This window comes from Stenotrophomonas sp. Br8 (assembly GCF_014763005.1).
In the GTDB taxonomy this organism is placed as follows: Bacteria; Pseudomonadota; Gammaproteobacteria; order Xanthomonadales; family Xanthomonadaceae; genus Stenotrophomonas; species Stenotrophomonas lactitubi.
Map to the genome: position 1 here is coordinate 402,251 of NZ_JACGTN010000003.1, position 111,126 is coordinate 513,376.

The window sequence follows — 111,126 nt, forward strand, 5'->3', positions numbered from 1 at the left end:
ACCACGCACACGGCGAACGCCACGGTCAGCAGCACCCAGCCCAGCACCCGCCATTGCATGCGCCGTACCGGTGACGCCGCTGCCTTGCCGTGCAGTTCCTGCTGGTGCTTTTCCATCGCCAGCGACAGCGCGGTGAACGCTGTGAACGACAACCCCAGTACCAGCAGCATCATGCGCTGGCCTCCGCTTCCACTGCATCGGCCGGTACCTTCGTCGCCGCAGCGGCGGCCGCGCGCTTCTTCTTCTCGGCGGCACTCAGCGGCGGCGTCCAGCGCTGCATGCGCCAGCCGCACAAGGCCAACATTGCGCCGAAGGCGATCATCGACAGATCGAAACCGGCCAATGCCCAGTCACCATTGAACAGCGTCACACCCAGGTGTGCGTGGGTGGTCAATGCGTTCACTACCGGGATCAGCGCGAACGCGGCCGCGCCGATGTACAGCTGCCACGCCCACATCATCCGCTTGGGCCAGATGAAGGCCGCCAGCAGCGAGGCGCCCCACGCGTAGAAGAATACGTTCGCCTCGGCGTTGGAGCGCTCGGCCAGGCCCAGCGGCAGCAGCCGGTTGCCCCAGAAATAGGCGGCAAAGGCGATGGGCAGGCCGGCCACGGCGCCGATGTTCAGTGCATCGACCAGGCGCAGGCCGAAGCCGGCGCGGCCGCTCTTGGCATGCTTCGGGCGCTCCTTCACCGCCCACAGCACCACGCCGCTGGCCACCATCAGGCAGCCGGTCAGGCCGGACAGGAAGAACAGGGCGCGTACGCCCCAATCGGCGAAGCGTGCCAGGTGCAGGCCGTACAGCACGCCACGGGTGGCGGTGGCGCCACCGGAAGGCGGGGTTTCCTGCAGCAGCGCGCCACTGACCATGTCATAGCGCAGCGCGGGCGTATCGATGGACAAACGCTTGCCGTCACGCTGGCGGATGTCGATCACCGCATTGGCAGCACCGGGGTTGGCAACGCTGAAACCAGCGACCTCGGTTCCGTGCCAGTGCGTGCGGGCACTTTCCAGCAGCTGCCGCAACGGCAGCGGTGCGGCCTTGCCTTCGGCAGGCGCGGTGACTTCGGGCAGGCCACCGAAGGCCTCCGCGTAGAAGGCATCCTGATCGGTACCGTAGGCCGCGTTCACTCCCCACGGCAGGTACATGATCATCAACGTGACGATGCCGGTGTAGGTGATCATCGCGTGGTAGGGCAGGGCCATCACCGCGCTGACGTTGTGGAAGTCCAGCCACGAGCGCAGACCCTTGTCCTTCCGGAAGGTGAAGAAGTCCTTGAAGATCTTCTTGTGGGTGATCACGCCGGTGATGATCGCCACCAGCATGAACATCGCGCAGAAGCCCACCAGGTAGCGCGCCCACAGTACCGGGATGTAATGCAGGTCGAAGTGCAGGCGGTAGAAGAAGTCGCCTCCACGGGTCTCGCGGGCCTTCAGCTCGGTGCCGGTGTTGGGGTCCAGGGTGGCATCGCCGAAGGCGCCGCGGCGTCCCTTGCTCGGATCGGCCAGTGCCTCTGGCAACCGCCAGAACATCTGCATGGCCGGATTGCGCGGCTGCGGCAGGGTGACGAACCAGCTCTCGGCCTGTGGTGCATTGGCCAGCAGGTAGTCGGCCGCGCGCTGCGCCGCCTGGTCGGTGCTGACCGTGCTGCGCGGCAGTTCCGGGCGCATCCAGCGGCTGATTTCCTCGCGGTAGTAGCTGGCGGTGCCGGCCATGAAGATCAGCAGCAGCAGCCAGCCGACCAGCAGGCCGGTCCAGGTGTGCAGCCAGGCCATGGATTGGCGGAATCCATTCTTCATGTCCACGCTCCCAGCAGGCGCGAAATGCCGGCCATCAGCAGGGTGGGGGCGAGAATGCCGACCCAGGCGCGCAGCGCACTGCGGGTGGCGAACGCCCACAGCGCCGCGCAGGCGGCGACCAGGATCGCCAGCAGCATGCCGGTCAGCACAGCCTGGCCGCGCGCGCCCGGCAGGGCCAGCGCACAGAACACGGTAGTCATCGAGGCAAGCGCGTAGCCGCCGAAGATGGCGGCAAGGGATCGGGACAGCACGCCCCATCGCGGGTTGGCGAAGAAGGTGCTGAGGCGGGGGCTGGCGGTTGCGGGCGAGCGGTCCACGGCGGTCCTGCAGGTTGAATGAAAGAGGACCGGCGCACCGAAGCGCGCCGGGGTTGGCCATCCGTGGCCGGGGCCGGTCGCAGAACCGGCGCCATCCATCAGATCGTCAGAGCTTCCAGCGCAGCGTCATCATCACGTTGCGCGGTTCGCCCCAGTACACGCCGTCGTAGAAACCGACGCGGTTGTAGTACTTCTTGTCCAGCAGGTTGTTCACGTTCACCTGGGCGGTGAAGTTCTCGTTGAAGCGATAGCCGGCCGACAGGTTGAGCAGGTAGATGTCACCCTGTTCGATCGCCACGCGGTCGCGCTTGCCGCTGACCAGGAAGTCCTCGCGCGGCTTGTTGCTCAGGCTCCAGATGCCGCTCTGCCAGGTCGCGCCGCCACCGATCCAGAAGCGGCCTTCGGCACCACCCGGGCGCCAGCTGGCGTTGAGGCGGAACAGATCGACCGGAACGGTGGTGTTCTGGCGAACGCCCAGCGCATTGCGGCTGACGGTATGGGTGAACCCGGTCGACAGGTTCCAGTGCTCGCCCAGGCTGCCCTGTGCTTCGATTTCCCAGCCCTTTACCTTGTTGCCCTTGCCGGTGGAGCGGTAAGCGCTGATGCCACCGGGCAACGAGTTCTCCGGCACCGAATCATCGAGCTCGGCGACGTTGTCCTTCTCGCCCTTGAACACCGCGACCGAGGTGTTGAGCAGGCCATCGAAGAACTCGGCCTTGAGCCCGGCTTCCCACATGTCACCGACGACCGGTTCGAGGTAGTTGTTGGCCTTGTCGCGGTAATTCTGCGGCTGGAAGATGTCGGTGTAGCTGACGTAGCCGCTGAAGTAACGGTTGAAGTCGTAGATGAAGCCAGCGTACGGCGTGAGTGAGTCGTCCGGCTTGTAGCCGCCGCGGCGGGTGCCGGTCAGGCGGCCGGCGGCGTCATGGGTGTAGGTCCAGTTGCGCGTTTCCCAGCTGCCGTAACGGGCGCCGAGCACGGCGGTCAGCGGCTCGGCCAGCTGCAGGCGCGCGGCCAGGTAGGCGGCACGCTGGCGCAGTTCATCTTCCGATGCGAGATAGCCCAGGCGGGTGACCTGCAGCGGCGCGACGTCGCCGTTCCAGCTGCGCCAGTCCGGCACGCGCTCGTAGCTGGCAGGGTAAGCGGCGGTTTCACTCGCAGGCACTTCACCCTTGCGCACCGACTGGCCGAAGCCGAACACCAGTTCGTGTTCGCGGCCGAACAACTGGAACGGACCGCCGACGTTGAAGTCGAACACCTGCATGTCGCCGTTTTCACCGAAGCTGCCGACGAAGGCAGAGATGCCGCTGCCATCGGCATGCGGGTAACCGGACGCCCCATACCAGACCGCGCCGTCGGTCTCGCGCTTGGAGCGCGTGTAGGCGAATTTCGCGGCCCAGCCTTGGCCCAGCTGCTGTTCGAGGCGGGCGAACGCGCTCTTTTCGACGATCGGCCAGCTGCTCCAGCGCGCCGACAGGTTGGTCGAGCGCGGCAGGTTGGCCGGCTTGCCATCGGCGCCCCAGTACGGCACCACGCCCCAGGTCACGCCGGTGGTGCGCGGCGACTGGTACTCGTAGCCGGCTTCCAGCAGGGTGGTGTCGGTGATGTCGGCCTGCACGATGCCGTAGAAGACGTCCTTGTCCAGCTTGTACACATCGCGGAACGAATCGCTCTGCTGCTTGGCGGCGACCACGCGGGCGCGGATGCGGCCATCCAGGGCGATGGGGCCGCCGAGGTCGGCTTCCAGGCGCTGGTTGCCCCAGCGGCCGAGCGTCAGGTTGGCGCTCATCTGGAACGTATCGGTGGGGCGCTTGCGGACGAAGTTGATGGTGCCCGATGGATCACCGGCACCGGTGGTCAGGCCGGTGGCACCACGCACTACTTCGATGCGGTCGTAGATCACGCTGTCGGTGTTGGTCTTGATGTAGCCACCGAAGGTGTTGAGCATGCCATCGACCTGGAAATTGGTGATGTTGTACCCGCGCGAGACGTAGTTGATGCGTTCGCTGTCGGTGACCGACACCGCTACGCCGGTGACCTGGCCCATCACATCGGACAGGGAGAACAGGCCCATGTCGTCCAGCCGCTGCCGGGTCACCACGGTCATCGACTGCGGCGTGTGGCGCAGCGACAGGCCGAGCTTGGTTGCGGTGCTGGCCCGCTTGACCGTGTAGCTGTCGGCAATGTCGCCATCGGCGGTTACCTGGACGGTGTCCAGGGTGCGCGCAGAGGGGTCGGCAGAACCTTCCTCAGCGTGTGCCAACGGTGTGGTCAACAGTGCGGTCACGGCCAGGGCCAGCAGGGTTGGACGGGGAGTAGTCAGGAGCGATGCCATCGGTGCGATTCCATGCAGGACAAAAAACAGGCGATGGCAAACGCACCCATGGCAGCCATGCGCTCCGCGCACGTCGCCCAGCGTGATTCCCATCGACGGTGCGCCACCTGCGGTAGGCAGGCGACCCAGTGGTCGGGGGATGTACACGGGCGAAGGGGCGGGTGGGCGCGTGCTTCCGTGCCCCGCTTGGCTAAGCGTACAACCGATCAGTAAATGATAGGCATTCGCATTTCGTTAAGCAAGCGTGACAGCCTCGGTCATCCACGCATGGCGTGGATCTACTGGCCAGGGCTCCGGAATCTCAGCCTAGAAGCGGAACAGAACAGTCGCCGCATGCAGCAGCAGGCCGATCAGGCCGCCCACCAACGTACCGTTGAAGCGGATGAACTGCAGGTCGCGGCCCACGCTCAGCTCCAGCTGCTCGACCAGGTGGCGTTCGTCCCAGCTTTTCACGGTCTGTGCGATATGGGTGGTGACACCCTCGCGCAGGCGCCCGGTGAGGCGCTGTGCGCCTTCCAGCAGGTGCTGGTTCAACGCCTCGCGCAACGCCGGGTCCGATTGCAGGCTGTCGCCCAGCGAGGCCAGGCTGCGCTGCAGATGGCCGACCAGTGCCGAATCCTCGCGCTGCAGATCGCCGCGCAGGCTGGCCTGGATGCGCGACCACAGGCCCTGTACGTACTCCTGCAGGGCAGGGTGGTCGATCATTTCCTGCTTGAGCTGCTCGATGCGCTCGGCCAGTGCCGGGTCTTCGCGCAGGCGCTGCACGTAGTTGCCCAGCCACTGCTCGTAATCCTGGCGCAGCGGATGCTGTGGCTCGGCCAGCACCTGCTGCAGTTCTTCCAGCACCGCCCGTGCCAGGCGTTCGGCAAGGTTGTCGCCGATCTCATCGATCGGCTTGATCCAGTTCACCGTGCTCGACAGCGTCGGCCATTCGCGCTGGATGTAGCGCACGATCAGCTGCGAAGCGCGTTCCTTCACTTCCGGCTGTTCCAGCCAACGCCCCAACCGTTGCAGGCCTTCGTCCAGCACCCGCTGGTGGCGGCCATCGGCGGTCAGCAGGCCCAGCAGTTCGCCGGCGGTGGCCGCGGCATTCCACTGCCGCAGCTGCTGCACCACGAAGCTGTGCAGCTGCCGCCGCACCGCGGCTTCATCGAAGAAGTCCAGCGCCTGCAGCGCCCAGCCACGGGCCATGTCGGCCAGCATCCGTGACCGCACAGGATCGGCCAGCCAGCTGCCGAGGCGGCTGGCCGGGTCGAACACCTGCAGCTTGGCCAGCAGCACCGTCGGTTCCAGGAACTGGTCGCGCACGAACAGGGCCAGGCTGTCGCCGATGCGTTCCTTGCTGCGCGGAATGATTGCCGTATGCGGAATCGGCAGGCCCATCGGCCGCCGGAACAGGGCGACCACCGCGAACCAGTCCGCGAGTGCGCCGACCGCGGCAGCCTCGCAGAAGGCCGAGACCCAGGCCCAGATACCGCGCTCACCCTGCCAGTGGCTGACCGCGAAGCCGGCCAGCATAAACAGCAACAGGCCAAGGGCGAGGGCTTTGAGGCGCCGCAACTGAGCGCGGCGCGGATCGATGGCAGACGTCATGCCTGAAGTCTACCCGCAGGCCGGTGACGCCTACCTGTAGAGCCGAGCCCATGCTCGGCTGCTCTTTGCCGCGCGCAAGGCAGCCGAGCATGGGCTCGGCTCTACAGCGGCGTGACGCGATCGGTTACAGCGCTTCCAGCTGCTTTCGCAGGTGGGCCAGCTGCGCGCGCAGGGTGTCGTTCTCGCGGGTAAGGTTCACCACGCGACGGCGCAGCGCCGGGGCATCCTCGCCCAGCTGCTCCAGCGCAGCCAGTACCTCGGCATCGCGGCTGGCGATCTCATCCTCGTTGGCTTCTTCGAAGTCCATTTCCGGCGACTCCGTTTCCGGTTTCGGCGCGCGCGGCTTGCGCTTGGATTCACGCACACGCTTTGCAGCCTGCTTCAGCTCATCCTTGCCACCGGCGGCAGCGGCGCGCTGCTCTTCTTCCGGCAGGTCAGCCACGGCAGCAGCGGCGCTGATCGAGATCATGCCGGCCTTCACCGCTTCCACCACCTCGGCGGCGGCCTGGGCGTGGATGCGCTCGATCATGCCGACCTGGCTGGTGCTCAGCTTGGCTTCGCGGGCCAGTTCGGCACGGCTGATCTTCGGCGCCGGCTCCCACGGTGGGCTGTCCTCGCCGGCCTCGTCGGCAGGTTCGGCGGTGCCATCACTTTCGCGCTGCAGCTGCGCCTGCTCGACCTGCTTGCGGGCGGACAGGATGTCGCGCTTGCGCAGGGCCAATACGCCGCGCTGGAAATCGGAGACGCTGCGCCGGCCCAGATGCTGCTCGATCATCCACAGGTGCACGTCTTCCATGCTCTGGAAGCGGGTGTTCTGCACGGTGTTGAACGGCAGGTCATGCTTCTGGCAGATGCCGAAGCGGTTGTGTCCATCCACCAGCACCTCGCCCCACAGCACCAGCGCATCGCGGCAGCCTTCGGCGAGGATGCTGCGCTCCAGCGCCTCGTGTTCGTCCGCGGTGAGCGGGTCGATGTAGGCCTTGAGTTCTTCTTTGACGACGATGTTCATGGGCACGGCAACGGGCAGGAGCGGAACCGCCCATTGTACCCGCTCGCCACCACCGTCCCGGCCTCAGGCAGTGGCCCGGATCATCTCGCCCAGGGTGCCGGTGATCTGGTCGATCTGTGCCTTGTCCACGATCAGCGGCGGTGACAACGCGATGATGTCGCCGGTACAGCGCACCAGCAGCCGCCCGTCGTGGAAGCAGCGGCGGAACACCTCGTAGCCACGGCTGCCGGGTGCGTCCTTGCGCGGCGCCAGCTCCACCGCACCTACCAGGCCGAAGTTGCGGATGTCGATCACGTTCGGCAGCCCCTGCAGGGCATGCAGGCGCTCCTGCCAGTACTCGCCCAGTTCGATCGCACGCTCGAACAGGCGTTCCTCGGCGTAGACGTCCAGCGTGGCCAGCGCCGCCGCGCAGGCCAAGGGGTGGCCCGAATAGGTATAGCCATGGAACAGCTCGATGGCCTGTGGCGGACCCTGCATGAAGCTCGCATGCACGCTGTCGCCGACCAGTACGCCACCCAGCGGCACCGCGCCGTTGCTGGCGCCCTTGGCAAAGGTCAGCAGGTCCGGGGTGACCCCGAAACGCTGTGCGGCGAATGCCATGCCGACCCGGCCGAAACCGGTGATGACTTCATCGAACACCAGCAGGATGCCGTGCTGGTCGCAGATCTCGCGCAGGCGCTGCAGATACCCCGGTGCCGGCAGGATCACACCGGCCGAACCGGCGATGGGCTCGACGAACACGGCGGCAATGGTGGAGGGATCGTGCAGGGCGATCAGCCGTTCCAGATCATCGGCCAGTTCGGCGCCCTGGCGCGGCAGGCCCTTGCTGAAGGCATTGCGTGACAGGTCCAGGGTGTGCCGCAGATAGTCCACGCCGCCCAGCTGCAGACCGAACTGGCGGCGGTTGTTGGGCAGCCCGCCCAAGGCCATGCCGCCGAAGCCGACCCCGTGGTAGGCCTTCTCGCGGCTGATGAAACGCGTGCGCTGGCCTTCGCCGCGCAGGCGGTGATGGGCCAGCACGATCTTCATCGCCGAATCCACCGCCTCCGAGCCCGAGCTGGTGAAGAACACGTGGTTGAGCCCGGCCGGGGCCAGCGCCGCCAGTCGCTGCGCCAGGGCGAAGGCCGGCGGCGAACCCATCTGGAAGGCGGGCGAGTAATCGAGCGTGGCGGCCTGCTCGGCGATCGCGTCGACGATGCGCCGGCGCGCGTGCCCTGCATTGCAGCACCACAGGCCCGCCGTGCCATCAAGGATGGCGCGTCCATCCATGTCCTCGTAGTGCATGCCCTCGGCGCGTACCAGCATGCGCGGCGCGCCCTTGTACTGGCGGTTGGCAGTGAACGGCATCCAGTACGCGTCCAGTGAATCGGGGCGCTGGGTGGCCAGGTCGTGCAGGTCGCTTGCAGGGGTTTTCATGCCGGCTCCATCGGGTCCGATGGTTGTGACTCTAGCGCAGCCGCGTCACGGATCTGTCGGCAGGCATGGCGTGGCGCCACCGGGATGTACACGTCACGGCCCGGTAGCGGCCGCGTCGGTATAACGGCGGACAGTCGATACGCGGAGGACCCCATGACCCACTTCCCCGACCGCAGCCACTGGCAGGCCCTGTCCCGCCGCGTGGCGATTCCCGGCCAAGCGTTCATCGATGGCCGTTACATGGATGCCGCCAGCGGCGCGCGCTTTGATTGCATCAGCCCGATCGACGGGTGCGTACTGGGCGCGGTGGCCGACTGTGATGCGCAGGACGTGGACCGTGCGGTGGCCTCGGCGCGCCGCGCGTTCGAGGCAGGCCACTGGTCGCAGGCCAGCCCTGCCCATCGCAAGCGCGTGCTGCTGGCACTGGCAACGCTGGTGGAGACGCATGCCGATGAACTGGCCCTGCTGGAAACGCTGGACATGGGCAAACCGATCCGCGATGCGCGTCGCATCGACCTGCCTGGTGTGGTGCGCTGCCTGACCTGGACCGCCGAAGCGGTGGACAAGCTGTATGGTGAAATCGCGCCCACCGGGCCGCACGAGCTGGGCCTGGTGACACGCGAGGCCGCAGGCGTGGTGGCGGCCATCGTGCCGTGGAATTTTCCGCTGTTGATGGCCTGCTGGAAGATCGCGCCGGCATTGGCGATGGGCAACTCGGTGGTGCTCAAACCCTCTGAGCGCTCGCCGCTGAGTGCGTTGCGGTTGGCCGCACTGGCGGCCGAAGCGGGTTTGCCCGAGGGCGTGCTGAACGTGCTGCCGGGCCACGGTTCACGCGTGGGTGAGCCGCTGGCCCTGCACATGGACGTGGACGTGCTGGCCTTCACCGGCTCCACCGCGACCGGCGCGAAGCTGCTGGAGTACGCCGGCCGTTCCAACCTCAAGCGGGTCTGGCTGGAATGTGGTGGCAAGAGCCCGCACGTGGTGTTCGCCGATGCGCCGGACCTGGATGCGGCGGCCAAGGGCGTGGCGCAGGGCATCTTCTTCAACCAGGGTGAGGTCTGCACGGCCGGTTCGCGGTTGCTGGTGCAGCGTTCGATCCGCGATGACTTCGTGCACCAGGTGATCGCCTACGGCCAGCGCATGCAGCCCCGCCATCCGCTGGAGGCAGATGCACCGATGGGGGCGCTGGTGGATGCCGCGCACGTGGACAAGGTGCTGGCTGACATCGCCCGGGCCGAAGCCGATGGCGCACGCCTGCTGCTGGGCGGCCAGCGTGCCGAGGTGGACGCGGGCGGTTGCTATGTGCAGCCGACGGTGTTCGATCAGGTGCGGCCGGAGCAGGCGCTGGCCCGCGAGGAAGTGTTCGGCCCGGTGCTGGCCGTGCTTGGCTTCGATGACGAAGCCGAGGCCGTGCGCGTGGCCAACGACAGTCGCTACGGGCTGGCTGCCGGCCTGTGGACGCGGGATCTCGGTCGCGCCCATCGCGTGGCGCGCCAGCTGCGTGCGGGCAGCGTGTGGGTGAACGGCTGGGACGGCGGTGACATGACGGCGCCATTCGGTGGCTACAAGCAGTCCGGCAACGGCCGCGACAAATCGTTGCATGCCTTCGACAAGTACAGCGAGATGAAGGCCACCTGGATCCAGTTGTAGCGCCGCGCCGCGCCGCGCCCGGCTGCCTTTGGTAGACGCCAACCTTGGTTGGCGCCGGGCAGATTCATCCACGCATGGCGTGGATCTACTGTAGAGGCGGCATGGTGGGATTCATCCACGCAGAAAGAATTCGTTGGCGTCGGTGTCGCCTGAAACCATTGCCCCGGGGGGACCGCCAAGCGTGGCAGAATCGGTCGATCCGCCGTTACCCGCCTTGCCGATGTCGACGATCACCGCTGCCGCGCCACCCGTGAATTCTCCCCGCCGTGTCCTGCTGGCCAGCCTGATCGGTACCACCATCGAGTTCTTCGACTTCTACATCTACGCCACCGCCGCGGTGCTGGTGTTCCCGCACCTGTTCTTCCCGGAAAGCAGTGACCAGGCCGCATTGCTGCAGTCGCTGGCGACCTTCGCGGTGGCCTTCATCGCGCGCCCGGTCGGCTCAGCGGTGTTCGGCCACTTCGGTGACCGTATCGGCCGCAAGGCCACACTGGTGGCTGCATTGCTGACCATGGGCCTGTCCACGGTCGCCATCGGCCTGCTGCCGACCCATGCGCAGATCGGCCTGTGGGCGCCGGCGCTGCTGGCCCTGTGCCGCTTCGGCCAGGGTCTGGGCCTGGGAGGCGAGTGGGGTGGGGCGGTGCTGCTGGCCACCGAAAACGCACCGCCGGGCAAACGCGCCTGGTACGGCATGTTCCCGCAGTTGGGTGCACCGATCGGCTTCCTGCTGTCAGCGGGCATCTTCCTGCTGCTCGGTCGCTGCCTGGGCCAGGACGATTTCCTGCAATGGGGCTGGCGCATTCCGTTCGTGGCCAGCGCACTGCTGGTCGGCCTGGGCCTGTGGGTGCGCCTGAACATCCATGAGACGCCGGATTTCAAACGCGCGCTGGAGCGCAAGGCGCCGGTGCGCCTGCCGATGTGGACGGTGCTGCGCGACCATCCGCTGCCGATGCTGCTGGGCACGCTGGGTGCATTCGCCACCTTCGTGCTGTTCTACCTGATGACAGTGTTCAGCCTCGGCCACGGCACCGCCGTGCTGGGATACAGCCGCGAACAGTTCCTGCTGATGCAGATGGTGGCGATGCTGTTCTTCGCCGCCGGCATCCCGCTGTCGGCACGTTACGGCGACCGCTGGGGGACACGCCGCACGATGGCCATCGCCAGTCTGCTGATCATCGGCTTCGGCGTGCTGTTCGCACCGTTGTTCCAGCCCGGCAGCCCGTGGCTGGTGCTGACGTTCCTGTGCCTGGGCCTGTTCCTGATGGGGCTGACCTACGGCCCCTGCGGCACCTTCCTGGCCGAGATCTACCCGGTGGAGGTGCGCTACACCGGCGCCTCGCTGTCGTTCAACCTGGCGGGCATTCTTGGTGCAGCGCCGGCGCCGTACCTGGCGACCTGGCTGGCCGAGCGATACGGGCTGGTCGCGGTCGGCTACTACCTGTGCCTGACCGCGGTGGTCACGTTGTGTGCGCTGCTGGCACTGCAGCGCCGCCAGCACTGATCAGCCGAAGAAGCGCTTGAGCGTGCGGCCCAGCCAGCCGCCGCTCTGGTGTTCGCGGGCAAACTGGTTCAGGTGCTGCTTGACCTGTTCGGCATAGGCCTGGTCGTCGCCGCGGATGTGGTTGAACAGCCAGCGCGAGAGCATGGTGCGCAGCTCGTCACTGATGTCCTCGCCGGCCTGGAAGCGCATGCGGTATTCCGATACCCGCTTGATGAAGACCTCATGCACACGTTTGTGCGCGGCGCAGAACGGATAGCCCGCTTCCTCCATCAGCTCTTCTTCGAATGCGAAGTGCGACATGGTGTAGTCCACCACCTCGTCGATCACTTCGCCTACCGCCGCGCGCTGCAGGCTGGTCTGCGCCACGTGCAGGTGGTTGAGCATCTCGATGATGCGGCGGTGTTGTTGATCGATCACATCGATGCCGATGTTCAGATCGTCCTGCCAGACCAGTAGTGCCATCCCCGGCTCCCCTTCATGCTGATGTCGGGGCCGACTGTAGAGGCGCCGCCCGCAGGCGGCGTTGATCTGGATCAAAGCATGCCGGTCAGGACAGCGCAGCCTCGCGCGGACGCAACGGGCTGGCCACCGTGGTGCAGCTGACCCGGTTGCGGCCGCCGGCCTTGGCCAGGTACAGCTGGCGATCGGCCTCGGAAATCAGCCGGTGCAGGGCATCGCGCTGCGGCCGCAGGCAGCACAGGCCGATGCTGACCGTCATGCGCAGGGTGGCGCTGCCGATGTCCACTTCCAGCGCGGCGATGCGCTGGCGCAGCTCCTCGAAATAGAGCAGCGCTTCGTCCTGTTCCATGTCCGGCACCAGCAGGCAGAATTCCTCGCCGCCGAAGCGCGCGATCAGGTCCTGGCTGCGCGCGTGGTCGCCGACGGCACGGGCTACCGCACGCAGCGCATCGTCACCGGCTTCGTGGCCGTGGGTGTCGTTGATGTGTTTGAAATGGTCGATGTCGATCATCGCCACCGCCACGCACTGGCCATGCAGCTGCAGTTGCGGCAGCTGGCGCTGGCTCTGTTCCAGGAAGCAGCGGCGGTTGGGCAGGCCGGTGAGGAAATCGCGGGTGGCCAGGTCCTGCAGCGTGCCGATCAGCTCCAGCTGGTCGACGTTCTGCGACACACGGCAGAAGAACTCTTCGCGCGAGAAGGGCTTGCGCAGGAAGTCATTGGCGCCGTTCTTCAGGAAACGCGGGATCAGCGACGCATCGGTATTGCCGGAAATGCCGATCACCGCCACCTTGTCGCGCGAACGCAGGGTGCGCAGGCGACGGGTGAACTCCACGCCCTGCATGCCCGGCATTTCCTGGTCGACCACGGCCAGGCGGATCGCCGGGTGGGCCTCGATCGCCGCCAGGCCTTCGTTGCCATCGGCCGCTTCGTAGACCTCGTGACCGTACATGCGCAGCAGGGCGGCGGCATAGCCACGCGCGGACGGCGAGTCGTCCACCACCAGCGCGGCGATGCGCCGGTTGCGCTCCAGGCGCTGCACCAGCCAGACCAGATAGTCGATGCTGCCCGGGGTGTTCTTCAGTACGTAGTCGATGATCTGCTGCTGCAGCACGCGCTTGCGCAGGTCCTCGTCATACACACCGCTGACCACCACGGTGGGCAGGTTGCGCTTGAGGAAGAACTCGACCACCGCGTCGCGGTCACCATCGGCCAGCACCAGCCCGGTCAGGACCAGGAACCAGCCGTCCTCGGTGCTGAGCAGCCGGTCGGCCTCGGCCAGCGAGCTGGCCACCACCACCGGCAGCTCCAGGCGTTGTTCGATTGCCTCGCGCAGCATGCCGGTGAACGCGCGCGAGTTTTCCACCAGCAGGATCCGCTGAGGCAGGGGATCGGTCAGGTCGCCATCCAGAGCGGCCTGCGACAGGACGGGCATGATGCGGTGGCTCATGTGGGAAAGTCTTGGCACGGATAGCGGCGGTTTCGGGCGTAACTTTAGGACGAAAACGTCCATGCCCGTCGCTTGGCCAATTGATTGGACAGGAAGCGGTTAGTATCTGCTGGAGGTTCCCGACGTTAACTTCGACCTGGAGGTCATTGTGCGATTTTCATGTTTTGGTGCGGCTACTGGATTTCTGATGCTTGCCGCGGCCCCGGCAATCGCGGGCGGTCCGTCGGATTTCCATGGAAAGCCGTTGGCTACGGCTGGATTGGGGCAGGCCAGTCCGGCCGCGATCAATCTCAGCCAGGACCCCAGCTGGCAGCTGTATGGATTCCAGCGTGACGGCATCACCTATCTGCAGGTGAATGACCTGCTCGGAAATGTGCAGCTGATCATCGGCAATGCAGGAGGCACCTACTGGGTGCTGCCGGCAGGCAACAACGCAGCCCGGGTTTCGCTGCCCCAGCAGCAGATCCAGATTCCGGCAGGTGCCAGTCGCTCGCAGATCTACAGCGGCAGTGATTTCTCGCTGGTGCGCTATCGCAGTGGCGGCGACGTCATCTGGTCGGTTGAAACACCGTAAAGACGGTGAAGTACGCAGCGGCGTCGGGATCTCCCACGCCGCTGCGTTTGCCGCGATGGATGTGGCCGAAGCGCGATATGCGGCAAGGGAGGCCCTCGGCGGATACCGGCCGTCAGGTCTGGGTCTGCGAGTTTCCCTGCCCGAAGGCCGTCACGTGATCCATTGGGTTGAACGACGCCAGGCCGAGGGCAGCGGAATCACCCGTTTCCACCATCGCCATCCGTATCCGGTTCCGATGGCACTGCACCGTTCCGCCATAGGCAATCGTCCGGCCAGCCAAGCGCTCCACTGTGGCGGTGACGGTGGACGGTGCCAGGCTGCGATATGAATCCAGCAGTGCGACCGTCATCAGGATGCCGCGGCGTCCGCCTGCCTGGCCGCAACGCACGCGGATGCGGATCTGGCCTGATTCACTGTTGATCAACAGCGAAACGGCATCGGTGAGGGCGCGATAGGCGGCCAGCTGCAGGCCGACACTGAGCTGACAGGGATCGCCGAGCAGGCGAGGGCGCATCACCCGATGGCTCAGGTCCCAGGTTTCACGTACGCCGCCGGCCTGGAGGGCGACATAGAGCCCAAGATGTTCCAGCGCAGCGGGGTAGACCATGCTGGTCTGTTCCCGGAACTGTCGCGAATGGACCGAAGCCATGTGCAGGAGACTGTTCGCTATCGTGGGATGGCCCTGAGCATTGAGCCAGTTCACCACCTCGCTGAGCGAGGTGTCGATGCCGTCCCCCAGTTTCCTCAGGTGCCGGGCGCGCTCGCGGAGATCAAGCTCGCTTGCCACCAGTGAATTACGCGCATGCTTGAGCGCATCTTTTTCACCCACTTCGCCCAGTCTCGAACGGTGGTAGTAGTGGGTGATGCGCGAGCCCAGCACCAGCAGCGCAGCGCCGGTGACCGCCATGATCTGCTGGGTTGCGAAGGCGGCTGGATCGAACGCACCCGTGTAGGGGCTGGGCGTGGTCAGGCCAATGATCAGGTTGAGCGAGGGCACGCCGATCGCCGCACCTCGCCAGCCGTACAGGCAGGTAAGCACGACGACCGGCAGCGCCATCAGCAGCTGCATCGACGTCTTGGCGTTGACTTCGTCCAGGGGCAGCTGTGCGGCATACAGGCCAATCATCGCCATCAGCGTCAGAGCAGCGAGTGCAGGCGGGGCGAAACCCGACGTCCATCGGGCGTTGCTGGTCCGTCGTGTCCACAATAATGCGAGTGGCGCAAGGGTCAGAATGCCGATGAAGTCGCCGACGACCAAGCGCGCGATGCTGGCAAGTACCGGCATCTCCGGTGGTGTCGGCCACAGAAGGTGTGCCAGCACCAGATTGAGCGCCGTGACCACCAGCGCCGACGCCGCCGCGACTGAAATCAGCCACGCGTTCTTCGTGTTCAGCATCATCTTCCGGTGCAGATGCACGATCAGCATCACGGCAGGCATCAGCAGTGCCGAACCCAGCACGATCCAGGCCAGCCCATACTTCTCGATCATTGGCACGCGCATCTGCGCAAAGTAGGCATATTCGCCCAGCAGCAGATATGGCCACCAGCGAGGGGGGAACAACAACACTGCAGCGACGCGGACGCCGGCAGGCAGATAGAACTGGTCGAGCGACAACTGGCGCGACGCCCAGCATGCGACGGCGTACAGCAGCGCAAGGACCAGCCCCGCCGGGCGGATACGCAACTTCAACTGCAGGCCTTCATTCCACCAGTTCAATCGCACTACCCCTTCACAGTACGTTCCCTGTCAGCATCCATTCGCCGCGGGACCCGGTTCTTACCGACGGTATCGACACACGTTCGATTATGCAATCGCCTCAGTGGTCTGCCCGACAAGTGGGAAAGTCATCACATGATTACCTGCGGCGACGAGTTTCACAGTTTTCGGGGGGCGGTAGATTCAGCTCGCTTCCCGATGACTCACCACAGCGCATCCCGCAGTTTGTACCAGGACATGGCCGCTACCAGCAGCGGCATGCGCAGCAGGCGTCCGCCGGGGAAGGGCGCATGCTGCAGGCGCTGGAACACGTCCAGACGCTCGCTCTGGCCCGCAATCGCGGCGGCGATGACCTCGCCGGCCAGCCCGGCCGCTGCCACACCGTGGCCGGAGAAGCCCTGCGCGAAGTACAGATTTCCATCCAGCCTGCCCCAGTGCGGGGCGCGGTTGCGGGTGATATCCACGTAACCGCCCCAGACCTGCTGCAGCGGAATGTCGGCCAACTGCGGGAACACCTGGTGCATGCGCCGCTGCATCACCCGGTGCAGGCCGGGCGGGGGCAGCGCGGAATAGCTGGCACGGCCGCCGAACAACAGGCGGTGGTCATGGCTGAGGCGGAAATAGTCCAGCGCCCAGGCGGTATCGGAGACCGCCATGTTGTTGCCGATCAGGGCCTGTGCGCGCTCGGCACCCAGCGGCGCGCTGGCGCCGATATACGTTCCGACCGGCATGATGCGGCGTTCCAGCTCAGGCACCAGCCCCTGCAGCAGGGCGTTGCCGGCCACCACCAGCTGCGGCGCGCGCACGCTGCCGTGGTCGGTATGCAGCACCGCGTGTGCACCACGTTGAATGCGCGTTACCGGCGACTGTTCGTGGATGACCACGCCGGCCGCGCGCGCGGCATCGGCCAGCCCACGGGCGTAGGCCAGCGGATGCAGGTGCGCGCTGAGCGGGTCGAACATCGCCGCGCGGTAGCGCGGGCTGTCCAGCTGCATGCGCAGGGTATCGCGCGGCCACCACTGCATCGGGTAGTCGTAGTGCTGCTGCAGATGCTCGCAGTTGGCGCGCAGGTCCTGCTCGTGGCGTGCGCGGATGGCGACGCTGGCGTGGCCCTGCACCCAATGGCAATCGATGCCATGCCGGTCGATGCGCGCGCGCATCGCCTGTACCGCGTCACGCGACCAGTCGAACAGGTGGCGTGCATCGTCCCGGCCGAGCTGGCGTTCCAGCTCGTCCACTTCACACCCGTAGCCCACCAGCGCCTGGCCACCATTGCGGCCAGAGGCTCCCCAGCCGATCCGTTGTGCCTCCAGCAGCACCACCCGCTGGCCGCGCAGGGCCAGTTCCAGTGCGGCGGTGAGGCCGGTATAGCCGGCGCCCAGTACCGCTACATCGGCCTGCAGCTCACCGCGCAGTGGCGGCAACGCGGGCGTTTCGGGCAGGCTGCTGGCGTACCAGCTGGGCGGGAAGGCGGCGCTCACCGGCGGCCTCGCAGAAGCGGGAAAGGGCGTCGGAGCGGGGGAGGACGGTCGGGCTTCACGCCGATAGTTTGGCCCAAGCGGAGCGCCCGTGGTGTGAGGGCAGCGGCTTGCCGTTGCCAGTGCCGGGCGGGTAACGTGATTGCACGCCAAGGAGTCTTCCCATGCGCCGCCTGCCCTGGGTGGGCCTGCCCACCGACAGCACCGTGCTCGGCCATCATCGTTTCGCGGTGGCCGGGGAAAAATATGTGCGTGCCTTGGTTGACGCTGCGCAGGCAACGCCACTGGTGCTGCCGAGCCTGCAGCCGCCGCTGCCGGCACGCGACTGGTTGCAGGGCCTGGACGGCCTGCTGCTGACCGGCGCGGTCAGCAACATCGAGCCGCAGCATTACGAAGGGGGCCGCACCTGGGAGGGCAACCTGCACGACACGGCCCGCGATGCCACGGCGTTCGCCCTGCTGCACGAGGCGCTGGCGATGGATCTGCCGGTGCTGGCGATCTGCCGCGGCTTCCAGGAATTGAATGTGGCGCTCGGCGGCACGCTTCATCCGCAGGTGCATGCGGTGCCTGGCCTGACCGATCATCGTGAAGACCCGCAGGCGCCGGTGCAGGTCCAATATGGGCCCGCTCATGCGATCACCCTGGCCGATGGTGGTTGGCTGGCACAGTGGTCTGCCGGCGATCGGGTACAGGTCAATTCGGTGCACGGGCAGGGCATTGCGAGGTTGGCCGAAGGCCTGCAGATCGAGGCCCGGGCCGATGATGGCCTGGTCGAAGCGGCACGCAGCCAGCGCCATCGATTCGTGCTCGGCGTACAGTGGCACCCGGAGTGGCGGGTCATGCAGACGCCGTTCTATCACGCTATTTTCCGTGCGTTCGGCCAAGCTTGCCGGCAGCACCAACAGAATCGACTGGAATCCCCATGAGTTCGCGAACGCGCCCGCGCAAGACGGCTACGCCCACGCCACCGCAGGAAAGCAGCCTGCTGCGCTGGCTGAAGGAGCGGCGCATCACCGAGGTCGAATGCCTGGTTCCGGACATCACCGGCAATGCGCGTGGCAAGATCATCCCCGCCGACAAGTTCTCGCACGATTACGGCACACGCTTGCCGGAGGGCATCTTCGCGACCACGGTCACCGGCGAATTCCCGGACGACTACTACGACCTGACTTCGCCGTCGGACTCGGACATGATCCTGCGCCCCGACCCGGACACCGTGCGCATGGTGCCGTGGGCAACCGATCCGACCGCGCAGGTCATCCACGACTGCTACACCAAGAACGGCGAGCCGCACGAACTGGCCCCGCGCAACGTGCTGCGCCGGGTGCTGGATGCCTACACCGAGCTCGGCCTGCGACCGGTGGTTGCGCCCGAGCTGGAGTTCTTCCTGGTGCAGAAGAACACCGATCCGGATTTCCCGCTGCTGCCCCCGGCTGGCCGCTCGGGGCGCCCGGAAACGGCGCGGCAGTCGTACTCGATCGACGCGGTCAACGAGTTCGACCCGATCCTCGATCTGATGTACGACTACTGCGATGCGATGAAGCTGGACGTGGACACGCTGATCCACGAATCCGGCGCAGCGCAGCTGGAGGTCAACTTCACCCACGCCAATGCGATGGATCTGGCCGATCAGGTGTTCCTGTTCAAGCGCACCATGCGCGAGTCGGCGATGCGCCACGGGGTGTATGCCACCTTCCTGGCCAAGCCGATGGAGAACGAGCCGGGTAGTGCGATGCACATCCACCAGAGCCTGCTGCGGATCAGTGATGGCCAGAACGTGTTCACCGGCGAGCACGGCGGTGAGGATTTCAGCCCGCTGTTCGCCCACTACCTGGCCGGCCTGCAGAAGTATGTGCCGATGGCCATGGCGTTCTTCGCGCCGAACGTGAATTCCTACCGGCGCCTGGTGTTCGGCGAAGTCTCGCCGAGCAACGTGCACTGGGGCTTCGACAATCGCACCTGTGGCCTGCGGGTACCGCTGGATACGCCGGAAAACATGCGGGTGGAAAGCCGCTTCGCCGGTTCCGATGCCAACCCTTACCTGGCGATGGCCGCAACCCTGGCCTGTGGCCTGCTCGGCATCCGCGAGCGCCTCGCGCCGGATGCACCGGTGACCGGCAGCGCCAAGGAGCTGGGCTACGACCTGCCGCGTTCGCTGGGTGAAGCGCTGGACGGGCTGGAGCAGTGCAGCGAGCTGCAGGCATTGCTGGGCGAGCGCTTCTGCCGCGCCTACATCTCGGTCAAGCGCAAGGAATACGAGACCTTCTTCCGTGTGATCAGTTCGTGGGAGCGCGAGTTCCTGCTGCTGAACGTGTGAAGGCCGCGAATAGAAAAATCCGTCGCCGGGGGGTAGGCTGGCACCCGTCGCCGGCCCGGCCGGCCCCCCTTTCCGCATTCTGGAGCACCCGATGAAGCTGCGTATCCTCACGCTCGGCCTGGCCTCCGCCATGCTTTCCGCCTGTGGCGGCGGCAACGGCGGCGGACAGGACAGCAAGGTCCTGAACGTCTACAACTACAGCGACTACATCGCCGAAGACACCATCCCGAACTTCGAGAAGCAGAGCGGGATCAAGGTCACCTACGATGTGTTCGACAGTGACGAGATGGTCGAGACCAAGCTGCTGGCCGGCAACAGCGGCTACGACGTGGTGGTGCCGACGCTGAACTTCTTCGGCCGGCAGATCCAGGCCGGTGTGTTCCTGCCGCTGGACAAGTCGAAGATCCCGAACCTGGCCAACCTCGACCCGGCGGTGATGAAGCGCATCGCCACCCAGGATCCGGGCAACCAGTACGGCGTGCCGTACATGATCGGCACTACCGGCATCGGCTACAACGTGGACATGCTGAAGGAGCGTTTCGGTGGCAGCGCCGACATCGCCAACAGCTGGGACCTGGTGTTCAAGCCGGAAAACATCAGCAAGATGAAGGACTGCGGCGTGACCATCCTGGACACGCCGGCGGACATGATTCCGATCGCGCTGCACTACCTCGGCCTGGATCCGCACAGCGGCGATCCGGCCGACCTGCAGAAGGCGGCCGACCTGCTGAAGTCGATCCGTCCGTACGTGCAGAACTTCCACTCCTCGCAGTACGTTGGCTCGCTGGCCAACGGCGGCACCTGCCTGGTGGTGGGCTGGTCGGGTGACATCATCCAGGCCCGCGACCGTGCGGCCGAAGCCAGCAATGGCGTGCACGTGGCCTATTCGATTCCCAAGGAAGGCGCGCCGCAGTGGTTCGACATGCTGGCCATCCCGAAGGATGCCAAGCATCCGGAAGCGGCCTACGCGTTCATCAACTACCTGCTGGAACCGAAGGTGGCCGCGGCCAACACCAACTTCATCCACTACGGCAATCCGGTACCGACCGCGACCCCGCTGGTGGACGAGGCGATCCGCACCGACCCGACCATCTACCCGCCGGCCGACGTGGCCGAGAAGATGTTCACCTATTCGATCAACACGCCGGAGACCGACAAGCTCTACACCCGGCTGTGGACCGAGGTGAAGACCGGCAGGTAAGGGCCGGCTGGCAGGTGGGTGCCGACCGTTGGTCGGCACGCTTTCCCGGCAGGGCCGACCAACGGTCGGCACCCACCAGATCTGCAGATCCCCCCGGCCCGGTGGGTGCCGCCCGTCGGCCGGCACGCACTTGCGGCCCCCGGCCGTTAGAATGGCGGCCGCTGTCCACCGCCCGCTCCCGGAGCCCCCATGCCCGTTGAAGCCCAGCCGGAAGCCGCCGTCGTCGAAGCGACCGGTGTGCCCGGCTATCTCTCCATTCGTGATCTGCGCAAGGAATTCGATGGCTTCGTCGCCGTCGATGACGTCAACCTGGATGTCCGCAAGGGCGAGATATTCGCCCTGCTGGGCGGCTCGGGCAGCGGCAAATCGACCCTGCTGCGCTGCCTCGGTGGCTTCGAGACGCCCACCAAGGGCAGCATCACCGTCGATGGCCAGCGGATGGATGCACTGCCGCCGTACCAGCGGCCGGTCAACATGATGTTCCAGTCCTACGCCCTGTTCCCGCATATGACCGTGGAGCAGAACATCGCCTTCGGCCTGAAGCAGGACGGGCTCGACCGCGAGGCCATCGGCAAGCGGGTGGGCGAGATGCTCGACCTGGTGCAGATGGGCCACCTGGGCAAGCGCAAGCCGCACCAGTTGTCCGGCGGCCAGCAGCAGCGCGTGGCGCTGGCGCGGTCGCTGGCCAAGGGGCCCAAGCTGTTGCTGCTGGACGAACCGATGGGCGCGCTGGACAAGAAGCTGCGCTCGCAGATGCAGCTGGAGCTGGTCAGCATCATCGAATCCTCGGGCGTGACCTGCGTGATGGTCACCCACGACCAGGAAGAGGCGATGACCATGGCCACGCGCATCGCGGTGATGGACGCCGGCTGGATCCAGCAGGTCGGCAAGCCCGACGAGGTCTACGAGCAGCCGGCCAACCGCTTCGTCGCCGAGTTCATCGGTTCGGTGAACCTGTTCGACGGCGTGATCGACGAGGACCTGCCCGAATACGTGACCGTGCGCTCGCCGCTGTTCCCGGCGCCGGTCTACATCGCCCACGGCATCACCTGTTATGAAGGGCAGCCGGTCGCGTTCGCGCTGCGCCCGGAGAAGGTGATGATCGGCAAGGACGAGCCGGAAGGGCACACCAACAAGGCGCAGGGCGTGATCGAGGACATCGCCTACTTCGGCAGCCATTCGGTCTACCACGTGCGCCTGCCCAGTGGTGCCAAGGTGCTGGCCAACTTCGCCAACTCGCAGCGCTGGGCCAGCGATGGCCTGACCTGGGGCGACGAGGTGTGGGTGCACTGGCGTGACAACGACGGCGTGGTGCTGACCTCATGAGCACGGCGGGCCTGAAGCGCTGGCTGCCGGGCACGCGTGCCACGGTCATCGGCATTCCGTACCTGTGGCTGCTGCTGTTCTTCGCCGTGCCGTTCCTGATCGTGCTGATGATCAGTTTCTCGCACAGCCGGGTCGGCTCGCCGCCGTATACCTGGTTGCTGCAGTACGTCGATGGCGGCCTTTCACTGAAGCTCAACCTCGAGAACTACCTGGCGCTGTTCCGCGATTCGATCTACGCGCAGGCGTTCCTGAGCTCGATCAAGATCGCCGCGATCTCGACCTTCCTCACCCTGCTGATCGGCTATCCGATGGCCTATGCCATCGCCCGCCTGTCGCCGGCCGCGCGCAACGTGGCGATGATGCTGGTGGTGCTGCCGTCGTGGACTTCGTTCCTGATCCGCGTCTATGCCTGGAAGGCGATCCTGGACCGCAACGGCCTGCTCGACCAGTTCCTGCAGTACACCGGCCTGCAGACGCTGATGACCAACATGGGCCTGCCCAAGCTGCAGCTGATCGATACCCCGACCGCCGCCTATATCGGCATCGTGTACTGCTATCTGCCGTTCATGGTGCTGCCGCTGTACGCCAACCTGGTCAAGCATGACCACCGCCTGCTGGAAGCGGCCTACGATCTCGGTGCCAAGCCGTGGCAGGCGTTCCTGCGCATCACCCTGCCGCTGTCGAAGGCGGGCATCATCGCCGGCTGCATGCTGGTGATGATTCCGGCGATCGGCGAGTTCGTGATCCCGGAAATGCTCGGTGGCTCGGAAACGCTGATGGTCGGTCGCCAGCTGTGGAACGAGTTCTTCAACAACCGCAACTGGCCGGGCGCCTCAGCGATGGCAGTGGCGATGATCCTGTTGCTGCTGGTGCCGATCCTGCTGTTCAACCGATCCCAGCAGCGACTGCTGGAAGGGAAGCAGGCATGAGCCCGCGTTCTGCCAAAGGCCTGGGGCTGGGCGTGCTGCTGCTCGGCTTCGCCTTCCTGTACCTGCCGATCCTGCTGCTGATGTTCTATTCGTTCAACAGCTCGCGGTTGGCCATGGTCTGGGCCGGGTTCTCCACCCGCGCTTACAGCGATCTGTTTGCCGACCGCGCGCTGATGGATGCGATGTGGACCAGCCTGGTGGTCGCGTTCTGGACCGCCTGTACCGCCACCGTGCTCGGCACGCTGGCGGCGATGGTGATGACCCGCTTCAAGCGCTTCCGCGGCAAGCCGTTTTTCGGTGCGCTGGTGACCGCGCCGCTGGTGATGCCGGACGTGATCCTCGGCTTCTCGCTGATGGCACTGCTGGCCTCGATGGGCGCGATTCCGGGTTTCCCGGCGCGTGGCCTTGCCACCATCTGGATCGCCCACGTCACCTTCACCCTGTGCTTCGTCACCGTGGTGGTGTCCTCGCGCCTGCAGGAGATGGACCTGTCGCTGGAAGAGGCGGCGATGGACCTGGGCGCGAGCCGGCTGACCGTGTTCGGCCGCATCACCCTGCCGATCATCGCGCCGGCGCTGGTGGCCGGCTGGCTGCTCGCCTTCACCTTGTCGCTGGATGACGTAGTGGTGGCCAGCTTCGTCGCCACGCCGGGCTCGACCACGCTGCCGATGAAGGTGTTCGCCTCGGTGCGCATGGGCATCAGCCCGAAGATCAATGCGCTGGCCACGCTGCTGGTGTCGGCGGTGTCGATTGCCGCGGTGATCGGCTGGTACATCAACGCGCGTGCCGAGAAGCGACGCCAGCGCGATCTGCAGCTGGCACGCCAGGACAACGGCTGAGCCAGCAACATCCGGCTCACGGCGGCCGGCGCACAATGGGGGTCTACCTGATGGAGACCCCCCAATGACCGTCGAGATCATCAACCCGGCCACCGGCCAGGTGACCTACCGCCATGAGCTGATGGACGCCGCTGCCATCGAGCGGCGCCTGCAGGCGGCAGCCGATGCATTCCCGCGCTGGGCCGAGCGCTCGCTGCAGGAACGTGGGGCGATCCTCAAGCAGATCGCTGGCCAGCTGCGTGCGCGCCGCGACGACCTGCAGCAGGCCATGACCAGCGAAATGGGCAAGCTGAAGGCCGAAGCCCTGGCCGAGGTGGAAAAGTGCGCGAGCACCTGTGAGTTCTATGCCGACCACGCTGCCGACTACCTGAAGCCGCAACTGATCGATACCGAGGCACAGCGCAGCTACGTGCGCTATGAGCCGATCGGCTGCGTGTTCGCGGTGATGCCGTGGAATTTCCCGATCTGGCAGGTGTTCCGCTTCCTTGCTCCGGCGTTCATGGCCGGCAACGTGGCGCTGCTCAAGCACGCCAGCAACGTGCCGCAGTGCGCCGAACTGATCCTGGCCGTATGCCGCGATGGTGGCCTGCCTGACGGCGTGTTCGACGTGCTGCACATCGACAACGACCAGGCCGCCGAGGTGCTGCGCGATGCACGGGTGAAAGCCGTGACCCTGACCGGCAGCGAGCGGGCAGGGCGCTCGATCGCATCCAACGCTGGCAGCCAGTTGAAGAAGTCGGTGATGGAGCTGGGCGGCAGCGACGCCTTCGTGGTGCTCGATGATGCCGACCTGGACAAGGCGGTGGCCGCCGCGGTGAAGTCGCGCTTCGACAACAGTGGCCAGACCTGCATTGCCGCCAAGCGGTTCATCGTGGTGGACGCGGTGGCCGATGAATTCACCCGGCGCTTCGTCGAGGCCGCAGGCGAGCGCCAGTACGGCGACCCGAACGAGCGCGACACCACGCTGGCGCCGATGGCCCGTGCCGACCTGCGCGACGAACTGCACAAGCAGGTGCAGGCCAGCGTCGCCAAAGGTGCGCGCGTGCTGATCGGCGGCGAACCGATCGCCGGTTCGCATGCGGGCTACCCGGCCAGCGTGCTCGACCAGGTGGGGCCGGGCATGCCGGCCTATGACGAAGAACTGTTCGGGCCGGTCGCCGCCGTGATCCGGGTCAAGGATGAAGCCGAGGCACTGCGTGTGGCCAACGACACCCGCTTCGGCCTCGGCGGCAGCGTGTGGACGCGTGACCCGGTGCGCGGTGAGTCCTTCGCCCAGCGCATGGAATGCGGCGCGGCGTTCGTCAACGCCATCGTCAAGAGCGACGCGCGGTTGCCGTTCGGTGGCAGCAAGGAATCAGGTTTCGGCCGCGAGCTGGCCGACCACGGCATCCATGAGTTCATGAACATCAAGACCATCTACGTGGCTTGATGGATCGTCCAATGCGCCACGACCAACGGTCGTGGCCTACCGGTCTGGTGGGTATCGACCGTTGGTCGATACGCCTTTACTACAACCACTTCACCCGCTTGAACAGCCGGTACAGGCCGACGCAGATGCCACCGACGCCGACGATCATCAGCGGGTAGGCCCACGGCTGGTTCAGTTCCGGCATGTGGCTGAAATTCATGCCATACCAGCTGGTGATCAACGTCGGCGCGGCCAGCAGCGCGGCCCATGCACCCAGTCGCTTCACCGTCTCGCCCTGGGCCAGCGTCACCAGTGACAGGTTCACGCTCAAGGCCGTGCCCAGCATCTCGCGCAGGGTGTCGATCACATCGCTGATGCGTACCGCATGGTCGTGCACGTCGCGGATATACAGCTTCACTTCGTCCGGGAACAGTTCGCCCTGGTAGCGGCGCAGCTGCGCCAGTACATCCTGCAGTGGCGCCACTGCCATCCGCATCTTGTTCAACTCGCGCTTGAGCTCATACAGGCGCACAACGGTGCTGCGCTTGTAGCTGTCGGCGAAGATGTCCTTCTCCAGCAGTTCCAGGGTGTCGCGGAAACGGTTGGTGATGGGCAGGTAGTTGTCCACCACGAAGTCGGCCACGGCGTACAGGCAGTACGACGGCCCCATCTTCAGCAGTTGTGGTTCGCGCTCGACGCGTGCGCGCACCGGCGCGTACGACAGCGAGGCGCCATGGCGCACGGTCACCAGGAACCGTGGGCCGAGGAAGGCATGGGTTTCGCCGTACTGGATGCGCTCGTCGACCATCTGCGCGGTGGTCACCACCACGAACAACGAGTTGCCGTAGGCCTCCACCTTGGGGCGCTGGTGCGCGTTGCGTGCATCCTCGACCGCCAGGTCGTGCAGGCAGAATTCTTCCTGCAGCTTCAGCAGTACGTCTTCGTTCGGGTCGTACAGGCCGACCCAGACGAAACCGTTGTTACTGGCGATGACATCGCTGATGGCATCCAGGCTGATGTCGTGGCGTTTGCCGTCGTCATCGTAGTGGACGCAGTTGATGACGCAGGTGGGATTGGCTGCGGCGGAGGCGGCAGCAGGGGCGGGCAATGAGGCGGGCAATGACATGCCCGCCATCGTGCGTCAGTGCTGCGTTTCCGACAAGTGAGGACGGCGCCCCAGCACCCAGGCCAATGCAGCGTGGACCGGCAGCAGCAGCACGATCCACTGCACGTTGTACTGCGCCTGCAGGCTCAGCCAGTGCAGCACCAGCGCGGCCACGGCCTGCACCGCCACCAGCCACAGCACGATCCTGAACATGCGACCGGGCACGCGCCGCCGCAGCAGGCTGATCGCCCCCGGCAACAACAGCAGGCACAGCGGCGAGAGCAGCAGCAGGTTGCGGTTGGCCCAGGCGGCGTAGTGCGTGCTGAAGCCCCACAGGAACACCAGCAGGCCACCGGCGATCGTGCACAGCAGCCACAGCGGCAAGGCCAAGCCGGCCAGCAGGCGCGGACGGTTGCGCAGCGCCAGCACGCCCGCCGCGATCACCAGGCCACACAGCAGCCACGGCCACCAGCGGCGCGCGAACTCCTTCGGCTCAGGGTCGATGCGGTGCGGCAGCAGTTCCTGCTCGGACTGCACCAGCGGGCGGCCGTCACTATTGCGGGCTTGGCGCAGGGCATCGGCCAGGCGCATCGGCACGAACGCTTCCTGCCAGCGCGACAGCGGCTGGTCGGCAAACGGGCCCAGGCCGATATCGAAGCCCAGCCACATCCACGGGGCCGGGGACGCCAGGCGCACCGACTCGCTGCGATAGGTGTTGCCGCGCGAACGGCCGGACAGCTGCGAGTGCAGCCCGCCCCCCAACGCCTTGTCGAGGGTGTCGCGCACCATCGTCGCGCAGTTGGCGGTGTAGTAATCGTAGTGGTAGCGCGCGTTTTCCGGCTTGGCCCGTTCGGCCAGGTCGGCGGCCAGCGAGCGTGCCTGGTCCGGGGTGATATCCAGCCACTGTACGCTGGCACCGCGGCCGGTCTCGTCGTAGTACGACAGGTCCTGCTGCAGCGGCAGGGCCACCAGGTAATACATCATGTCGCCGCGCACGAAGCGGCCGATGAAATCCTGTTCGGACGGATCGAAGTAGCCGAAGTTGTACGAGATCGCCTCGCCGCTCACCGGGTCCAGCACGACGATGGCATCGTGGCCGAAGCGCTCGAAGAACACGGTGCCCGGCTGCATGGTGACCACGCCGACACGCGGGGCAGGGGCATCGCTGGCCGTCGAAACGGTCGGCGCCGCCGCCTGCGCGAATGCAGCCGGTGCCAGGGTCGTGGCCAGCACGCACAACGCCAGCCACAGAGTCAGGATCAGGCTACGGTGCTTCAAGCGTCGTCCTGCGCGTCCGGTGCCAGCACCGTTACATGGAAAGCCTGGACCCGGCGCGCATCGGCGCGGGCCACACGGAACATGAAGCGGTCCAACGCCAGTTCATCGCCGACTTCCGGCAGATGGCCGACGGCTTCGGTCACCAGGCCGCCGATGGTGTCGTAGTCTTCATCGGAGAAGATGGCACCGAAGCGCTCGTTGAAATCACCGATCGGCGTGAGCGCATCCACCACGTACTGGCCATCGGCCTGGATGGCGATCTGCGCCGAGAAATCCTCGGCCTCGTCGTGCTCGTCGTCGATGTCGCCGACGATCTGCTCCAGCACGTCTTCGATGGTGACCAGGCCGGCGACGCCGCCGTACTCGTCCACCACGATCGCCATGTGGTTGCGCGACAGGCGGAACTCCTTCAACAGCACGTTGAGCTTCTTCGCTTCCGGAATCAGCACCGCCGGGCGCAGCAGTTCACGTACGTTGCCCGGACCATTGTCGGCAACCACGCCGCGCAGCAGGTCCTTGGCCAGCAGCACGCCGAGGATGTCGTCCTTGTTCTCGCCATGCACCGGGAAGCGCGAATGGCCGGACTCGACCACCTGCTTCATCAGCTCCAGGAAGGGCGCCTCCACCGGCAGCGAGACCATCTGCGAACGCGAGATCATCACGTCGCCCACGGTCAGCTCGGCTACCGAAATGGCACCTTCCATCATCTTCAGGGTATCGGCGGCGATCAACCCTTCTTCCTGCGCGGTGTGCAGGACAGCGACCAGCTCGTCGCGGGTGTGGGGTTCGCCGGAAAAAGCGGACGTCAGGCGTTCAAGCCAGCCGCGCTTCTTTTCACTGTGCTCCACGGAGGAGCTACTACTGTCGTCTTCTGACATCTCTGGAAAAAAGGCACCCGGCAGGCCGGGCGATGGCTCCAGTCTAGCAGGATGTGGGGGCCTGTCAGTGACCCTCGCCAGCCGGGGCGGCGGCGGCCGGGCCCTCGCCCTCGGCCGGCAGGTCCAGACTGTAGGTGCAGCCGGCCAGGGTCTTGCCCGGGTGGCTGGCGACGGTGGATACGCTGAGGATGATCGACTCGATCTGTGCCTCGCCGGACTTCGGGTCAGTCACATCGCGGCTGACCAGCTCGCGCCCGGCCATGAACTTGCCGTCCTGGTCGTAGCCGGTCTCCAGGGCCAACTGCGTGGCCAGCGGCCGCGGGTCGGACTGGTCGAGCACGGCCATGATGCTGGCGCCGGCCACGGCCACGCGCTCGGTCTGCTGGCCGAACACGGTGATCGGGCTGGCCAGCCGGTACTCGCTCATGAACTGGTTGCCCTGCGGCAGCGGCTGCAGGCCGTGGGCCACCGCCTTCAGCGGATCGGCCAGCAGGGGTGCCAGCGCGGCATGCTCGGGCACGCCCTGGCGGCACTCGATCAGTGCAGGCAGGTCCAGCGGCGCGGCGGAAGCGGTGGCGGCAAGCAGGAGCGGCAGGAGCAGGAAGGTACGCAGCAGCACAAGCGAGGTTCCGTGGTAGAGCCGAGCCCGTGCTCGGCTGCTTTTGGGTCGGGTCTGCGGGGCGCAGGGCGTACCACGGCCGAGCATGGGCTCGGTCACGCAGCGCCTGGCCAGGTGTCAGCGCTCGCCGGCGTAGGGATCGTCGATGCCGAGCTCGGCCAGGATCTCGCGCTCCAGCTGTTCCATCGCCTCGGCTTCCTTGTCGTCCTCGTGGTCCCAGCCGAGCAGGTGCAGCACGCCGTGCACGGTCAGGTGCGCGTAGTGGGCATTGAGCGCCTTGCTCTGCTCGTCGGCTTCACGGGCCACTACCGGCGCGCAGATCACCAGGTCGCCCAGCAGCGGGAACTTGACGCCCTTGGGCAGGCCCTCCGGCACGTCCGCCGGGAAGCTGAGCACGTTGGTAGCGTAGTCCTTGCCCCGGTAATGCCGGTTCAGGGATTGGCCTTCCTTGCCGTCGACCACGCGGATGGCGAGGTCGGCCTCGCGGATGCGCCCCTTCAGCGCGGCCGCGACCCACTTGCGGAAGCTGACGGCCGAGGGCAGGCCGGCACGCGGCAGGGCATAGCTGACGGCGACATCCAGTCGCACGGGACCACGGGTCATGGAGTCGCTCCAGGTTGGATCTGATGCAGGTCGCGGCGGTCGTAGGCGCTGACGATGCGCGCCACCAGTGGGTGGCGGACCACGTCGCGGGCTTCGAAGAAGGTGAAGCTGACGCCCTCCACATCGCGCAGTACGTCGATGGCATCGCGCAGGCCCGACTTCACATGCTTGGGCAGGTCGGTCTGGGTCAGATCGCCGGTGACCACGGCAGTCGAGCCGAAGCCCAGTCGGGTCAGGAACATCTTCATCTGTTCGATGGTGGTGTTCTGCGCTTCGTCCAGGATCACGAACGCATCGTTGAGCGTGCGGCCGCGCATGTAGGCCAGCGGCGCAATCTCGATGACGTTCTTTTCCAGCAGCTTGAGCACCTTTTCCACACCCAGCATTTCGTACAGGGCGTCGTACAGCGGTCGCAGGTACGGGTCGACCTTCTGGCTCAGGTCGCCGGGCAGGAAGCCCAGCTTCTCGCCGGCTTCGACGGCCGGGCGCACCAGGATCAAGCGCTGCACCCGCGATTCGTTCAGTGCTTCCACCGCACTGGCCACGGCCAGGAACGTCTTGCCGGTACCGGCCGGGCCGATGCCGAAGTTGATGTCGTGGCTGACGATCTGGTGCAGGTAGCGGCTCTGGTTGGAACCTCGCCCGCGCACGGTTCCGCGCTTGACCTTGATTGCCACGTCCTGCGCTTCGTAGGAGCGGTCGGCGATCTGTTCGATGTTCGCCGCGTTCAGGCGCAGGTGGATGCCGTGGCTGTCGAAGGTGGTCTCGGCCGCCTCTTCATACAGCGCCTCGATCAGCTTCTGCGCCTCTGCACTGGCTTCAGTCGGGCCGCTGATACGGAACACGAAGCCGCGGTTGGCGATTTCCACGCCAAGCTTCAGTTCGATCTGGCGAAGGTGGCCGTCGAACGGGCCGCACAGGTTGGCCAGCTGCGCGTTGTCTTCCGGCGACAGGGTGAAGTCTCGATGCTCGATGCTTTTCATTGCTTGGGGTGGGGCGGGGTCGCCGTCCACCGCGATGGAGTCAGGGACGACAAGGGTAACGCGCAAGGCGGCAGGACGACAGTTCTCCACACGGGGTGTGGACCGGCGTCGAAGAAACCTGTGGATAGTCCTTCGCAGCGCTTGTGCCACAAGGAAGATGATGCCGTGGTGAAAATTGTGCCAGTGCCTGCGGGGTTCTCCACATGTGGTGTGGACGGTGTTGCCGCGAACCTGTGGATAGGTGGCAGCGAGCCTTGCGGCAGTGGCGTTGCCGGCGGGTGATCAATTATTGACCAGCCCTGTTCTGGATCATTGCGGGTGCACAGGGAGCATGGCACCGTGGCGCCATCGGAGGAGGTGGCGCATGGCCGTGGGCACGTGGATGCGCAGGATGGGGCTGCTGGGCAGCTGCCTGCTGGCGGGCTGCGGCGAAGCACCGCCGGCGGCACTGGGTACGCTTGAATGGGACCGGATCAGCGTGCCCGCACCGGCGGCGGAAGTGATCAGTGCCGTTGACGTGCGCGAAGGGCAGGCGGTCAAGGCCGGCGCGCTGCTGATGCGCCTGGACCCTGCCCGTGGCGCCGCCCAGTTCGACGCCGCACAGGCCGAAACCGCCCGCGTGCAGGCACAGCTTGAAGAACTTCAGGTGGGCCCGCGTCCGGAGCAGATCGCCCAGGCGCAGGCACAGCTCACCGCGCTGCGCGCGCAGGCGGCTGAAGCCACCGCGTACTACCGCCGGGTGCAGCCGCTGGCCCGTCAGCGCCTGGTCGCTGCCGCCGACCTGGACCGGGCCCGCGCGGCAGCCGACAACGCCGTGGCCAGCGTGCGCGCTGCCGAACAGGCGTGGCTGGAGCTGCAACGCGGCAACCGTCGTGAGGACATTGCCCAGGGCCAGGCCGCCTCGCGGGCAACGCAGGCACAGGAAGTGGTGCAGGCCGTCAACCTGCAGAAGCTGCAGTTGCGCGCGCCGCGCGACGGCGTGGTCGATGCGTTGCCGTACCGGCAGGGCGACCAGGCACCGATCGGAGCGCCGTTGGTGGTGATGCTGGTGGGCGAACGCCCGTATGCGCGCGTGTACCTGCCGCAGCCATTGCGCCTGCGGGTGAAGGTGGGGCAGGGAGCGCAGGTGCAGTTGGATGGCGCGAACACTGTATTGAAGGGACATGTGCGGTCGATCCGCAGCGAGCCTTCCTTTACGCCGTATTACGCGCTGACCGGTGATGACGTCTCGCGGCTGAGCTACCTGGCCGAGATCGAGCTGGACGACAGTGCCGACATGCAAGCGCTGCCCGCCGGGCTGCCGGTACAGGTGCGCTTCTGAATCCTGTCGATGACATCGCCGTGCGTGCGCAGGGCCTGAGCCGCCGTTTCGGCGAGCTGCTGGCGGTGGACAACGTCGATCTGCAGGTGCCGCGCGGGCAGGTATACGGCTTCCTTGGTCCGAACGGCTCGGGCAAGTCGACCACCATCCGCATGCTGTGCGGGCTGCTTGAACCAAGCGCGGGCGAGATCGAAGTGCTGGGCCTGGCGATCCCGGCGCAGGCCGAAGCGCTGCGCCGCCGCATCGGCTATATGACCCAGCGCTTTTCGTTGTACGAAGACCTGTCGGTGCGGGAGAACCTGGAATTCCTGGCTGCCATCCAGGATCTACCACGGGTGCAGGCGCGGCAGCGAGTCGATGCGCTGCTGCAGCAGTACCGTCTGCAGGACCGCCAGGTGCAGTTGGCAGGCACCCTCAGCGGGGGGCAGAAGCAGCGGCTGGCACTGGCCGGTGCGGTGATCCATGCGCCGGAACTGCTGTTCCTCGATGAGCCGACCAGTGCAGTCGATCCTGAGTCGCGGCGCGATTTCTGGGAGGCGCTGTTCGAACTCGCCGATGCCGGCACCACGGTGCTGGTGTCCACCCACTACATGGACGAGGCCGAACGCTGCCACCGGCTGGCGATCCTCGATCGCGGTGCCCTGGTGGCCGATGGCACCCCGGCCGAGCTGTGCGCGCAGCTGCAGGGCCGTACCCTGAAGGTCACCGCCTCGCAGCCCCGGCAGGCCAGCCGCGCGCTGGCGGCGTTGCCGGGTGTGCTCAGCGTGGCCCAGATCGGCACCGAACTGCGCGTGCTGTGCAGCGAGGGTGCGGCCGATACCACCGTGTTGGCGCAGGCACTTGCCGCCGCCGATCCGCAGGCCAGCATCGAACCGGTGGCGCCCAACCTGGAAGACGTATTCGTTGCCGCCACCCGTGGCCGTGGTCGGGAGCCGGCCGCATGAGCGTGCGACGGCTATGGGCGATCATGCTCAAGGAGCTGCGGCAACTGCGCCGTGACCGCATCACCCTGGCGATGATCATCGGCATCCCGGTGATGCAGTTGCTGCTGTTCGGCTATGCGATCAACCTCAACCTGCGGCACCTGGATGCCGGTATCGCCGATCAGGCCAATAGTGCGGCGTCGCGCGCGCTGGTGCAGGACATGGTCGCCACCGGCGTGATCACGCCGCGCGCGCAGGCCTATACGCCCGATCAGCTGATGGAGGCGTTGCGACGGGGCCGGGTCAGCGCGGGCATCGTCATTCCCGCCGATTTCGAACGACGCCGCTACGAAGGCCGCGAAGCGGTGCAGGTGCTGGTCGACGGCAGCGACACGGTGGTGCAGAGTGCGGCGATCCAGCTGGCGCAGGTGCCGCTGGACACGCGCCCGGCCAGCAACACACGGCCGCTGCGCGAAGGCAGCATCGCCAGTGGGCAGGTGAGCGTCATCAGTTTCTACAACCCGCAACGGCGCTCAGCGGTGAACATCGTGCCCGGCCTGATCGGGGTGATCCTGACCATGACCCTGGTGATGTTCACCGCAGTGGCGGTGGTACGCGAACGCGAGCGCGGCAACATGGAACTGCTGATCGCCACGCCGGTATCGCGCAGCGAACTGATGGTCGGCAAGGTGTTGCCCTATGCGGCGATCGGTCTGCTGCAGACCACGCTGGTACTGCTGCTGGGAACCTGGTTGTTCGAGGTTCCGATCCGCGGCAGCCTGGTTGATGTCTACCTGGCCGCGGTGCTGCTGGTGCTGGCCAATCTGGCGCTGGGCCTGTTGATTTCCACGCGCGCGCGGTCGCAGTTCCAGGCCATGCAGATGACCCTGTTCCTGTTCCTACCGTCGATCCTGCTGTCAGGTTTCATGTTTCCGTTCGCCGGCATGCCCAGGCCGGTGCAGTGGCTGGCGGAAGTACTGCCGCTCACCCACTTCCTGCGCCTGGTGCGCGGCATCATGCTGCGCGGGGCCTCGCTGTGGGAGCTGTGGCCGGACGCACTGGCACTGCTGGTGTTCATCGTGGCGATGATGACCCTGGCCATCCTGCGCTTTCGCAAACGCCTGGATTGAGGCATGCCGACCAACGGTCGGCATCCACACAGTAGGTGCCGACCGTTGGTCGGCATCAACTGCGGTGAGTGCCGACCGCTGGCCGGCATCAATTGCGGTGGGTGCCGACCGTTGGTCGGCACACCTTATTCCGCCACCACGCGGCCGCGCAGCGAATTGGTCAGCGCTTCAGTGATCACCACGTCCACGAACTGGCCGATCAGGCGCGGATGCGCCGGGAAGTTCACCGAACGCATGTTCTCGGTCTTGCCGGTCAGTTCATTCGGGCTCTTGCGTGAAAGGCCTTCCACCAGCACGGTCTGTACGCTGCCGACCATCTTTTCGGAGATGCTTGCAGCGTGCGCGTTGATGCGTTCCTGCAGGCGCGACAGGCGAGCGTGTTTTTCCGCATCGCTGATCGTGTCTTCCAGGTCCGCTGCCGGGGTGCCCGGCCGACGCGAATAGATGAAGGAGAAGCTGTGGTCGAAGCCGATGTCCTCGATCAGTTTCATGGTCTTCTCGAAATCCGCATCGGTCTCGCCGGGGAAACCGACGATGAAGTCCGAACTGATCGAGATGTCCGGGCGGACCGCACGCAGCTTGCGGATCTTCGACTTGAATTCCAGTGCGGTGTAACCGCGCTTCATCGCTGATAGCACGCGGTCGCTGCCAGCCTGCACCGGCAGGTGCAGGAAGTTGGCCAGCTGCGGCACATCGCGGAACGCATCGATCAGCGAATCGCTGAACTCCAGCGGGTGCGAGGTGGTGAAGCGGATGCGGCCAACGCCATCGATCTCGGCGATGGTGCGGATCAGCAGGCCGAGGTCGGCGAACTCGCCGTCGCCATACGGCCCGCGGTAGGCGTTGACGTTCTGGCCGAGCAGGTTGATCTCGCGCACGCCCTGCGAAGCAAGCTGTGCCACTTCCACCACCACGTCCTCGAACGGGCGGCTGACTTCGGTACCGCGCGTGTAGGGCACCACGCAGAACGAGCAGTACTTGGAGCAGCCTTCCATGATCGACACGAACGCCGACGCGCCATCGGCACGTGGTTCGGGCATGCGATCGAACTTCTCGATTTCCGGGAAGCTGATGTCCACCTGTGGGCGCTGCTGTTCGCGGCGGGCGCGGATCAGTTCCGGCAGGCGATGCAGCGTCTGCGGGCCGAACACCAGGTCGACGAACGGCGCACGCTTGATGATCGCCTCGCCTTCCTGCGACGCCACGCAACCGCCGACGCCGATGATGACCTCACGGCCCTGGTTCTTCAGGCTCTTCCAGATGCCCAGCTGGCTGAACACCTTCTCCTGCGCCTTTTCGCGGATCGAGCAGGTGTTGACCAGGATGACGTCGGCGTCCTCGGGGCGATCGGTCAGTTCCAGGCCATCACTGGCGGCGAGCACGTCGGCCATCTTGGCCGAGTCGTACTCGTTCATCTGGCAACCGTGGGTCTTGATGTACAGCTTGCCTTTCACCTGGTCGGGCTTGCGCGGACCGGCGGGCAGGGCAACGAGCGGGGTACCGCCCGGCGTGGCGGGCGGAAAGACGTCTGGCGTCCCGGTCATGGCGCTTAATCCATTCGGGTGGCGGGAAAGGGGGCGATTCTACCCGCATCCCGTCGCGCTCGCCCTGCACAACGCCAACGGCGCCGCGCTGCGCGCTCGCGGGGCATGGCCCCGCGCTACCCGTATCCCGCGCCGTTCGGTAGCGCCGGCCCGTGCCCGGCGAGTGCCCTTACGCCGCGATCAGCTCCGCATCGATCTGCCGCGAACGATCAAACGCGGTCAGCGCACTCATCCGTTCGATGTAGGCGGCCGTCGCCGGTGCTGGCTGCACCAGGCCGAACGCACTGGTCCATGCCAGTGCATTGCCCCACAACACGTCTGCCGCACTCATCACCTCGCCCAGCAGGTACGGCCCCTGCGCCAGCTGTGCTTCGATCACCTGCAGCACCGTATCGGCGTCGTTGTAGGGCGACATCGCATGCGGCGGCGGGTCGCGACGCATCGCCCGGTCGATCATCGCCGGCTCGAAGCAGGCGCCGTAGAAGGCCATCCAGCGCAGATAGGGGCCGCGCAGGGCGTCGCCGATCGGCGGTGCCAGCCCGGCTTCCGGGTACAGGTCGGCCAGGTACAGGTAGATCGCCACCTGCTCGGTCACCAGGGCGCCGTTGTGCACGATGGCCGGCACCTTGCCCATCGGATTGATCGCCAGATAGGCCGGGGCCAGGTTGGCGCCAGCCTTCAGGTCCAGCACCTGCATGCGGTAGTCGGCGCCCAGTGCTTCAAGCAGGGCCACCGCGCCGCTCGAGCGTGAACGGGCGGCGTGGTAGAGGGTGATCTGGCGTGACGTCATGGCATTGCTCCTTGCAGGTGGTGGTGAAGTGGGGGCCATCCTGGGGCACAATTGCGGACGACTTCTGTCCGCGATCCGTCATGCGCCATACCGCCCATCGCCTGCTTCGCCTGATCTCGCTGCTGCAGGCCCGCCGCCACTGGTCCGGTGCCGAGCTCGCCGAGCGCATGGGGGTGGATCGGCGCAGCATCCGCCGCGATGTCGAACGCCTGCGCGAGCTGGGATATCCGGTGCAGGCGTCGGCCGGCGTAGGCGGGGGCTACCGGCTGGGCGCGGGGGCACCGGTGCTGCCGATGCTGCTGGACGAGGAAGAGGCCACCACGCTGGCGATTGCCCTGCGTGCGGCCTCGGCCACGGTCTCCGGCATCGACGACACCGCCCGCGGCCTGCTGTCCAAGCTCGACCCGCTGGTGCCGGCGCGTCGCCGCCAGCAGGCCGGCGAAGTGCATGCGGCCACTGCGACCCTGTCCGATCTGCCATCCACCGATGCGCGCCTGCTCGGGCGGCTGGCCCAGCACTGCCGGCAGGCCGCGCGGCTGGCCTTCGAATACCGCAGCGCGCAGGACGCAGTGACGCAACGGGAGGTCGAGGCTCAGCACCTGGTCAACTACGGGCGGCGCTGGTATCTGCTGGCCTGGGATCTGGGGCGGCAGGACTGGCGCACGCTGCGCGTGGACCGGATGGGGGCGGTGCGGCACCTGCCCGAACCCGGCCTGCACCGGCGAACCCCGGCGCCGCCCGATGTGATGGTGCGGCAGGCGGTCAGCCAGGCGCCGTTCGCGCTGCAGGCCATCCTGCGCCTGGCCGGCAGTGAAGCGGAGCTGGCCGGCCGCATTCCGCCCTGGTGCGGCGTGCTCGAGGCTGACGGCGCAGACCATTGTCTGTTGCGGATGGGTGCGGAAAGCCGCGGCATGATGCTGGCGCAGATCCTCAGCCTGGATCGCCTGCCGGTGGCACTGTGGACCACGCCGGCCGAGCTGCGCGAGGAGCTGGCCCAGCGTCTGACCGGGCTCAGCCAGGTACTGGCCGTGCCCGCGGTCACGGTCTGAGCCGTCGCCCTTGGCAAGCCGCAGCGAAGCTGGGACACTCGCGGCCATGAAGGGGAGACTGGGGACAACGGCGATCATCATCGCTGCGCTGACCGCTGCGCCGGCCAGCGCCGGCACCCTGTACAAGTGCCTTGGCGCCGACGGGGTCACCAGCTATGTCAGCAAGCGGGTGGCCGGTGCCCAATGCAGCACCATCAGCTACACCCGCAGCGCAGGCAGGGCGGTGCGTGCCCCTGTCGCCACTTCGGTGCCGGTGCCAGCACCTGCTGCAGTGGTGGCCAGTGCCGAGCGTAATCCGGTCGCGGTTGCCGCCAGCGCTGCCAGTCCCGCTGTCGCACCGACTCCGGTACCCGCGGCAGCGTCCACGCCGGCCGCTCCACGCGGCGGCAAGATGGTCAGCGGACAGGTCTATTCGTACATGCAGGACGGGGTGCGCCACTACACCAGTGCACGCCCGACCCAGGTCGCCAACCTCGGCCCGGTGCGGACCATCCGCTACAGCTTCATGGAGCGCTGCTACGCCTGCGGGGTCAATCCACGCGTCGATTTCGGCAGCGTGCGCCTGAACACCACGGCCTTCCAGAGCGAGATCACCTCGGCTGCACGCGAATTCGGGGTGGAAGAGGCAGTGGTACGCGCGATCATCCACGCCGAATCGGCCTACAACCCGACCGCGCTCAGCCGTGCCGGTGCGCAGGGCCTGATGCAGCTGATGCCGCCCACCGCCGCACGCTTCGGCGTCAGCGATTCCTACGACGCCGGGCAGAACATCCGTGGCGGCGTGCAGTACCTGGCGTGGTTGTTGAAGCGCTTCAAAGGTGATCTGACCCTGGCCGCGGCCGGTTACAACGCTGGCGAAGGCGCGGTCGATCGCCATGGAGGCGTGCCACCCTACAGCGAGACCCAGTATTACGTGCGAAGGGTAGGGCAGCTGGCCGAGCGTTACCGCACCGCCCTGACCCATCAGTAGGTGCCGACCGTTGGTCGGCACACCTTCAAGCGGGTAGGTGCCAACTGTCAGTCGGCACACCTTGAAAAGAGTTGTTGCAATGCGTTGTGTGGCGCGCGACGGTTCCGCTACACTCGACCGAGATTCAATGCGGCTCTGGCCCCCACCGGAACCGCTGGCAGCCTTAAAGCTACCTAATCAATATCGGAGTGCCGGATGGCCAACGATGGGGTACACGATCCAGTCAACACCGGACGTCGGCGTTTTCTTACTGCCACCACAGCCGTGGTGGGCGCCGTCGGCGTCGGATTCACCGCAGTTCCTTTCATCAAATCCTGGAACCCCAGTGCCCGCGCCAAGCTTGCCGGCGCACCGGTGGTGGCCGACATCAGCGCCCTGCAGGAAGGCCAACGCCTGATCGTGGAATGGCGTGGCCAGCCGATCTGGATCGTCAAACGGTCCAAGGCGATCCTCGATGCGCTGCACGGGCTGGATGGCCGCTTGAAGGACCCCGAGTCCGGCGAGAAGGACCAGCAGCCGGAGTACGTGCTCAAGCAGAACCCCGAGCTGCGCTCGATCAAGCCCGAGATCTCGGTGCTGGTCGGTCTGTGCACGCACCTGGGCTGCTCGCCGGAAATGGTGGGTGAAATCCGCCCCGAGCCCTACGACCCACAGTGGAAGGGCGGCTATTTCTGCCCCTGCCACAAGTCGCGCTTCGACATGTCCGGCCGCGTCTTCAAGGACGTGCCCGCACCCATCAACCTGAAGGTGCCCGCGCACCACTACCAGGACGACAACACCATCATCATCGGTGTCGATCCGCAGGGGGCTGCCTGATGTCCAACATCCTCAGCCGTACCGCCACCGGCGTGGCCGACTGGGTCAATGCCCGCGCGCCGGGGTTGATGCCGATCTACCGCAAGCATGTCAGCGAGTACTACGCGCCAAAGAACTTCAACATCTGGTACTACTTCGGCTCGCTGGCGCTGCTGGTGCTGGTCAACCAGATCGTCACCGGCATCTTCCTGACCATGCACTACAAGACGAATGCCGCCGAAGCATTCGCCTCCATCGAATACATCATGCGTGACGTGGAGTGGGGCTGGCTGATCCGCTACATGCACTCCACGGGTGCCTCGCTGTTCTTCATCGTGGTCTACCTGCACATGTTCCGCGGGCTGCTGTATGGCAGCTACCAGAAGCCACGTGAACTGGTGTGGATCCTGGGCATGCTGATCTACCTGGTGCTGATGGCCGAAGCCTTCATGGGCTACGTGCTGCCGTGGGGCCAGATGTCGTTCTGGGGCGCCAAGGTGATCATCTCGCTGTTCGGCGCCATTCCAGTGATCGGCAACGGCCTCACCGAATGGATCATGGGCGATTACCTGCCCAGCGACGCCACGCTCAACCGCTTCTTCGCACTGCACGTGATCGCGCTGCCGCTGGTGCTGCTGCTGCTGGTGGTGCTGCACCTGGGTGCGCTGCATGAAGTGGGATCGAACAACCCCGATGGCGTGGAGATCAAGAAGGGGCCGAAGGGCAACCGCTGGTCACCGAACGCGCCGACCGACGGTATTCCGTTCCATCCCTACTACACGCTCAAGGATGGCGTCGGTGCGGGCTTCCTGCTGATCATCGCGGCCTTCATCATCTTCTTCGCGCCGGCCTTCGGTGGCCTGTTCCTGGAACACGACAACTTCACCGAAGCCAACCGCCTGGTCACCCCCGAGCACATCAAGCCGGTCTGGTACTACACGCCGTACTACGCGATGTTGCGGGTGGTGCCGAACAAGCTGGGCGGCGTGATCGTGATGTTCTCGGCCATCGCCATCCTGTTCCTGGTGCCCTGGCTCGACCGCGCCAAGGTCAAGTCCTACCGCTACCGCGGCTGGCTGTCGCGCGGCCTGCTGGGCATGTTCGTGGTGTGCTTCGCGTGGTTGATGGTGATCGGCTCCGGTCCTGGTACCGATGCGCACGAGACCTATGTCGGGCGGGTGCTGACCTTCCTGTACTTCGCCTTCTTCATCACCATGCCGATATGGACAAGGCTGGACAAGACCAAGCCGGTACCGGAAAGGGTGACCACGCATGACTGAGCGCTGGATGGTCCGGCTGGCCCTGGCGGCCGCCCTGATGCTGGGCAGTACCCTGGCCATGGCCGCCGAGGGCGGCACCAAGCTGCTGCAGGCCGGCAACGACCTGGGTGACCGGGCGTCGCTGCAGCGCGGCGCCCAGCTGTACATGAACTACTGCAGCGGTTGCCACGCATTGAAGTACCTGCGCTATTCGCGGATGGGCGAGGACCTGGGGCTGAGCGAGGAAGAGGTGATGAACAACCTCAACTTCACCGGCTCGGCGGTCGGCGATCCCGTGCCCGTGGCGATGCCCAAGGAGCAGGCCGAGAAGTGGTTCGGCAAGATGCCGCCGGACCTGAGCCTGATTTCCCGGGTGCGCGGCAGCGATTGGGTCTATACCTACCTGAAGTCGTTCTACCTGGACAGCAGCCGCCCGCTGGGCTGGAACAACGCACTGTTTGCCAACGCCTCCATGCCCAATCCGTTGTGGGAGATGCAGGGCCTGCAGCACGCGGTGCATGGCAAGGCCGAAGCGCCGGGCATGGACCCGCCGGTGACCGGCCTGCGCATCGAAAGCCCGGGCTCGGTCGACGCGGCCCAGTACGACCAGGCCGTGCGGGACATCACCAACTTCCTTGAATACGCAGGCGAACCGGCCGCGCTGAAGCGGCAGCAGCTCGGTGTCTGGGTGATCCTGTTCCTGGCCCTGCTGACCTTCCTGGTGTACCTGTTGAAGAAGGAATACTGGAAGGACGTGCACTGATCCAGAGCCGGCCATCGCAACGGGCCTATTGGCTTTTGTGATGGTCGGTTGCACACTCGGGGAGGAGTCGACCGCCGGCACGGTGCTGGTGGCGCCGATGCGGCAGGCGGTCTCCTGTCGTAGGAGAGCCTTTGATGGCGGCGAGCGTACGCATGCGCAATACACTGACGCTGTTTTCCTCGAACGACGATGTACTGTGCCACCGTGTGCGCCTGGTGCTGGCGGCCAAGGGCGTGAGCTTCGACTTCGTTCCGGTCGATCCACAGAACCCGCCGGAAGACCTGATCGATCTCAATCCGTACCATTCGGTGCCGACCCTGGTCGAGCGCGAGCTGGTGCTGTACGCCGCGTCGGTGGTCAGCGAGTATCTGGACGAGCGCTATCCGCACCCGCCGCTGATGCCGGTTGACCCGCTGTCGCGCGCGCGCATCCGCCTGGCCATGCTGCGTATCGAGCATGACTGGGTGCCGCAGGTGCAGGCGATCCAGCTGGGCAACAAGACCCAGGCAGAGGCAGGGCGCAAGCGGCTGAAGGAACTGCTGACGGCCTCGCTGCCGTTGTTCAAGGCCAGCAAGTTCTTCCTCAACCCGGAAATGAGCCTGGCCGACTGCGCGATGGCGCCGATCATCTGGCGCCTGCAATCGCTGGACGTGCCGTTGCCGAAGGACAGCAAGGCCATCGAGGACTATGGCAACCGGATCTTCCGCCACCCCGGTTTCGTCCGCAGCCTGACCGATCAGGAAAAGAAACTGCGCGATCTGCCGGGCTGATCCGGTATCCGCTTTCCCGTCTGCACGCCGACCGGCGTGCAGGCGATCCGCCCCGGCAGGGGCGTCGGGCGCTACACTTCACGCATGACCGAAGACTTCTTCCACATGACCAGCCACCGCCCGTACCTGTTGCGGGCTCTGGTGGAATGGATCAACGACAACCAGCTGACTCCGCACATCCTGGTCGACGCCGGCGTTCCCGGCGTGCAGGTTCCGCCTTCGGCCGTCAAGGACGGCCGGGTGGTGCTCAACATCGCCGAGCGCGCAGTCGTGCGGCTGGTGATCGACAACGAGTCGGTGAGCTTCTCGGCGCGCTTCTCCGGCACCAGCTATCCGGTGCAGGTGCCGATCAGCGCGGTGCTGGCGGTGTATGCGCGCGAGACCGGGCAGGGCATGGCGCTGCCGGACGACATTCCCGGTGGCGAGCCGGCGCAGGCCAGTGATGAGCTGCTGCACGACGATGAGCAGACGCCGCCTGACGACACGCCGCCCGCTGGTCCGCCGCCCAAGGGCCGCCCGACCCTGCGCGTGGTCAAGTAGTTTCCGCAGCTTTACATCCACGCATGGCGTGGATCTACCGGCGCGCTGTCCAGTAGATCCACGCCATGCGTGGATGATCTTGCTTACACATCCTCGGCATCTTCGTTGTCCGCACGGATCTGGCTGATCCGCGCTGCACCCGGGCCGGTGAAGGAAATCAGCTGGTCGCCGCGCAGCACCATGCGGCCGACATGGCGATCCACGCATGGCGTGGATCTACCGGCGCGCTGTCCAGTAGATCCACGCCATGCGTGGATGATCTTGCTTACACATCCTCGGCATCTTCGTTGTCCGCACGGATCTGGCTGATCCGCGCCGCACCCGGGCCGGTGAAGGAAATCAGCTGGTCGCCGCGCAGCACCATGCGGCCGACATGGCGATCCACGCATGGCGTGGATCTACCGGCGCGATGTCCAGTAGATCCACGCCATGCGTGGATGCTTCTGCTCACACATCCTCGGCATCTTCGTTGTCCGCACGGATCTGGCTGATCCGCGCCGCGCCCGGGCCGGTGAAGGAAATCAGCTGGTCGCCGCGCAGCACCATGCGGCCGACATGGCGATCGATGCCGTCGTAGGAATACTCGAACTTGAAGGTGCGCTCGAAACCGAGCCGGCCATCTTCCCCGCGCGACAGCCGCAGGCCCGTGGCGTGCACCGCCTGGTCCAGCCACTGCACATCGGCGGCGCGGCAGGCATTGCGGCCCAGTTCAACCGCACGTTCGGCGGCCGAACGCGCTGCGTTCCAGAAGAAGTAGACGATACCGCCGGCAATCAGCAGGATCAGCAGGGTGGGCATGGCTTCAGCCGTCAGGTGTCGATCCGCCAAAGATGGCGACGAATGGCGACCGGATCAAGCTGCATGTGCTCAGCGATCGCTGCCAGGCTCCGTTGCCGGCTGCGGCGCCAGTGGTGTCGGCGCAGTGGGTACCGCCGGCGGAAGCGGTGCAATCCGCGGTGCAGTGGCATTCAACTGCAGCAGTGCGGCCCAGTCCTGCCGGTTGAAGCTGCACTCGTCCTCGCGACCCGGTGTGCAGGTCGGGTCGATGCCGGTGGTGTCGCGCTCGCGCGGCGGCGGCAGCTTGATCATGCCGGTGCGATCCAGTTGCAGCAGGCGCATCGCCACGGTGTTCATGACATTGCCGCCCACCAGATAAAGCGTCTGGTCGCCACCGAGGTTGGCCGCCACCACCACTTCGCAATGCGACTTCCAATGGCCGACCGAGCCGTTGCCCAAGGCCTGCACCAATCCGCTGTAGCTGAGTGTGCTGCTGCGGTCGCGCAGGAAGCACAGCAGGTCGCCCGGTGCCGGCTTGGCGGTGGCCGGGTCCACCAGGCGGTAGGGCACGCCGGAAGGGCCTGCCTGGTAGGCGGCGCGGATGTAGTCGATATGGCGTGGGGAGGTATTGAAACCGGGTACGCCGGCACGCACCATCACCCAGGAAATGAACGCCGCAGACCACGGATTGTCGATCAGGAACGCGCGGCAATCGCTGTCGGTGTAGCGCGTTCCCAACGGGGCCAGGCAACTGCTGGCACCGGGCTGGCTGCCCAATGCATTCAGCGTGCCGCTTTCGCGCCAGTAGCTGCTGACCCGTTGCCAGGCGATCAGGCCGTTGTCGGCCAGATGATCGCTCTCGGCTTCGGTGACACTGAGGCTGGCGGCGCGGCCGTCACGGTCGATGAAGGGGCGGAACCAGAGGCGATGCTCGTTGCAGGCAGTGTTGCGGATGGCGATCGCCAACGGGCTCAGGCCGAAACGCGGGGGTACATCGCAGGCTTCGACGGCGGCGGCCGAGAAGGGTGCTGCGGCCAGCAGCAGGCAGGCAGGCAAGAGCATCCGGCGCATGCGCGGCTCCTGTGGGGGATGGTCGCAGCGTCGCAGCGCTGTTGTGAACGCCGGGTGTGAGAACGGTAGTGCCGGCCGCTGGCCGGCAACATCACGATCCGCGAATCCACCCTCAGCCCGGTGGTGGACCCAGCTTCAACGACAGATCAATGGCCTGCACGTGCTTGGTCAGGCCGCCGATGGAAATGCAGTCCACGCCATCTTCAGCGATCGAACGCAGGCCGCCGAGGCCGACGCTGCCGGACACTTCCAGGGGAATGCGGCCTTCGGTGATGCGCACCGCTTCGCGTCGCAGCTCCGGGCTGAAGTCGTCCAGCAGGATGCGTTCACAGCCGGCCTGCAGCGCCTGCCGCAGCTGTTCCAGGTCCTCGACCTCGACCACCAGCGGCAGTTGCGGCCATTGCCGGCGGGCGGCCGACACCGCGGCAGCCAGGGAGCCGGCGGCGCGGATGTGGTTCTCCTTCAGCATCACCGTGTCGTACAGGCCGAAGCGATGGTTGTCGCCGCCGCCGCAACGCACCGCGTACTTCTGCGCCAGGCGCAGGCCGGGCAGGGTCTTGCGGGTATCGAGGATGCGCGTGCCTGTACCTTCCACCGCAGCCACATAGCGGGCCGTGGTGGTGGCGGTGCCGGACAGGGTCTGCAGGAAATTCAGCGAGGTGCGCTCGGCGCTGACCAGGCTGCGGCTGCGCCCATGCAGCAGCGCCAGCACGGTACCGGCGCTGACATGGTCGCCTTCGGCCATCCGCCACTCGATCTGCACGTCCGCATCAAGTGCGCGGTGGGTGGCATCGAACCACGGGCGGCCCGCGATCACCGCATCCTGCTTGCACAGCAGGTAGGCGCTGTCGGGCTGGTCGGGCAGCAGGGCGGCGGTGACGTCACCACTGCCCAGGTCCTCGGCCAATGCGCGGGCCACATCGGCCGCGACGACGGCTGGATCCGGCGTCGGCAGCGCGTTCATGCGGTCGGGAAGTCGGCGATCTGTGCGGTCGGGATGGCCTCTTCGGCCAGCAGCACCGGAATACCGTCGTCGACGCGGAATACCTGCTTGCGGTCGCGGGTGACCAGGGCTTCGCGCAGTGGCTGCGCCAGCGGGTTGCCATCGGCGCGGTTGACGGAACCGGCGGCGATCGCCCGGTTGAGGGCTTCCAGGCCCTTGCCATCCAGCAGGGACAGGGGCTGGCGGGTATCGGGCGACACCAGCAGGTCGAGCAGCTTGCGATCCATGGTTCTTCGTCTTGCGTGGAAGATGGCTAGAATACGTCTTTAAGGCAGGTGACGGCCAATGACCCCCAACCCGATCGCGCCGCTTGTCGGCATCGTCATGGGTTCCCGCTCCGACTGGGAAACCATGCAGCACGCCGCCCAGAAGCTTGAAGCTCTGGGTGTTCCGTTCGAAGTGAAGGTGGTGTCCGCGCATCGGACGCCGGATGTGTTGTTCAGTTATGCCGAGCAGGCGGGTTCGCGCGGGCTGCGCGCGATCATTGCCGGCGCCGGCGGTGCCGCGCACCTGCCGGGCATGATCGCGGCCAAGACCGCGGTGCCGGTGCTGGGCGTGCCGGTGCAGTCCAAGGCCCTCAATGGCATGGATTCGCTGCTGTCGATCGTGCAGATGCCGGCCGGCATCCCGGTCGCCACCTTCGCCATCGGCAATGCCGGCGCCTCCAATGCCGCGCTGTTCGCCGCGGCGATGCTGGCCAGCGACCAGCCGGCGATCGGCCAGGCGCTCGATGCTTTCCGCGCGCGCCAGACCGAAGACGTGATGGCCCACGACGATCCGCGCCAATGAGCCTGACCGTCGGCATCCTCGGCGGCGGTCAGCTCGCCCGCATGATGGTCCTGGCTGGTGCGCCGCTGGGACTGCGCTTCGAACTGTACGATCCGGCGGCCGATGCCTGCAGCGGCCCGCTGGCGCCGCTCACCGTCGGCGCATTCGATGATCGGCAGGCGCTGGCGGACTTCGCTGCCAAAGTCGATGTGGTGACTTTCGATTTCGAGAACGTGCCGGCTGACAGCGCGCAATGGCTGGCCGACCGCGTGCCGGTCTACCCGCCGCCGTCGGCGCTGGCCGTGGCCCAGGACCGGTTGAGCGAGAAGACCCTGTTCCAGCAGTTGGGTATCCCGCTGCCGGCGTTCGCCGATATCCGCAGCCGCGACGAACTGGCCGCCAAAGCCGCCGAATTCGGTCTGCCGTGCATCCTCAAGACCCGCCGCCTGGGCTACGACGGCAAGGGCCAGTTCCGCCTGCGCAGCGAAGCGGACATCGATGCGGCTTGGCAGGCGCTGGGTGCGCAGGTCGAGCGCACCGGCCTGATCCTCGAGGGCTTTGTCGCCTTCCAGCGCGAAGTCAGCGTGGTGGCCGTGCGCGGTCGCGATGGCAGCTTCCAGGCCTGGCCGGTCACCGGCAACTGGCATGTCGACGGTGTGCTTTCGGCCAGCGTGGCACCGGCGGTGCTGTCCGCTGCCGAGCACGAAGCGGCGATCGGCTATGCCCAGCGTGTCGCCGAGCACCTGCAGTACGTGGGTGTGTTCGCGTTGGAGCTGTTCTGCCGCGACGGTGAACTACTGGCCAACGAGATGGCGCCGCGTGTGCACAACTCCGGTCACTGGACCATCGAAGGCAGCGAAACCTCGCAGTTCGAGAACCACCTGCGCGCGGTGCTCGGTCTGCCGCTGGGCAGTACCCGCATGCTTGGCCATGCCTGCATGCTGAACTGGCTGGGGGCGATGCCTGACCCGACGCCGGTGCTGCAGCAGGCCAGCGGCCATTGGCACGACTACGGCAAGGAATCGCGTGATGGCCGTAAGGTCGGTCACGCCACCCTGCGCGATGATGATGCCGGTGCACTGGCGGATGCGTTGGTGCAGGTTGGGCTGGAACTGGACCGTCAGGCCCAGGTGGCCCCAGCGGTGCACGCGCTGCGCAACGGCTGATCAAACGGGGCCGGCCGGCGGACGCCGCTGATCCAGGTAGTGCCGGCCGCTGGCCGGCAATGCCCACCAAGGTGGGCATCTACCAAGGCAGGCCCACCAAAAGGTGGGCCGCCGCCATGGCATGGCGTGATGCCGGTAGCGCCGGGCGATGCCCGGCGGATGCCCGTCCGTATCAGCGCAGCTGGCTCTCGGCGAACTCCCAGTTCACCAGTTGCCAGAATGCTTCCAGATAACGCGCACGATCATTCTGGTAGTCGGTGTAGTACGCGTGCTCCCAGACATCGCAGCACAGCAGTGGCGTGCTGTCGCCGGTGAGCGGCGTGCCCGCGTTGCGCGTCGCCTGCAGGCCGAGCTGCCCACCCGGGTGCTGTACCAGCCACACCCAGCCGGAGCCGAACAGGCCAAGCGCGGTCCGGTTGAACTCTTCGCGAAGACGCTGGCCGTCGCCGAACTGGCGTTTGACCAGTTCGCCCAGGCGGCCCTGCGGTTCGCCACCGCCACGCGGGCGCAGGCACTGCCAGTAGAAGCCGTGGTTCCAGGCCTGGGCAGCGGCATCGAACAGCGCGCCCTGGGCGTGGCGGACGATGTCCTCCAGCATGGCTTCTTCCCATTCGGTGCCGACGATGGCGGCATTGACCGCGTCGACGTAGGCGCGATGGTGGCGGCTGTGATGCAGTTCCACGGTCTGTGCCGACAGGTGCGGCTGCAGGGACGAGGGCAGGTAGGGCAGGGCGGGCAATTCGACGGGCATGGACAGGTTCGTGGCCAGGGGGCGGCGGCAGCCGGTACCATCGGCTTACAATGGGGGCTACCGTGGGCAGTCTAGCCGACCATCACGGTTGGTTTGTCCGGCGACGCAAGGAGTGAGGTGTGGCGGTAATGCAGCAAATCCAGGCCGAGGTGGATCGTTACCCGCTCGTGCTGTTCATGAAGGGCACCCCGCAATACCCCATGTGCGGCTATTCCAGCCGCGCCGTGCAGGCCTTGATGGCCGCAGGCGCCGTGGCGCTGCGCACGGTCAATGTGCTGGAAGAGCCCGAGATCCGCGCCAACCTGCCGCGCTTCTCCAATCTGCCCACCTTCCCGCAGCTGTTCATCAACGGTGAGTTGATCGGCGGCTGTGACATCGTCATGGAACTGTTCGAAGCCGGCGAGCTCAAGCGCATCGTCGAAGAGGCTGCGCAGGGATGAGCGCCTGGCCATCGACGTCACCGGCAGACGGGGCGCTCGATGGCCGCCCGTTGCAGGATCGCGTGGTGCTCGTTGCCGGCGCCGGTGGTGGGCTGGGGAGTGCCGCCGCTGTGGCTGCCGCCGAGGCGGGAGCGACCGTGGTCCTGTTGGGGCGCAAGCCACGACGGCTGGACCGGGTCTACGCCCAGGTGCAGGCGGTCGGGCCGGAACCCCTGTTGTACCCGTTGGACCTGGAAGGTGCAGGTCCTGACGACTATGCCGAACTGGCCCAGGCCGTGGCGCAGGAGCTGGGACGTCTTGATGGCCTGCTGGTCTGTGCAGCGCACTTTCCCGGCCTGACCCCGTTCGAGCTGGCCGACCCGGCCAGTTTCGCCCGTGCCGTGCACGTCACCCTGACCGCTCCTGCCTGGCTGGCCCAGGCCTGCCTGCCGTTGCTGCGCCAGCGTGAAGACGCGGCACTGGTATTCACCGTGGATGCCCCTGGGCGGGTGGGGCAGGCGTACTGGGGCGGCTATGGCGCCGCCCAGCACGGTCTGCGCGGGCTGATCGGCAGCCTGCATGACGAGCTGGCCCGCAGCCCGGTGCGGGTAAGTGGCCTTTACCCCGGCCCCTTGCGTACTGCCCTGCGGGCGCGAGCCTATTCGATCGACCAGGACCCGGCCGCGCGTGGCCCGGAGGCTGCCGCTGCGGCGGCCGTGACCCTGTTGTCCGCCGCTGGACAGGCGTGGCGGGGGCAGGTGTTCGATGCGGGCAATCCGCCATCGACGGGTGAAGACGTTCGTAAAGCGGAATGAAGATCCCGTCACGATAGCGTTGCGATCCGGTGCCGTTTGTCGCACAACCGTCACATTGAAAGCGTAGCGTGTTAATCTAGTGTTAACCGTTGCGGCAGCTGCCGTTCACGGTAGGGAACCCCAGATAAATGTCCGAACAGCCGCCCGCAAGGCTGCTTGGATGCGCTTTTTTTCCGCCATCGCCAACTCGCATCGAGGCTACCGAACAATGACTCACCCATTCCGGATGTCCAAGCTCACCCTTGGTCTCGTGGCTGCGCTCGCCGCCGCTCCCGCCTTCGCCCAGAGCACCTCTGCCGGTGTCGGCGGCCAGGTCGTGTCCCGCGCCGGCCAGCCCGTCGCCGGTGCTGAAGTCACCATCACCCACACCGAGTCGGGCACCGTTTCGCGTGCGACCACCGATGCGGCGGGTCGTTACAACGCGCGCGGCCTGCGCGTGGGCGGTCCGTACTCGATCACCATCACCAAGCCGGGTGAAGGCACCAAGACCGAAGATGGCGTCTACCTGGGCGTGAACCAGACCGGCACCATCAACGCTACCCTGGCCGGCGACCTCGCCGCGACCAACCTGGACACCGTGCAGGTCACCGCTGTCGGCGGCGGCTCGGAAGTGTTCAGCGCCACCAAGATGGGTTCGGGCACCAACATCAGCCAGCAGCAGATCGAAGTTGCGCCGTCCATCGGCGGCAACATCCAGGATCTGATGCGTCTGGATCCGCGCGTGACCTTCATCGATCGCGCCTCGGGCTCGATCTCGGCCGGCGGCCAGAACCCGCGCTTCAACTCGATCAACATCGACGGCGTTTCGGCCAGCGACACCTTCGGTCTGGAAGGCAACAACATGCCGACCCGCCGCCAGCCGGTCGCGATGGAAGCCATCGAAGCGCTGGACATCAACCTGTCCAACTACGACGTCAGCATCGCTGCCGCTGCCGGCGCTACCGTCAACGCGGTGACCAAGTCGGGTACCAATGAATTCCACGGTTCGGTGTACGGCACCTACCGTGACGGCGACTGGTTCGGTGACAACCCGGAAGGCCAGCCGTTCAAGGGCTTCACCAAGGAAGAAACCTACGGCATGACCTTGGGCGGTCCGATTATCAAGGACAAGCTGTTCTTCTTCGCCAACTACGAAAAGTTCAAGCAGGCCGCGCCGGGCGCCGACCTGAGCGGAACCGCGCTGGGTAAGGCCAATGCGCAGTTCACCATGGCCGACGTGACCCGCGCGCAGCAGATCGCGCAGGGCTACGGCATCAACGCCGGTGGCCTGGAAAGCAACGGCGACACGGAGATGGAAGAGTACGCGCTGAAGCTGGACTGGAACATCAGCGAAAACCACCGTGCCAACATCCGTTACAGCAAGATCGACCAGAGCAAGCTGCGCATCAACGGCATGACCACCAGCTCTGCCTCGCTGAGCTCGTACTGGTACCAGCATGACAAGACCAACGAGAGCTACGTCGCCCAGCTGTTCAGCGACTGGACCTCGAACTTCTCGACCGAACTGAAGGCCTCGTACCGCGAGTACTCGGCGATCCGCAACGTGTCCACCGATGCGCCGAGCATCCGCATCTTCTTCGGCGGCAACCAGGGTTCGCCGTCGGGTGACTCGCTGTACCTGGGTACCGAAGTCAACTCGCAGAACAACATCCTGGAAACCAAGGCGTGGAACTACTACGCCGCCGGTACATGGACCCTGGGCAACCACGATGTCAAGTTCGGTGCGTCGTACGACACCAACGACATCTACAACTACTTCGGCGCCAACTCGTGGGGTGCCTACACCTTCTACGGTCTGGACAACTTCGCCGCTGGCCGCTGGAGCAGCTACAACTACAATCCGGAGCGTACCCCGGGCTCGATTCCGGCTGACTACAAGTTCAGCAACCTGGCCCTGTTCGTGCAGGACACCTGGTATGTCAACAACAATCTGACCCTGACCCTGGGCGTGCGTGGCGACCGTGCTGACACCAGTCCGGCCCCAGCCTACAACGCTGCGGCGTCGACGTTCTTCGGTCGCAACAACAGCGATGTGCTGAGCAACAAGTTCCTGATCCAGCCGCGCTTCGGTTTCAACTACACCTTCGACAGCGAGCGCCCGACCCAGCTGCGCGGTGGCGTGGGCCTGTTCCAGGGTGATGCCCCGCAGGTGTGGCTGAGCAACAGCTATTCGGCGACCGGCTTCAACAATTCGGTCTACGCTTACACCTCCAACAACCCGGCGCTGCCGTTCAACCCGAACAAGGACAGCCAGCCGGTCCCGACCACCCCGGGCTCGAATCGTCAGAACGTCAACTTCGTCGGCAGCGACTTCAACATGCCGTCGGTGTACAAGGCCAACCTGGCCTTCGACCATGAGACCCCGTGGTACGGCATCGTGGCTTCGGCCGAGCTGCTGGTCACCAAGGTGAAGGACGCGCTGTACTACAAGAACCTGAACCTGGGTCCGGTGCAGCAGCTGGGTCCGGACGGCCGTGCGCTCTACTACGCAGCGGCACGCAACGGCAACCTCTGGACCAATAACGACGCACGCGCCGGGCGTAATGGTGCCTACGACTCGGTGTACGAAATCGCCAACACCGACAAGGGCCGTACCTCGCAGTTCACCGTGTCGTTGAGCAAGCCGTGGTCGGAAGCCAGCGACTGGTCCTGGAACATCGGCTACACCTACACCGACGCCACCGAAGTGGGCTCGCTGACCAGCTCCACCGCCAGCTCGGGCTGGGGCTACCAGTACGCCTTCAACGCCAACAGCGAAACCGAGAACACCTCGCGCTACGAGATCCGCGACCGCCTGTCGGGCTCGCTGAACTGGAAGCACAAGTTCTTCGGCGACTACGAAACCAAGGTGGGCCTGGTGTACGAAGGCCGTAGCGGCCGTCCGTACAGCTACGTCTACGTCAACGACGCCAACGGCGACAGCCGTAGTGCGAACGACCTGTTCTACGTGCCGAACCGGGGCGATGTGCTGTTCGGTGACATCAACAAGGACACCGGTCGGTTCACCGCCAACCCGGAAATGGAGAAGTCGTTCTACGAGTGGCTGGCCGCCAACCCGCAGCTGGCCAAGTATGCGGGTAGCTACGCTCCGGCCAACCAGTTCCGTACCGGCTGGATCAACACCTTCGACATCCGCATCAGCCAGCAGCTGCCGGGCTTCATGAAGGGTCACAAGTCGGAAGTGTGGCTGGACATCCAGAACGTCGGCAACATGCTGAACAAGAAGTGGGGCAACATCTACGACTACGGCTTCTTTGCCGATGCGCGTGTGGCCACCCTGCAGGGCATGAAGGACGGCAAGTACGTGTACAACTTCCGCGGCGCTGACCTGCCGGCGGTGGCAAACAATGACGCAGACGGCTTTGATGTCGGTGTGTCGCAGTGGTCGCTGCAGCTGGGCTTCCGCTACCAGTTCTGATGAACTGACGTAGCAACAGCTGTGCACGGAAACGGCCGGGGAAACCCGGCCGTTTTCCGTTCAGGCGAAAGTCCTTGCGGGGGTGCCTGCATCGGCGTAGCATCCAGACACGTGCGCGGCGCAGATGCCGCCGAAGCGGTCCCGAAGCGGCGAACGCGGGACGCACCTATCCAACGGTCGGGCTTCCCGGCCGTTTTGCTTTTTAAGGGGGCGGCAGTACAGTCGGACACCTTAAAGGAAGCAGAAAAGTGGATATGACAACGAACGAAAAGGCAGCGCGGACGCTGCCGGTGCAGGACGCGCGGATCTACCCGCGTGGTGGCCTGGATGTGCTGTCGCGGGCTGAGGTTGCGCGCTTGCGCGATGCCTCCGGCGGCGGCATGCACGAGCTGCTGCGCCGCTGCGCGCTGGCCGTGCTGACCAGTGGCAGTGCTTCCGATGATCCGCGCGCGGCGCGCGATCTCTATCCCGACTTCGACATCCAGGTGGCGCAGCAGGATCGCGGCGTGCGCATCGACCTGGCCAATGCGCCGGCGATGGCGTTCGTCGATGGCGAAATCATCCGCGGTGTCGCCGAACTGTTGTTTGCGGTGGTCCGCGACCTGGCTTACATGGCCATCGAGATGGGCCCGGCCTACGCGGCCGAGCTGGAGTCGTCCGAGGGCATCACCAATGCGGTGTTCGGGCTGCTGCGCAACGCGCGCATCCTCAACCCGGGTGACCCGAACCTGGTGGTCTGCTGGGGCGGCCACTCGATCTCGCGCGACGAGTACCTGTATACCAAGCAGGTCGGTTACGAGCTGGGCCTGCGCGGCCTGGACATCTGCACCGGCTGCGGCCCGGGCGCGATGAAGGGCCCCATGAAGGGGGCCACCATCGCCCATGCCAAGCAGCGCCGGACCGTGACGCGCTACATCGGCCTGACCGAGCCGGGCATCATCGCCGCCGAGTCGCCGAACCCGATCGTCAACCACCTGGTGATCATGCCGGACATCGAGAAGCGCCTTGAGGCCTTCGTCCGCATCGGCCACGGCATCATCGTGTTCGCCGGTGGCGTGGGTACTGCCGAGGAAATCCTCTACCTGCTCGGCATCCTGCTGCGCGAGGAGAACAAGGATCTGCCGTTCCCGCTGATCCTGACCGGCCCGACCGTTGCCGCGCCGTACTTCGAGCAGATCGACCGCTTCATCCGCCTGACCCTGGGCGACGCTGCGGCAGAGCGCTACGAAATCGTCATCGGCGACCCGGTGGCGGTGGCCAAGAAGATGTCGGCCGGCATCAAGCGCGTGCGTGAGCATCGCCTGGCGCAGAAGGACTCGTTCTTCTTCAACTGGTCCATCGAGATTCCGTGGGAATACCAGCAGCCGTTCGTGCCGACGCACGAAGCGATGGCGGCGCTGGACCTGCACCACGGGCGCGCACCGCACGCGCTGGCCGCCGACCTGCGCCGGGCGTTCTCGGGCATCGTCGCCGGCAACGTGAAGGAAGACGGCATGCGCCGCATCGAGGAGTTCGGGCCGTTCCAGATCCATGGCGACCCCGACATGATGCAGGCCCTGGACGCGCTGCTGCGTGCCTTCGTCGAGCAGCGCCGGATGAAGATCTCCGGCGAGTACCAGCCCTGCTACCAGGTGCTGGCGTAAGCGAGGCGAGGGCAGCTGGACGGCGCGGCGGGGACCGCGCCGGACCGGCCGGGGCAGGGCGGGTCGTCAAGCCTTTGACGCCCGTCGCCCGGATCTGACCGTTCATCCTGCCGCCGCTTGCCGGCGGCAGGCCGGTGCGCCATCGTGGCCACCAACACGCTGGGGAGCGTCCAATGTCATCGCGCCGGTCCAATGGCTTCACGCTGGTCGAACTGATGGTCACCATTGCGGTGGTCGCCATTCTCGGCACCATTGCGTTTCCGAGCTTCCAGAGCACGATCCGCTCCAACCGGATCGCTACCGCCGGCAATGAAATCACCGGCCTGTTGTCGCTCGCCCGCAGCGAAGCGGTCCGTAACAAGAGGGGAGGCGGCATCTGCGGCAGCTCCAACGGCACCAGCTGCGATAACTCCTGGTCCTCGGGCATGCTGGCCTGGGCCGACGTCAATGGCGATGGCAGCAAGGGCAGCGATGAAGCCGTGCTCCGTTTCGTCGCCGTCAGCGCAGATTCGGTCACGGTCACCGGTCCGGGTGCCGTGGTCAGCTTCGACAACCGGGGGCGACGCCGCGCGGCCACGACCCAGGAAATCGTGCTGCAGCCGGTCAAGTGCGGCAGCGATACCCTTCGGCGCACCCTGACCATCAACGCGGCTGGCCAGATCACTTCCACCAAGGCTGCCTGCCAATGACCCGTCGTCTTCCTTCTTTTTCGCGGCGGCAGGCGGGTTTCAGCTTGCTCGAAGTGCTGATCGCCATCCTCGTACTCGCGTTCGGCCTGCTGGGCTTCGCCCTGCTGCAGACCATGAATGTACGTTTCGTGCAGAGCTCGAACTACCGCACGCAGGCGACCAACCTGGCTTATGACCTGCTCGACCAGATGCGCAGCAACCGCTACCAGGCCGGTTGGTACACCAATGCCGCGTTCGCAGCCAATTCGATCAAGGCCAGCAGCTGCACTCGTGTCTTGGGCGCTGACCAGGGTGTGGCCAGCAACATCACCCGCTGGCAGTGCCAGGTCGTGCAGGCGCTTGGCGAAGGCGCGAGCGCTACCGTGCAGAACGCCAATGGTCGGGTAACGGTGGGCATCACCTGGGGAGATCAGCGCTGGGATCCCCAGAATCCGGATGCACAGACCACCTTCACTCTGGTGTCGCAGCTATGAGTTGCTCTCCTTCATTCCGCCGCCAGGCGGCCGGCCTCTCGCTCATCGAAATGATGGTGGCCATGGTCATTGGCCTGGTGCTGATGCTGGGTGTGGTGCAGGTGTTCCTTGCTTCCCGCGTTGCGTCGCGGCTGGCTGAAGGCAATGCCCGGGCCCAGGAAAATGGCCGCTTTGCCCTGGAGTTCCTGCAGCGTGACATCCGCATGGCGGGCCACTTCGGCTGCGTGAACGACCAAGCGCATTTCGTCCGTGGTGAGGGCGATCCGACCGTTGACACTGGTGCGGTCACCGGTTCAGGGGACCCACTGGATTTCAGCGTCAGCATCCAGGGCTATGAAGCGCCCAACACCGCACCGGGAGCCACCCTGACACTGGGTGCCGGCTGGGCGACGCCGACCGGTCTGCCTGCGGCGATCACCGCGCTCAAACCACGCGGCGGCAGCGACATCCTGGTGCTGCGCTACCTGGCCAGCGAAGGTGTGCCGGTAACCTCGCTGCTGCCGAGCGCCAACAGCGTGGTGGGCTTCGACGGTACCGCCGGGACGCGCCTGCTCGAGGGGGGCGTCAGCGCCCCCAATCTGTTCGGCGTGGCCGACTGCAGCCACGTCAATGTGTTCAAGGGCACCTACGCCGCAGGAAAAGTGACTGCCGCAGGCTCCAACCTGAACCGCTACACGGTGCAGCCCACCGGCCAGACCATGATCTATCGAGCCGAATCGGTGGTGTACTTCGTGGGGACCTCGGGCACCACCGGTGAACCGGCGTTGATGCGCGCTCGTTCCGATGGCAACAACGGCTACAGCGCAGCCGAGGAACTCGTTGAAGGCATCGAGAGCATGCAGTTGCTGTTCGGTCTGGACAGCAATGCCGCCATCACATCTGCCTCGCCGCCGACCGGCAACATCACGACGCAGGCCATCGCCAGTGGCGTGACCACCGCCGCCAATGCCGCAGGCGCCGGACAGTGGCGGCGTGTCGGCCAGGTGCAGGTCGGCATCCTGGCCCGCAGCCCTCAACCTTCCCAGGCCGAGGCGCCGACCGACGCAGTCAACTATCCGCGTGCGCTGGGCGTGGGCTTCGCGCCGGCGGCGCAGAGCGATACACGCTACCGCGCCACCTACGAATCCACCATCGCCCTGCGCAATCGCCTCTTCGGGAACTGATGCCATGAACACTCGACCCCGTATGCGTCCGATGCCGCGCCAGCAGCGCGGTGCCGTGCTGTATGTGGCGCTGATCATGCTGATCCTGCTGGCGCTGATCGGTATCGCTGGCATGCAGGTGGCGGGCATGCAGGAAAAGATGGCCGCCAACTACCGTGCGACCAACGTCGCATTCCAGAACGCGGAGGGTGTGACCCGGCGCAGCGAGATGGCGATCGAGAGCATCGCCAACCGTACAGCCGCCGCGAGCAATGCGCCCCTGGTGGCGACCGATATCCAGGAAAACTGCGACATCGCCTTTGATCCGGTGGCCTGGGGGCGCGCGCGCCCGCTGACGACTGCCCAGGCAGTCAACGTGCGTCGCATCGATTCCTGCGTCATCGGTGGCGGGTCACTGTCGATGGGCAAGCCGCTCGACCCGGTTACTCCGATCTACCAGATCACCACCTTCGCCACCGATACCCCGACGGACTCCTCGTCTACGGCATCGGTCGATACCATCTTCAAGCTCTGAGGCCGCCGGCATGTCCCGTCGTACTTCCCGGATCATCGCCGCGTCCGCGCTCGCCATGCTTGGTGCAGGCGGCTACTTCGCCTACAACCTGTTCGCCGCACAGGGGCAGGGTGACCTGGCACAGGCGCCGCTGAACAACACTACGTCGATCCAGCCAGCCTTCATCATGGCAGTGGATGATTCCAACTCGATGACGTTCGAGCGTATCTTCCGCGGTGGCGACGGCCGGATGCAGTGGAATGGAAGCAGCTTCTTCAGCTCGGCCGGCGTGTTCTACAACGTGGGCGAGGGCTGCTCGAACAACTCCACCGATTGCTATCTCTACCTGTTCCCGCATTCGAACTTCAATACGTCCTACTCGCCCGGGCGCGCCATTCCACCGATCGATGCGTTCGGTTTTGCCCGCTCGCCGACCTACAACGCCGGTTACTACAATCCGGCGGTGACTTATGAGCCGTGGAGTCTGCCGCAGCGTGATGCCAACAACGCCACTCTCTGGCCTCCGGCATCCTTCGGTGCGGCGCGCGTGGATCCGCGCGATTCGACGTTGTATGGCAGTGATTTCTACACGGGCTACAACACGGTGTACGACCTTGCCTACCGGCAGGTCAATGGTGAAGCCTTCCAGTTCCTGAGCGGCATGACCATTCCGTCCGGTACCCGCTACCGTTCCAATGGCCGCAGCTGCAATTCGAACAGCAGCAATGGCCTGCCCGGCTCCGGCAACAACTGGACCAATCTGGGTAATGACGTGACGGTGCGTGCGGACTGCACGGTGCAGATCGCCTACGTACCAGCCACCTTCTACCTGCCGGTCGATCAGGCCGCGCCCGCAGGCTATCTCACCAGCGATGCCAACCGGCCGATCGTCAGCGGTGCCTGTGGCCCTGGCTGCGACATGCGCCGGTACCAGATCCTGCCGGAGAACTACGGAGCAAATACGACGCAGCTGGCGGATGCGCAGAAGAACTTCGCCAACTGGTTCCAGTACCACCGCAACCGCATCCTGTCGATGGTGGGTTCGTCCTCGCATGCCATGTTCGGCGTGGAGAACATGCGGGTGGGTTACTTCACCATCAACAACCGCCAGGACGTGACGATGTATGACGTCGCGACCCAGCGTCCAGATCTGTTCGGGCAGATCTACCGGCTCAAGCCCAACGGCGGTACGCCGAACCGTCAGGCCGTGGCTTTCCTGGGCGAGCAGTTCCGTCGTACCGACGCCGGGGCTCCAGTGATCCGCGCCTGCCAGAAGAACGGCGGAATGCTGTTCACCGACGGCTACACCAACGTCAACAACTCTGCTGGCGGTTACGGCAACGCTGACTCGGCAGGCGGCACCCACTTCCCCGGTGCGCCCTTTGCTGATGGCTACAGCAATACCATCGCCGATATTGCCGCTTCCTATTACGCAGGGCCCTCGACGCCATTGCGGTCAGGTAGCAGTTTCCAGGCCGGGCTCGTGCCCGTGCCGGAGCAGTGCAAATCGCTCAGCCAGACGTCGCCGGACTGGAAGCGCCTGGACTGCCAGACCAACCTGCACATGAACTTCTACGGCGTCACTCTCGGTGCGCAGGGCCTGATCTACGAGGTCAACCAGGCCGCGACCAGCGATCCCTACGCCAATCCGCCAAGCTGGAATTCCAATGGCGATCCGCTCAGTGATGACGATGGTCGCGTTATCGATGAACTTTGGCATGCGGCGATCAACAGCCGTGGTGAATTCATCAACGCGAAGACGCCCTCGGACGTGACAGATGCAATGCGTCGTGTGCTCTCTGCGGTCGGTTCGGGTTCCTCGCCGTCGGGCACGTTTGCCCTCAGCGGCGCGCGTATCGGCGCCGGTTCGCTGACGGTCACGCCGATGTACGACGTGCAGAACAATGGCACGGACTGGTACAGCCGCCTGACGGCAAGCAGTGTGTCGGTGAATCCGACCACCCGTGAAGCCCAGTATTCGACGATGTGGGAGGCCAGTGCGCAGGTTCCGGCCGCTGCCGCACGCAACGTGTATTTCGACGATGGCAGCAGCGTGCGTAGATTCGACACCAGCACGGTTACGCTGGCTGGGCTGTGTGGGCTGTCCAACAGTCTGTATCCGTCACAGTCGATCTGTACGACGGCCAACCTGACAGCGCTGGGGGCCACTGCCGCATCCGCAGCCAATTATCTTCTGGGCGATACCACGGGCGAGGTGCGCAACAACGGCAAACTGCGCGACCGTACCACCGTGCTGGGCGACATCGTCAATTCGACCCCGGTCATCAGTGCCCCGGTCGACGACTTCGGCTACCGGGCCCTGGGCGGTACGCTGGCCTCCAGCTACATCACCTACCTGAACTCCAAGCGTTCCAACAATCGCTATGTGGTCTATGCGGGCGCCAATGACGGCATGCTGCACGCCTTCGATGGCGGAATGGACGCGGCGGGTACCACCGGCGGCAATGGTGGTCGCGAACTGTTCGGCTACATCCCGGCCACGTCTTACGGGCACATGGGCAACCTGCTGCTGCCGTATGACCCGGCCAAGAAGAACGCACAGCCGTTCGTCCACAAATACTTCGTGGATGGGCCGCTGACCGTTGGCGATACTTTCTATGGCACGTCCTGGCACACGACACTGGTAGGTAGTACCGGTGCCGGTGGTCGCGGTGTATTCGCGCTGGATGTGACCACGCCGGGCAGCTTCGCGGCCGGTAATCGCCTCTGGGAGATCAACGATCTTGCGGGTGATGCGGCCGTCCGCGCCAACATCGGACACGTTCTGGGCAAGCCGGTGATCGTGCCGGTACGTGCAGCCGATGGCACGGTCAGCTGGAAGGCAATCTTCGGCAACGGCTATTCCAGTGCCAGTGGCAAAGCGGTGCTGTTCGTGGTCGACATCGGCACCGGCGCGCCCACGGTGCGCATGATCGAGGCCAGCGAAGCCAACTCGACGATTGCCGGGCGCAATGGCCTTGGCAACGTCGTGGTCCTTGATCGTGTCAACAATCTGGTCACTGACCCGGCAACGGGTGCGCCGGCGCGCGTGCGCGACGGATACGCCGATACCGTGTACGCGGCCGACCTGAAGGGCGCAGTGTGGAAGTTCGATCTGCTGTCCAGTGCCACCTCGGTGACCGTGCCGGTGTTCACTACCGGTACTTTCGTACAGAGCGGCTCGACCTATCGCCAGCCCATCACCGGCGGCCTGCAGGTTGCGTCGGGTGAAGCAGGGGGCGTGCTGGTGATGTTCGGCACCGGTAGCTTCTCGTTCAACGATGACACCTTGCCGGTGTCCTATACGCAGGTCCAGAGCCTCTATGGGTTCAACGACCAGGTCAATGGCGCGGTGACCACGACGTTGACGCGCGCCAACCTGACTTCCAATTCCGTGGTGACCAGCGGCAGCTCACGCACGCTGCAGGTGGGTACGCGACCGGCAGCGTCGGTCGGCTGGTATGTGGATCTTCCGGCCGGTGAACGCTCGGTAGGCTATCCGGAGCTCGCCTCGGGCATCCTGTTCATCCCGACCTACGCGCCACAGGAAGTCACCAGCGGCTGCAGCACCTCGGGTGCGAACTGGCTGTTTGGCCTGAATCCCCGCAGTGGCATCGCCGGGCTCTCCGGCGCCCGTTCGGGGTCTCCAACGGGCATCTCGGCAGCCTCGGGCACCGCGGCGATCGCGTTGGCAACCTCGGGTACCGCGCCGATCAAGGATGTGGGCGTGTCCGTCGTGCCGCGCCTGCAACCGCCCACCAATCCAGGCAGTGGCGCCGAGGTTCCGGGTGTGCCGCCGGGAGCGGGTTGCTGGATGGCCGTCAGCGTTTCCGGCGCTCCCCCCCTGTACGTACCGTATCCCTGCGGTCGCCAGTCCTGGCGCCAGATCCAGTAAGCAATGGAGATTCCCGCGATGTCACCGAGCCTTTCCCGGATGCCGGCCCCCCGTTCCCTGCTGGTGCGTGCGCCCGGATTCACCCTGATCGAGCTGATGATCGTAGTGGCCGTGGTGGCCATCCTGGCAGCCGTGGCCTATCCGTCCTACGCCGACCAGGTGCGGAAGTCGCGCCGGGCACAGGCCAAGGCGGACCTGGTGGAATACGCGCAGTCGGCCGAGCGTTCGCACACCACCAACAACACGTATGCCAATTTCCGTTTCAGCAATGGAGCGACCTCCATCCAGTCGCCGCGCGAAGGCGGGACGGCGTACTACACCGTCAGCATCCAGGCGGCGCAGGGGACGTTCACATTGACGGCGGCTCCGCAGGGTACGCAGACCAAGGACAAATGCGGCACGCTCACCGTGAACCAGGCCAATGTGAAGACGCCGGCCGCGTCGACGGTGGCCGGCTGCTGGTGATGGCTGCGCAGGGTGTTGCATCTCTGTGAATCAGCTACTAGAATGCGCGTCCCCGCCCGAATAGCTCAGCCGGTTAGAGCACTTGACTGTTAATCAGGGGGTCGTTGGTTCGAGTCCAACTTCGGGCGCCAGATCCTGCAGAAGCCGCGAGAAATCGCGGCTTCTGCTTTTCTGCGGGCACGCGATGGCAGGGTGAGCGCGGCGCAGTTCAGCAAGGTGCCTGTTCGGTCGAGCGTAGCGAGCGTACGCGGCCGGTGTTGCTGACCACGACTTCAGAACGTATCTGCCCATGCTGGCAGATAACGATGCGGGCGTTGCTGCCTGCACTGCGTCCATTCGCGCGGAACACGATCTGTGGACGGCCATGGGTGGCAAACGCACTCAGTGAGCGGTGGCTGTCCAGTACCCTGGCGGCTAGTGGTTCAGGCGCCGACGCCTCTGCGCCGCGCCAGCGCTCCGGAAGAAGCAACCAGCCGCGACCCCAGTTGTCTCCACAGGTGCGGCCGTCGTCGCTGGGGCAGGCCACAACGCCTTGGCGACGGTCAAGCGCGGTGCTGCGTGCCAGATTCATCGCGCTGTGCAACTGCAGCCGCAACTGATCCGATCGCAGGCGATCCAACAAGTCGCTGGCCGGAGCGAACGCCACGCTCGCGAGAATTGCCAGGACGGCAACAGTGACCAGTATTTCCGTGAGGGTATGGCCGCGAAGTCGGGACATCTGCATGGCGGGGTCCAAAGGCTGGCAAGTGCCCAGCCTCCGCTGCGCTGCGGGGTTCCGCTATCGGTGCACCCCCTTCCCTGAATCAGAATCTCCATCAACCGGCCGTCACCAATGCGGCCGCTATACTCAACCTTCCCGAGACCTGGCAGCACCATGAGCGACAGTTTTCAACTTGTCTCGCCGTATTCGCCGGCGGGCGACCAGCCCGATGCCATCGCCAAGCTGACCAGCAATTTCGAGGCTGGCGTGGCCAAGCAGACCCTGCTGGGCGTGACCGGCTCGGGCAAGACCTACACCATCGCCAACGTCATCCAGCAGATCCAGAAGCCGACGCTGATCATGGCGCCGAATAAGACCCTGGCCGCGCAGCTGTACGGTGAGTTCAAGGCGTTCTTCCCGCACAACGCGGTGGAGTATTTCGTCAGCTATTACGACTACTACCAGCCGGAAGCCTACGTGCCGTCGTCGGACACCTTCATCGAGAAGGACAGTTCGATCAACGAGCACATCGAGCAGATGCGGCTGGCGGCGACCAAGACCCTGCTGTCGCGACCGGATGCGATCGTGGTGGCGACCGTTTCGGCCATCTACGGTCTGGGCGCACCGGAAGACTACCTGTCGCTGCGCTTGATCCTGTCCAAGGGCGAGCGCATCGACCAGCGCGACCTGATCAATCACCTGACCCAGCTGCAGTACACGCGCAATGAATACGAGCTGCAGCGCGGCACCTTCCGCGTGCGCGGTGAAGTGATCGACGTATTCCCGGCAGAATCGGACAGTGAAGCCCTGCGCATCGAACTGTTCGATGGCGAAGTCGAGAAGATCACGATGTTCGATCCGCTCACCGGCGAGACCATGCGCAACCTGATGCGCTTCACGGTGTACCCGAAGACCCACTACGCCACCACGCGCGAACGGGTGCTGGCAGCGGTGGAGACCATCAAGGTCGAGCTGAAGGAGCGGCTGGAACAGCTGTACGCGCAGAACAAGCTGGTCGAGGCGCAGCGCCTGGCCCAACGCACCCAGTTCGACCTCGAAATGATGGCCGAAGTGGGCTTCTGCAATGGCATCGAGAACTACTCGCGGCACTTGACCGGCAAGAACGCGGGCGAGCCGCCGCCGACCCTGTTCGATTACCTGCCGGCCGATGCGTTGCTGGTGATCGACGAATCGCATGTGACCATTCCGCAGATCGGCGCTATGTTCAAGGGCGACCGTTCGCGCAAGGAAACCCTGGTCGAGTTCGGCTTCCGCTTGCCGTCGGCGCTGGACAACCGTCCGCTGCGCTTCGAGGAATGGGAAGCGCGCTGCCCGCGCAGCATCTACGTGTCGGCGACGCCGGGCCCTTACGAATTCCGTGAGGCTGGCGAAGACATGGCCGAGCTGGTGGTGCGCCCGACCGGCCTGATCGATCCGGTGGTGGAGATCCGCCCGGTCGGCACCCAGGTCGATGATCTGATGAGCGAGGCCAACGAGCGGATCAAGGCCGGTGATCGCGTGCTGGTCACCACCCTGACCAAGCGCATGGCCGAGAACCTCACCGAGTACCTGACCGAGCACGGTATCCGCGTGCGCTATCTGCACTCGGATATCGATACCGTCGAGCGCGTGGAGATCATCCGCGACCTGCGCCTGGGCAAGTTCGATGTGCTGGTCGGCATCAACCTGCTGCGCGAAGGGCTGGACATGCCCGAGGTCTCACTGGTGGCGATCCTGGATGCGGACAAGGAGGGCTTCCTGCGCTCGACTGGTTCGTTGATCCAGACCATCGGCCGTGCGGCCCGCAACGTACGCGGCAAGGCGATCCTGTATGCGGACAGGATCACCCGTTCGATGCAGGCAGCGATTGACGAGACCGACCGTCGTCGCGCCAAGCAGGTCGAGTACAATCAGGAACACGGCATCATTCCGCGCTCGGTCCTGCGGCCGATTGTCGATGTGCTGGAGGGCGCGCGCTCGGATGCTGCCGAGAAGGAAGCCAAGAAGGGCAAGGGCAAGGGCCGTTCCGGTGTGGCCGAAGACACGGCCGACTACCGTTCGCTCAGTCCGGCGCAGCTGGCCGCTCGCCTCAAGGCGCTGGAGCAGCGGATGTACCAGCATGCCAAGGACCTGGAATTCGAGGATGCCGCCCGGGTCCGCGACCAGATCAGGCAGCTGAAGGAAGCCAGCCTGGGCTGAACGCGGTAAAGCGGCTTTTCTTCACAAAAGTATTGCGCTTGCCGGTCGTCGCCCGTAATATACGCGGCCTGCACCGACGCAATCGCGGCGCTGCAGAAGCAACAAACGGGCGGTTAGCTCAGCGGTAGAGCACTACCTTGACATGGTAGGGGTCACAGGTTCGAACCCTGTACCGCCCACCACGAAGTCCCCCAGGGGGCTGTCGTGAGCATGAAAAGCCCGGCCCTGGCGCCGGGTTTTTACGTAGAAGCACCAGCCTGCGGGCTGTACGGAATTTTTGGGCGGTTAGCTCAGCGGTAGAGCACTACCTTGACATGGTAGGGGTCACAGGTTCGAACCCTGTACCGCCCACCACCGGTTCCCGGCATCGCCGGAGCAGCGGTGGACACGATGAAAGCCGGCCTTGGGCCGGTTTTTTTGTGCCTGCAATTCGCGCTCGTCTGCGCCTGGCCGGTTGCTGTCATCGTCAACCGCGTTGCTCGACACTGGCGCTGCGCTGCAGCTGCCAATGACCATCCACGCGCTGCCACAGCTGCATGAGGCCCCGGGAGTGCGTTTGCCCGCGCTGTCCCGCAGGCGCTTCAGCGTGCACGCGACCATGGGCCACCTGCAGTACGCGGTCCGCACTCAAGCGCAGGATCTGCACGCTCTGGCTGTCCGTCTGGCCGTGCGTGTCTGGCTCGCTGGCGGCACGCTGGGCATCGGCCTGCAGGATCTGCAATCGCAGCGAATCGCTTCCGTTGTCGGCGTCACGGTTGCATAGACCGGCCATCAACAGCAGCAATGCAAGCATCGGCATGGCACGGTGCTCCGGAGAAGGGAGTCCAGCGTTGCACTGCGGCCTGTGGTGTGAAACCGGTATCCGACGAAGGCGGGAAAAGTGCGTGCCAACGAGAGCCAGCAAGGATGAATCCGGGCTGGGTCGGGGCAGCTGCAGGTCACTGCCATGAAAAAGGCCGGGCCGCCTGTGAAGGCAGTCCGGCCCGTTTGCCCGGAAGTGACCCCGTTGGCCGGGAAGCCTGGGCTCAGGTCACGACATGGCTGGAACCTTCAAGCAGGCTCAGAGCGGATCGCAGCACAGGCGAGGGCCGGACCAATGCCCTGAACCGCCATACGGACAACCCGGGGTGAACTCGCAGCCCGGTGCGAACCCGGCCTTGGCCGGCGTGGCGAAGGCCTGAGCGGCACCGAATGACATGGCGGCAACCACGACGATGCCGGCAATGGACGAGAACAGCTTTTTCTTTCCGATCATCTGTATCTCCTTTGCAGAGCGTCGAGGTGGATCACATGGGATCGCAGCAGACCAGCAGGCCGTGAGAGCCGGCATTGCCGTACGGGCAGCTGGGATGTTCCTTGCAGCCCGGTGCGAAGCCGGTCTTCACTGGAGTGGCGAAGGCCTGAGCGGCACCGAATGACATGGCGGCAACCACGACGATGCCGGCAATGGACGAGAACAGTTTCTTCTTTCCGATCATGTGTATCTCCTTGGAATGGCGATGGAACATGAGGTCACCGCTTGCGGGGCGGTGTCGAAGCGGAATCAGTTGGCGACGCAGCAGATGCGCGTGCCGCCGGCGCGGCCATTGCCGCCGAACATGCACCCGGGGGTATCCACGCAGCCTGGCGCAAAGCCGGTCTTCACCGGTGTGGCGAAGGCCTGTGCGGCACCGAATGACATTGCAGCAACGATGACGATACCGGCGACGGACGAGAACAGCGTTTTCTTCCCGATCATGTGTATCTCCTTCAGTTGGTGTGGCTTCCCGGATTCATTGCGTTGGCGACGGCCTGCACCGTCTCTGTGTCGAGCTGGCCGACATGCTTGTAGGCGACGCTGCCATCTGCGGCGAGCACCATCAGCATCGGTGTCAGCGTGGCGCGGTAGCGCTTGGAGACCTCGCCCTGATCGTCGACGGCGATCGGAAACGCCAGCGCGTGTTTGCCGGCGTACGCGGCAAGCTGATCGTAGGGTGGCAAGCCGACACCGATCAGTTCGGCGCTGCCACGCGCCGCCGCGATCTGCTGCAGTTGCGGCACCGAGGCCAGGCAGTAGCGGCAGGCGGTAGAGAAGAAGTAGAGGATCTGCGGAACGGCGCGGGCGCCACCGATATCGACATGGGCCTGCTGCGTCGTCCGCAGCGTCAACAGTTCAGGCCGGGTGCCGATTGCAGGACCATGTGCATCCAGCTGGGTCTGCTGCAGTTGCGCCGCCATCTGTTCGTTGACCTGCCGCAACTGGCGGTTCTGCCAGGAGAGCATGATGACCAGTGCGGCCAGCAGCAGGGCGACTACGGGAAACAGTGCACGCTTGAGCATCGATCATCCTTGAACGCCGCGTTGCATCGACCATACCGGAAACAGCAACAGGAATGTCAAGCTTTTGTATCATCGGTGACGCAGTTCCCAAACCACAGGACGCCACCATGAGTGACCATGCTCCCGTTTCACGGCCGAACCCGATCATCGATCTGCTGTTCGGCGGCAACATGCTGGAAGGCACCTTCAAAGCGGTGGTGTGGGTCGCACTTTTGTCTGCGGTTCTGGCCTGGACAACCTTCCGCTGACGGAATGCTCAGGCAGCAGTGAAGGCCTGCCGCAGGCTGCGCAGCGTTGCCTGCCGATACTCGGCCGCGCACGGCTCGCCCATCTCCAGTTCCTGCAGGCGCAGGCCGACCAGGGTCATCGACAGGGCATAGCCGCGCGCCGCATCGGCAGCGCGCGACAGGCCAAGTGCACGTCGGGTCAGTGCATCGACATGATCCATGTCCGGCAGCAGGCCGAGGTAGGCGCGCTCGGCGCTGTCCAGATCCGGTGCGCGCAGGATCGCGTTGGCATCGGCGGTGGGGGTGACGGCGGCCATGCGGGATCCTTGTTGTCCGTGGGGCGGATGCTGGTTCGGTCAGAACGCGCGCATCAGCGAGATGAAAGCGGATGTCTGGCTGCTGCGTCGTGCCATCGGGCTGTCCTCGACGGCATCACCGAACCACTGGTTGGCGACCACGCCTGTCGCGCGCCATTTCGTACCCAGTGGCGTGCTGACCGCGATCTGCAGGCTCGGCGAGGTGGCACTGCCGGGTTTGTAGGCTGCCAGCCCGGAGCGCAGGGCCTCCTCGTCGCTGATGCCGTAGTAGTAGTCGAGCAGGCGTGCGCTGGAATGCACCACGCCCACGCGCGGCGCCCAGGTGAAGCGACCGGCCTGGATCGGATAGCTGTAGTGCAGGCTTGATTCAACACCGCCGCCATGCCCGCTCACTTCGCGCTTCACGCTGGCCGCCACCGCGCCCCAGTCCGCACTGTAGTCGGCGTTGATGCCGACCATTGCCGACATCTGCCGGCTGTGCAGGCGGCGCAGCTGCGGATCGTTCACGTCGTCGGTCTTGAAGCGCAACGTGTAGGGCGTAGCCACGGCCGACACGCGCAGGCCATCGGCCTTGTAGAGGTTCATGCCGAGCGAGCCAGGGCTGGCGAAGAAGCGCTTGCCCTGCCAGGACAGCGCCGGCAGCACCAGCGGCTTGTCGTCATAGTGCGCGTAGGCGCCGGTGGTCGCGCCGAAGGTGATGCCGGCCTGCACGCCCGGGCGCTGTTCCTGCGCGTTTGCCAGCAGCGGCGTGGAGAGAACGACGGTGCACAGCAGGGGGCGCAGCAGGGCGGGGGGCAGCGAGGTCATCAACGTACTACTTTGCGGGGATGGCGGTGCATGCTGCGCGCACAACATTGTCGGAACATTGCGCAGGCGCAATCTGCTGCATCGGCGCCACTTGCACGCCGAAGGCACTATGATCGGCTCCGTTTCCGGTTGCCGAGCCCCCGATGCGCATTCTCCTGGTCGAAGATGATCCCGATCTCTCGCGAGCCCTGCAGTCCGGGCTGGAGCGCCAGGGGGTGGTCGCCGACGTGGTTGGCAGCCTGGCCGAGGCGGCGCTCGCCCTGCGTGAGCCGGTGCACCAGCTGATGCTGCTTGATCGGCAGCTGCCGGACGGTGATGGCGTGGGTTTCGTGGCGACCGCCCGTGCCCTGCGGCCGAATCTGGCGGTGATCATGCTCACCGCCAAGGGGGGGCTGTCAGACAAGGTGGAGGGGCTGGATGTCGGTGCCGATGACTACCTGGTCAAGCCGGTAGCGATCGAAGAGCTGATGGCGCGGATCCGCGCCGTATCGCGTCGACCGTCGGCGATGGTGACCCCCCGGTTGCGGCTGGGCCGGCTGGAGTTTGATTTCGAATCGCTGCAGGCGCAGGTGGATGGACAGCCGGTGGCACTGCCACGGCGGCAGGTACTGGTGCTGCAGGCGCTGGCGATGCGGCAGGGTCGTACGGTCACCCGCAGTGCGCTGGAAGCGGCGGTGTACGGGTTTGATGATGAGATCCAGTCCAATGCGCTCGACGCGCATATCTCCAAGCTGCGCAAGGCGCTGCAGCAGGCCGGCGCAGGCGTGGAGATCCACGTGATCCGTGGCGTCGGCTACCTGCTGGCGGAGGCCTGAGATGGCACGACCAATCCGTTCGATCACGCTGGGTCTGGCATGGCGGTTGTTCCTGGCGCAGGCCTTCACGGTGTTGTTCGCCGTGGTTGCGTTGATCCTGACGTGGGGCGACAAGGACACCTGGGGCATGGACATGTTCATGGCCGAGAGCGCGGCCAACGCCGTGCACAGCGAAGGCGGCCGGCTGGTGCTGGATGAAGCACGCTGGCAGAAGCTCGATGCGCGTGCCGGTGGCAACCTGTGGTTCGCGGCGGTCGACGATCGCGGCGCATGGCTGCAGCGCGGCACGCTGCCTGCCATTCACGCGCCGCTGTTGGCCCGCCTGCCGACACTGGGTGCCACCGAGCTGGGGTCGCTGGTACCGCCGTACCTGGACGTGGCCCGGGTGATGATCCGCAACGAGGACGGCCGCCGCATCACGGTGATGGTGGGCGGGGCGCCGAAGGGCGGCCTGCTGGATGGCGCGTTGATGGTGCTGCGGTTGATCGGCCTGTGGTTCTTCCTGCCGTTGATCGTGGTCACGCTGCTGGTGATGCCGACGGTGATCCATCGGGCCATGCGTGGCGTGCGCCGGTCGGCGCAGCAGGCCAAGGAGCTGGATATCGGCCAGCCCGGCGCGCGCCTGGACGCGCAGCTGGTGTCGACCGAGGTGGCGCCTCTGGTCGAAGCGTTCAACGATGCGATCGACAAGGTGCAGCAGGGCTACGCAGCACGCGACAAGTTCCTGGCCGATGCGGCGCATGAACTGCGGGTGCCGATTGCGGTGGTGCAGGCGCGCTTGTCGCAGTTGCCGCAGGGGGAGCTGAAATCGCAGTTGCTGACCGATGTCGCCCGTCTCGGCAACGTCGCCGAGCACCTGCTCGACCTGCAACGCCTGGACAGGAACATCGCCGCGTTGCAGCGGCTGGACCTGGCGCATGTCGTGCGCGAAGCGGCCGCCGACCTCGCGCCGCTGGTCGTTGGCGCCGGCTATGGCTTCGAAGTGGATGCGCCGGAAACGCCGGTATGGATCCATGGCGATGGCCTGGCCCTGGGCAGGGTGATCGCCAACCTGGTGCACAACGCCATCGTCCACGGCGGCGGGCGCGGCACCATCTGCGTGCGTCTGGACCGGCAGGGCCTGCTGGAAGTCAGCGATCAGGGCGCCGGTGTGCCGGTCGGTGACCGCGAGGCGATCTTCGAGCCGTTCCATCGCCTGCGCGCCGCCGGCAGCGGCAGCGGCCTTGGCCTGCATCTGGTCAAGGAAATCGTGCAGCACCACGGCGGCACGGTGAGCGTGGGCGAGGCTGTCGGGGGCGGCGCCAGTTTCCGGGTCAACTTCCACCGCGGCAGCGTGCGGCGCTAGTGGGGCGCTGACAGAAGCACACGGCGTTGCCTGATGGTTGCGTGAGGCTGCTCCTCGGCACGCTGTGGCGATGGTTGTCGACCGGACTCCGTCGCCCTTGCTGGGCCCCGCATGCGCTGCCGCTCTGGTCATTGGCGCGTTGGCCTGCGTGCTGTTGCCGGCGTTGCCACCGCTATGGGCATCTGTTCCGGCCGCCGCCGTGGCTGCGCTGGGCTGGGTGCTGCGCTGGCGCGGGCGCGCGGCGGCTGCGCTGCTGTTCGGCCTGACCTGGACGTGCTGCCATGGGTATTGGGCACTGCAGGCGCAGCTGCCGGCCGGTGCTGCTGCGCAGGATGTGCTTGTCCGGGGTCAGGTTGTCGACCTGCCGAAGCAAGCGCCTGGATACACCCGGTTCGAGTTCCGGGTCGATGCGTCCGATGCGATACCGACGCTGCGTGGCAAGCGGCTGCAGGTGCTCTGGCACGCGCCCCGGGGCGGGCCGGCCGACGCCGGGACTGATCAGAGACATCGCCTGCACGCTGGCGCGGACTGGCAGTTGTCACTACGCGTGCGACCGCCACGCTCACGCATCAACCCGGGTGGCTTCGATGGCGAACGGCATGCGCTGCTGCGTGGGCTGGCAGCGAGTGGCAACGTGCGTGATGCCCACACTACGCGGCAGCTGCGTCCTGCACATGGTCTGCCCGCCTGGCGCGAGCGCACCAGTGCGGCCATCGCCAGGCAGATCGCACATCCCTCGGCGCGGTTCATCCAGGCTCTGGCGCTGGGCGATACGCGTGGCCTGTCCGATATCGACTGGGCGCAGCTGCGCGCGCTGGGCCTGACCCATCTGATCGCCATTTCCGGCTTTCATGTCGGTCTGGCGGCAGGCTTCGCCGCATTGCTGTGTTCTGTTCTCTGGCGATCCTGGCCGGGGCTTGCCGGGTTCTGGCCACGACCGCAGGCGGCGGCCTGCGCGGCGGCGGTGGCAGCGGCCGGCTATGCCGTTGTTGCGGGCAGCGAGCTGCCGACCGTGCGCACCGCGTTGATGATCGCGGTGGTCGCTCTGGCGCGTGTCGTCCGCCGTCCGGTGACGGTGGCACAGGGCTTGGCGCTTGCCGCGCTGGCGATGCTGTTGCCGGCCCCGCTGTCGGTGCTGTCTGCGGGCTTCTGGCTCAGTTTCGGCGGCGTCCTGTGGTTGTTGTGGTGCCTGCCACAGGGACGGCCGAAGGGGTTCGCCGCAATGCTGCGCGGCGCTCTGGCAGGACAGGGGGTGGCCAGCGTCGCTCTGCTGCCGCTGGCAGTGGCGCTGTTTGGCGGCACCGCACGGCTGGGGCCGCTGGTGAACCTGCCGGTCATTCCGCTGTGGAGCCTGCTGGTAGTGCCTTTGGCTCTGCTGGGAACCGCTCTGGAGGCCCTGCGCAGCGGAGCAGGGCAGTGGCCCTGGCGCGCGGCAGCCTGGGTGTTCGATGCCAGTTGGCAGCTGATGCAGCCGTTGGCCGAGCACCCCCAGGCGATGTGGTGGCTGGCGCAGGGGCCCGCCTGGGCGCTGCCGGCGGCGTTGCTGGGGGTGTTCTGGTGGCTGTTGCCACGTGGTGCTGGCGCGGTGCTCGCCGGGTCATTGTTGTGCCTGCCGTTGCTGTGGTCGGCACGATCGGCGCCCCAGCAGGGCGAGCTGGAACTGGTGGTGCACGATGTCGGCCAGGGCACGGCGGTGCTGCTGCGGACCGCCCACCACGCACTCTGGTACGACGTCGGCCCGCCCGCAGGCAGCGAAGGCGAGGAGCGGATGCTGCTGCCGACGTTGCGCGCGTTGGGACAGGTGCCGCCGGCGCGGGTGATGATCAGTCACGACCACCTGGACCACAGCGGCAACCTTGCAGCGCTGCGCCGGCAGCTGCCGGGTCTGCAGGTGCTGGCGCCACGGGGCAGTGCGATTGCCAGTGCCGGCACCTGCCAAGCGGGGCTGCGCTGGCAATGGGACGGGGTGGATTTCCGGGTGCTGCACCCGCCCGCTTTGCCTGCAGTTCCCGCGAAGGGCGCCGACAACGAGGCCAGTTGCGTGCTGCGGGTTGCCGGCACACACGGGGTGGTGCTGCTGCCCGGCGACATCGGCCGGCAGGGCGAGCAGGCCCTGCTGCAGGGCGCTGCCAATGCGCTGCGTGCGGACGTGGTGCTGGTGCCCCATCACGGCAGCGGAGGCAGCTCCACTGGGGCTTGGGTGAAGGCGGTGGCGCCGCAGCTGGCGCTGGTCTCGGCCGGGCACCAGAACCGTTTTGGCCACCCGAAGCGTGACGTGGTGCAGCGCTGGCAGGCGGCCGGCGCCGAAGTGCTGTCCACCGCCGAGTCCGGCGCGATCCGCATATGGCTTGGCGCACAAGGCCTGCAGCTGCGTGAACAGCGTATCCACGCAGCCCGGTGGTGGGATGCCGCTGGGCGGGCACGGTCGGCTGCTATCCTATCGCCGATCGAACAAGCGGCCGTTGGGCCGGAGGGTTGAAACGTGTGGGAACTGGTCAAGGCCGGTGGCTGGCCGATGGTGCCGCTGCTGCTGTTGGGCGTACTGGCTTTGGCGATCGTCCTGGAGCGTTTCTGGTCCCTGCGGCGTAACGAGGTGCTGCCGCCTGGCCTGGGCCAGGAAGTGCGCAACTGGGCCGCGCGCGGCAAGCTCGACCCGGCGCACCTGCAGACCCTGCGGGCCAATTCACCGTTGGGCGCCCTGCTGGCCGCCGCATTGGAAGCGCGCAACCGCCCGCGCGACCAGATCCGCGAGCGCATCGAAGACACCGGTCGCCACCTGGTGCACCGCATGGAGCGTTTCCTCAACGCGCTGGGCACCATCGCCTCGGCCGGCCCGCTGCTGGGCCTGCTCGGCACCGTGGTCGGCATGATCCAGATGTTCCTGGGCATCCTCGACCACGGCGTGGGTGATGTGAACCAGCTTGCCGGCGGTATCGGCAAGGCGCTGGTGTGCACCGCCACCGGCATGATCGTGGCGATCCCGGCGCTGATGTTCCACCGCTTCTTCAAGGGCCGCATCCACGGCTACGTGGTGGAGATGGAGCAGGAAGCCAGTGCATTGCTGGATACGCTGGATGGCCGCCCCGGGGTGATGACCCCGGCTCCTGCCGCGCGCGCGTCCTCCGCCGCCACGGCAAAGGCCTGATCGATGCGTATCGGCAACGACCGGTCCCAGGATGAACCGCATATCGATCTTGTCCCGCTGATCGACGTCATCCTGGTGCTGATCATCTTCTTCGTGGTCACCACCACCTTCGATGCGCGATCAACCCTGCAGGTGCAGCTGCCGACCGCCAGCCAGCAGCAGACCAACGAGCCGCCGCGCTCGCTGAGCGTGCTGATCAACGCTGACGGTCGCTACTTCGTCAACGATCAGGAAGTACTGCGCAGCGATGTCGGGTCGGTCAAGCAGACGATCGCCGCCGTCGCTGGCAGCGATCGCGAACAGACCGTGCTGCTGCGTGCCGACGCACGCACTCCTTACCAGGCCGTGGTCACCGCGCAGGATGCGCTGGGCCAGCTCGGCTTCCGTCGTATCGCCATTGCAACAGCGCCAGAGGTGCGTCCATGAGTTCCCATCACGCGCCAGTGTGGCCGATCTACAAACGTCTGCTGGGCTATACCCGCACCTACTGGGTGTTCATGGTTGGCGCGGTCATCGCGATGGTGGTCGAAGCGCTGGCCGGCTATCACTTCACCAAGTTGATGGAGCCGCTGGTCAACGAAGGCTTCGTCGATCCGCAGCCCCGCGCGGCAGTGGTGCTGCCGCTCACCATCCTCGGCCTGTTCCTGATGCGCAGCGTGGCGACCTGGGTCAGCGACTACACGCTGGCCAAGACCGGCCGCAGCGTGGTCCGCGACCTGCGCGAACAGGTGCTGCAGAAGTACCTGCACCTGCCGTCCTCGCACTTCGACGCCGAAGCGACGCCGGTGATGGTCAGCCGCCTGAACTTCGATACCGAACAGGTCACCCAGGCCAGTGCCGACGCGCTGAAGACCGTGGTCGCCGATACCCTGACCATCATCGCCATGCTGGCGGTGATGCTGCAGATGAGCGTCAAGGTGACCCTGGCGATGCTGGTGGTGGTGCCGCTGATCGGCGTGATCGTCTCCTACGTGGGCAAGCGCTACCGGCGTATCAGCCGCGGCATCCAGGACGGCATGGGCACCATGGCGCAGACTGCCGAGCAGTCGCTGGCCGCGCAGCAGGAAGTGAAGGTGCACGGCACCCAGCAGCACGAGATCTCGCGTTACTCGCGCCTGGCCAACCGCATGCTGGCACTGAACATGAAGGTGGAAGTGACCCGCGCGGCCGCCTCCAGCGTGGTCCAGTTCCTGGCGGCGCTGGCGCTGGCAGTCATCGTCTGGGTGTCCACCCGCGAGGCACTGGCCGGCAAACTCAATGCGGGCCAGTTCATGGGCCTGATGACCTCGATGATGGCCATCATTCCGTCGCTGCGCCGGCTGACCAGCGTGCAGACCTCGATCTCGCGCGGCGTGGCGGCTGCCGAGCGCCTGTTCGGCATCATCGACATGCCGGTCGAGCGCGACGACGGCAAGCATGCGGTGCAGCGCGTACGCGGCGAACTGGCGTTCGAGCACGTAATGCTGCGTTACCGCGAAGACAGCGGCATCGCCCTGGACGACATCAGCTTCGTTGCCAGGCCGGGTACGGTCACCGCCATCGTCGGTCGTTCCGGCAGCGGCAAGACCAGCCTGATCCGGTTGGTACCGCGCTTCTACGAACCCAACGGTGGCCGCATCCTGCTTGACGGCGTCGCCCTGGATGACTATCCGCTGGCCGATCTGCGCAGGCAGGTGGCCATCGTCGGCCAGAAGGTGATGCTGTTCGACGACACCATCGCGGCCAACATCGCCTACGGCATGGATGCAACCGACGAGCAGATCCGCGCTGCGGCCGAAGCGGCCAATGCCTGGGAGTTCATCGCACGCATGCCGCAGCAGCTGCAGACGCCGGTGGGCGAGAACGGTGCGCTGCTGTCCGGCGGCCAGCGTCAGCGCCTGGCGATCGCCCGCGCGATCCTGCGCGATGCACCGATCCTGATCCTGGACGAGGCGACCGCGGCGCTGGACAACGAATCCGAGCGCCTGGTGCAGGATGCGCTGCAGCGCTTGATGCCCGAGCGCACCACGCTGGTGATCGCGCACCGCTTGTCGACCATCGAGCATGCCGACCAGGTGCTGGTGATGGACCATGGCCGCATCGTTGAACGTGGCACCCATCAGGAACTGCTGTCGATGGGTGGCCTGTACCAGCACCTGCACAACATGCAGTTCCGCGAAAGGCAGGACTGATGGCGGGCAAAGGTACCCAGACCCCGCCGTACTGGTATGACGGCAGCCCGGTTCCGTGGCCGATGCGATTGCTGGCACCGCTGTACGCGGGCGTCACCGCGCTGCGCCGGCGCCTGTACCGGCGTGGCTGGCGCAAGCGCCATGCACTGGCTGTGCCTGTCATCGTGGTCGGCAACATCACCGCCGGTGGCACCGGCAAGACGCCGCTGACCATCGCCCTGGTCGAGCGCCTGCGCGCAGCGGGTTGGAAGCCCGGTGTGGCCAGTCGCGGCTATGGCCGCGAAGAAGCGGACAAGGCACGTTGGGTGGAAGCCGATACGCCGACGGCCCTTGGTGGTGACGAGCCGGTGCTGATCGCCTGGAAAACCGGCGTGCCGGTACGCGTGGACAGCGATCGCGTGGCGGCGGGCAAGGCGCTGATCGCCGCCGGCTGCGACGTGATCGTCTGCGATGACGGCCTGCAGCACTACCGGCTGGCGCGCGACATCGAAATCGAGGTGGTCGATGCCCAGCGTCGCTATGGCAATGGACGGATGATTCCGGCCGGCCCACTGCGCGAGCCGGTCAGCCGCGCCGCCGAATGCGATTTCCGTGTGGTCAACCTTGGCCAGGCGGATGAAGCGACGGCTGCCCAGGCCTGCGGCTTCGGCCAATGGCCGATGGCCCTGAACATCGACAGTGCACAACCACTGGCTGGTGGACGGGCGCGTCCGCTCTCGTACTTCGCGGGCCAGCGCGTGCATGCCGTGGCCGGCATCGCCCATCCACAGCGCTTCTTCGACATGCTGCGCGCGCGTGCGATCGGTGTGGTGCCGCATGCCTTCGCCGACCATCACGCCTACCAGCCGCAGGACCTGTCCTTTGGCAGCCAGTTGCCGGTGCTGATGACCGAAAAGGATGCCGTGAAGTGCCGCGCGTTCGCCAACGACTGGCAGTACGCCGTGCCGCTGCGTGCCGAGATGCCCGCTGCTTTCTGGATCGCGTTGACCGATCGCCTGGACAAGCTGCGACCGAACTGAGGGGCCGTGCGGCGCTTGCAAATGCACGCCGCCGGCCGCATTCCTGCTGTATCGCGCCTGCCGAGTACCGCCCGCATGACCGACTTCGTTGTTGCCATCCCGGCCCGCTACGCCGCTTCGCGGCTGCCGGGCAAGCCGCTGCGCCTGCTGGGCGGAGAGCCCATGGTGCTGCATGTGGCCCGCCGCGCGCTGCAGGCCGGCGCGGGTGAGGTATGGGTCGCCACTGACGACCAGCGCATTGCCGACGCCTTGTCCGGCCTGGAAGAAGTGAAGGTGGCGATGACCGCGGCTTCGCATGCCTCCGGCACCGATCGCCTGGCCGAATGCGCGCGCATCGCCGGCTGGGCGGATGACACCGTCGTGGTCAACCTGCAGGGCGATGAGCCGTTCGCACCCGCCGCCGGCATCCGCGCCGTGGCAGCGGCACTGGTGGAAGGCAGCGCGCCGATGTCGACCCTGGCCACGCCGGTCGAGGACGCGCACACGCTGTTCGACCCGAACGTGGTCAAGCTGGTGCGCAACGTGCGCAACGAGGCCATGTACTTCAGCCGTGCGCCGATCGCCTGGCACCGTGATGGCTTCGCCCGCAGCCGCGAGACCCTGCCCGAGGGCCACCAGTGGCTGCGCCACATAGGCATCTATGGCTACCGAGCCGGCTTCCTGCAGCAGTTCGCCTCGATGCCGCCGGGCACGCTGGAACAGGTGGAATCGCTGGAGCAGTTGCGCGTGCTGGAAGCGGGCTACCCGATCGCCGTGGCGATCTCGCCTGAACCCTTCCCGCCGGGCATCGACACCCCTGAAGACCTGCGGCGCGCCGAAACGCTGCTGCAGGCGATGGCGGCGCGATGAAGCTGCTGGTCGTCTGCCTCGGCAACATCTGCCGCTCGCCGATGGCCGAAGGCGCGCTGCGCGCCCGCCTGGATGCCTCGGCGCTGGCCGGGCGGGTGCAGGTCGATTCGGCCGGTACCGGCGACTGGCATGTGGGCCAGCCACCCGACCGGCGTGCGATTGCGTGCGCAGCCGGGCATGGCGTGGACCTCGGCGGCTTGCGCGCGCGGCAGCTGCAGCCACAGGACTTCGACGCCTTCGACTGGATCCTGTGCGCCGACGAGGCCAATCTGCGTGATGCCGCGCGCCTTGCCACCGCCGCCCAGCGCGAGCGCCTGGCGCTGTACCTGCCGTGGTCGGGCGGGCAGGGCGAACGCGCGATTCCCGACCCCTATACCGGTGGCAGTGATCATTTCGAGCAGGTCTGGTCGCTGGTCGACGCCGCTGCCGAACGTACCGTGGCACGCCTGTTGCATCACGCCCACTCCGGCATAATCGGGCCATGAACATCCAGCCCGTCCCGGACCTGCCCGAGTTCGCCGCCTGGCTCAATGCCGCGCCCTGCACCCTGACCGAACTGCGTGGCCGGCCGGTCGCGCTGTTGTTCGTCAACGCGGCTTCCGCGTGGAGCGCGCAACGGCTGGCCGAGTTCAGCCAGTGGCTGTCACGCCACCCCGGCAAGTTGCAACCCCTGGTGCTGCAGGTACCGCGTTTCGATTTCGAGCGTGATGCCACGGCTGCGTTGAAACTGCTGCGCCGCCAGGGCCTGACCATGCCGGTGCTGCTCGATGCCGATTGGGATGGATGGCGCCGCTTCGGTGTCACCGCCTGGCCGACCATGGTGTTGCTGGACGCGCAGGGGCGCGAACAGCAGCGATTGATCGGCCAGGGCGTGCCCGGCGAGCTGGAGCGGGCCCTGAATGCCCTTTGCGAGGGTGCGCCGTCGGCCCCTTCGCGCGGCGGCAGCGAACTGCACCCCGAGCCGCGCCAGGCGCTGCGATTCCCCATGGGGCTGGCCGTGAACCAGGAACGGCTGTACATCGCCGACAGTGGCCACCACCGCATTCTGGAATGCAGTCATGGCGGCCGTGTGCTGCGTCAGTTCGGCCTGGGCACCGCCGACTTCATGGACGGCAATCTCGCCGAAGCCGCTTTCCACCGGCCGCAGGCGCTGGCGCTGGAGCGCGAGTCGCTGTACGTGGCCGACACCGGCAACCACGCCGTGCGCCGCATCAACCTGCTGACCGGCCTGGTCGACACCCTGTGCGGCAACGGTCGTCCGGGTGCTCCCGAGGAAGGGCCGGTGGCGCAGCCTCGGCAGGTGTCGCTGGATCATCCGGTTGGCCTGGCCATCGCCGAAAACCAGCTGCACATCGCCATGGCCGGCGACAACCGCATCTGGAGCTATCACCTCGGCCAGCGCAGCCTGCAGTGGCGTGCCGGCAGCGGCGCCATCGACGAGCGCGACGGCAGTGGCCACCTGGCCGCGTTCGCCCAGCCCACCGCCGTGGCCGTGGTCCAGCAGGTGCTGTACGTGGCCGACGCGCTGGGGTCTTCGGTCCGTTCGCTGCAGCTGCGCGGCGATCTGGTGCAGACCCTGGTCGGGCAGGGCACCTGGCGTTTCGGTGAAGACGATGGCCCGCGCGCGCAGGCCAGCCTGCAGTTCCCGCAGGCGATCGCGTTGAGCCCGGATGCGCCGTTGCTGTGGATCGCCGATACCGGCAATGGCCGCCTGCGCACGTTGCGCCTGGGCGGCGGCGAACTGACCACCCAGCCATTGCCGCGGCGCCTGCACGGCCCGGCCGGCCTGGCCGTCGGTGCCGGTGCCGTATGGATCGCCGAGACAGACTCCCACACCGTACTGCGTCTGGACCCTGACAGCGGCGTACTCAGCGAAGTGCCGATCAGCGAATGACCGTTGTTCCCGTCCCGTCCTTCGATGGCAAGGCATTCGCGGCCCAGCTGAGTACCGCCCCGGGCGTGTACCGCATGTACGCGGCCGACGATACGCTGTTGTACGTCGGCAAGGCCCGTGCGCTGCGCAACCGCGTAGGCAGCTATTTCAACGGCAGTCCGAAGAACGCGCGCATCATGTCGATGCTCTCGCAGATCGTGCGCATGGACGTGACCGTGACGCGCTCGGAAGCCGAAGCGCTGCTGCTGGAAAACCAGCTGATCAAATCACTGTCGCCGCGCTACAACGTATCCCTGCGCGACGACAAGACCTATCCGCATGTGCTGCTGACCCGCGAGGACTGGCCGCGCATCGCCCTGCATCGTGGCCCGCGCGCCATTCCTGGGCGCTATTTCGGGCCGTATCCGGGCGTCACCGCGGTGCGCGAGACGCTGAACCTGATGCACAAGCTGTTCAAGCTGCGCAGCTGCGAAGACAGCGTGTTCCGCAACCGCTCGCGGCCCTGCCTGCAGTATCAGATCGGGCGCTGCAGCGCGCCCTGCGTGGAACTGGTGCCGGCCGCAGACTATGCCGAGTCGGTGCGCCGCGCGGCGATGTTCCTGGAGGGCAAGAGCGATGAGCTGACCCGGGAGCTGGGCGAGCAGATGCAGGCCGCCAGCGAGGCGCTGGAATTCGAGCAGGCCGCGCGCCTGCGTGATCTGATCACGTCGTTGCGCAGCATGCAGACCCGCCAGTACGTGGACGGCCGTGCGGCCGACCTGGACGTGTTGGCGGTAGCCATGCAGGGCTCGCAGGCCTGCGTGATGCTGCTGGCCTTCCGTGATGGTCGCAACCTGGGCACCCGTCCGTTCTTTCCCCGCACCAACGGCGAGGAAAGTCCGGACGAAGTGCTGGCGGCCTTTGTTTCGCAGTACTACATCGAATTCGAGCCACCGCGCGAGATCCTGCTCGACCGCGAAATTCCTGATGCCGACTTGATTGGTTCGGCGCTGTCGGCCTCGGCCGAGCGCAAGGTGCAGTTGAAGTGGAACGTCCGTGGCGAGCGCGCCGGCTACCTGGAACTTGCCAGCCGCAACGCGCAGTTGACCCTGGCGACCGAGATCAACAGCCGCACCGCGCAGCACGCCCGTAGCGAAGCACTGCGGGTAATGCTGGGGTTGGCCGAACCGGTCAAGCGAGTGGAATGTTTCGACATCAGCCACACCATGGGTGAAGCCACCGTGGCCTCGTGCGTGGTGTTCGACGCCGCCGGCCCGGTGCGCGCGCAGTACCGCCGTTTCAACATCAGCGGCATCGAGCCGGGCGATGACTACGCCGCGATGCGCCAGGCCATCGACCGCCGCTTCCGCCGCGCCGTGGAAGAGCAGGGCGTGCTGCCGGACGTGCTGCTGATCGACGGTGGCGCCGGCCAGCTGGCACAGGCGCAGGCGGCGCTGGCCGATCTGGGCGTGGAAGGCGTGCTGCTGGTGGGTGTGGCCAAGGGGGTGGAACGCCGTGCCGGCCACGAAGCCCTGGTGATGCCCGATGGTCGCGAACTGCGCCCGGGTGCGGCCGATCCTGCTCTGCAGTTCATCCAGCAGGTGCGCGACGAAGCGCACCGCTTCGCCATCACCGGCCATCGCGGGCGCCGGCAGAAGGCCCGGATGACCAGCAAACTGGAAGACATCCCCGGCATCGGGCCGCGCCGGCGCGCCAGCCTGCTGAAGCATTTCGGCGGCCTGGTCGGCCTGAAAGCCGCCGGAGAAGCGGAAATCGCCAAGGTGGAAGGCATCAATGACGCCCTCGCGGCGCGCATCTACGCTAACCTGCACGGGTTGGCCGCGCCGGATCCGGCCGAGTAGAGAGAGAATAAAGCAGCATGACGTTGACCCTGCCCACCTGGCTGACCCTGTTGCGGATCGTGATGATCCCGGTGCTGGTGCTGGTGTTCTACCTGCCCTACACCTGGACCAACTTCGCATCGGCGGCGATCTTCGGCCTGGCCGCGATCACCGACTGGCTCGATGGCTGGATCGCGCGTCGCTACGGCCTGGAGTCGGCGTTCGGCGCCTTCCTCGACCCGGTCGCGGACAAGCTGATGGTGGCAGTGGCGTTGTTCCTGATCGTGCAGGGGCATCCGACCCCGTGGATGGCGTTCTGGGCGGCGGTGATCGTCGGCCGCGAGATCGCGGTGTCGGCGCTGCGCGAGTGGATGGCCGAACTCGGCCAGCGCGCCAAAGTGCGCGTGGCGATGATCGGCAAGGTCAAGACTACTGCGCAGATGGTCGCGCTGCTGTGCCTGCTGTATTCGGTGGCGCCCAACGTGCCGATCAACGACATCTGGATGGGCCCGCCGGTATTCCATATCGGCGACTGGACCCTGGCCATTGCCGCAGTGCTGACCCTGTGGTCGGGCCTGCAGTACCTGCACGCCGCCTGGCCCAGCCTGCGTGACGACGAGCGCGCCGCGCGCGAGCGTTCGCGGCAGAAGAAGCTGGGCAACGGCTGAGGAACTACCGGTGTCGGCTCCCTTTCCGCAGGAAAGGGCTCTGACACCAGGGACACCTCCATCCACGCATGGCGTGGATCTACTGGGTATGCGTTCTACGCGGGATCCCTCATCCACGCATGGCGTGGATCTACTGGGCATGCGTTTTACGCGGGATCCCTCATCCACGCATGGCGTGGATCTACTGGGTATGCGTTCTACGCGGGATCCCTCATCCACGCGTGGCGTGGATCTACGGGAATGTGGGTCTGCGGTAGATCCACGCCATGCGTGGATACGCAATGTCGGCCGCCCCGCAAATTCCTGAAAAAAAGCGCTTGACGCAATCCTTGGAATAGGTAAAATTTCGCCTCCCAAGCGGGAATAGCTCAGTTGGTAGAGCGCAACCTTGCCAAGGTTGAGGTCGCGAGTTCGAGTCTCGTTTCCCGCTCCAAATTCAAGAAAAGCGCTCCCGAAAGGGGGCGTTTTTCGTTTGCGTCCAGCGCGCTTCATACCCACTTCACCGCCACTCCATCGCCTCACCATTCGGAGGCTCGATGCTGCATCTCCCTTCTCAAGTGGTGATGCCGCGATGCCTCACACTCCCGCTGCCTACGACTACGACGTGATCATCGTCGGCGCCAGTTTTGCAGGTGCTGCCTGCGCACTCGCCGCCGCCCAGTACGGCCTGCGCGTCTGCGTGCTCGAACGCAAAGCTGACCCCGGCGAGCGCCTGCATACCACCGGCATCGTGGTGAAGGAGGCCATGCAGCACACCTGGCTTGGTCGCATGCCCGAACAGCTGGTGCAGCGCGTGGCGCGCGTGCGCCTGTACGCACCGAACCTGCGCAATGTGTTGCTGGCCGCACCGGGCTACTACTTCCTCACCACCGATACACCGAACCTGATGCGCTGGCTGGCCAGCGAACTGCGCGCCAGCGGCGTGGACCTGCGGCTCCAGCAGTCGTTTACCGGAGCTTGCCGCGACGGCGACGCATGGCAGGTTGAAGGGGTGGGGCGCACCGCGTATCTGGTCGGCGCTGACGGTGCACGATCGCGTGTCGCGCAGCGCATCGGCCTGGGCCAGGTGCGCGACAACCTGTACGGCGTCGAGCGCGAGTTTGCCGGCGTGCAGCTGCCGGAAGGCGACGCCTTGCACTGCTTCGTCAGCCGCCGCTTCGCACCCGGCTACATCGGCTGGGCCGCGCAGAATCCTACCGGTGTGCAGGTGGGGCTGGCGCTGCGCCACGATCCCGAACATGTCCGTTCGCCGGATATCGAGGGTTTCCTTGAACATGTGCGCGACGTGGTAGGCCTTCCTCGCTCGGCCGAGGCTGCCGGCACCCGCGCGGGGCTGGTGCCCTGCGGGTTGCCGGATGGCCCGATCACTGCGCCGGGCGTGATCCTTACCGGTGATGCGGCGGGTGTTGTCTCGCCGTTGTCGGCCGGCGGCATCCACTCGTCATGGCGGCATGGCTGGGCAGTCGGAGATGCAATCGGCCTGCATCGGCGCGGCAAGGGGCCAGCCGCCGAGCAGGTGGCGCGACAGGCGGCGCCCACCTTTCACCGCAAGCGCGTACTGCGCTGGGCCATGGACCATCTGCAGCGGGACTGGCCGGTCGACGCGCTGCTGTGTACCGGCCCGGTGCGCCGGCTGGCCGAACAGATCTACTTCCACCGACGGGGCGTTCGGGCCTGACCCGGAAGCTGAACGCTGGCCGGTAAAAGGGCTGCAGAATCCTGTTGACGCCGTGCAGCAATATCGACACAATAGCGCTCCTTCGACGCAGGTCGAACGGAATCTGCGGGAATAGCTCAGTTGGTAGAGCGCAACCTTGCCAAGGTTGAGGTCGCGAGTTCGAGTCTCGTTTCCCGCTCCAGATTCAAGAAGAACGCTCCCGAAAGGGGGCGTTTTTCGTTTTGCGCGCCGCCATCCGGATACAGCCTCGCTAGCGCGGGATGCCCCGGCTCGCACTGCACCAGGTGCGCACGTCCGCACGGTCGAAGCCGGCGCAGGTGTTTTTCCGCGGGATGTACAGATAAGGCGCGTCGGCCTGGTAGGTGAAGTGGTAGTAGTAGGTCCGGTCCTGGCCATACAGCCAGTAGTTCGACGAGCCGTTGTTGATCACGTAGGGCTCGAAGGAAAAGATCGACGACTGCGCGGGAATGAAGTTGCTGCGGTCCATCAGCAGCATGGTCGCGTTCGATGCCAGTGGCGTGGCCAGGCAGATCGCCATCGTGCCCACGACAAGCACGGCCATGAAGATGCCGAGCGCGCGGCAAGGACTTAATTTCAAGCGTATAGCCTGCCGGTAGGAGCGTTCAGGCCAATGTGCCGCAGCGCCCGCGAACAGTCCAGCGTTCAGCTTCGCGGCGCCCGTGAAAGGCTGGGGAAAGGCCGAGGGTTCGCAATGCAGGCACCGCATACGCGCTGTAACGCAGCTCCGACTGATTCTCCATGTCCACTCCACAATCGCGGCGTAGCCTCCTCGGCTTCTCTCTCCACGAAGGTGGGCGGGTGGCCAGTTGTTTCACTTTCACCGCGGCGTCCGTCAAACGGTATGCCGCGCTCCCGCGCATCATCGTAGCTGCCGGGGCGGTGCTGACCAGCACGATGCTGGCAGGTTGCATGTCGGTGCCGGTTCCCGATCTGCCCGATCGCACTCCAGTGGTCTGGAATCAAGCCGCCCCTGCGCAGGGCGTCGCGGTCGATGCGCGGCAGTGGTGGAAGGTGCTGGCCGATGCGCGCTTGAACGCACTGGTGGAAGAGGCGATCGCCGGCAATCTGGACCTGCAGCAGGCCACGCTGCGGCTGCAGGCGGTGCGTCTGGTGTCGGGCACCGCCGATGCGCGCTTCCGTCCGGAGATAACGGCCAGTGCAAAGCAGGTGCAGGACGCCGCCGCGGTCGACACTTACTTCCACGCCGGTGTCGAAGCGATCTGGGATCTTGGCTTGTTTGGCGCAGCGGAAAGTGCCCGATTGAGCGCGCAGGCGGCCAACGGAAATGCAGAAGCACTGCGCAATGCCGCACAGGTGGCGGTGATCGCAGATGTAGTGCGCAGCTATCTGGATCTTTCCGTCGCGCAGGCGCAGGCGGATCTGTTGGGCAAGCAACAGGCCGTTGACGCACGCGGCGAGCAACTGGGGCTGGTGCGGCAGCGCCTGCATCTGGACGAGCCTGGCGAACTGGATCGTCTGCGTGCGCGGCAGGCTGCCACACGCGCTGCCATTGCGCAGGCGGATGAAAACGCAGGCAACGCCGCGCGTGCGCTGGCGCTGCTGCTGGGGCGCGATGGGCCGGATCCGGCCTGGAATGCCTACCGCACGCCACCGCACTTGAGCACCTTCACCCTGCAGCAGGTGCCGGCTGATCTGCTACGCCATCGCCCGCAGATCCTGCTGGCCGAGGCCGATGTGCTGCAGGCCACCGCCGAAAAGGGCAGCGCACGCGCGGCGATGTTCCCGAAACTGAGCCTGGGCGGCTCCATCCTGTACGCCTACAACCTCACCCAGAACGCACGCTCCAACTCCGATTCCAGCCCATCGATCGGTCCCTACATCGACATTCCGCTGTGGGATTGGGGCCAGCGGCGCGCGCGCTACCAGTCCGACGACAAGCAGCTGGATGCGGCGTTGCTGGGCTATCGCAAAGCCGTGCTGCAAGGCGTGGCTGAAGTGGAAGGCGCATTGGGCAGCCTGGCCCGCCAGGACAGCAGCATCCAATCGCTGCAGGTGGCCGATGAAACTGCCCGGCAGCAGGTCGCGCGACAGGCCCGGCAGGTGCAGCTTGGCCTCTCCAGTGAGTTCGACGGGCTGGAAAGCCAGCGTGCGGCGTTGTCCGCGCATGCCGATCTGATTGGTGCGCAGGGTGCGCGCGTGCTCGCCTTCGCATCGCTGTATCGCGCAGTGGGCGGCGCACCCTTGCCGGTCGAGCCAGAAGGCGACGCGCAATGATCGCGCTTGCCCGCAAAACGCTGGTTTACGAGTGGCGCAGGTTCCTGCCGGTGGTGCTGGCCATGTGTTTCGCCGGTGTGCTGCTGATCGTGCAGGCAGCGCTGGTGCTGGGCATCTTCGGCACCGCTGCGATCTACGTGAAGGCATCGACCGCCGATGTCTGGGCTGGCTTTGCCGGTACGCAGAGCGTGAACTACGGCCATGCGATCAGCGCGGATGTTGAAAGCCGGCTGCGCATGGACCCGGATGTCACCCGCGTCGAGCCGTACGAATGGGTCGATGGCGAGTGGCGCTCCAGCGCGCAGGGTACCGGCAACGTGTCGGTGTACCTGTCCGGCATCTCGACGGCGAACGACGCGATGATGTTCTCGCGCATCCTTTCGCCTGACCTGCGTGCGCAGTTGCGCGAACCCGGGGCGGTGATCGTCGACAGCGCCGACCTGGACACGCTGGGCGTTGATCTGCGCAGCAACCAGGCCTGGATCAACGGCAAGGCCGTGCGTGTGGTCGCCGCGCAACCCGGCCTGCGTGGTCTTGGCGGCGTCAACGTGCTGGCATCACTGGATACCGCGCGTGCCATCGCCGGAACCGACCCGCATGAAGGCAGCACCTATTTCGTGGCGGGCACGCGATCCCCGGAGCTGGCCGGTCGCGTGCGCGATCGCCTCAACGATTCAACGGGCCGCGCTACGCCTGTCGAATTCTGGACGGCCCCGGAGTTTGCCAGCCGCTCGCAGCAGTACTGGCTGTTCGACACCGGTGCCGGCATCGCGGTGCTGTTCATGGCGGTCATCGTCTGCTTCGTCGGCGCGGTGATCACCAACCAGTCCTTCGCGGCGGTGGTGGCCGGGTCGGTACGCGAGTACGCCACGCTCAACGCGCTCGGTGCAGGCCGCTACGCGCTGGCGCGGGTGGTGTTCGAACAGGCCGTACTGATCGGCGGCGTCGGCATGCTGCTGGCCGCAGCCTTCAGCACGGTGGTGCTGTTGGCGGCGCAGACCCAGCGCGTGCCGGTACAGCTCACGCCGATGGTGGTTCTCGGCTGCGTGGCGCTGGTCGCGGTGATGGCCATGCTGTCGAGCATCATGGCGGTGCGCAGCGTCGTCCGTTCCGATCCATCGTTGCTGTTGCGTTGAGGGGCGACCGATGAAAAACACCTCCATCACGTCCCCGACCCTGCGTGCCGACGCACTGGAAAAGGGCTTCGTGTCCGGCGATGTGCACGTTCCCGTGCTGCGTGGCCTGTCACTGGACATCTATCCTGGCGAACTGACCCTGGTGTCGGGTCCCTCCGGCTGCGGCAAGAGCACGCTGCTGTCGCTGATGTCCGGACTCTCCACGCCCGATGGCGGCCGCGTGCATGCGCTTGGCCAGGACGTCAGCCATATGACCCGCAGTGAGGTGGAGCGCTTCCGCCTGCATCATGTTGGTTTCGTGTTCCAGGGCTTCAATCTGTTCCCGGCGCTGACCGCGCTGGAGCAGGTGCAGCTGCCGTTGGGCTATCGCGGCATGCGCAACCGTGACAGCGAGCCGCTGGCGCGGCAGGCGCTGGACGAGGTCGGTCTCTCGCATCGCAGCCACATGCGCCCGGCGCAGCTGTCCGGCGGCGAAAAGCAGCGCGTGGCGGTTGCCCGTGCGTTCGCCAAGTCACCAACGCTGATCTTCGCCGATGAGCCCACCAGTGCACTGGACGCCGAGAACGGCCAGCGCGTGATCGACATCCTGCACCGCTATGCACGCGCACATCAGGCCACGGTGTTGTGCGTAAGCCACGATCCACGCCTGATCCGCCATGCGGATCGGGTGATCGCCATGGAAGACGGCACGGTCCGCGATGACCGCCGCCAGAACGAAACCGTAGAGCCCAACCGATGACCAGAATGCCGCCGTTGTTCTCCCTCAGCATCTCCTTGGGCGCGGCATTGCTGCTGGGTGCCTGCAGCAAGGACGCACCCGTACCCGCACAGCCGGCCGCATCCACGTCCACCAGCGTGGACAAGGTGGCCGTCGCCCGCGGCATCATCGATGTGGAAGGCGGCCTGATTGCACTGGTCCCAGCAATGGATGGTTCGGTCAGCACCGCGCCGGTGAAGGAAGGGGCGGTGGTCCGCAAGGGCGATGTCCTGCTCACCGTGGATGGCGCACTGCTTGAACAGGAAGTAGGCATGGCCAACGCCGATCTCGCGCTGGCTACCGACCGACTGAAGGGCAGCCAGGCACAGCTGCGCGAGCTGGAGCGCAACGCCACGCGTCTTGCCACCGGCGCCAGCGAAGGCGTCTCTTCCAACCAGCAGGCCGACGCGGCAAAGCAGCAGCTGGCTGGCGTTCGCGCCGATGTCGATGTGGCTGGGGCGCAGGTCGAGATGGCCCAGCACAAGCTGGAGCACGCCAGGCTCAAGCTGCGGCAGATGTCGCTGACCGCGCCGGATTCCGGCACCGTGATTGGCCAGGTGCCGGGCGTCGGGGCATTCGTGCAGGCCGGCAAGCCGGCGATTTCATTGCTGCCGGCGCGGCCCCTGCAGGTGCGCGCTGAGTTGAGCGCCGCCTATGCCGATACAGTGCAGGTGGGCATGCGCGCGACGGTGGTGATCGATAGCGATGGCACCGAGGGCAAGCCGCTGCCGGTGGCACGCGTGGTCCGCATCAGCCCGGTGTTCGCACCGGCACGGCTGCCGGAGGATGCAGGGCGCGGCGTGGCCAAGGTGGTGGAGTGCGTGCTGGAGTTCGAGAGTGCGGCAAAGGCGCGCGTCGGCCAGCACGTGCGGGTGGAGTTCCGGAAGTAACTGCGCCGCTCTCTATGAGTCTCTATGAGCGCGCGCGGGCTGCCTGCTTCCTTCTGGCCAATGCCCGCCACGCACTGACCAGCGACACCACGCACAGCGCCAGCAGCAACCCCACGTCCAGAAGCAGCAACCACAGCAGGTGCATTCCCTGTACCGGGGGCTGGTGCATCATCGATGCCAGCCACGGGAAGGTCCACGCCAGCAGCAGCACGACGGCGATCAGCAGTCGCAGCCACAAGCGATCGAACTTCCAGGGGCGCACGATCAGCGCAGCGATCACCAGCTCGACCGTACTCAACAGCGCGAACACGACAACGCTGCTGGTGGGGTAGGGCAGGGTTCCGCCATTGAAGTGCCGCAACATCCAGTAGTCCGGCGTGAAGCCTGCATTGACCAGTGCAGCGATCACCGCCAGCCAGGTGAGGGCGACAAGGAGCCAGAACAGGCGGACATGGCGAGGTCTCGTGGCCGGGTTCATCGGGTAGGCTGGCTGTTGACGGCGTGAAGGAATTTCGACACAATAGCGCTCCTTCGACGCAGGTCGGAGAATCTGCGGGAATAGCTCAGTTGGTAGAGCGCAACCTTGCCAAGGTTGAGGTCGCGAGTTCGAGTCTCGTTTCCCGCTCCAGATTACACAGGGCCCCGGTTGGGGCCTTGTTTTTCTCCCGCCACGGCAAGGCGGGGCACGTTGAGCCACAAGGCTTTGCGCGCAGTCAGAAAAGTGAAAAGTGTTGTGAAATGGCTGGTGTGTGTCCCGGGCTTCCGGTACCATGACGGCTTATGCGGGAATAGCTCAGTTGGTAGAGCGCAACCTTGCCAAGGTTGAGGTCGCGAGTTCGAGTCTCGTTTCCCGCTCCATGTTCCGACAGGCCCCATCGCGGGGTTTTGTCATGTCAGGGGCGTCGTTCCTGATCGCAGTACGTTGGCCTCATGGCAGAGTGGCTATGCACCGGATTGCAAATCCGTTTACAGCGGTTCGATTCCGCTTGAGGCCTCCAATTGAAAAGCCCTGATTTCGATCAGGGCTTTTTCTTTGCGCGCAATCCGGCGCCGGCAGGCTGTACCAAAATGCACATGCGACCCGGCGGGGGCGGCTGCTAACGTCGCCGCACTTCTCTTCAGCAGTGGTGACCGCAGTGCGAAACCTGGCGATCCAGCAGGCCGTGTACATCCCCCTCGGCGCGATGCTGGCACTGATCGCTTTTGCATTCACCGTGCCCGGCTACCACTCGCTCTCGCAGCACCTCAGCGAACTTGGCCTGCTGCCGGGGCTGCAAGCCAAGGCGGTGCAGGCCGGCCCGGTGGCTAGTGGCTCGGCCATCATCCTCTTCAGCCTTGCGTTGCTCGCCCAGGGCCGCCGTTTCGCGCTCACTGCGCTCACCTCCACCCTGTTCGGGGTGTCCATGGTCAGCAATGGCGTCTTCACCATCGGCAGCCCCATGCATGGCCTCTATGGCATCGGCATCTTCTCGATCCTGACCCCGCTGCTGTTCCTCGCAGAGCTGGGCCCACAGGCGTCAACGCGGATGGCATGGTTTGCGCGCGCCAGCTCGCTGCTGGGCATGGCCTATCTGTGGCTGATGATGTCCGGCTTCGATCCGGAGCCCTATCGCGGCCTCACCCAGCGCCTTGCGCTGCTGCCGGCGTTCGGCTGGTACACCCTGGCGGCGCTGGAGCTGCGTTCATTCCGGCGCTGATTCGCCGGGCGTGAGGGCATTTGCCCGGACACACGATCAGTCGTAGCGTATGGCCAAACGGGCCGCAGGGCCCGGGACAGGAGGTCTTGGCATGAACATGAAACCTGGCATCGCGCTGGCGTTGCTGCTGGTCGCGCCGCTGGCATCGGCGCAGGTCTACAAGTGCAAGGGTGCGTCCGGTGAGACCACCTACTCGCAGAACGCCTGTGCCGCGGGCGCGGAGCCGATGAAGCTGCGCTCCAACCGCGCCGCATCGGAATCGGTTGGCGAGCTTGCCAACCGCACCGCGGTCTACCGCACTGCCGAAATGAATGACGCCGGCATTGCCGAGCGCAACTGCCTGCAGAGCGAGCAGTCGCGCATCTATGGCCCGTTCGAATCGCGCAGCCAGGCGGTCAATCGGCAGGTGGCCGATCTGAACCGGCAACTGGCTGCTGCCAGCAGCAATCTGGCCGGCGCCACCAGCGAATCTGGCATCCGCGCGCAGATTTCCAGTCTGCAGCAGTCGTTGAGCTCGGAACGGACCTCGGCCGACAGCCAGATGTCGACAGCGCGCGAGCGTTGTTCGAGCGCGCGTCGCGACCGCGAAAAAGAGGTGCACGAGAAGTACTCGAACGCGCCAGCGTCTTCTTCCTGATCGCAGCTGTCATGCAGTCAGCTGCGAAGGAGCGTCAGCACGGAAATTGCGCGCCACCGGAATGGTGGTGCCCACATAGTGGCGGAACAGGTAGATCAGCGGTGCCCAGCGCTGCACGTCGATATGCTGGGTACCTGCAATGGTGATCGCCTCGTGTGCATGTACCCGGCAGATCCGTCCTTCGACGATCATGAAGCCCTGATCCTGCGTTCCGCTGGGTCGATGCGAGGCAAGCAGCGCGACCTCCACCTGCAGCGGGCATTCGGCGATCGCCGGTGGTGCAACCTGCACCGAGTCGACGCGGGTGAAGCCGCCCAGTGCGAACTTGTCACGCACATGCACGTAGCCCCTATCACGCTTCGAATCCGGCACAGGGGTGCGCGCGGTGGCGCGGGCGATGGCTTCAACCTGCGTCGCCTGGGTGGCCTCGGCAAAGTTCAGGACGCATTCGCCGCGTGCCAGAAGATTGCTGCAACCCTGGCCCTGTTCGCCGATGCCGAGCACCACGCGGTCGGCCAACGCCCAGAATGAAGAAAGCGGGCTGATGTTCGCGCTGCCGTCTTCGTTCAGCGTGGTCATCAGCACCACCGGCGTTCCCGGATAGAGCACGGAGGGAGTGATACAGCGGCGTTGGATGTCTTCTGCTCGCATGCTGGAAGTTGTGGGTTGCGGGCGATCACTGTGCCCTGTGCAAGCGCGCGGAAGCTTCGATCCAGGTCGAATGATGCGTGGCAGGACGCATGCCACAATGCGGCCATGGTCCAGACCTCCCGCGCTTTCATCAATGTCGGCACATTGGTCGGTGACCACGCACGCGCGGCCATGCTGTTGACGTTGATGGATGGCCGCGCACACACGGCATCCGAGCTGGCTGGCGTGGCCGGCATCTCGCCGCAGACGGCAAGCAGTCATCTGCGGCGGTTGCTCGATGGCGGCATCCTGGCCGTGGCGGTGCAGGGACGCCACCGTTATCACCGGCTCGCCTCGACCGAAGTCGCCGACATGCTGGAAGGCATCCTGCGTTTCAGCGATCAACGGCCGCCGCTCTCTCCACGAAGCGTGCGGGTCGATGCCGGCTTCCGCCGGGCGCGTACCTGCTATCGGCACCTGGCCGGTGAATACGCCGTCGCCATCTCCGACCACCTGCTGAGCACCGGAGCGATCACCGCGGCGGCAGACCACTGGCAGATCTCGGCTCATGGCGCCGACGTCCTGCGCGCCGTGGGCGAGCCGCTGGCAGAGCTGATCGCGCGATCACCGCAGGTGAAGCCCGAGCGCTACTGCCGAGGGTGCCTGGACTGCACCGAACGTCGCCCGCACATGGCCGGCATGGTCGGCGAAGCCCTGTTGGAGAGCTTCCTGCAGAACCGCTGGCTGCATTGCCTCGAGGGGCGTCGCGAACTGCGGCTCACACCCGCCGGGCAGGAAGCGTTCCGTAGGCTGTTCGAGCTAAGCACCTGAGACCCACCATGTGCCCCTGTCAGTCTCAGCCGGCCACGACATGGCGACGGGGTATGGTCGAGTTCTGGTCTTCGGGAGCAGCAATGGCAGGCAAGGACATGAGGGGCTGCATGCACGATGCAGCTGGCGGGCAATGAGCAGATCCACCGCAGATGTGCGCTGGCTTACATTCCGGTTGAAGAACGGGCAGTCCATCGGCCCCGATCAACTGAAGGACGGCTGGGTCCTCGCCTCGGAGAGCCGTCATTGTGATGTGCGCCGCGAGCGCATCGAGGGCGCTGGCGTGGTCTATGCGCTGTATGGCCCGCCGGATCTTCCGTCGCCCCGCCGCGCCGAGCTGCGCATGCGCGACTTCCTCATGCGCTCCGGGTATACCTTCACCATGGGTACGCTCGGCCACTGATCCGTTCGGCCATTGCCACGCTTGGATCTGTCGCCGGTGCGGACGGCACCGACAGCAACGGAAGGCGCGAACCGGCTCCCGGGCTGGGAGCCGGCCGGAGTGCAGGTCAGGGCGACGGGCAATCCGTTTCCCTGCAGAGGCGATACTGGAGGTCGCACTGTGCAGAAGTGGGGCCACCGGGATTATGGGTGGCACGCAGGCACTGCTGATACTTCAGGTCGCAGAATTCGCAGGTGCCGGCAGCGAATGCGAAACCTGAAACTGCTACAGCAAGGAACATCATGGTCTTCAAGGTCGTCTTGATCATCACGTCAGTCCTTTGTCTGCCCTTCAATGGGCGAGGCAACAATAGCAGTGGTTGCCCGGCACGCCTGGTGCGCTGCGGCAAGGTGCGGATCACAACGACGTTCTTGCTGCCCTCAGCGCCTCGACTACCTGTGAATCCGTAAAGCCGCAGTGGCCTTCGCCCACCACAGGCAGGACGCGCAACAATGCCGTTGCACCTGCGCGCCTGGCCAGTTGCGGATACACCGTCTGCATGCGCGGCACGATGCTCGTGTCATTGTTGTTGAACTGGATCACCAGCGGTCGCCTGACCGCGCCGGTCAATGCCAGCTTGCCGCGCATATATCGCTGTGCCAGCGTGACCGCCGCGCGCCGCTGCACGCCTGCGTTGAACGCGTTGTCGTCACCGAATCCGCGGTAGACCGTCGCAAGGTTGCCGACCGGCATGCCGCCAGCGCGCTTCGCCAGTTCGTGCAGGATCATCGCGTGCAGGCTGATCGTGCCCGGCAATGCCTCGGCGCTTACCTGCAGCCGTGTGGCCAGTTGCGCAGCGACGGCCGGTCGAGTCTGAAGCGCGGCAGCGATGCCTTGATACAGCGGCATCTGCGATAGCGCCGCCGCTTCTGCCGATGCCAGCCCCTGGCGGGGCAGCCCTTCGGCCTCGGGGAAGAAATAATCGAACGCCACCAGTGTGGTCAGCAGGTCATTGGCCAACTGCTCGCCGGGCAGGTTGGCGCCGCACAGCGACACGCCGCCGCTGTAGTGCTGCGGCAGGCGTTCGAGGGTGGCGATGGCTACTGCGCCACCCATCGAAAAGCCGAGGATCCAGGTGCGATGTACGTCCTTCAATTCGGACAGGGCCTGCACGCGCAGGCGTTCCATGTCGTCGATCGCATCTGCCACTGCCCAGCCCTGGCTGCCATAGGCGCTCTGGGCAACGGCGTAGCCCGCTGCAAGCAGGCCGGCGGTGCTGTCGTTGGCCGGCATCGGTGAAGGCTGCGGCGAGCCGACTGGCTCATAGCCATGCGCCAGCATCACCAGTTCACCGTTCCAGCCGGCGGGCACGTCCAGGCGCCAGCGTGCGCCCTGCAGTTCGCCGCTGGAGGTGCGCGGCGTGGCTGCGGGCGCGGCAGACAGCAGGGGGTGCGGCAGCAGCAGGGCAAATGCCAGGGCGAGTCGGTGGAGCGTGCGTGTCCTGGGCATCGCTGGGGCGGGTGTGGTTGGCATTGGCTTTGCCCCTCGGTGCGATCAATTGCCGGCTTGCCGGCAGGATGTGTCGCTTGTATAGCGCCGCCCCGGCACGGCGGCCAGTGCCGCGCACAGCAGGGTCGAATCCGATACGATCTGGCATATCTGTCTCCTTTCGTTTGACCTGGAGTCCCGTCATGGCCGATCGTCTCGCCATCCTGCTCGAACGCTTCGCAGTCACCGCCTCGGTGTTCCATGCCGGCGCGCTGTGTGGCATCAACAGTCTCGAAGGAGAGGGCGAGGCCGGCCAGCTGCATCTGGTGCGGCGCGGTCCATTGCAGGTCAGCCATGGCGGGCAGACGGTGCAGGTCGATGTTCCCAGCCTGCTGCTGTATCCGCGCCCGATGCCGCACCGCTTCCATACCGATCCCCAGCACGGCGCCGACATGGCCTGCGCCAATCTCCATTTCGAAGGTGGCAGGCTCAACCCGATCAGTGCGGCGCTGCCCGATTTCATCTGCCTGCCCTTGGCCGATCTGTACGGCGGCCATGCCGCCCTGGAGCTGCTGTTCGAGGAGGCATTCGAGCAACGTTGCGGTCGAGCGGTGATGGTCAACCGCCTGTTCGAGGTGGTGATGATCCAGGTGCTGCGGCAGCTGATGGAGGGGGGCGAGATGCGCGGCGGCCTGTTCGCCGGGCTCGGCCACCCACGCCTGCGGTTGGCGCTGGTGGCGATGCATGAGGCACCGGCCCAGGCCTGGACACTGGAGGATCTGGCTGACGTTGCAGGCATGTCACGCAGCGTGTTCGCCGCCAGTTTCCGCGAGGCCATGGGAACCACCCCCGGGCATTATCTGCAGGGGTGGCGGGTCGGCCTGGCGCAGCAGGCGTTGCGCCAGGGCCGACCGTTGAAACGGATCGCCGACGAGGTCGGCTATGGCAGCGAGGCGGCGTTGTCGCGAGCGTTCAAGGCGCACACCGGGCAATCGCCACGGCAGTGGCGGGGGCAGGCGCGCGTCGCTGCCGGTTGAGTGTCACCCCAGCGCGAGCCGGGTCAGCTTCATGCCGGCGAACAGCCCGGCCAGGCCCAGGGCTACCGAGCCGCCCGCGTAGAGTGCGGCCAGGCCATGCTGGCCCCGCTGCAGCAGCAGGCCGGTTTCCAGGGAAAAGGTGGAGAACGTGGTGTAGCCGCCAAGAATGCCGGTGGCCAGCAGCAGGCGCAGTTGCGGCGAGGCGCCGTTGCGCAGGGCAAATGCCTCCACCACCACACCCATCAGCAAGGCGCCGCTGATGTTGACCAGAAAGGTCGACCAGGGCCACGAACTGCCGACGGCGACGCGGGCGCCGATCAGATTGCAGGCGTGACGTAGACAGGCGCCGACACCGCCGCCCAGGAATACCAGCACATAGTTGTTCAACGTCTGCATTGCTTGCCTCGAGTGCGTGTTCGCAGGTTCGACGGCGTACGCAATGGCGGGCAATGCCTGCCATCGACGAACGCCGGGTTCGTCGCAGCAGGAGCCATCAGCCATCTCAGGCGGTTATCGGGGGAGCCCCATCCCCATCGGCAGCCATGCTACCAGCGCGCGATGGGTCAGGGCAGGGCAGTCATCACCACGCGTGCGACCTTGCCGCGGCTGACGCCCTCCATCAGCAGGTCATGGGCCATCAGCCCCAGCGTGGCCTCACGCCGGTAGCCGACCTCCAGGCCTCGCTCGGCAAGGATGTGGGCGACCAGCTCATAGGCCGCTTGCCAGACATCCAGATGGGCTTCGCTGGGCATGTGCATGTAGGCCGTGCCGCGTTCGCCGACACCCCGTCCCAACGGGCCGAACAGCAGCTCCCGCGGGTCCAGCTTCACCGCATCGGCGATGCGGAACAGCTGTTCGGCTTTCACGTGGTTGGCTTTGACGTGGTCGTTGAGCCAGTTGCTGACCGTTGCCGTCGTCGTTTCGGCGGCACGCGCCAGGTCGGCCGGGCGTGCATGCCCGGCGTCCTTCATGGCGACCGCGAGTCGTTGTCCAAGAGTATTCATCTATGCAAGCCAGCTTAACGCGTGGAATCGAAAGAGGCCTTGGCGCAAGAATAAGTTTGATGATGAAAGGGATCGAAAATGGACGAATTCTGGAGCAAGCGGCAGGTCCGCACGCGGCTGGGCTTTTCCACCGACGCAGAGCTCGCCAAGCTGTTTGGAATCAGCAGATCCGCTGTCTCGCAATGGCCCAGAGGCTTTCCCATTCCGCCGCTGAGGCGCTACATCCTGCAGCAGCGGTACCCGGCGCTGTTCCCTCTGGATCAGGACCCGAACGATGAAACCGCTTGAGATGCGTCCAAGGCTGTCGCAGACAGACCGCTAAGGTCAATTTGCTAAGCATGCTTAGCAATATAGGCAGAATCGATCGCCCCCGCTCGCAGCGATGGCCTGATCTGTGATGGGCACCCGGGTTCGTTGGCGAGCAGTGTCGACATCGGCACGGAGATTCCCGATCCCCTTCGTCACGGCCTTTCATGAACGATTAATAATTTCAATCGCGAAAGTCGTGCCCTGTAATTGACGTGTCGTGAAATCTATGACTAATTGGCATCAACCGGTTGTGAAGGCCGGGAGTCTTTCAGTAGCTCGCAAGTGAATTGGTCGACCGTCAACGATGCAGAACAAGTCAAACGGAGGTCGTATGGAATACGGCATGCATGGCTTGGCTGAACGGGTACGCCGCGAACTGGAAGCCAGTTATCACAAACACGGATGCGGTCCGGCGTTCTGGGATACCTACCAGCAGGTGCTTGATCGTCTGGTTCCGCAGGGGACCGGGCGGACCGATGTCACCAACGAAATGGCGCTGATCATCGAACAACTGGGCATCGTCCGTCGCGCCCAGCTGGTACCGCCGCGCCCGGGCGACCCGGGCTGACTCAGAACAGGCGCCAGACGCCACAGGCCAACAGCGCCAGCAGCATCGATGCGAGGACAGTGGTGCGGGGGCGCCACCACCGGCGCGGCTGGCCTGCCATCACCTGCGGGCTGCAATAGCGCACCAGGCCGGGACCGAAGCCCGCCTGATGCTGCTGCCGGGTGCAGGCTTCCAGACAGGCGCCGCAGGCCAGGCAATCGGCCTGTGGACCATGGCGGATGTCCAGTTGCATCGGGCAGGCGCGTACGCAGGCCATGCAATCGATGCAGTCGCCCAGCCGATCCGCACTGAAGGTCGGCATCGGTCCGGCCAGCAGTGGATGTGCGGCACGGAAAACGTAGTCCTGCGCGGTGGTCGGGTCGAGCAGGCCACGACCGCGCCCGAGCACACCGCCCAATGCCGGCGGGCGGGCGCCGCGTGGCTCGCCACGGCGTGGGTCATACAGCATGCGCGGGGTGTGCGGGTCGGTCAGCAACGGCTGCATGCGCGCGAACGGACAGAGCGATCGGCACACCTGTTCGCGCAGGAACCCGGCGTTGCCCCAGGTGGCGCCGGCATAGAACAGCACCCAGAAGGTCTCCCAGCCGCTCCAGCTGCCATCGAACGCGCCGGCGACCAGTTCGCGGATCGGACTGAACAGTCCTACGAAGGTGATTCCGGTCCACAGCGACAGCAGCAACCAGACCACGTGGGTGAGCGGCCGCGCTGCCTGCGCGGGCAGGACGCGGGCCAGGGCCTGCGCGATCCCATCGAAGGCCCGTGTCCACAGTGTCTGTGGGCAGGCATGCCCGCACCACACGCGGCCGGCCAGATGGGTGAGCAGGGCCAGACCCACCGCCATCACCGCCAGCAGGCCCAGCAGCACGCCGATGTCATCCGGCCACAGGGTCCACGCGAACAGGTCGAAGCGGCGCGCGTTGAGGTCCAGCAGCAGGGCCTGCCGCCCATTCCATTGCAGCCACGGCAGGGCATGGAACAGGATCAGCAGTGCCAGGCCCAGCGCACGGCGCCAACGCCATGGGTGCGGTGGCGGGCTAGTGGCGACGCTCATCCCAGTGGCTCCTCATCCTCTTCGCTCGGCATCGGCCGCAGCAGGTAGCCGGTCACCGCGCTGGAAAGTGCGGTGACGGCCCAGAACATGAAGAACCCTGCGGTGTAGCCCAGCTCACGGCTGATGGCCGTACCCGGGAAGCTGATTGCCTGCAGCCGCAGTGGATCGACGAAGGCGAAGAACACCACGCACGCCAGGCCGGCGGCGATGAAGCTGGGCCACAGGACTGCGCCCCACTGCTGGATACGCCGCTGGCGGCTGGAAAACGGTGTGTTCATGCGGGTTCGGGTTGAAGAAGAGGGCGGCGCGTATACTTCGCCGTGGTTGGCGCAGCATCCGCAGGGCATGCTTCCTGCAAGCGTGCCAGCCTAGGTGCGCCCCCGTGCGCTGACATTGATCTGGATCAACAGTAGTGGTGGCGGCCTGCGGCACACTGCCGATCCGCATTTGGTGCCCTGATGAACGCAACGCCCAAGACCGATATTCCCGTTGCTTCACCAGAGCTGTGCAGCGAGGAGGAAGTGACCCGGCTGGTTCACGATTTCTACGCGCGCGTGCGTGACGAGGAGCGACTGGGGCCGGTGTTCGAAGGTCACGTGAAAGACTGGCCGGAACACCTCGCCCAGCTCGTGGATTTCTGGTCGGCGATGCTGCGCGGGACGCGCCGGTTCAAGGGTTCGCCGATGTCCAAGCACATGGCGATCGATCTGGAAAAGGATCTGTTCGACCGCTGGCTGGTGCTGTTCCACATCACCACGGCGGAATGCAACAACCCGCCGATGCAGGCGCTGGCCGACGATGTGGCCGCCCGCATCGCCGAAACCTTCTGGCGCCGCTACCAGATGCTGCGCTGGCCGCAGGTCATGCTGCCGGTGCTGGGCGCCCCCGCCAAGGATTGATCTGGGTCAAGGCGCACCGCCTGGCTTGGCGCGATGCTGGCGCCATGGACACGTTCTCTCCCGCTGCCGGTGGCCTGGCCTGGACCTTCGATCCCGATCTGCTGCGTCGGCATGACCGGCCCGGCCCGCGCTACACCTCCTATCCCACCGCACCGCACTTCCACGACGGCTTCGATGCACCGGCGCTGCGCCAGGCGATCGCCGACAGCAACCCGCTGGCGCGTGCGTTGTCGTTGTACGTCCATGTGCCGTTCTGCTCCAGCCCCTGCTTCTACTGCGGCTGCAACCGGGTGATCACCCGCGACCGCGGGCGTGGCCACAGTTACGTGTCACGCGTGCTGGCCGAGGCAGACCTTTTGGCACCGCAGTTCGCCGACGGCCGTGAAGTGATCCAGCTGCACCTCGGCGGTGGCACACCGAATTTCCTGGATGCCGATGCGATGACTGCGCTGGTCGAAGGCCTGCGCCGGCGCTTCGATTTCAGCGATTCATCGCAGCGTGATTTTTCCATCGAACTGGACCCGCGCTTCATCGATACCAGTGACGTGGCGATGCTGGCTCGGCTCGGCTTCAACCGCGCCAGCCTGGGTGTGCAGGATTTCGACCCGCAGGTGCAGGAATCGATCAACCGCGTGCAGGGCGTGCGGCAGACACTGGACATCCTGCGCGCGTGCCGCGACAGCGGCATGCGTTCGGTCAACGTCGATCTGATCTACGGCCTGCCTGGGCAGAGCTTGGAGGGCTTCGGCCGTACCCTGGAACTGGTGCTGGCGCTGCGTCCGGATCGACTGGCGGTGTACGGCTATGCGCATCTGCCACACCTGTTCCGCGCGCAGCGGCAGATCGACGAAAGCCGCATGCCTTCGCCGGAAGACAAGCTCGCGCTGCTGGGCCTGGCGGTGGAGCGCCTGTCCGCAGCCGGCTACCAGTACATCGGCATGGACCACTTCGCATTGCCGGAAGAGGATCTGTCGCGTGCCCAGCGCGCCGGCCAGCTGCATCGCAATTTCATGGGCTATACCACCCATGCCGACACCGATCTGATCGGTCTTGGCGTAAGTGCGATCAGCCATGTGGGTGCCACCTACAGCCAGAATCCGCGCGACCTGCCGTCGTGGGAGAACGCAGTGGACCAGGGGCAACTGCCGGTCTGGCGCGGCGTCGCGCTCAGTGCCGACGACGAGCTGCGTGCCGAGCTGATCCAGCAGTTGATGTGCCAGGGTGAAGTGGACGGAACGTCACTGGCGCAGCGCCATGGCATCGACTTCGAGGCCTACTTCGCCGAAGACCTGCAGGCCGTGCAGCGTCTGCAGCAGGATGGCCTGGCCGAGTACCGCGACGGCGTGGTGCGCACCAGCGAGCCCGGACGGCCGTTGCTGCGCCTGCTGGCGATGTGCTTCGATCCCTATCTGCGTGTCGCCCAGGAGCAGCCTCGCTACTCGCGGGCGATCTGAGCGCAGGCCTCAGCGATTGCCAGCATTGCGACGAGCAGCCATGCCGCCGCTGGTCGTGGTGTGGGTGTGGCCGACGTCCGTGCGCGAGGTCGAGAAATTCCTCACAGCTACAGGCAATCATATTGGCCGGAGGTGAGACGCTTGACGAAAGGGTTGGAAGCAGCTTCTGCGACAACAACACCAATTCATTGACAGGCAAAAACTATCGAACCTTATATGGGAGATGGTACGACGAGAACGTGGGCGTACAATGCCTTTATGGCACGGAGGTCTGAACTATGAAGACCAGCATTCTCACCGCCCTGTCGGCGTTGGTGATACTTCATGTGGTGCCCTTGCACGTGCGAGCGGTGGGCACGGATCTATCCATTCCGAAGCCCTCAGAGCCAGCTTCTCGTGAAGACCAGAAGGCTCTGTGGAAGAAGGTGGAACAACTCTCATTTGCCGCCGTGGCGGGTGCGGAAAGCGTCAAGCGTGCTGTTGCGCTGGAGCAGGACCGTCTGCCTGACGGGGAAGTATCCGGCCTGGCTATAGGTGACCGACTCACCGGAACAAATGTTGCGCTACAACTCGATCCTGCGGGAAAGCTGGAAGAACTCTCATTCGACCTTCGCGGAGGCTGCATCTCGACGCGAACTCTTCTGTCGCAGTATCCCAATCTGCTTGTTCTTCAGGTTCCGCACGACCCGCAGGCCAATTCGCTTGTCGGCACCACTATTGGAGGTGCTCTGGCCACATTCACAATGGCCTCGGGCCCCGGACCATGCGCGCTCAGCGTGACCGTTCAGACGGTTGAGATGGCCAAGGCGCAGCTTCTGCTGCGTTGAGGTAAAAGCGCCGCCGGTAGTCGCATGACGGCGGCGCCCAACGCAGGACGCAACTCGGCCTCGCGCTCGGGAACCCACTTCGCAGCTTCCTGCTTTGTGTGTTTGGTAGTGGAGTCGCGAACGCCCGCCACGTAAACCTGCACGCGCCACTTGTTCCCTGATCGTTGGATGCTGCCCATCGCCGCATCATATGGGGAAACTCTGGGGAGAGTAGCCGGGCAGGTCCGGGCAGGTCCGGGCGAATCGGGGTGTGTGCGGATTCTTGTGCGAGTCCAAGCGGCTGATTCTTTGCCGATTTTTGGCGAATCGCTGTAAACGCGAAGTCTCCCTGGAACGTGCAGTGGTGCCCGGAGCCGGAATCGAACCGGCATGGGGTTTCCCCCGGCGGATTTTAAGTCCGATGCGTCTACCAGTTTCGCCATCCGGGCCTGCAGCGCGCGCCGATTGTAACGGAATCGCCGCCGCTGCCGCCGGCTAACGCTGCTTTTACGCAGTCGGGCGCGGGGCTGGGTACAGTCCGCCAACGTTTCCGGGAATGGCGATATGCGTGCACGTGGCAAGCGATGGATCGGATGCAGTGCCGTGCTGGGGCTGATGCTGGCGATAGGCCCGGCCGCCGCGCAGCAGGCACCAGCGTCCACTGGCCCGGTGGTGGACATGGACACGGTGCAGGTGACCGGTGAACAACCCGGCCCCGGGCTCTGGAAGGTGACCGCTCCACAGGGGCATGTGCTGTGGATCCTGGGAACGGTCTCGCCGTTGCCAAGCGGCGTGCAATGGCGCTCGGATGAAGTCGAACGGACCATCGCCGGTGTCGACCATGTGCTGGGCGATCCGGGTTTCAGCCTCGATGCGAAGATCGGTGTGTTCAAGGGCCTGACCCTGCTTCCGCTGGCGATGAAGACCGCTCGCGATCCGCAGGGGCGCACGCTGGATCAGATCCTGCCGGCGGCAACGTACGCACGCTGGCTGGGGCTGAAACAGACCTACATGGGCAATGACCGTGGCGTGGAAAAGGACCGTCCGCTGGTGGCCTCCGGTCGCCTGTACCAGGCGTTCCTCAAGCGCAACGGCCTGCGTGACGGCAAGCAGGTGAAGGAAGCGCTCGGGCGCGCCTACAAGGCCCGCGATCTGACGCCGGAAGATGTGCAGGTGAAGCTGAAGGTCGACGACATCCGTGGCACGTTGAAGGAACTGCAGGCCACCGAAGTCGATGACCGTGCGTGCTTCGAACGCACGCTCGACACCGTGGAATTCCAGGCGCCGGTGTTGCGTGAGCGGGCCAATGCCTGGGCACTCGGCGATGTCGCCGCACTGCGTCGGCTGTCGGGCTCGGCGATGGCCCAGACCTGCCGCGAACTGCTGCAGGATTCGGCCTTCGTGCGCAGGCGTGGCTGGAGCGACATGCCACAGCAGGTGCGCACACGCTGGCTGCAGGGCGTGGATGCGGCGCTGACCCATCACGCTGGCACGTTCGCGACGGTGCCGGTCAGCCTGCTGCTGGGCGAAGGCTATCTGGATGCACTGGTGCAGCGCGGCTACCAGGTCGAGGCGCCGCCGGAATAGCCAACGCTTGAAGTCCTCGTGCTTCCTGTCATATTCCTCTGCACTCAGGAGGGGAGTGATGGACATGCCATTGCATGCGTACGCCTATGTCAGCACGGCCAGGGAGGGACTGGACGTGCCTGAGCTCGATGCGCTGCTGGCCGATGCGACCGCGTTCAATCGCATGGCCGGAGTGACCGGGGTGCTGATGTTCGATGGCAGCCGTTTCCTGCAGTACATCGAAGGCCCACGCGATGGGCTGGCCTCGGTGCACGCGCGCATCGGCAACGCGCGGCGCCACGGCAGCATCACCCAGCTTGCCGCAGGCCCGATCCAGAGCCGCTGGTTTCCGCGCTGGACGATGGCCAACCGGCAGGTGGATGCGGCGACGCTGGCCAGCATCGTGGCGGCCCCGTGGAATGGTTTCAGCCTGGAGCAGAATCCCCCGGATCATGGCTTCTGCCTGTTGTTGCGGGCCTGGACGGGAGGGCACGGCGAGCTCGAGCCGGCCGCCGTCAGCCTTGGATCCTGAGTCTGGCGTGGTCTGGCGGCGCTGCCGCGGTTAATCTTGTCGGCATGTTTGCCTGCACCCGGACCCTCGCATGACCCACTGGACACCGTCGCCAGCTGCTGGACGCCGCGCGTGAGCGCGCCGATCGGCGCAGCACAGATGCCGTCCCCGGCCATCATCGGCCTGGGGTATGTCGGGCTGCCGTTGGCGGTAGCTTTCGGCCGGCAGCTGCCCACGCTGGGGTACGACATCGACGCTGCGCGCATCGCCGAACTGGCTGGCGGGCAGGACCATACGCTGGAGATGGAGCCGGACGAACTGGCCAGCGCGTCGCTGCTGCGCTACAGCAGCGATCCGGCGCAGCTGGACGCCTGCAACGTGTACATCGTCACCGTGCCCACGCCGATCGATGCCTACGAGCAGCCCGATCTGGAGCCATTGCGCTCGGCGACGCGACTGATCGCCAGCCATCTTCGCGCCGGTGATCTGGTGATCTACGAATCCACCGTCTACCCAGGCACCACCGAAGAAGTCTGCGTACCACTGCTGGAGCAGGGCTCGGGCCTTCGCTTCAACGAGGATTTCTACTGCGGCTACAGCCCAGAGCGGGTCAGCCCTGGCGATCGTCAACGGCGCCTGGCCGACATCCGCAAGATCACGTCCGGTTCAACGCCACAGGTGGCTGCGGTGGTCGACGGCCTGTACCAGCGGATCATCACCGCTGGCACCTTCCCGGTGCCGTCGATGCGGGTCGCCGAAGCGGCCAAGGTGGTGGAGAACATTCAGCGCGACGTCAACATCGCGCTGGTCAACGAGCTGGCATTGATCTTCGACCGCCTCGGCATCGACACCCAGGATGTGCTCGACGCGGCAGGCAGCAAATGGAATTTCCTGCCGTTCCGTCCGGGGCTGGTGGGAGGCCACTGCATCGGCGTGGACCCGTACTACCTGTTGCACAAGTCCGAAAGCGTGGGCTACCACCCCGACCTCATCCATACCGCGCGGCAGGTCAACAACCGGGTGGGCGAACATGTGGCCAATCGTGTGTTGGCGATGCTGGCCGAACGCGGTCGCTCACCGGCGCACTCGCGCATCCTGGTGCTGGGCGTGACCTTCAAGGAGGACTGCCCGGACCTGCGCAACAGTCGCGCGCTGGAACTGGCCCAGCGGCTGGCCGACGGCGGCGCGCAGGTGGACGTCAGCGATCCGTGGGTGGGGCCGGCCGCACTGGCGGACGAGGGTGTGAACTGGCTGGCTGAGCCGACGGCGGGGAGCTACGACGCAGTGGTGCTGGCGGTGGCTCATGAGAGCTTCAAGGCGATGGACGATGCCCATATCCGCAGCCTGCTGGCGCCCGGTGGACTGGTCTACGACGTGAAGTCTGCCTGGCCGCGCAGCGTGGTCGACGATCGCCTGTAGGTGCTTGCGCGGTAGACTCGGGGGCAGTTGCAACCGAGGAACGCCATGCACCGGTATATCGTCTACCTGCTCGCCATCCTGATGTTTCCGATCTGCCTGTGGCTGGCCACGATCTGGCCGGCCTGGTATTGGGGCGTCGGCCTAACAGCTGCGATGGTGGCGCTGGGGACCTGGGACCTGCTGCAGAAGCGCAGCACCCTGCGCCGCAATTATCCGGTGATGGCGCACTTCCGCTACGGCTTGGAATCCATCGGCCCGGAGATCCGCCAGTACTTCGTGCAGAGCGATCTGGAAGATGTGCCGTTCTCGCGGCAGCAGCGCGCGCTGATCTACCAGCGTGCCAAGAACCAGATGGATACGGTGCCCTTCGGCACCCTGCGCAGCACCTATGCGGTGGACTACGAATGGATCAACCATTCACTGGCGCCGACCACCATCGCCAAGCACGATTTCCGCGTGCTGATCGGCGCGAACTGTGCCAAACCCTATTCGGCCAGCGTGTTCAACATCTCGGCGATGAGTTTCGGCTCGCTGTCGGCCAACGCGATCCGCGCGTTGAACGAAGGCGCGCGCCGCGGTGGCTTCTACCACGACACCGGCGAAGGCTCGATTTCACCGTATCACCGTGAGATGGGCGGCGACCTGGTCTGGGAGATCGGCTCGGGCTACTTCGGTTGCCGTGACGAGAAGGGCGGCTTCAGCGAGGAACGCTTCGCCATCAACGCCGCGCTCGAGCAGGTCAAGATGATCGAGATCAAGCTGTCGCAGGGCGCCAAGCCGGGCCACGGCGGCGTGCTGCCGGCGCCGAAGGTGACGGCCGAGATCTCGGTGACGCGTGGCGTGCCGATGGGCGTGGACTGTGTTTCTCCGTCACGCCATTCGGCGTTCTCCACACCGGTTGAACTGCTGCAATTCGTCGTCCGCCTGCGCGAGTTGTCCGGTGGCAAGCCGGTCGGCTTCAAGCTGGCCATCGGCCACCCGTGGGAATGGTTCGGCATCGCCAAGGCGATGCACGAGACCAGTCTGCTGCCTGACTTCATCGTCGTCGATGGCGCCGAAGGCGGCACCGGTGCGGCACCCGCCGAGTTCGTCGATCACGTGGGTGTGCCGATGCACGAGGCGTTGCTGCTGGTGCACAACACCCTGGTTGGCCTGGACCTGCGCGAGCACATCCGTATCGGCGCGGCCGGCAAGATAACCAGCGCGTTCGATATCGCCCGCACCATTGCGATGGGTGCTGACTGGTGCAATGCAGGGCGCGGTTTCATGTTCGCGCTGGGCTGCATCCAGTCGCTCAGCTGCCATACCGGCAAGTGCCCGACCGGCATCGCTACCCAGGATCCGGCGCGCTGGAAGCATCTGGATGCACCGGACAAGGCTACGCGCGTGTACAGCTTCCACGAGCACACCCTGCATGCGCTGAAGGAGCTGCTGTGTGCGGCAGGCTTGAATGATCCGGCCGAGCTTGGCCCGGAACACATCCTGCGCCGGGTGTCGCCGGTCGAGATCCGTTCGCTGGCTTCGTTGTACCGCTACCTGGAGCCGGGCGAGCTGCTGCACAAGGTGCCCGACCACGCGGTGTTCCATTCGTTCTGGGCCGATGCGCGCAGTGATTCCTTCCAGCCGCCGCCGAAGATCCAGGCGCTGCGGGCCAGCAAGTCGCGATGATCGCGTAGTAGAGCCGAGCCGGTGCTCGGCTGTACGAAAGCCAGAAACATACGGAGGCTGCATGCAGTTCAGGACCGGCACCAACGATGATGTAAGCACGCTGTGGGCCCTGCGAACGCGCTGCGTACGTGAGCTGTGCAGCAGCCACTATCCGCCAGAGGTGATCGCGCCGTGGTCGGCATCGCCACCGCCGGTGCAGTATTCGCGGCTGCTGGGGCAGGGTGGCTGTGTCGTCGCCGAGGATGATCGGGGCGAGGTGCTGGGTTTCGGTGTGCTCGATGCCGAGGGCAACGAGATCGACGCGCTGTTCGTCGATCCGGCTCAGGGCGGGCAGGGGATTGGCCAGGCGCTGATGCAGCGGTTGCTGGCCCTGGCCGATCCAATGCGCGAGGTGGTGTTGTCGGCCTCGCTCAATGCCGTGCCGTTCTACCAGCGGCAGGGCTTCGTTGCCGAACGCGAGGAACTGTATCCGCATCCCAGTGGCGTGGCATTGGCTTCGGTGAAAATGCGCCGGGCAGCCTGATGTGCCCGGCGCTACCGCACGTTGATCAACGCGTGGCCAACCACGCCGTTACGCCCTCTGCCGCGCGCCGTCCGCTGGCATAGCACGCCGTCAACAGGTAGCCACCGGTCGGGGCTTCCCAGTCCAGCATCTCTCCCGCGCAGAACACGCCCGGCACGGCACGCAGCATCAATCCATCGGTCAGCGCATCCAGGCGCACGCCACCGGCCGTGCTGATCACCTCGGCCATCGGTCGCGGGCGCAGCAGGCGCAACGGCAGGCGCTTCAATGTGGTGACTACGGCGGACAGATCGTTGCCGGCATCCTTGCCCAGCGTTTCGAATACCAGTGCGGTCTTCACGGCGTCCAGCCCAGCCTGGCGGCGCAGGTGCTCGCCGAAGCTGCGGCCCTTGCGCGGCTGCGAGAGATCGGCCTGCAGGCGTGCCTCGTCGCGGCCCGGAACCAGGTCCAGCCACAAAGTGGCGTGGCCGTCGCGGTTGATGGTGTCGCGCAGGTCGGCCGACAGGGCGTAGATCAGGCTGCCTTCGATACCGTACTCGCTGGCCACGCATTCTCCCTGCAGCGAGCGGGGCTCACCGTCCAGGCCATGCCAATGTGCGACAACCGGCTTCAGCGGCGCGCCCGCATGGCGCTGTGCGAAGAACGGTGTCCACGCCACGTCGAATCCGCAGTTGGCCGATTGCAGCGGCGCGACATCCACGGCGCGGGCCTGCAATACCGGAACCCATGCGCCGTCGCTGCCGAGCTGCGGCCAGCTTCCGCCACCCAGCGCCAACACGGTCGCGTCGGCGCGCACGTCCAGCACACCCGTCTCGGTGGCAAAGCGCAGTGCGCCGTCTTCGCTCCAGCCCAGCCAGCGATGGTTGACGTGCAGGCGCACGCCCTGTTCCTTCAGCCGGCGAACCCAGCCGCGCAGCAGCGGTGCGGCCTTGCGGTCAACCGGGAACACGCGGCCGGAACTGCCGACGTAGGTTTCCACGCCGAAGCCTGCTGCCCAGTCGCGCAGCGCCTGTGCGTCGAAGCCGTCCAGCCATTGGCCGACGCTGGCGGCCTGCTCGCGGTAGCGGCTGTCGAACAGCGGACGCGGGTCGGAATGGGTGAGGTTGAGCCCACCCTTGCCTGCGATCAGGAACTTGCGGCCCGGCGAGCCCTTGGCCTCGTACAGATCAACGTCGATCCCAGCCGCGCGCAGCCTCTCAGCGGCAAACAACCCCGCCGGGCCGCCGCCGATGACGGCGACGCGGCGCGGCGGGCGTACTTCACTGCTGGACATTGAGCAGCTCGACATCGAACACCAGCGATGAACCCGCCGGGATCGGGCCGACCTGGCGGTCGCCATAGCCGAATTCCGGCGGAATCATCAGCGTGCGCTTGCCTCCGACCTTCATGCCGGCCACGCCTTCATCCCAACCGCGGATGACCTGGCCGGCGCCCAGCGTGAAGGTGAACGGCTCGCCGCGTTCGACCGAACTGTCGAAGGTCTTGCCGTGCTTGTTGTCGGCGCGCTCGTCGTAGATCCAGCCGGTGTAATGCACGCTGACCTTCTGGCCCGGCACGGCCTCGGCGCCGGTGCCGGGCTGGGTATCGATGCGCTCGAAAGCGGCGATGGTGCCTCCCGGGGGCGGGCCAGGCGGTTCCGACGAGCAACCAACGGCGGCGAGGGACAGCAGCAGGGGAAGCAGCAGGCGGCGCATCGGCGTCTCCGTTGGTGATGAGTCAAGGGCGGCAAGGTTAGCGCATCGGCGCCGGGTATCATGGGCACATGGCAAAACTCCTGCTCAATCTGCGCAATGTCGGCAACGACGAATATGCCGATGTCTGCACGCTGCTCGACCAGCATGGCATCGCCTGGTACCGCACCGAACCCAGCCCCTGGGGCATCTCCAATGGTGGCCTGTGGCTGCGCGAGGATACCGACCAGCCGCGTGCCAAGGCGCTGATGGCCGAGTACCAGGCGGCCCGCGGCGTACGGGTACGCGCCGAGCGCGAGCAGGCCCTGCGCGATGGTACTGCCGAGACCTTTGGCAGCCTGTTCCGGCGTCGCCCTGGGTTCGTGGTGCTGGTGCTGCTGGGGATGGCGGTGGCGGCGGCATTGGTGCTGTTGCCGTTCATGCTGCTGCGGGGGTAGGGGTGTTCGGCCGGGTTGCACCCGGCACCCGCAGAGGCATTCAAGCAACATCACAAGCGGCTTTCCGTGGGATGGCGGGGCAGTGTGGGCTTGCGGGGCCGCCGTGAACCCGTCCATGGGGGCTTGGTCGCCGCATCCATGCGGCTCACACCCCGCAAACCCACACTGCCCCGCCTTCGACAGTTTCCGGCGTCTGTAGATCCACGCCATGCGTGGATGAACGGTGGAGGCTGATACGGGGGCGGTCAGGCGGTAAAATGGCGGGATGATCGCCAATACCGCTGCTTATCATTTCGCCGTCATCGACGCTCCGCAGGCCCTGTGTGACCAGCTGCAGGCGCGTGCCGAGGCGTCCGGCCTGCAGGGCACGATCCTGGTGGCGGGCGAGGGGCTGAACCTGTTCCTGGCGGGGGCACCGTCTGCTATCGATGGCTTCTACGCGGAACTGCGTGCAGATGCGCGCTTCGCCGACATGCGGGTCAAGACCAGCTTCAGCGAGCACCAGCCGTTCGCGCGGCTGAAGGCCAAGGTCAAGGACGAGATCATCAGCTTCCGCCGGGACGATGGCCAGCCGCTGGACTACCCGCGCGCGCCGGCGATCGATCCCGCCACCGTGCAGCGCTGGCTGCGGCAGGGGCACGATGATGCCGGCAAGCCGGTAGTGATGCTCGATACGCGCAATCTGCAGGAGATCGAGTACGGCACCTTCAAGGATGCGCTGGTTCTGCCCATCCACAAGTTCACCGATCTGCCTGAAGCACTGGCGCCTCATCGCGAGGCACTGAAGGACAGCACTGTGGTCAGTTTCTGCACCGGCGGCATCCGTTGCGAGAAGGCAGCGCTGTGGATGCTCAACGACGGCATGGACAACGTGCTGCAGCTCGATGGTGGCATCCTCGGCTACTTCGAGGAAGTGGGCGGCGAGGGCTACGAAGGCCGCTGTTTCGTGTTCGACGAACGCGTGGCGCTGGATGCCGAACTGAAGCCGCTGGTGGACGAACCGCTGGCTGCGCCGCGCCCCAGCGCGTTCTGACCCGCCTTGTGTAGAGCCGAGCCCACGCTCGGCTGCTGTGCACCGGGGAAATGCAGCCGAGCGTGGGCTCGGCTCTACACAGTCCGGTGGCGCTGAATCCGTCCCACAGGAATCAGCGTCCCGCTACCGGCACTGGCCGCCGGGGCGGGGCGACCCCATCAACAGGGGATCCTGTGACGGAAAACCGCCTGATGATCCCATTGTCGATCCTCGACCTGGCCCCGGTCTGCGAGGGCAGCGATACCACTGCCGCCTTCGCCAACATGCTCGAGCTGGCCCAGCATGCCGATGCGCTGGGCTACCGCCGCTATTGGTTGGCCGAACACCACAACATGCCTGGCATCGCCAGTGCCGCTACCGCGGTGCTGATCGGCCATGTCGCCGGTGGTACGAAACGCATTCGTGTCGGCGCCGGCGGCATCATGCTGCCCAACCACGCGCCGCTGCAGGTGGCCGAGCAGTTCGGCACCCTGGCCTCGCTGTACCCGGATCGCATCGACCTGGGCCTGGGTCGTGCACCGGGTACCGACCAGCCGACGGCGCGCGCCCTGCGCCGCTATTTCGACAGCGCCGACCAGTTCCCGCAGGACGTGCGCGAGCTGCTGCACTACTTCGAACCGGTGCAGCCCGGCCAAGCGGTGCAGGCGGTACCGGGTGGCGGCCTGCGGGTGCCGACCTGGATCCTCGGTTCCAGCCTGTTCGGCGCGCGCATGGCCGCCTCGATGGGCCTGCCGTACGCCTTCGCCTCGCACTTCGCGCCCGATTCCATGGACGAAGCGCTGGCGGTGTATCGCCGCGAATTCCGCCCTTCGGCCACGCTCAAGCAACCG

At 65.9% G+C, this 111,126-nt stretch carries 112 protein-coding genes, 9 tRNA genes, 2 pseudogenes and 1 riboswitch (2 of these 124 only partly in view); of the genes and pseudogenes, 77 read left to right on the top strand and 46 right to left on the bottom strand.

All coding sequences use genetic code 11. The features are described 5' to 3' along the window. The 7 genes from H3005_RS03160 to H3005_RS03190 all read right to left on the bottom strand — a co-directional run. Positions 1-173 carry the 5' portion of a DUF3325 domain-containing protein gene (locus H3005_RS03160; RefSeq protein WP_191077566.1) on the bottom strand. 157 nt of this gene lie to the left of the window's left edge, so the window shows 173 of its 330 coding nt (coding positions 1-173); it begins with the start codon at positions 171-173; its stop codon lies beyond the left edge, outside the window. Further along, positions 170-1,798, bottom strand: coding sequence for a PepSY-associated TM helix domain-containing protein (locus H3005_RS03165; RefSeq protein WP_191077567.1), 1,629 nt, complete (start codon positions 1,796-1,798; stop codon positions 170-172). The genes H3005_RS03160 and H3005_RS03165 overlap by 4 nt, the downstream gene beginning before the upstream one ends. Beyond that, positions 1,795-2,115: a DUF3649 domain-containing protein gene (locus H3005_RS03170; RefSeq protein WP_191077568.1), complete on the bottom strand. Its 321-nt coding sequence runs from the start codon at positions 2,113-2,115 to the stop codon at positions 1,795-1,797. Before H3005_RS03170 ends, H3005_RS03165 begins: the two co-directional genes overlap by 4 nt. Positions 2,116-2,221: 106 nt before the next feature. Further along, complete coding sequence (locus H3005_RS03175) at positions 2,222-4,450, bottom strand: TonB-dependent siderophore receptor (protein WP_191077569.1); 2,229 nt, start codon at positions 4,448-4,450, stop codon at positions 2,222-2,224. Positions 4,451-4,756: 306 nt separating this feature from the next. After that, a complete protein-coding gene (locus tag H3005_RS03180) occupies positions 4,757-6,043 on the bottom strand; it encodes a DUF445 family protein (RefSeq protein WP_191077570.1) in 1,287 nt (428 codons plus the stop codon). Positions 6,044-6,167: 124 nt separating this feature from the next. Then, positions 6,168-7,052, bottom strand: coding sequence for a plasmid replication/partition related protein (locus tag H3005_RS03185; RefSeq protein ID WP_089239953.1), 885 nt, complete (start codon positions 7,050-7,052; stop codon positions 6,168-6,170). A gap of 63 nt (positions 7,053-7,115) precedes the next feature. Continuing rightward, positions 7,116-8,468, bottom strand: a complete 1,353-nt coding sequence (locus H3005_RS03190; RefSeq protein ID WP_191077571.1) for an aspartate aminotransferase family protein — start codon at positions 8,466-8,468, stop codon at positions 7,116-7,118. Between the two features lie 153 nt (positions 8,469-8,621). Here H3005_RS03190 and H3005_RS03195 point away from each other — a divergent pair, with 153 nt between their 5' ends. Together H3005_RS03195 and H3005_RS03200 are read left to right on the top strand one after the other, a co-directional pair. Next, the gene (locus H3005_RS03195; RefSeq protein ID WP_191077572.1) at positions 8,622-10,118 is read left to right on the top strand and encodes an aldehyde dehydrogenase; all 1,497 of its coding nucleotides are present in this window, start codon (positions 8,622-8,624) and stop codon (positions 10,116-10,118) included. Positions 10,119-10,338: 220 nt separating this feature from the next. Next, complete coding sequence (locus H3005_RS03200) at positions 10,339-11,619, top strand: MFS transporter (RefSeq protein ID WP_100552058.1); 1,281 nt, start codon at positions 10,339-10,341, stop codon at positions 11,617-11,619. On the opposite strand, the gene H3005_RS03205 is transcribed toward H3005_RS03200, so the two are convergent. Together H3005_RS03205 and H3005_RS03210 are read right to left on the bottom strand one after the other, a co-directional pair. After that, positions 11,620-12,081: a bacteriohemerythrin gene (locus H3005_RS03205; RefSeq protein WP_025875341.1), complete on the bottom strand. Its 462-nt coding sequence runs from the start codon at positions 12,079-12,081 to the stop codon at positions 11,620-11,622. It abuts the gene before it with no gap. An 85-nt stretch (positions 12,082-12,166) separates the two neighbouring features. Continuing rightward, a complete protein-coding gene (locus H3005_RS03210; RefSeq protein ID WP_089239961.1) occupies positions 12,167-13,510 on the bottom strand; it encodes a diguanylate cyclase in 1,344 nt (447 codons plus the stop codon). A gap of 202 nt (positions 13,511-13,712) precedes the next feature. On the opposite strand from H3005_RS03210, the gene H3005_RS03215 reads away from it, so the two are divergent. Further along, positions 13,713-14,099, top strand: coding sequence for a hypothetical protein (locus tag H3005_RS03215; RefSeq protein ID WP_223880014.1), 387 nt, complete (start codon positions 13,713-13,715; stop codon positions 14,097-14,099). A gap of 112 nt (positions 14,100-14,211) precedes the next feature. Here H3005_RS03215 and H3005_RS03220 read toward each other — a convergent pair whose 3' ends face one another. Together H3005_RS03220 and H3005_RS03225 are read right to left on the bottom strand one after the other, a co-directional pair. Further along, positions 14,212-15,822, bottom strand: coding sequence for an MASE1 domain-containing protein (locus H3005_RS03220; RefSeq protein WP_243381702.1), 1,611 nt, complete (start codon positions 15,820-15,822; stop codon positions 14,212-14,214). A 197-nt stretch (positions 15,823-16,019) separates the two neighbouring features. Then, the gene (locus H3005_RS03225) at positions 16,020-17,258 is read right to left on the bottom strand and encodes an FAD-binding oxidoreductase (protein ID WP_223880043.1); all 1,239 of its coding nucleotides are present in this window, start codon (positions 17,256-17,258) and stop codon (positions 16,020-16,022) included. Positions 17,259-17,458: 200 nt separating this feature from the next. On the opposite strand from H3005_RS03225, the gene H3005_RS03230 reads away from it, so the two are divergent. The 7 genes from H3005_RS03230 (at position 17,459) to H3005_RS03260 (ending at position 25,335) form a co-directional block, all read left to right on the top strand. Next, a complete protein-coding gene (locus tag H3005_RS03230; RefSeq protein ID WP_191077573.1) occupies positions 17,459-18,220 on the top strand; it encodes a gamma-glutamyl-gamma-aminobutyrate hydrolase family protein in 762 nt (253 codons plus the stop codon). After that, positions 18,217-19,611 (top strand): glutamine synthetase family protein, encoded by a 1,395-nt coding sequence (locus H3005_RS03235; protein ID WP_089239973.1) that lies wholly within the window; start codon positions 18,217-18,219, stop codon positions 19,609-19,611. Before H3005_RS03230 ends, H3005_RS03235 begins: the two co-directional genes overlap by 4 nt. Positions 19,612-19,702: 91 nt before the next feature. Further along, on the top strand, positions 19,703-20,812 hold the full coding sequence (locus H3005_RS03240) for a polyamine ABC transporter substrate-binding protein (protein WP_100552063.1): 1,110 nt from the start codon (positions 19,703-19,705) through the stop codon (positions 20,810-20,812). Positions 20,813-21,001: 189 nt separating this feature from the next. Then, complete coding sequence (potA, locus tag H3005_RS03245) at positions 21,002-22,138, top strand: polyamine ABC transporter ATP-binding protein (RefSeq protein WP_191077574.1); 1,137 nt, start codon at positions 21,002-21,004, stop codon at positions 22,136-22,138. Beyond that, positions 22,135-23,067, top strand: coding sequence for an ABC transporter permease subunit (locus H3005_RS03250; RefSeq protein ID WP_089239977.1), 933 nt, complete (start codon positions 22,135-22,137; stop codon positions 23,065-23,067). The genes potA and H3005_RS03250 overlap by 4 nt, the downstream gene beginning before the upstream one ends. Beyond that, positions 23,064-23,906, top strand: coding sequence for an ABC transporter permease subunit (locus H3005_RS03255; protein ID WP_100464457.1), 843 nt, complete (start codon positions 23,064-23,066; stop codon positions 23,904-23,906). The genes H3005_RS03250 and H3005_RS03255 overlap by 4 nt, the downstream gene beginning before the upstream one ends. 64 nt (positions 23,907-23,970) lie before the next feature. Next, positions 23,971-25,335 (top strand): NAD-dependent succinate-semialdehyde dehydrogenase, encoded by a 1,365-nt coding sequence (locus H3005_RS03260; protein WP_191077575.1) that lies wholly within the window; start codon positions 23,971-23,973, stop codon positions 25,333-25,335. A 79-nt stretch (positions 25,336-25,414) separates the two neighbouring features. On the opposite strand, the gene H3005_RS03265 is transcribed toward H3005_RS03260, so the two are convergent. The 6 genes from H3005_RS03265 to H3005_RS03290 form a co-directional block, all read right to left on the bottom strand. Continuing rightward, on the bottom strand, positions 25,415-26,449 hold the full coding sequence (locus H3005_RS03265; RefSeq protein ID WP_089239983.1) for a magnesium and cobalt transport protein CorA: 1,035 nt from the start codon (positions 26,447-26,449) through the stop codon (positions 25,415-25,417). A gap of 6 nt (positions 26,450-26,455) precedes the next feature. Then, positions 26,456-27,697 (bottom strand): DUF4105 domain-containing protein, encoded by a 1,242-nt coding sequence (locus H3005_RS03270; RefSeq protein ID WP_191077576.1) that lies wholly within the window; start codon positions 27,695-27,697, stop codon positions 26,456-26,458. Further along, a complete protein-coding gene (locus H3005_RS03275) occupies positions 27,694-28,575 on the bottom strand; it encodes a transporter associated domain-containing protein (protein ID WP_191077577.1) in 882 nt (293 codons plus the stop codon). The genes H3005_RS03270 and H3005_RS03275 overlap by 4 nt, the downstream gene beginning before the upstream one ends. Before the next feature lie 64 nt (positions 28,576-28,639). Continuing rightward, on the bottom strand, positions 28,640-29,191 hold the full coding sequence (locus tag H3005_RS03280; RefSeq protein WP_100554077.1) for a hypothetical protein: 552 nt from the start codon (positions 29,189-29,191) through the stop codon (positions 28,640-28,642). A 120-nt stretch (positions 29,192-29,311) separates the two neighbouring features. Further along, positions 29,312-29,797 (bottom strand): rRNA maturation RNase YbeY, encoded by a 486-nt coding sequence (gene ybeY / locus H3005_RS03285; RefSeq protein WP_191077578.1) that lies wholly within the window; start codon positions 29,795-29,797, stop codon positions 29,312-29,314. Continuing rightward, positions 29,794-30,780, bottom strand: a complete 987-nt coding sequence (locus H3005_RS03290) for a PhoH family protein (protein WP_100552067.1) — start codon at positions 30,778-30,780, stop codon at positions 29,794-29,796. The genes ybeY and H3005_RS03290 overlap by 4 nt, the downstream gene beginning before the upstream one ends. Before the next feature lie 364 nt (positions 30,781-31,144). Here H3005_RS03290 and H3005_RS03295 point away from each other — a divergent pair, with 364 nt between their 5' ends. Genes H3005_RS03295 through H3005_RS03305 form a run of 3 tightly spaced genes read left to right on the top strand, consistent with a single transcriptional unit; the run spans position 31,145 to position 34,154 of the window. Continuing rightward, entirely contained in the window at positions 31,145-32,101 is a 957-nt protein-coding gene (locus H3005_RS03295; protein WP_191077579.1) for an HlyD family efflux transporter periplasmic adaptor subunit, read from the top strand. 20 nt (positions 32,102-32,121) lie between these two features. Then, positions 32,122-33,045: an ABC transporter ATP-binding protein gene (locus tag H3005_RS03300; protein WP_191077580.1), complete on the top strand. Its 924-nt coding sequence runs from the start codon at positions 32,122-32,124 to the stop codon at positions 33,043-33,045. Next, entirely contained in the window at positions 33,042-34,154 is a 1,113-nt protein-coding gene (locus H3005_RS03305) for an ABC transporter permease (RefSeq protein ID WP_191077581.1), read from the top strand. The genes H3005_RS03300 and H3005_RS03305 overlap by 4 nt, the downstream gene beginning before the upstream one ends. Positions 34,155-34,279: 125 nt before the next feature. On the opposite strand, the gene miaB is transcribed toward H3005_RS03305, so the two are convergent. Next, positions 34,280-35,698, bottom strand: a complete 1,419-nt coding sequence (miaB, locus tag H3005_RS03310; protein ID WP_191077582.1) for a tRNA (N6-isopentenyl adenosine(37)-C2)-methylthiotransferase MiaB — start codon at positions 35,696-35,698, stop codon at positions 34,280-34,282. A gap of 169 nt (positions 35,699-35,867) precedes the next feature. Next, positions 35,868-36,488: a glutathione S-transferase family protein gene (locus tag H3005_RS03315; protein ID WP_100552072.1), complete on the bottom strand. Its 621-nt coding sequence runs from the start codon at positions 36,486-36,488 to the stop codon at positions 35,868-35,870. An 80-nt stretch (positions 36,489-36,568) separates the two neighbouring features. Here H3005_RS03315 and H3005_RS03320 point away from each other — a divergent pair, with 80 nt between their 5' ends. From H3005_RS03320 to H3005_RS03350, 7 genes are all read left to right on the top strand, one after another. Then, complete coding sequence (locus H3005_RS03320) at positions 36,569-37,537, top strand: WYL domain-containing protein (RefSeq protein WP_191077583.1); 969 nt, start codon at positions 36,569-36,571, stop codon at positions 37,535-37,537. Between the two features lie 46 nt (positions 37,538-37,583). Then, positions 37,584-38,507: a lytic transglycosylase domain-containing protein gene (locus H3005_RS03325; protein WP_100552074.1), complete on the top strand. Its 924-nt coding sequence runs from the start codon at positions 37,584-37,586 to the stop codon at positions 38,505-38,507. A 195-nt stretch (positions 38,508-38,702) separates the two neighbouring features. Then, the gene (petA, locus tag H3005_RS03330; protein WP_025875286.1) at positions 38,703-39,323 is read left to right on the top strand and encodes a ubiquinol-cytochrome c reductase iron-sulfur subunit; all 621 of its coding nucleotides are present in this window, start codon (positions 38,703-38,705) and stop codon (positions 39,321-39,323) included. Then, complete coding sequence (locus H3005_RS03335) at positions 39,323-40,582, top strand: cytochrome bc complex cytochrome b subunit (protein WP_025875284.1); 1,260 nt, start codon at positions 39,323-39,325, stop codon at positions 40,580-40,582. The genes petA and H3005_RS03335 overlap by 1 nt, the downstream gene beginning before the upstream one ends. After that, positions 40,575-41,324 carry a cytochrome c1 gene (locus H3005_RS03340; protein WP_191077584.1) on the top strand — a complete coding sequence of 250 codons (750 nt, stop codon included), beginning with the start codon at positions 40,575-40,577 and terminating at the stop codon, positions 41,322-41,324. The genes H3005_RS03335 and H3005_RS03340 overlap by 8 nt, the downstream gene beginning before the upstream one ends. A gap of 134 nt (positions 41,325-41,458) precedes the next feature. Further along, entirely contained in the window at positions 41,459-42,094 is a 636-nt protein-coding gene (locus tag H3005_RS03345; protein ID WP_089240017.1) for a glutathione S-transferase N-terminal domain-containing protein, read from the top strand. Between the two features lie 84 nt (positions 42,095-42,178). Further along, positions 42,179-42,634 carry a ClpXP protease specificity-enhancing factor gene (locus H3005_RS03350; protein WP_100464519.1) on the top strand — a complete coding sequence of 152 codons (456 nt, stop codon included), beginning with the start codon at positions 42,179-42,181 and terminating at the stop codon, positions 42,632-42,634. Positions 42,635-42,717: 83 nt separating this feature from the next. On the opposite strand, the pseudogene H3005_RS21110 reads toward H3005_RS03350, so the two are convergent. The 6 genes and pseudogenes from H3005_RS21110 to H3005_RS03380 all read right to left on the bottom strand — a co-directional run. Then, positions 42,718-42,837, bottom strand: a pseudogene (locus tag H3005_RS21110) (DUF3301 domain-containing protein); the annotation flags it as partial. 62 nt (positions 42,838-42,899) lie between these two features. Beyond that, a pseudogene (locus tag H3005_RS21115) lies at positions 42,900-43,019 on the bottom strand (DUF3301 domain-containing protein); the annotation flags it as partial. 62 nt (positions 43,020-43,081) lie between these two features. Beyond that, positions 43,082-43,432 carry a DUF3301 domain-containing protein gene (locus H3005_RS03365; RefSeq protein WP_089241240.1) on the bottom strand — a complete coding sequence of 117 codons (351 nt, stop codon included), beginning with the start codon at positions 43,430-43,432 and terminating at the stop codon, positions 43,082-43,084. A 69-nt stretch (positions 43,433-43,501) separates the two neighbouring features. After that, positions 43,502-44,482 (bottom strand): DUF2272 domain-containing protein, encoded by a 981-nt coding sequence (locus H3005_RS03370; protein WP_191077585.1) that lies wholly within the window; start codon positions 44,480-44,482, stop codon positions 43,502-43,504. Between the two features lie 112 nt (positions 44,483-44,594). Further along, the gene (nadC, locus tag H3005_RS03375) at positions 44,595-45,446 is read right to left on the bottom strand and encodes a carboxylating nicotinate-nucleotide diphosphorylase (protein ID WP_191077586.1); all 852 of its coding nucleotides are present in this window, start codon (positions 45,444-45,446) and stop codon (positions 44,595-44,597) included. After that, entirely contained in the window at positions 45,443-45,712 is a 270-nt protein-coding gene (locus H3005_RS03380; protein WP_099820028.1) for a Trm112 family protein, read from the bottom strand. The genes nadC and H3005_RS03380 overlap by 4 nt, the downstream gene beginning before the upstream one ends. A gap of 58 nt (positions 45,713-45,770) precedes the next feature. On the opposite strand from H3005_RS03380, the gene purE reads away from it, so the two are divergent. Both purE and H3005_RS03390 read left to right on the top strand, forming a co-directional pair. Continuing rightward, a complete protein-coding gene (purE, locus tag H3005_RS03385; RefSeq protein WP_099820029.1) occupies positions 45,771-46,274 on the top strand; it encodes a 5-(carboxyamino)imidazole ribonucleotide mutase in 504 nt (167 codons plus the stop codon). Further along, complete coding sequence (locus H3005_RS03390; protein WP_100552078.1) at positions 46,271-47,419, top strand: 5-(carboxyamino)imidazole ribonucleotide synthase; 1,149 nt, start codon at positions 46,271-46,273, stop codon at positions 47,417-47,419. Before purE ends, H3005_RS03390 begins: the two co-directional genes overlap by 4 nt. A 172-nt stretch (positions 47,420-47,591) precedes the next feature. Here H3005_RS03390 and H3005_RS03395 read toward each other — a convergent pair whose 3' ends face one another. Continuing rightward, the gene (locus H3005_RS03395; RefSeq protein WP_100552079.1) at positions 47,592-48,170 is read right to left on the bottom strand and encodes a superoxide dismutase; all 579 of its coding nucleotides are present in this window, start codon (positions 48,168-48,170) and stop codon (positions 47,592-47,594) included. A gap of 119 nt (positions 48,171-48,289) precedes the next feature. Between H3005_RS03395 and grxD the strand changes: the two genes are divergently transcribed. The 11 genes from grxD (at position 48,290) to H3005_RS03450 (ending at position 61,774) form a co-directional block, all read left to right on the top strand. Beyond that, positions 48,290-48,610: a Grx4 family monothiol glutaredoxin gene (grxD, locus tag H3005_RS03400; RefSeq protein WP_025875264.1), complete on the top strand. Its 321-nt coding sequence runs from the start codon at positions 48,290-48,292 to the stop codon at positions 48,608-48,610. After that, a complete protein-coding gene (locus H3005_RS03405; RefSeq protein WP_191077587.1) occupies positions 48,607-49,404 on the top strand; it encodes an SDR family NAD(P)-dependent oxidoreductase in 798 nt (265 codons plus the stop codon). The genes grxD and H3005_RS03405 overlap by 4 nt, the downstream gene beginning before the upstream one ends. A 226-nt stretch (positions 49,405-49,630) precedes the next feature. Then, positions 49,631-52,822: a carboxypeptidase regulatory-like domain-containing protein gene (locus tag H3005_RS03410; protein WP_191077599.1), complete on the top strand. Its 3,192-nt coding sequence runs from the start codon at positions 49,631-49,633 to the stop codon at positions 52,820-52,822. A 254-nt stretch (positions 52,823-53,076) separates the two neighbouring features. Beyond that, positions 53,077-54,465: a nucleotide 5'-monophosphate nucleosidase PpnN gene (ppnN, locus tag H3005_RS03415; RefSeq protein WP_089240035.1), complete on the top strand. Its 1,389-nt coding sequence runs from the start codon at positions 53,077-53,079 to the stop codon at positions 54,463-54,465. 173 nt (positions 54,466-54,638) lie between these two features. Continuing rightward, positions 54,639-55,154 (top strand): Tfp pilus assembly protein FimT/FimU, encoded by a 516-nt coding sequence (locus H3005_RS03420; RefSeq protein WP_191077588.1) that lies wholly within the window; start codon positions 54,639-54,641, stop codon positions 55,152-55,154. After that, positions 55,151-55,627, top strand: coding sequence for a type IV pilus modification protein PilV (pilV, locus tag H3005_RS03425; RefSeq protein WP_100552083.1), 477 nt, complete (start codon positions 55,151-55,153; stop codon positions 55,625-55,627). The genes H3005_RS03420 and pilV overlap by 4 nt, the downstream gene beginning before the upstream one ends. Continuing rightward, the gene (locus H3005_RS03430) at positions 55,624-56,790 is read left to right on the top strand and encodes a PilW family protein (protein ID WP_191077589.1); all 1,167 of its coding nucleotides are present in this window, start codon (positions 55,624-55,626) and stop codon (positions 56,788-56,790) included. Before pilV ends, H3005_RS03430 begins: the two co-directional genes overlap by 4 nt. A gap of 4 nt (positions 56,791-56,794) precedes the next feature. Next, positions 56,795-57,304, top strand: coding sequence for a PilX N-terminal domain-containing pilus assembly protein (locus H3005_RS03435; protein ID WP_100552084.1), 510 nt, complete (start codon positions 56,795-56,797; stop codon positions 57,302-57,304). A gap of 10 nt (positions 57,305-57,314) precedes the next feature. Next, entirely contained in the window at positions 57,315-61,178 is a 3,864-nt protein-coding gene (locus H3005_RS03440) for a PilC/PilY family type IV pilus protein (protein ID WP_191077590.1), read from the top strand. A 39-nt stretch (positions 61,179-61,217) separates the two neighbouring features. Continuing rightward, positions 61,218-61,643, top strand: a complete 426-nt coding sequence (locus tag H3005_RS03445; RefSeq protein ID WP_269218791.1) for a type IV pilin protein — start codon at positions 61,218-61,220, stop codon at positions 61,641-61,643. A 54-nt stretch (positions 61,644-61,697) separates the two neighbouring features. After that, a tRNA-Asn gene (locus H3005_RS03450) sits at positions 61,698-61,774 on the top strand. A 77-nt stretch (positions 61,775-61,851) separates the two neighbouring features. On the opposite strand, the gene H3005_RS03455 is transcribed toward H3005_RS03450, so the two are convergent. Continuing rightward, positions 61,852-62,367, bottom strand: coding sequence for a GspH/FimT family pseudopilin (locus H3005_RS03455; protein ID WP_191077600.1), 516 nt, complete (start codon positions 62,365-62,367; stop codon positions 61,852-61,854). Between the two features lie 150 nt (positions 62,368-62,517). Here H3005_RS03455 and uvrB point away from each other — a divergent pair, with 150 nt between their 5' ends. The 3 genes from uvrB (at position 62,518) to H3005_RS03470 (ending at position 64,896) form a co-directional block, all read left to right on the top strand. Next, on the top strand, positions 62,518-64,542 hold the full coding sequence (gene uvrB, locus H3005_RS03460) for an excinuclease ABC subunit UvrB (RefSeq protein ID WP_100552088.1): 2,025 nt from the start codon (positions 62,518-62,520) through the stop codon (positions 64,540-64,542). A gap of 107 nt (positions 64,543-64,649) precedes the next feature. Next, positions 64,650-64,724 (top strand) — tRNA-Val (locus H3005_RS03465). A gap of 97 nt (positions 64,725-64,821) precedes the next feature. Next, positions 64,822-64,896: transfer RNA gene (locus H3005_RS03470), tRNA-Val, on the top strand. A gap of 112 nt (positions 64,897-65,008) precedes the next feature. Here the strand turns inward: H3005_RS03470 and H3005_RS03475 are convergent. The 5 genes from H3005_RS03475 to H3005_RS03495 all read right to left on the bottom strand — a co-directional run bounded on the left by H3005_RS03475 (position 65,009) and on the right by H3005_RS03495 (position 66,861). Further along, positions 65,009-65,341, bottom strand: coding sequence for a hypothetical protein (locus H3005_RS03475; RefSeq protein WP_100552089.1), 333 nt, complete (start codon positions 65,339-65,341; stop codon positions 65,009-65,011). A 261-nt stretch (positions 65,342-65,602) separates the two neighbouring features. After that, positions 65,603-65,797, bottom strand: a complete 195-nt coding sequence (locus H3005_RS03480; protein WP_099820043.1) for a hypothetical protein — start codon at positions 65,795-65,797, stop codon at positions 65,603-65,605. Positions 65,798-65,828: 31 nt separating this feature from the next. After that, entirely contained in the window at positions 65,829-66,020 is a 192-nt protein-coding gene (locus H3005_RS03485; RefSeq protein WP_032975717.1) for a hypothetical protein, read from the bottom strand. A 65-nt stretch (positions 66,021-66,085) separates the two neighbouring features. Further along, positions 66,086-66,280 (bottom strand): hypothetical protein, encoded by a 195-nt coding sequence (locus tag H3005_RS03490; RefSeq protein ID WP_025875233.1) that lies wholly within the window; start codon positions 66,278-66,280, stop codon positions 66,086-66,088. 11 nt (positions 66,281-66,291) lie between these two features. Then, on the bottom strand, positions 66,292-66,861 hold the full coding sequence (locus H3005_RS03495) for a TlpA disulfide reductase family protein (protein WP_100552090.1): 570 nt from the start codon (positions 66,859-66,861) through the stop codon (positions 66,292-66,294). 107 nt (positions 66,862-66,968) lie between these two features. On the opposite strand from H3005_RS03495, the gene H3005_RS03500 reads away from it, so the two are divergent. After that, entirely contained in the window at positions 66,969-67,109 is a 141-nt protein-coding gene (locus H3005_RS03500; protein WP_165780968.1) for a hypothetical protein, read from the top strand. Between the two features lie 8 nt (positions 67,110-67,117). Here the strand turns inward: H3005_RS03500 and H3005_RS03505 are convergent, their stop codons facing one another. Both H3005_RS03505 and H3005_RS03510 read right to left on the bottom strand, forming a co-directional pair. Then, the gene (locus H3005_RS03505) at positions 67,118-67,405 is read right to left on the bottom strand and encodes a hypothetical protein (protein WP_025875229.1); all 288 of its coding nucleotides are present in this window, start codon (positions 67,403-67,405) and stop codon (positions 67,118-67,120) included. Positions 67,406-67,444: 39 nt separating this feature from the next. Next, positions 67,445-68,212, bottom strand: a complete 768-nt coding sequence (locus H3005_RS03510; protein WP_100552091.1) for a MipA/OmpV family protein — start codon at positions 68,210-68,212, stop codon at positions 67,445-67,447. Between the two features lie 143 nt (positions 68,213-68,355). On the opposite strand from H3005_RS03510, the gene H3005_RS03515 reads away from it, so the two are divergent. The 15 genes from H3005_RS03515 to H3005_RS03585 all read left to right on the top strand — a co-directional run bounded on the left by H3005_RS03515 (position 68,356) and on the right by H3005_RS03585 (position 83,797). Beyond that, positions 68,356-69,027 carry a response regulator transcription factor gene (locus tag H3005_RS03515; protein WP_025875225.1) on the top strand — a complete coding sequence of 224 codons (672 nt, stop codon included), beginning with the start codon at positions 68,356-68,358 and terminating at the stop codon, positions 69,025-69,027. Between the two features lies 1 nt (position 69,028). After that, positions 69,029-70,372, top strand: a complete 1,344-nt coding sequence (locus H3005_RS03520; RefSeq protein WP_089240065.1) for a HAMP domain-containing sensor histidine kinase — start codon at positions 69,029-69,031, stop codon at positions 70,370-70,372. A gap of 70 nt (positions 70,373-70,442) precedes the next feature. Continuing rightward, the gene (locus H3005_RS03525; RefSeq protein ID WP_100552092.1) at positions 70,443-72,851 is read left to right on the top strand and encodes a DNA internalization-related competence protein ComEC/Rec2; all 2,409 of its coding nucleotides are present in this window, start codon (positions 70,443-70,445) and stop codon (positions 72,849-72,851) included. 3 nt (positions 72,852-72,854) lie between these two features. Continuing rightward, a complete protein-coding gene (locus H3005_RS03530; RefSeq protein WP_025875219.1) occupies positions 72,855-73,517 on the top strand; it encodes a MotA/TolQ/ExbB proton channel family protein in 663 nt (220 codons plus the stop codon). Positions 73,518-73,520: 3 nt separating this feature from the next. Continuing rightward, positions 73,521-73,943, top strand: a complete 423-nt coding sequence (locus H3005_RS03535) for a biopolymer transporter ExbD (protein WP_191077591.1) — start codon at positions 73,521-73,523, stop codon at positions 73,941-73,943. Further along, positions 73,940-75,688, top strand: a complete 1,749-nt coding sequence (msbA, locus tag H3005_RS03540; protein ID WP_100552094.1) for a lipid A export permease/ATP-binding protein MsbA — start codon at positions 73,940-73,942, stop codon at positions 75,686-75,688. Before H3005_RS03535 ends, msbA begins: the two co-directional genes overlap by 4 nt. Then, complete coding sequence (gene lpxK / locus H3005_RS03545; protein WP_100552095.1) at positions 75,688-76,707, top strand: tetraacyldisaccharide 4'-kinase; 1,020 nt, start codon at positions 75,688-75,690, stop codon at positions 76,705-76,707. The genes msbA and lpxK overlap by 1 nt, the downstream gene beginning before the upstream one ends. Positions 76,708-76,782: 75 nt before the next feature. Next, a complete protein-coding gene (gene kdsB / locus H3005_RS03550; protein ID WP_100554078.1) occupies positions 76,783-77,556 on the top strand; it encodes a 3-deoxy-manno-octulosonate cytidylyltransferase in 774 nt (257 codons plus the stop codon). Next, positions 77,553-78,041, top strand: coding sequence for a low molecular weight protein-tyrosine-phosphatase (locus tag H3005_RS03555; RefSeq protein ID WP_100552096.1), 489 nt, complete (start codon positions 77,553-77,555; stop codon positions 78,039-78,041). Before kdsB ends, H3005_RS03555 begins: the two co-directional genes overlap by 4 nt. Continuing rightward, on the top strand, positions 78,038-79,450 hold the full coding sequence (locus tag H3005_RS03560) for a hypothetical protein (RefSeq protein ID WP_100552097.1): 1,413 nt from the start codon (positions 78,038-78,040) through the stop codon (positions 79,448-79,450). The genes H3005_RS03555 and H3005_RS03560 overlap by 4 nt, the downstream gene beginning before the upstream one ends. Then, complete coding sequence (uvrC, locus tag H3005_RS03565; protein ID WP_100552098.1) at positions 79,447-81,291, top strand: excinuclease ABC subunit UvrC; 1,845 nt, start codon at positions 79,447-79,449, stop codon at positions 81,289-81,291. Before H3005_RS03560 ends, uvrC begins: the two co-directional genes overlap by 4 nt. 17 nt (positions 81,292-81,308) lie before the next feature. Continuing rightward, on the top strand, positions 81,309-81,938 hold the full coding sequence (gene pgsA / locus H3005_RS03570; RefSeq protein ID WP_100552099.1) for a CDP-diacylglycerol--glycerol-3-phosphate 3-phosphatidyltransferase: 630 nt from the start codon (positions 81,309-81,311) through the stop codon (positions 81,936-81,938). A gap of 357 nt (positions 81,939-82,295) precedes the next feature. Next, positions 82,296-82,371, top strand: a tRNA-Gly gene (locus tag H3005_RS03575). 138 nt (positions 82,372-82,509) lie between these two features. After that, positions 82,510-83,616: an NAD(P)/FAD-dependent oxidoreductase gene (locus tag H3005_RS03580; RefSeq protein WP_100552100.1), complete on the top strand. Its 1,107-nt coding sequence runs from the start codon at positions 82,510-82,512 to the stop codon at positions 83,614-83,616. Positions 83,617-83,721: 105 nt separating this feature from the next. After that, positions 83,722-83,797: transfer RNA gene (locus H3005_RS03585), tRNA-Gly, on the top strand. Between the two features lie 69 nt (positions 83,798-83,866). On the opposite strand, the gene H3005_RS03590 is transcribed toward H3005_RS03585, so the two are convergent. Further along, entirely contained in the window at positions 83,867-84,178 is a 312-nt protein-coding gene (locus tag H3005_RS03590; protein WP_100552101.1) for a hypothetical protein, read from the bottom strand. A 353-nt stretch (positions 84,179-84,531) separates the two neighbouring features. On the opposite strand from H3005_RS03590, the gene H3005_RS03595 reads away from it, so the two are divergent. Genes H3005_RS03595 through H3005_RS03610 form a run of 4 tightly spaced genes read left to right on the top strand, consistent with a single transcriptional unit; the run spans position 84,532 to position 88,655 of the window. Next, positions 84,532-85,872, top strand: coding sequence for a TolC family protein (locus H3005_RS03595; RefSeq protein ID WP_331273729.1), 1,341 nt, complete (start codon positions 84,532-84,534; stop codon positions 85,870-85,872). Then, positions 85,869-87,008 carry an ABC transporter permease gene (locus H3005_RS03600; protein WP_100552102.1) on the top strand — a complete coding sequence of 380 codons (1,140 nt, stop codon included), beginning with the start codon at positions 85,869-85,871 and terminating at the stop codon, positions 87,006-87,008. The genes H3005_RS03595 and H3005_RS03600 overlap by 4 nt, the downstream gene beginning before the upstream one ends. Before the next feature lie 10 nt (positions 87,009-87,018). After that, positions 87,019-87,747 (top strand): ABC transporter ATP-binding protein, encoded by a 729-nt coding sequence (locus tag H3005_RS03605; RefSeq protein ID WP_100552103.1) that lies wholly within the window; start codon positions 87,019-87,021, stop codon positions 87,745-87,747. Further along, positions 87,744-88,655, top strand: a complete 912-nt coding sequence (locus tag H3005_RS03610; protein ID WP_191077592.1) for an HlyD family efflux transporter periplasmic adaptor subunit — start codon at positions 87,744-87,746, stop codon at positions 88,653-88,655. Before H3005_RS03605 ends, H3005_RS03610 begins: the two co-directional genes overlap by 4 nt. Positions 88,656-88,677: 22 nt before the next feature. Here the strand turns inward: H3005_RS03610 and H3005_RS03615 are convergent, their stop codons facing one another. Beyond that, complete coding sequence (locus H3005_RS03615; protein ID WP_100552105.1) at positions 88,678-89,133, bottom strand: hypothetical protein; 456 nt, start codon at positions 89,131-89,133, stop codon at positions 88,678-88,680. Positions 89,134-89,207: 74 nt separating this feature from the next. On the opposite strand from H3005_RS03615, the gene H3005_RS03620 reads away from it, so the two are divergent. From H3005_RS03620 to H3005_RS03640, 5 genes are all read left to right on the top strand, one after another. Continuing rightward, a tRNA-Gly gene (locus H3005_RS03620) sits at positions 89,208-89,283 on the top strand. A gap of 154 nt (positions 89,284-89,437) precedes the next feature. Beyond that, a tRNA-Gly gene (locus H3005_RS03625) sits at positions 89,438-89,513 on the top strand. A 66-nt stretch (positions 89,514-89,579) separates the two neighbouring features. Next, positions 89,580-89,653: transfer RNA gene (locus tag H3005_RS03630), tRNA-Cys, on the top strand. Positions 89,654-89,782: 129 nt separating this feature from the next. Next, the gene (locus tag H3005_RS03635; protein WP_100552110.1) at positions 89,783-90,352 is read left to right on the top strand and encodes a DUF998 domain-containing protein; all 570 of its coding nucleotides are present in this window, start codon (positions 89,783-89,785) and stop codon (positions 90,350-90,352) included. Between the two features lie 91 nt (positions 90,353-90,443). Then, on the top strand, positions 90,444-90,989 hold the full coding sequence (locus tag H3005_RS03640; RefSeq protein WP_223880015.1) for a DUF4124 domain-containing protein: 546 nt from the start codon (positions 90,444-90,446) through the stop codon (positions 90,987-90,989). Between the two features lie 9 nt (positions 90,990-90,998). Here H3005_RS03640 and H3005_RS03645 read toward each other — a convergent pair whose 3' ends face one another. After that, positions 90,999-91,568 carry a flavin reductase gene (locus H3005_RS03645; protein WP_243381708.1) on the bottom strand — a complete coding sequence of 190 codons (570 nt, stop codon included), beginning with the start codon at positions 91,566-91,568 and terminating at the stop codon, positions 90,999-91,001. Positions 91,569-91,811: 243 nt separating this feature from the next. On the opposite strand from H3005_RS03645, the gene H3005_RS03650 reads away from it, so the two are divergent. Both H3005_RS03650 and H3005_RS03655 read left to right on the top strand, forming a co-directional pair. Beyond that, positions 91,812-92,450, top strand: a complete 639-nt coding sequence (locus tag H3005_RS03650) for a winged helix-turn-helix domain-containing protein (RefSeq protein WP_263407382.1) — start codon at positions 91,812-91,814, stop codon at positions 92,448-92,450. A 133-nt stretch (positions 92,451-92,583) separates the two neighbouring features. Continuing rightward, positions 92,584-92,853 carry a hypothetical protein gene (locus tag H3005_RS03655; protein WP_089240177.1) on the top strand — a complete coding sequence of 90 codons (270 nt, stop codon included), beginning with the start codon at positions 92,584-92,586 and terminating at the stop codon, positions 92,851-92,853. 106 nt (positions 92,854-92,959) lie between these two features. Here the strand turns inward: H3005_RS03655 and H3005_RS03660 are convergent, their stop codons facing one another. Then, positions 92,960-93,160 carry a hypothetical protein gene (locus tag H3005_RS03660; protein WP_100552113.1) on the bottom strand — a complete coding sequence of 67 codons (201 nt, stop codon included), beginning with the start codon at positions 93,158-93,160 and terminating at the stop codon, positions 92,960-92,962. 89 nt (positions 93,161-93,249) lie between these two features. Then, positions 93,250-94,341: a hypothetical protein gene (locus H3005_RS03665; RefSeq protein ID WP_100552114.1), complete on the bottom strand. Its 1,092-nt coding sequence runs from the start codon at positions 94,339-94,341 to the stop codon at positions 93,250-93,252. Between the two features lie 182 nt (positions 94,342-94,523). Here H3005_RS03665 and H3005_RS03670 point away from each other — a divergent pair, with 182 nt between their 5' ends. After that, positions 94,524-95,357: an AraC family transcriptional regulator gene (locus tag H3005_RS03670; RefSeq protein ID WP_100552115.1), complete on the top strand. Its 834-nt coding sequence runs from the start codon at positions 94,524-94,526 to the stop codon at positions 95,355-95,357. Positions 95,358-95,360: 3 nt separating this feature from the next. On the opposite strand, the gene crcB is transcribed toward H3005_RS03670, so the two are convergent. Both crcB and H3005_RS03680 read right to left on the bottom strand, forming a co-directional pair. Continuing rightward, a complete protein-coding gene (gene crcB / locus H3005_RS03675) occupies positions 95,361-95,753 on the bottom strand; it encodes a fluoride efflux transporter CrcB (RefSeq protein ID WP_100552116.1) in 393 nt (130 codons plus the stop codon). An 81-nt stretch (positions 95,754-95,834) separates the two neighbouring features. Further along, positions 95,835-95,898: riboswitch (Fluoride riboswitch) on the bottom strand. Positions 95,899-95,920: 22 nt separating this feature from the next. Next, positions 95,921-96,361 (bottom strand): helix-turn-helix domain-containing protein, encoded by a 441-nt coding sequence (locus H3005_RS03680; protein WP_223880016.1) that lies wholly within the window; start codon positions 96,359-96,361, stop codon positions 95,921-95,923. Between the two features lie 78 nt (positions 96,362-96,439). Between H3005_RS03680 and H3005_RS03685 the strand changes: the two genes are divergently transcribed. Next, on the top strand, positions 96,440-96,649 hold the full coding sequence (locus H3005_RS03685) for a helix-turn-helix domain-containing protein (protein WP_100464659.1): 210 nt from the start codon (positions 96,440-96,442) through the stop codon (positions 96,647-96,649). A gap of 352 nt (positions 96,650-97,001) precedes the next feature. After that, entirely contained in the window at positions 97,002-97,238 is a 237-nt protein-coding gene (locus H3005_RS03690) for a hypothetical protein (protein ID WP_025875165.1), read from the top strand. Position 97,239: 1 nt separating this feature from the next. Here the strand turns inward: H3005_RS03690 and H3005_RS03695 are convergent, their stop codons facing one another. Further along, complete coding sequence (locus H3005_RS03695; protein WP_100552117.1) at positions 97,240-98,289, bottom strand: 4Fe-4S dicluster domain-containing protein; 1,050 nt, start codon at positions 98,287-98,289, stop codon at positions 97,240-97,242. Further along, positions 98,286-98,567: a hypothetical protein gene (locus H3005_RS03700; protein WP_100552118.1), complete on the bottom strand. Its 282-nt coding sequence runs from the start codon at positions 98,565-98,567 to the stop codon at positions 98,286-98,288. The genes H3005_RS03695 and H3005_RS03700 overlap by 4 nt, the downstream gene beginning before the upstream one ends. Positions 98,568-98,747: 180 nt before the next feature. Here H3005_RS03700 and H3005_RS03705 point away from each other — a divergent pair, with 180 nt between their 5' ends. From H3005_RS03705 to H3005_RS03715, 3 genes are all read left to right on the top strand, one after another. Next, positions 98,748-99,188 (top strand): group III truncated hemoglobin, encoded by a 441-nt coding sequence (locus tag H3005_RS03705; RefSeq protein WP_100552119.1) that lies wholly within the window; start codon positions 98,748-98,750, stop codon positions 99,186-99,188. Between the two features lie 44 nt (positions 99,189-99,232). Next, on the top strand, positions 99,233-100,642 hold the full coding sequence (hemN, locus tag H3005_RS03710) for an oxygen-independent coproporphyrinogen III oxidase (protein ID WP_100554082.1): 1,410 nt from the start codon (positions 99,233-99,235) through the stop codon (positions 100,640-100,642). Positions 100,643-100,920: 278 nt separating this feature from the next. After that, the gene (locus tag H3005_RS03715; RefSeq protein WP_100552120.1) at positions 100,921-101,469 is read left to right on the top strand and encodes a hypothetical protein; all 549 of its coding nucleotides are present in this window, start codon (positions 100,921-100,923) and stop codon (positions 101,467-101,469) included. A gap of 341 nt (positions 101,470-101,810) precedes the next feature. Here the strand turns inward: H3005_RS03715 and H3005_RS03720 are convergent. Beyond that, positions 101,811-101,897: transfer RNA gene (locus H3005_RS03720), tRNA-Leu, on the bottom strand. Positions 101,898-102,012: 115 nt separating this feature from the next. On the opposite strand from H3005_RS03720, the gene H3005_RS03725 reads away from it, so the two are divergent. The 5 genes from H3005_RS03725 to H3005_RS03745 all read left to right on the top strand — a co-directional run bounded on the left by H3005_RS03725 (position 102,013) and on the right by H3005_RS03745 (position 107,135). Beyond that, on the top strand, positions 102,013-103,035 hold the full coding sequence (locus H3005_RS03725) for a TraB/GumN family protein (protein WP_100552121.1): 1,023 nt from the start codon (positions 102,013-102,015) through the stop codon (positions 103,033-103,035). Between the two features lie 58 nt (positions 103,036-103,093). Continuing rightward, a complete protein-coding gene (locus H3005_RS03730) occupies positions 103,094-103,546 on the top strand; it encodes a BLUF domain-containing protein (protein ID WP_223880017.1) in 453 nt (150 codons plus the stop codon). A gap of 111 nt (positions 103,547-103,657) precedes the next feature. Beyond that, entirely contained in the window at positions 103,658-104,944 is a 1,287-nt protein-coding gene (locus H3005_RS03735; RefSeq protein ID WP_100552122.1) for a nucleotide sugar dehydrogenase, read from the top strand. A gap of 45 nt (positions 104,945-104,989) precedes the next feature. Next, positions 104,990-106,612: an FMN-binding glutamate synthase family protein gene (locus H3005_RS03740; RefSeq protein WP_100552123.1), complete on the top strand. Its 1,623-nt coding sequence runs from the start codon at positions 104,990-104,992 to the stop codon at positions 106,610-106,612. A 61-nt stretch (positions 106,613-106,673) separates the two neighbouring features. After that, positions 106,674-107,135: a GNAT family N-acetyltransferase gene (locus H3005_RS03745; RefSeq protein ID WP_191077593.1), complete on the top strand. Its 462-nt coding sequence runs from the start codon at positions 106,674-106,676 to the stop codon at positions 107,133-107,135. A gap of 25 nt (positions 107,136-107,160) precedes the next feature. Here H3005_RS03745 and H3005_RS03750 read toward each other — a convergent pair whose 3' ends face one another. Both H3005_RS03750 and H3005_RS03755 read right to left on the bottom strand, forming a co-directional pair. Next, entirely contained in the window at positions 107,161-108,408 is a 1,248-nt protein-coding gene (locus tag H3005_RS03750; protein ID WP_100552125.1) for a TIGR03862 family flavoprotein, read from the bottom strand. Then, on the bottom strand, positions 108,395-108,829 hold the full coding sequence (locus H3005_RS03755) for an FKBP-type peptidyl-prolyl cis-trans isomerase (protein WP_100552126.1): 435 nt from the start codon (positions 108,827-108,829) through the stop codon (positions 108,395-108,397). The genes H3005_RS03750 and H3005_RS03755 overlap by 14 nt, the downstream gene beginning before the upstream one ends. Positions 108,830-108,897: 68 nt before the next feature. Between H3005_RS03755 and H3005_RS03760 the strand changes: the two genes are divergently transcribed. From H3005_RS03760 to H3005_RS03770, 3 genes are all read left to right on the top strand, one after another. Beyond that, positions 108,898-109,263 carry a DUF6164 family protein gene (locus tag H3005_RS03760; protein ID WP_100552127.1) on the top strand — a complete coding sequence of 122 codons (366 nt, stop codon included), beginning with the start codon at positions 108,898-108,900 and terminating at the stop codon, positions 109,261-109,263. Positions 109,264-109,528: 265 nt separating this feature from the next. Next, positions 109,529-110,296 (top strand): sulfurtransferase, encoded by a 768-nt coding sequence (locus tag H3005_RS03765; RefSeq protein WP_100552128.1) that lies wholly within the window; start codon positions 109,529-109,531, stop codon positions 110,294-110,296. A 191-nt stretch (positions 110,297-110,487) separates the two neighbouring features. Next, positions 110,488-111,126 carry the 5' portion of an LLM class flavin-dependent oxidoreductase gene (locus H3005_RS03770; RefSeq protein WP_100552129.1) on the top strand. 357 nt of this gene lie beyond the right edge of the window, so the window shows 639 of its 996 coding nt (coding positions 1-639); it begins with the start codon at positions 110,488-110,490; its stop codon lies beyond the right edge, outside the window.

Coding starts and splice junctions, on each gene's coding strand:
- H3005_RS03600 (WP_100552102.1), top strand. CDS start 85,869: ATGATCGCGCTTGCCCGCAAAACGCTGGTTTACGAGTGGCGCAGGTTC.
- H3005_RS03455 (WP_191077600.1), bottom strand. CDS start 62,367: ATGCAGATGTCCCGACTTCGCGGCCATACCCTCACGGAAATACTGGTC.
- H3005_RS03590 (WP_100552101.1), bottom strand. CDS start 84,178: ATGGCCGTGCTTGTCGTGGGCACGATGGCGATCTGCCTGGCCACGCCA.
- H3005_RS03205 (WP_025875341.1), bottom strand. CDS start 12,081: ATGGCACTACTGGTCTGGCAGGACGATCTGAACATCGGCATCGATGTG.
- H3005_RS03765 (WP_100552128.1), top strand. CDS start 109,529: ATGATCGCCAATACCGCTGCTTATCATTTCGCCGTCATCGACGCTCCG.
- H3005_RS03595 (WP_331273729.1), top strand. CDS start 84,532: ATGCTGGCAGGTTGCATGTCGGTGCCGGTTCCCGATCTGCCCGATCGC.
- H3005_RS03580 (WP_100552100.1), top strand. CDS start 82,510: ATGCCTCACACTCCCGCTGCCTACGACTACGACGTGATCATCGTCGGC.
- H3005_RS03640 (WP_223880015.1), top strand. CDS start 90,444: ATGAACATGAAACCTGGCATCGCGCTGGCGTTGCTGCTGGTCGCGCCG.
- msbA (WP_100552094.1), top strand. CDS start 73,940: ATGAGTTCCCATCACGCGCCAGTGTGGCCGATCTACAAACGTCTGCTG.
- H3005_RS03295 (WP_191077579.1), top strand. CDS start 31,145: ATGGCCGTGGGCACGTGGATGCGCAGGATGGGGCTGCTGGGCAGCTGC.
- nadC (WP_191077586.1), bottom strand. CDS start 45,446: ATGAACGCGCTGCCGACGCCGGATCCAGCCGTCGTCGCGGCCGATGTG.
- H3005_RS03665 (WP_100552114.1), bottom strand. CDS start 94,341: ATGCCCAGGACACGCACGCTCCACCGACTCGCCCTGGCATTTGCCCTG.
- hemN (WP_100554082.1), top strand. CDS start 99,233: ATGGACACGTTCTCTCCCGCTGCCGGTGGCCTGGCCTGGACCTTCGAT.
- H3005_RS03250 (WP_089239977.1), top strand. CDS start 22,135: ATGAGCACGGCGGGCCTGAAGCGCTGGCTGCCGGGCACGCGTGCCACG.
- H3005_RS03485 (WP_032975717.1), bottom strand. CDS start 66,020: ATGATCGGAAAGAAGAAACTGTTCTCGTCCATTGCCGGCATCGTCGTG.
- H3005_RS03525 (WP_100552092.1), top strand. CDS start 70,443: ATGGTTGTCGACCGGACTCCGTCGCCCTTGCTGGGCCCCGCATGCGCT.
- H3005_RS03660 (WP_100552113.1), bottom strand. CDS start 93,160: ATGATCAAGACGACCTTGAAGACCATGATGTTCCTTGCTGTAGCAGTT.
- H3005_RS03520 (WP_089240065.1), top strand. CDS start 69,029: ATGGCACGACCAATCCGTTCGATCACGCTGGGTCTGGCATGGCGGTTG.
- H3005_RS03475 (WP_100552089.1), bottom strand. CDS start 65,341: ATGCCGATGCTTGCATTGCTGCTGTTGATGGCCGGTCTATGCAACCGT.
- H3005_RS03490 (WP_025875233.1), bottom strand. CDS start 66,280: ATGATCGGGAAGAAAACGCTGTTCTCGTCCGTCGCCGGTATCGTCATC.
- H3005_RS03340 (WP_191077584.1), top strand. CDS start 40,575: ATGACTGAGCGCTGGATGGTCCGGCTGGCCCTGGCGGCCGCCCTGATG.
- H3005_RS03180 (WP_191077570.1), bottom strand. CDS start 6,043: ATGACGTCTGCCATCGATCCGCGCCGCGCTCAGTTGCGGCGCCTCAAA.
- H3005_RS03680 (WP_223880016.1), bottom strand. CDS start 96,361: ATGAATACTCTTGGACAACGACTCGCGGTCGCCATGAAGGACGCCGGG.
- H3005_RS03210 (WP_089239961.1), bottom strand. CDS start 13,510: ATGCCCGTCCTGTCGCAGGCCGCTCTGGATGGCGACCTGACCGATCCC.
- ppnN (WP_089240035.1), top strand. CDS start 53,077: ATGACAACGAACGAAAAGGCAGCGCGGACGCTGCCGGTGCAGGACGCG.
- H3005_RS03315 (WP_100552072.1), bottom strand. CDS start 36,488: ATGACGTCACGCCAGATCACCCTCTACCACGCCGCCCGTTCACGCTCG.
- H3005_RS03265 (WP_089239983.1), bottom strand. CDS start 26,449: ATGGCGGGCATGTCATTGCCCGCCTCATTGCCCGCCCCTGCTGCCGCC.
- H3005_RS03690 (WP_025875165.1), top strand. CDS start 97,002: ATGGAATACGGCATGCATGGCTTGGCTGAACGGGTACGCCGCGAACTG.
- uvrB (WP_100552088.1), top strand. CDS start 62,518: ATGAGCGACAGTTTTCAACTTGTCTCGCCGTATTCGCCGGCGGGCGAC.
- H3005_RS03290 (WP_100552067.1), bottom strand. CDS start 30,780: ATGAAAAGCATCGAGCATCGAGACTTCACCCTGTCGCCGGAAGACAAC.
- H3005_RS03515 (WP_025875225.1), top strand. CDS start 68,356: ATGCGCATTCTCCTGGTCGAAGATGATCCCGATCTCTCGCGAGCCCTG.
- H3005_RS03380 (WP_099820028.1), bottom strand. CDS start 45,712: ATGGATCGCAAGCTGCTCGACCTGCTGGTGTCGCCCGATACCCGCCAG.
- H3005_RS03760 (WP_100552127.1), top strand. CDS start 108,898: ATGGCAAAACTCCTGCTCAATCTGCGCAATGTCGGCAACGACGAATAT.
- H3005_RS03215 (WP_223880014.1), top strand. CDS start 13,713: ATGCTTGCCGCGGCCCCGGCAATCGCGGGCGGTCCGTCGGATTTCCAT.
- H3005_RS03305 (WP_191077581.1), top strand. CDS start 33,042: ATGAGCGTGCGACGGCTATGGGCGATCATGCTCAAGGAGCTGCGGCAA.
- lpxK (WP_100552095.1), top strand. CDS start 75,688: ATGGCGGGCAAAGGTACCCAGACCCCGCCGTACTGGTATGACGGCAGC.
- H3005_RS03755 (WP_100552126.1), bottom strand. CDS start 108,829: ATGCGCCGCCTGCTGCTTCCCCTGCTGCTGTCCCTCGCCGCCGTTGGT.
- H3005_RS03510 (WP_100552091.1), bottom strand. CDS start 68,212: ATGACCTCGCTGCCCCCCGCCCTGCTGCGCCCCCTGCTGTGCACCGTC.
- H3005_RS03615 (WP_100552105.1), bottom strand. CDS start 89,133: ATGAACCCGGCCACGAGACCTCGCCATGTCCGCCTGTTCTGGCTCCTT.
- H3005_RS03495 (WP_100552090.1), bottom strand. CDS start 66,861: ATGCTCAAGCGTGCACTGTTTCCCGTAGTCGCCCTGCTGCTGGCCGCA.
- H3005_RS03345 (WP_089240017.1), top strand. CDS start 41,459: ATGGCGGCGAGCGTACGCATGCGCAATACACTGACGCTGTTTTCCTCG.
- H3005_RS03535 (WP_191077591.1), top strand. CDS start 73,521: ATGCGTATCGGCAACGACCGGTCCCAGGATGAACCGCATATCGATCTT.
- ybeY (WP_191077578.1), bottom strand. CDS start 29,797: ATGACCCGTGGTCCCGTGCGACTGGATGTCGCCGTCAGCTATGCCCTG.
- H3005_RS03240 (WP_100552063.1), top strand. CDS start 19,703: ATGAAGCTGCGTATCCTCACGCTCGGCCTGGCCTCCGCCATGCTTTCC.
- H3005_RS03195 (WP_191077572.1), top strand. CDS start 8,622: ATGACCCACTTCCCCGACCGCAGCCACTGGCAGGCCCTGTCCCGCCGC.
- H3005_RS03745 (WP_191077593.1), top strand. CDS start 106,674: ATGCAGTTCAGGACCGGCACCAACGATGATGTAAGCACGCTGTGGGCC.
- potA (WP_191077574.1), top strand. CDS start 21,002: ATGCCCGTTGAAGCCCAGCCGGAAGCCGCCGTCGTCGAAGCGACCGGT.
- H3005_RS03230 (WP_191077573.1), top strand. CDS start 17,459: ATGCGCCGCCTGCCCTGGGTGGGCCTGCCCACCGACAGCACCGTGCTC.
- H3005_RS03480 (WP_099820043.1), bottom strand. CDS start 65,797: ATGATCGGAAAGAAAAAGCTGTTCTCGTCCATTGCCGGCATCGTCGTG.
- H3005_RS03405 (WP_191077587.1), top strand. CDS start 48,607: ATGAGCGCCTGGCCATCGACGTCACCGGCAGACGGGGCGCTCGATGGC.
- H3005_RS03740 (WP_100552123.1), top strand. CDS start 104,990: ATGCACCGGTATATCGTCTACCTGCTCGCCATCCTGATGTTTCCGATC.
- crcB (WP_100552116.1), bottom strand. CDS start 95,753: ATGCAGACGTTGAACAACTATGTGCTGGTATTCCTGGGCGGCGGTGTC.
- H3005_RS03335 (WP_025875284.1), top strand. CDS start 39,323: ATGTCCAACATCCTCAGCCGTACCGCCACCGGCGTGGCCGACTGGGTC.
- H3005_RS03610 (WP_191077592.1), top strand. CDS start 87,744: ATGACCAGAATGCCGCCGTTGTTCTCCCTCAGCATCTCCTTGGGCGCG.
- H3005_RS03165 (WP_191077567.1), bottom strand. CDS start 1,798: ATGAAGAATGGATTCCGCCAATCCATGGCCTGGCTGCACACCTGGACC.
- H3005_RS03555 (WP_100552096.1), top strand. CDS start 77,553: ATGAAGCTGCTGGTCGTCTGCCTCGGCAACATCTGCCGCTCGCCGATG.
- H3005_RS03700 (WP_100552118.1), bottom strand. CDS start 98,567: ATGAACACACCGTTTTCCAGCCGCCAGCGGCGTATCCAGCAGTGGGGC.
- H3005_RS03605 (WP_100552103.1), top strand. CDS start 87,019: ATGAAAAACACCTCCATCACGTCCCCGACCCTGCGTGCCGACGCACTG.
- kdsB (WP_100554078.1), top strand. CDS start 76,783: ATGACCGACTTCGTTGTTGCCATCCCGGCCCGCTACGCCGCTTCGCGG.
- H3005_RS03430 (WP_191077589.1), top strand. CDS start 55,624: ATGAGTTGCTCTCCTTCATTCCGCCGCCAGGCGGCCGGCCTCTCGCTC.
- H3005_RS03260 (WP_191077575.1), top strand. CDS start 23,971: ATGACCGTCGAGATCATCAACCCGGCCACCGGCCAGGTGACCTACCGC.
- H3005_RS03705 (WP_100552119.1), top strand. CDS start 98,748: ATGAACGCAACGCCCAAGACCGATATTCCCGTTGCTTCACCAGAGCTG.
- H3005_RS03715 (WP_100552120.1), top strand. CDS start 100,921: ATGAAGACCAGCATTCTCACCGCCCTGTCGGCGTTGGTGATACTTCAT.
- petA (WP_025875286.1), top strand. CDS start 38,703: ATGGCCAACGATGGGGTACACGATCCAGTCAACACCGGACGTCGGCGT.
- H3005_RS03445 (WP_269218791.1), top strand. CDS start 61,218: ATGCCGGCCCCCCGTTCCCTGCTGGTGCGTGCGCCCGGATTCACCCTG.
- H3005_RS03650 (WP_263407382.1), top strand. CDS start 91,812: ATGCTGTTGACGTTGATGGATGGCCGCGCACACACGGCATCCGAGCTG.
- H3005_RS03560 (WP_100552097.1), top strand. CDS start 78,038: ATGAACATCCAGCCCGTCCCGGACCTGCCCGAGTTCGCCGCCTGGCTC.
- purE (WP_099820029.1), top strand. CDS start 45,771: ATGACCCCCAACCCGATCGCGCCGCTTGTCGGCATCGTCATGGGTTCC.
- H3005_RS03435 (WP_100552084.1), top strand. CDS start 56,795: ATGAACACTCGACCCCGTATGCGTCCGATGCCGCGCCAGCAGCGCGGT.
- H3005_RS03185 (WP_089239953.1), bottom strand. CDS start 7,052: ATGAACATCGTCGTCAAAGAAGAACTCAAGGCCTACATCGACCCGCTC.
- H3005_RS03370 (WP_191077585.1), bottom strand. CDS start 44,482: ATGCGCCGGATGCTCTTGCCTGCCTGCCTGCTGCTGGCCGCAGCACCC.
- H3005_RS03410 (WP_191077599.1), top strand. CDS start 49,631: ATGTCCAAGCTCACCCTTGGTCTCGTGGCTGCGCTCGCCGCCGCTCCC.
- miaB (WP_191077582.1), bottom strand. CDS start 35,698: ATGACCGGGACGCCAGACGTCTTTCCGCCCGCCACGCCGGGCGGTACC.
- H3005_RS03235 (WP_089239973.1), top strand. CDS start 18,217: ATGAGTTCGCGAACGCGCCCGCGCAAGACGGCTACGCCCACGCCACCG.
- H3005_RS03655 (WP_089240177.1), top strand. CDS start 92,584: ATGAGCAGATCCACCGCAGATGTGCGCTGGCTTACATTCCGGTTGAAG.
- H3005_RS03395 (WP_100552079.1), bottom strand. CDS start 48,170: ATGCCCGTCGAATTGCCCGCCCTGCCCTACCTGCCCTCGTCCCTGCAG.
- H3005_RS03390 (WP_100552078.1), top strand. CDS start 46,271: ATGAGCCTGACCGTCGGCATCCTCGGCGGCGGTCAGCTCGCCCGCATG.
- H3005_RS03255 (WP_100464457.1), top strand. CDS start 23,064: ATGAGCCCGCGTTCTGCCAAAGGCCTGGGGCTGGGCGTGCTGCTGCTC.
- H3005_RS03645 (WP_243381708.1), bottom strand. CDS start 91,568: ATGACCACGCTGAACGAAGACGGCAGCGCGAACATCAGCCCGCTTTCT.
- H3005_RS03730 (WP_223880017.1), top strand. CDS start 103,094: ATGGACATGCCATTGCATGCGTACGCCTATGTCAGCACGGCCAGGGAG.
- H3005_RS03505 (WP_025875229.1), bottom strand. CDS start 67,405: ATGGCCGCCGTCACCCCCACCGCCGATGCCAACGCGATCCTGCGCGCA.
- uvrC (WP_100552098.1), top strand. CDS start 79,447: ATGACCGTTGTTCCCGTCCCGTCCTTCGATGGCAAGGCATTCGCGGCC.
- H3005_RS03750 (WP_100552125.1), bottom strand. CDS start 108,408: ATGTCCAGCAGTGAAGTACGCCCGCCGCGCCGCGTCGCCGTCATCGGC.
- H3005_RS03420 (WP_191077588.1), top strand. CDS start 54,639: ATGTCATCGCGCCGGTCCAATGGCTTCACGCTGGTCGAACTGATGGTC.
- H3005_RS03695 (WP_100552117.1), bottom strand. CDS start 98,289: ATGAGCGTCGCCACTAGCCCGCCACCGCACCCATGGCGTTGGCGCCGT.
- H3005_RS03350 (WP_100464519.1), top strand. CDS start 42,179: ATGACCGAAGACTTCTTCCACATGACCAGCCACCGCCCGTACCTGTTG.
- H3005_RS03175 (WP_191077569.1), bottom strand. CDS start 4,450: ATGGCATCGCTCCTGACTACTCCCCGTCCAACCCTGCTGGCCCTGGCC.
- pilV (WP_100552083.1), top strand. CDS start 55,151: ATGACCCGTCGTCTTCCTTCTTTTTCGCGGCGGCAGGCGGGTTTCAGC.
- H3005_RS03725 (WP_100552121.1), top strand. CDS start 102,013: ATGCGTGCACGTGGCAAGCGATGGATCGGATGCAGTGCCGTGCTGGGG.
- H3005_RS03190 (WP_191077571.1), bottom strand. CDS start 8,468: ATGAAAACCCCTGCAAGCGACCTGCACGACCTGGCCACCCAGCGCCCC.
- H3005_RS03685 (WP_100464659.1), top strand. CDS start 96,440: ATGGACGAATTCTGGAGCAAGCGGCAGGTCCGCACGCGGCTGGGCTTT.
- H3005_RS03365 (WP_089241240.1), bottom strand. CDS start 43,432: ATGCCCACCCTGCTGATCCTGCTGATTGCCGGCGGTATCGTCTACTTC.
- H3005_RS03325 (WP_100552074.1), top strand. CDS start 37,584: ATGAAGGGGAGACTGGGGACAACGGCGATCATCATCGCTGCGCTGACC.
- H3005_RS03670 (WP_100552115.1), top strand. CDS start 94,524: ATGGCCGATCGTCTCGCCATCCTGCTCGAACGCTTCGCAGTCACCGCC.
- H3005_RS03275 (WP_191077577.1), bottom strand. CDS start 28,575: ATGTCAGAAGACGACAGTAGTAGCTCCTCCGTGGAGCACAGTGAAAAG.
- H3005_RS03200 (WP_100552058.1), top strand. CDS start 10,339: ATGTCGACGATCACCGCTGCCGCGCCACCCGTGAATTCTCCCCGCCGT.
- H3005_RS03440 (WP_191077590.1), top strand. CDS start 57,315: ATGTCCCGTCGTACTTCCCGGATCATCGCCGCGTCCGCGCTCGCCATG.
- H3005_RS03500 (WP_165780968.1), top strand. CDS start 66,969: ATGAGTGACCATGCTCCCGTTTCACGGCCGAACCCGATCATCGATCTG.
- pgsA (WP_100552099.1), top strand. CDS start 81,309: ATGACGTTGACCCTGCCCACCTGGCTGACCCTGTTGCGGATCGTGATG.
- H3005_RS03320 (WP_191077583.1), top strand. CDS start 36,569: ATGCGCCATACCGCCCATCGCCTGCTTCGCCTGATCTCGCTGCTGCAG.